This window comes from Janthinobacterium silvisoli (assembly GCF_014200725.1).
Lineage (GTDB): Bacteria > Pseudomonadota > Gammaproteobacteria > Burkholderiales > Burkholderiaceae_D > Janthinobacterium.
Genome location: NZ_JACHCL010000004.1, coordinates 1 through 114,483 on the forward strand (window position 1 = coordinate 1; position 114,483 = coordinate 114,483).

Here is a 114,483-nt window from a genome sequence, read left to right on the forward strand (position 1 = left end):
CCGCGACCCGAGATCGAGAACACGTCTTCTACTGGCATCAGGAAGGCACCGTCAACAGCGCGCTCTGGGGTTGGGATGTAAGCATCCAGCGCATCGGCCAGACGCAGCACTGCGTCCACGCCCATTTCGCCTTCTTGGCCTTCCAGCGCCATACGGGCCGAACCTTTGATGATAGGCAGATCGTCGCCTGGGAAGTCATATTTCGACAACAGCTCGCGCACTTCCATTTCAACCAGTTCCAGCAATTCTGCGTCGTCGACCAGGTCGCACTTGTTCAGGAACACGATGATGTATGGAACGCCAACTTGGCGGGCCAGCAGGATGTGCTCGCGGGTTTGTGGCATTGGGCCGTCTGCTGCGGAGCAAACCAGGATCGCGCCGTCCATTTGTGCTGCGCCGGTGATCATGTTTTTGATGTAGTCGGCGTGGCCTGGGCAGTCAACGTGAGCGTAGTGACGGGTAGCCGTTTCGTACTCAACGTGAGCGGTGTTAATCGTAATACCGCGTGCTTTTTCTTCTGGAGCAGCATCGATCTGGTCGTATGCTTTAGCTTCGCCGCCGAATTTTTTCGACAGTACCGTTGCGATTGCAGCGGTCAGGGTGGTTTTACCGTGGTCGACGTGGCCGATGGTGCCGACGTTAACGTGCGGCTTGGTCCGTTCGAATTTACCTTTTGCCATTTTGAACTCCTAATGATTTGATTAGATTGCTCAGGCACACGCCCGACGGTCTGGTTGAATTTGCTTCTGTTTATTACTTGCTGCGAATTTGCTGCGAATTCTGGTGCCCTTGACGTGGATTGAACACGTGGCCTCTCCCTTACCAAGGGAGTGCTCTACCACTGAGCTACAAGGGCTGTAATTTGTTGCACGCGATGCATCAAGCATCTGAACGGGGACTGGAGCGGGTGAAGGGAATCGAACCCTCGTCGTAAGCTTGGAAGGCTTCTGCTCTACCATTGAGCTACACCCGCGAGGTATCGTTCACTTCATCTTCACTTACTACGACCCAGTTTTCCGTTCAAAAAACCTGAAAACTTGGTGGAGGGGGCTGGATTCGAACCAGCGTACTCGAAAGAACAGATTTACAGTCTGTCGCCTTTAACCACTCGGCCACCCCTCCGCGGGAACCGCAGAGTATGAAGCATCTACTCACAACTGTCAACCTTATTTACTACTGCTTAACTACCGCATTTGCTTATAAAGAAGAAGTTGGCTGCTTCGGGGCGTGATTATAAGCTTCCGATTTGAGAATGTGCAAGGGTTCGAAGAAAATAATCGTAATTTTTTTTGGCCCCTGCCCGCATCCCGCATTTTTCCGTGAATGTCGCCTTGTTGCACCCGGTTACAGGGCGTCAGGCGGATGCATCCAGGCCAGGCCGCGCGGCTTATACTTGCGCAATATCTGCTGATGCAGGCCCGACAGCACTGGCAATTTCGGGTTGCGCGGGTCCAGCCTGCGCACGCCGGCAATAAAGCTCAGGGCCTGCTGGCCCAGGCGTTCATCCCAGCCTTCATGCTCCAGGCATTTCAAGACCGCCACCGCGGCATTGAACACCACTTGCGGATTGTCGGGCAAACGCGTGACGGCTACACGCATCAGCTCGACGGCGCCACGGAAATCGCCTTCGCCCGCCTTGGCGGCGCCGGCAGCGACCATCTCGGCCACTTCCTGGCGGCTTTGCCGCGCCAGCGCCTTGGCCAGCTCTTCACGCCCGCTTTGCTCAAACACGGCCATCGCCTGCGTCATGGCAGCGCTATCGGGTGCATTGCGCATCACTTCACGCATCACTTCGGCGGCGCCCTCTTCGCGGCCATGCGCCAGGCACAGGCGTGCCAATTCCGTCTTGACGGCGTTCGAACCGCCCCCGTCATGCCGGTTGGCCTGCAAGGCAGCATCCAGCGATTCTTCCAGCCGCGCCTGATTGCCCGTGTGGCCATGCAGCATGGCGCTGCACAGGGCGCTGCATAATTCCACGTTCTTCTGGCCCCCCATGCTTCTGTCCAATTCGCGGATCGCGGCGCCTGCCTGCAGCGGATCGCCCTTGCGCACCAGGGTCTGCACCAGGCGCACATGGTCTTCCGGATCGCGGAATTCAGAATACTTGGCTTTGCTGACCACCAGCTTCTGGGCTTTTTCCGCCACTTCCATATCATCGGCCGCCACGGCCGCCTCGGCCAGCCGGCGCAAGCGGCGCACCGCGTGCGGCGACAGCGCCACCGCCTCACCGAGGGTTTGCTGCGCCTCTTGCGGACGGCCCTGGGCCTGATGCGTGCGGGCCAGCCAGTCGTAGGCGTCGAGAAAGCGCTTATTGTTTTCCAGCAAATCTTCCAGCATGGCCTGCGCGGCCGCATACTCGCCGCGCTGGAACAGGGTCTTGGCCTGGCCCAGGCGCGCCCAGCCGATGGCCTTGCTCTCATACAGGGCGGCATAGATAGGCTCAGCCTCGGCCGCCTCACCCAGCAACAAATGCAATTCCGCGCGCAAACGCAGGAAATCGGTGGCATAGCGCGGATACAGGCTGACGCCTTCGCTGCAGGCGGCAATCGCCGCGCGCTCGTTGCCCACGTCGATCAACTGGTACACGGGCACGAAGGCATTGCGCTTGTCCAGCGCGCGGCCGATGCGCTCGAGCATGCGGTCGGCCGTGAACGGTTTGAGGATATAGTCAGTGGGCAAGAGTTCCACGGCGCTGACCACCTTGCCAAAGCTGCCTTCGCCGGTGACCATGAAAAACATGGTCGAGGCGTGGATCAATTTGTGGTGGCGCAAGTCTTCCAGCATCTGCTGGCCATCCTGCCCGCCCTCGAGCGCGTACTCGCACAGGATCAAGTCATAGGATTTGTTGCCCAGCATGCGGATCGCCTGGCCCGAGCCAGCCGCATCATCGATCTTCGCCAGGCCGCACAGGTTGAGCATATTGTGCAGGCTCGAACGCATGCCCGGATGCGGTTCGATAATCAGCGCCGTAAGGCCTTGCAGTTCTTTCATGTCGGTATCCGAAAACTCAGCGGCGCGCCACACTGGTGCGTGGCACCAGACCGCCTGAGGCTGCCGAGTATATGACGGCGCCGCGCACAAGGGAATGGCGCGGCGCAGAAAGCCGCCGTATCAGGGACTGTTGCGCTCAGGATGCCACAGTGCCGGTTCATCGGCGATCAGCTCCAGCAGCGCGGCCACCACTTCCGGATCAAACTGCTTGCCGCTGCGCTCTTCTATATAAGCGCGCACCTGCGGATAGGGCCAGGGTTCCTTGTAGGGCCGTTCGTGCAGCAAGGCATCAAACACGTCGACCACGGCCACGATGCGCGCGGCCAGCGGAATGGCGCGGCCATGCAAGCCCTGCGGATAACCGGCGCCATCAAAATGTTCGTGATGGCTGCCGGCAATCTGCGCGCCATACGTCAGGTAGCTGACGCCATCAACCATATTCGCCGCCCGCTCAAGAATGGTGCGCCCGACGCTGGCATGCAGCTGCATCTGCACCCTTTCCTCATCCGTATGGCGGCCCGGCTTCAGCAGCACGGCGTCTGGGGTAGCGACCTTGCCCACGTCGTGCAATATGCTGGCCAGGCCTATCATGTCGATCAGCTGCGCCGTCAGTTCGTCGGGATAGGCGCCGCGCTGCTGCATGCGGCGGGCGATCGCGTCCGACAATTGCTGTACCCGCCGTACATGGCCGCCCGTGTCGCTGTCGCGAAATTCCGCCAGGTCGGCCAGCGCCACCACGGTCGCTTCCTGCGCCTTGCGCAACTGGCCGAACATATACAGGTTGTCGAAGGCGGCGGCGATACGCTGGCAAAAAACTTCCAGCAGATCGCGCTGGATTTGCGCCAGCGGCCACGGCGGCGTGACGGAAATGGCCAGTTCGCGCTTGCTTTCCGTATGGATAAACAACACATTGGCCGGATGCTCGAACTGGCTGCGCTTTTCGGCGAAGGCCTTGTCGATGGTGGACGTGAGCGCATGGTCGGGCGGCATATTGGCGGCGTCAGCCAGTGCGGCATAGGAACCGGTGGCGGCCACCACTTCGGGCCGTCCGGAGCCGCACTGCATCAGGCACAGCACACCATCGGCACCCACGTCGAGGATGGCGCTGACCTGGTTCAGTACGCCGGAAGCAAATTCGCGCAAGGAATGGATCTGGTACAGATTGGTGGCGCCCGCCAGGATCTTGCCCAAGCCGATGCGGCTGCGCTCGAGCATCATCAGGCTTTCATAGGCGCGCAGGGCTGAAATTACCGTGGTAAACAGCTTTTGCGTGGTCAGCTCGGTCTTGGCCTTGTAATCGTTGATATCGTATTCAATGATCACGCGCTGCTCGGGCGCCTGGCCCGGCTGGCCCGTACGCAGCACCACGCGCACGATGGCGTTGTTCAGCTCGGCGCGGATACGCCTGGCAAGTATCAGGCCCGCGTCATCCGTTTCCATCACCACGTCGAGCAGCACCAGCGCGATATCTGGCGTGCTGCGCAAGATTTCGTAGGCTTCCTGGCCGCTATAGGCGGAAAACAATTCCAGCTCGCGCCCCTTGAAGCTGACGTTGCGCAGCGCCAGCCGCGTGACGGCATGCACATCGACATCATCATCGACGATCAGCACGCGCCACAGGCGCTGCTCAGGTGCTGTCAGCCCAGTGGGAGCGGCCGCTGGTTCATCCTCGTCGAGCAGCCAATTATCATCTGCATCTGCATCGGCATTGCGGTCAGTCATGGGGGCTCCTGATGGATGGATACGATGATAAATCCTTATCAAGGATAATCAGATTAGATGCTGCTTACAACAGGATTCTGTACACCGTCTGGTAGCGCAGGCGAGACGGGCGGCGGGCTCGGGACAGCGCTGACCGGCTTGGCCGCGCAGCCATCGGCGCCCGGGGCCAGCGACTGGTAGCGCACTTCATATTTGCCTGCGCTCAGTTGTTCCACGTTTAGCTTATCGTGCGCCAGGATATACAGGTAACGTACATTCGAGCGCCGCTCCAGGTCGTACAGTTTGACGAAGACAGGCGCTGCATTCGCGCTATTGTCGAGCATCAATTCCAGTTCGTTGCCTTTGTTACTGACAGGGAATCCATCCACATACCCGGACTGGCGCGGCCACGGTTCGCCATTCGGCGCCACCAGGGCTTGCGCTTGCGCCTGGCTTGGGCCATCGCAGCCCGCCTGACTGTTGCTCAGGATCAGCTGCGACACGGCCAGCACCTTGATCTCGGGCGCCTTGGTCTGCACCGGTTCCGGCGCGGAGAGCTTGCCCACCGCCCAGCTGTCGACGGCCAGCGCTTCCGTCTTCGGCGCTGGCGGCGAGCTGTTATCAGCATCGCCGGGCTTGACGCCATCACGAGCCAGGCCATTCCAGGCCGAAGCCAGTGCGACGGGTACGGTGGGCGGGTAACCCTGCATCAGCACGGCGGCCAGCCAGCCCAGCAGCAGGCAGCCGCTTAAACTCAGCCACCAGCGCCAGTTGCGCCAGGTGGTTCGGCCCCGGCGGCGCGGTCCGCCTTTTGGCGACGGCACATCTTGCGCCCAGCTTTGCGGCTGTGACGCGGCCTGGTCCTTGGGCCGGCCATTTTTGTGTTTAGCGTCTTCCTGCTGGGTACTTTCCAGCCAGGCGATTTCCCACTCCTCGGCTGCGATCCACTCATCGTGTTCGCGGCGCCGCTGCGGATCGGACAAGATGCCATAGGCGCTATTGAGAATCGCCATGATGCGGGCCGCCTTCTCGTCGCCGGGATTCTTGTCGGGATGGTATTTCTGGCTGAGGGCCTTGTACGCGGCACGTATGACTTCCTGCGGCGCCAGGCGCGCCACTTTCAGGTTGTCATAGTGTGTATGTATCTTTCCCATCGTTTTATCTTGAAATCGGTGCGCGGCGACGGGTGCTGGTGAGTGGAAACCGTGCTTTATCAAGCATCATATACGAAATGACAAGATAATAACCGTCTGAGCCAGCGAAAATGCAGGACTGGGCTGCGTCCTGCACTCCTGATCGGCTTACAAACGATGCGAGCGGTCACCCGACAACAAGCTATCCGGCAATGCCACCTGGTGGCCCACCACCAGTACCTTGAACAGTTCGCCCATCTCGGCAGGCGACAGCAGTTTTTGCACGGCGCTGGCCTGCGGCAGATACGTCTGGACCTTGAGCGGATCGCTGCGCAGCAGCAAGTCACCGATGCCCGCCCCTAGCAAAAAAGCTGCCTGGCTCATATAGCTGAGCACATCGAGACCTGCTTCCTGCGCCGCCACGGCCATGGCCGTGAAGTCGACGTGGGCCGTAATGTCTTGCAAGCCGGGCAGATAAAACGGTTCCGCGTGGGCATGGTGGCGGTAATGGCACATCAGGGTGCCGGTGGCGCGCTGTACAAAATAATATTCGTGCGCCGGGAAACCATAGTCGAACAGCACCGCCGCACCGCCCTTGCCACTGGTCAGCATGCGCGCCAGCGAACGCATGAAGCCACAGGCCACGCCGTGGATTTCGCTGACATAGCCGACCGGCAAGTCGTCCGCCTCGGGCACCTGGGCGGCGATCTGCGCCGCCACTTCGCCGCTGGCGGGGCGCTCGATCCAGACGAACTTGCCATCGGCAATGCCGACGTCAAGCTCGCACCAGCCGGCGGGCGTCTTGCTGATCAGGTTGACGGGCATGGCGTCCAGCACTTCATTGCCGAACACGGCGCCTTCGAACGATTCCGGGAAACCATCGAGCCACACCACTTGCGGAAACGCCGCCAGCGCCAGCTCCTGGCGCGCGCGCAGTTCGCCGGACAGTTCGACGATCGCATATTGCTCAATTGAAATGCCGGCACTGGCCGCCTCCGTCAGGATATCGAAGGCCAGCTTGCCCGTGCCGGCGCCGAATTCGAGGATGCGCGGGGCCGTTTGCGCCATAATAGCGGCTGCTACATGGGCCAGGCTGGCGCCGAACAGGGGCGAGATTTCCGGCGCGGTTGTAAAATCGCCATCCTTGCCCAGCTTCGCGGCGCCGCCGCTGTAATAGCCGAGGTCAGGCGCATACAGCGCCAGCTCCATGAAGCGGACAAAGGGAATGGCGCCGTCATTGCGCGCGATTTCAGCGGCAATCAGGTGCTGCAAGGCATGGGACGCGGCCAGCGCGTCGCTATCGGGTTCGGGTAGGGACATTCCGGCATTGTAGCGAATCGGCGGCGCTTGCCGCCAGTCATGGCCCGTACACCTCACTCTCAACTATTAGCAAAGACATGAATCAAGCAAGCACAACGCCCTTAGCCAGCCCCCCGCGCGTCGCCCTCGTCACGGGCGCGGCGCGCCGCATCGGCCGCGCCATCGCGCTGGGCCTGGCGCGCGACGGCTGGGATATTGCCGTGCATTACCGCGCATCACGCGACGAAGCGCTCGCGCTGGTGGCGGAAATTACCGCGCTGGGCCGGCGCGCCCACGCCTTCCCGTGCGACCTGGCGCAGGAAAGCGCCGTACGCCAGCTGCTGCCCCAGGTGCAAGCCGCACTGGGCGCCGTGACTTGCGTGGTCAATAACGCATCGTTGTTTGAATACGACAACGCCGCCGATTTCTCGGTGGCCGCGCTGGACGCCCATATGCACGCCAACCTGGCGGCGCCCGTGCTGCTGGCGCAAGCCTTATATCAGGCCACGCCAGAAGGCGAACAAGCGGTTGTCATCAACTTGCTGGACCAAAAACTGTACAATCTCAATCCTGATTTTTTGTCCTACACATTATCCAAGGCGGCGCTCCTGTCGGCGACCACCATGCTGGCCCAGGCACTGGCGCCCAAGGTGCGCGTGGTCGGCATCGCGCCCGGTATCACCATGGTGTCCGGCGAGCAGACAGAAGCGAACTTTGCCACGGCGCACGAAAATACGCCGCTGGGCCGTTCCAGCACGCCGCAAGATGTTGCCGACAGCGTCTGTTATGTGGCTGGCGCGCGCGCACTGACGGGCACCACCTTGCTGGTCGATGGCGGCCAGCACTTGATCGGCCTGCCGCGCGACGTGATGTTCCTGGCCAAATAAGAGTCAATAAAAAAGCGATCTACCGAATATCCGTAAAAAATTAGCATTCCAGCATTCCCTAAAAGGTAAAACTATGTCGTCCGCCCTGTCTCACCCCCGCTTGGCCGATTGCCGCCGGCTATTCCTGCGCAATTACGAAGTCCTCATCAATATCGGTGTCTACGACTTCGAAAAAAAGGGCGAGCAGCGCGTCCTCATCAACGTCGACCTGTACATACCCCTGGCCCTGTCGACGCCGAAAGATGACCAGCTGGAAGAAGTGGTCGATTACGATTTCATGCGCGAAACCATCGCCAGGCGCATGGCGCAAGGCCATGTGCAATTGCAGGAAAGCCTGGTCGACGATGTGCTGGCCGCCATGCTGGCCCACCCGCAGGTGCGCGCCGCGCGCGTCTCGTCGATGAAACCGGATGTGTATCCCGACTGCGAAGGCGTGGGCGTGGAAGTATTCCAAATCAAGGATGATGTATGAACGATATGAACAACAGCGCCGTACTGGATACGGCAGAGACGGCCGTCGCCATCCCAGCGAACCCGGAAGCGCAGCAGGCTGCGAAGAAAAAGGCGGAAAAGATCGCCCTGGAAAACAACAAGCTGCACAAGCGCTTGTGCCGCCTGGTGGGCCAGGCCATCGGCGACTTCAATATGATCGAAGAAGGCGACAAGGTGATGGTGTGCCTGTCGGGTGGCAAGGATAGCTACGCCCTGCTGGACATTCTGATGACCTTGCGCGAACGCGCACCGATTCACTTCGATATCGTGGCCGTCAACCTGGACCAGAAGCAGCCGAACTTCCCGCCGGAAATCCTGCCGGCCTACCTGACGGAACTGGGCGTGGCTTTCCACATCGAAAACCAGGATACCTACAGCATCGTCAAGCGGCTTATACCGGAAGGCAAGACCACCTGCTCGCTATGCTCGCGTCTGCGCCGCGGCATCTTGTACCGCGTGGCCGATGAGCTGGGCGCGACCAAGATCGCCCTGGGCCACCACCGCGATGACATCCTGGAAACCTTTTTCCTGAATATGTTCTTCGGCGGAAAACTGAAAGGCATGCCGGCCAAGCTGCAATCGGATGACGGCAAGCACATCGTCATCCGTCCGATGGCCTATGTGAAGGAAGCCGACACGCAGCGTTATGCGGAAGTCAAAGGCTTCCCCATCATTCCATGCGATTTGTGCGGTTCGCAGGAAAACCTGCAGCGCAAGCAGATCAAGGCCATGATGCGCGACTGGGACAAGAAATTCCCTGGCCGCGTGGAAAGCATCTTCTCTTCGCTGGCCAACGTGGCGCCATCGCATTTGATGGACCCGAAACTGTATGGTTTCAAGGATTTGAAGGCCGATGGCGTGGCCAGCCCGCTGGGTGATATCGCTTTCGATGAAGAACCGTGCGCGACGCCGTCGCCGTTTGGCGCGACGATTAGCTTGCAAGCAATAACGGACTAACAACGGACTAATCATCCCGCTAATTAGCTGACTGACACGCCCTGTTGTTTCGCCGCCACCGTCCTGGTGGCGGCGTCATTTCCGCACCACATTTTCCCTCGTTTGATGTACCGTAAGTAGCTCTGCCGGTGCAGCCTGCCACACGCATCCCTGCCCCGCGGACCGCTAATATCCTTCCGATAACCTTACTGGAACATCCATGACGTCATCCGCACTCAAGCGCCCCTTGTTTACCATGCTGGCCCTCAGCCTGGCCATCTCCTCGGCCTTTGCCGCCGCGCCGACGCCCGAGCCTACCTCTGCGTCCGTAGCGATAGAGCAGCCAGCCGACCGCTGGGACTTGAGCGAACTGTATAAAAGCCAGGCCGATTTCGACGCCGACGCCACCAAGCTGTCGGCGCAGCTCAAGCAACTGGCAGCGTACAAGGGACAGCTGGGCGCCTCATCGGCCCGTTTGAAAAGCGCGCTCGACCTGTATGCGGATGCACGCAAACGTATCAACCTGTTGAATGTGTACGCCTCGCAATACTATGACCAGGACACGGGCGACAATACGGGCAATCAGCTGAACCAGCGCGCCGCCTTGATGAACAATGAATTCGGCCAGGCCGCTGCCTTCATACAGCCGGAAATCCTCACCATCGGCGCCAAACGCATCCAGGCCATGCTGGCCCAGGACAAGGGCTTGCAGCTGTACCGCTTCCAGCTGGACAACATCTTGCGCAATGCACCGCATACCCTGGACGCGGCCGGCGAACAACTGATCTCGCAATTTGGCCTGGCGACGGGCTCGGCAGGTTCCATCTACCAGACTTTGTCCAGCTCGGAAATCCCGTGGCCGACCGTGACCTTGTCGGACGGCACCCAGGTCAAGCTGGACCAGGCTGCCTACACGCAATACCGCGAACAGGGTAACCGCGCCGACCGCAAGCTGGTGTTCGATGCCTTCTGGGGCAAGTGGAAGGAATTCGAGCGTACCTTTGGCGAAACCCTGTACGGCCAGCTGAAAAGCGATGCCGCTTATGCCAAGGTCCATCACTACCCTGATTCACAAACGGCGGCGCTCGATGGCGACCATTTGCCGCCAGCCGTCTACCAGACCCTGATCGCCCAGACCAATGCCAACCTGCCGACCCTGCACCGCTACCTGAAACTGCGCGCGCGCATGCTGGGCATCAAGGACCTGGCCTATTACGACCTGTATCCACCGCTGATCCACAGCGACCAGACCTTCCCGCTGGCCGATGGCAAGAAAATGATGCTGGACGCCGTAGCGCCACTGGGACCGGACTATGTCAAAACCCTGGACGCCGCCGTCAATGCGCGCTGGATGGATGCCTATCCACGTCCGCGCAAGACCTCGGGCGCGCACATGATCGGCGAAGCGTATGACGTCCATCCGTATGTGCTGCTCAATTACACGGGCAACTATGAATCGGCCACCACCCTGGCCCACGAATGGGGCCACGCCATGCACTCGGTGCTGGCCAACAAGGCGCAGCCGGCGATCTACGCGTCCTACAGCACCTTTGTGGCGGAAATTGCTTCGACCACCAATGAAGCGCTGCTGCTCGACGAGCGCCTGAAACAAGCCAAGAATGACGACGAGCGTTTGCTGTACCTGGGTGCGGCGCTGGAAGGCTTGCGCGGCACCTACTTCCGCCAGGCCATGCTGGCCGAATTCGAAGCGGCCATCCACGCCAAGGTAGACAAGGGCGAAGCGCTGACGGGCGAGGAAATTTCCAGCATCTATGGCGGCATCCTCAAGCGCTACCACGGCGAAGCGCAAGGCGTGATGAAGGTCGACCCGCTGTACACCGTGGAATGGGCCTACATTCCGCACTTCTACAACGCTTTCTATGTGTTCCAGTACGCCACCTCGATCGCCGCGGCACAGGAATTCTCGCAGCGCATCCTGGCCAAGGAACCGGGCGCGCTGGCCGCTTACCTGAAGATGCTCAGCTCGGGCGGCTCGGCCTACCCGTATGACCTGGTGAAAGCAGCCGGCGTCGACCTGGCCTCGCCGAAACCGTACCAGGCACTGGCAGCGCGCATGAACAGCATCATGGACCAGATCGAAGCGATCGAAAGCAAGCGCGGCAAGTAAGCTGGCATATCAGCAAATCAAACGGGGAACGCCATGGCGGCTCCCCGTTTTTTTTCATCCCCGGGATGTACTACGCATGGCCTTACCCCGGCGGACAGCCATATATTAATCATCCAAGCACTCACCGGAACTATGACAACTACCGCGCTCAAGCGCCCTATGCTTGCCTTGCTGGCCATCAGCCTGGCGCTTTCCTGTACCTTCCCGGCCAGCGCCGCACCAAGTGAGGCCACGGCGCAAGTCCAGGCCGGCCACAGCGCCAACAGCTGGGATCTTTCCGATCTGTACCAGACCCCGGCAGGCTTCGACAGCGACGCCAGCAAGCTGGAGGCGCAATTACAGCAGTTTGCCGGCTGCAAGGGACAACTGGGCGCATCGCCGGCGCGCCTGAAAAGCTGCCTGGACCTGTACAGCGAGGTGCACAAACGCCTGGACCGGCTGAAGATGTACGCCTCGCTGTATTTTTACCAGGATACCGGCGACAAGCTGGGCAACCAGCTGAACCAGCACGCCGACCTGCTGGACAATCAATTCAGCCAGGCCACTGCCTTCGTGCAGCCGGAAATACTGGCGCTGGGCGCCAAACGCGTACACGCCATGCTGGCCAGGGACAAGGGTCTGGGCCCGTACCGCTTGCAGCTGGACACTATCCTGCGCAATGCGCCGCATACGCTCGATGCCGCCGGCGAACAGCTGGTGTCGCAATTTGGCCTGGCGACCGGTTCGGCCAGCGCCATCTACCAGACACTGTCGAGCTCAGAAATGCCATGGTCGACCATCAAGCTGTCCGATGGCACCGAAGCGACGATCGACCTGACTGCGTATGAACAATACCGCGAAGTGAGCAACCGCGCCGACCGCAAGCTGGTACTCGACACTTACTGGGGCAAATGGAAGCAATTCGAGCATACCTTTGGCGAAACCCTGTACGGTAAGCTGAAAACCGACGCCGCCTATGCCAAGGTGCGCCACTACCCGGACTCGCAGACGGCCGCGCTCGATGCCGACCATCTGCCGCCGGCGGTCTACCAGACCCTGATCGCCCAGACCAACGCCAACCTGCCAACGCTGCACCGCTACTTCAGGCTGCGTGCACGCATGCTGGGCATCAAGGACATGGCGTATTACGACCTCTACCCGCCGCTGGTCAACAGCACGCGCACGTTCACGCTGGCAGAGAGCAAGCAGATGATGCTGGCCGCGGTGGCGCCGCTGGGAGCGGACTACGTCAAGACGCTGAGCGCAGCCGTCAATGCGCGCTGGATGGACGTCTATCCGTCGCCGCACAAATTACCTGCCGCGCTCACGCTTGGCGACGCCTATGATGTGCATCCCTATGTGCTGCTGAACTACACCGGCAACTATGCATCGGTCACCACCATGACCCATGAATGGGGCCACGCAATGCACTCGGTGCTGTCGAACAAGGCACAGCCGGCCATGTATGCCCCCTACAGCATCTTCATCGCTGAAATCGCCTCGACCACCAACGAGGCGCTGCTGCTGGAGCATCAATTGACAGTAGCCAGGGATGACGACGAACGCCTGCTGTACCTGGGCGAGGCGCTCGATGAACTGCGCGGCGTCTTCTTCCGCCAGGCCATGTTCGCTGAATTCGAAGCGGCCATCCACGCCAAAGTGGATCAGGGCGTAGCGCTGACCGGCGCGCAAATCAGCGCTATCTACCTCGACCTGCTCAAGCGCTACCACGGCGTAGCCCAGGGCGTTATGACAATCGATCCGCTATACAGCGTCGAATGGGCCTACCTGCCGCACTTCTATGAAAACTTTTATGTGTTCAAGTACGCCACCTCGATCGCCGCGGCACAAGAGTTTGCGCAGCGCATACTGGCCAATACACCGGGCGCGCGCGAGGCTTACCTGAAGATGCTGTCCTCGGGCAGTTCGGCCGATCCGTATGCGCTGGTCAAGGCGGCCGGCGTCGACCTGGCGACACCGCAGCCGTACCAGGCGCTGGCCGCGCGCATGAACAGCATCATGGACCAGATCGAAGCGATTGAAAGCCGGCGCGGCAAGTAAGCTGGCGTATCAGCAAACCAAACGGGGACGCCATGGTGGAAGCTGTGCTTAGTTGTCCTGGCGCCCCCGAAATACCTCGCCATCGCCACTCGGAGGGCGTCCAAAAAAACGCCGGTATTCGCGGCTGAATTGAGAAGGGCTGTCGTAACCGACCGCATGGCCAACCTCGGCGACACCCCGGTGAGAAGACACCAGTAATGAGCGTGCGATCTGCAGCCGAACCTGCTTTTGGAATTGCATCGGACTCAGGGATGTCACGGCCAGGAAATGCCGGTGGAAGGACGTCATGCTCATGCCCGCTATGCTGGCCAGGTCTTCGATCAGGATGGGCTCAGCATAGTGGCTCCGAATCCACTTGATGGCACGCGATATCTGCATGGTGCGGCTGTCTGAACGGCCAAGCTGCCGCACCATTGCGCCTTGCTCCCCATTCATGAGCCGCCACAAGATTTCGCGTTCAATCGACTGCGCTAAAACGGGAATATCGTCTGGGCGGTCCAGCAGCCTGACGAGCCGGACGACTGGATCAAGCAAATCACCACTCAAGTCGCTGACGGCAATGCCGCGCTGCTCAGGGAATTTTTCCGGCGCAGCATTGCTTTCCAATAGTAGCGACGCTATGAGCTCGGGTTTCAAGGCCAGTCCGATGCCCAGCAGAGGTTCTTCTTCGCTCGCCTCGATCACATTGGAACTCAGCGGCAAATCAACCAGATAAATAAGATATTGGCCTGGGGAGTAGCGGAAGACATGTTCACCCAGCACAAGCTGCTTGCTTCCCTGTACCACCAGCGCCAAGGCAGGTTCACTCATGTATAGCACAGGCTGGGTCGGCATTGTATAGGACGACAACACCAGGTTGGGCAGTGTGGGGCGCGCTGCATACGGCGCCGCATGCCGAAGGATGAGCTCCCTTAACTCATCCCTCAACTCATCCATCAAGTGGGTGTTCTCTCGCATGCCATCACTATACCCCGCATGCAAGCAGCCGCGTGCATGGCAAAAGAAACTTTGGAAGGATTATGCATGCCTCTGGTTGTTTCGATCTACCTCTGCACATCGCTGCCCTTTTAGACTGTCGTCAATGCCAGTCGTCTGGTTTCAGACGGAGCATGCATCTCAACCACGCTTGGAGGGCTCTATATGGAGCGCCGAACCTTTCTCAAAAGCACCATCATTGCTTCGTCAGCCATTGCGCTCAAGGTGCTGGCGGAATCTCAACCCTTTAGGAGAGTCAGCATGAAACAACACGCCGTAACATTTGAAAGTGCCGGTCTCAAACTTGCCGGTATTCTGTATATCCCGGATGCGCTGCCAACTGCGGCGAGTCCGGCCATCGTCGTCAGCCACCCCGCCAGCGGGGTAAAAGAGCAGACCGCCGGCTTATACGCCAGGCATCTCGCAGAACAAGGCTTCATTACGCTCGCCTTCGATGCCGCGTATAACGGCGAAAGTGCCGGCGAACCACGCGGCCTGGAAGATCCCGCACATCGTGTTGAGGATATCAAGTCCGCAGTCTCTTTCTTGACTACCCGTGCCGAGATCGATCCCGCGCGCATAGGCTTGCTGGGCATTTGCGCCTCTGGCGGCTATGCCATCCCGGCGGCGGCAACAGACCATAGGATCAAGGCAGTTGCCACCGTCAGTGGCGTCGATGTCGGTACTTTCTTCCGGCAGGGCTATGACGGGAAACAGTCTCCCGCAGTACTCCAGGCCATGCTGGATAACGCTGCGAAGGCACGCACTGCCGAAGCGCGTGGCGAAGGCCCCCAGTCCTTTCCGATCTTTCCAGATACCGAAGCCGCCGCGCGGGCGCTTGGTCAATACAATTACGAAGGATGGGAATACTACGCAACTGCCCGCGCCTATCATCCTAGGTCGACCAAGCGCATGCCCTGGATCAGCGTCGACAAGATGGCGACCTTCGAAGCCTTCCGCTACATTGACTTGATCGCGCCACGCCCGTTGCTGGCCATCGTCGGCACCAAAGCCGACACCAAATGGATGGCAGAAGAGGCATTGCCAAAAGCGGGGGAGCCGAAGGAACTGTTCTGGATAGAGGGCGCGAGTCACGTCGACCTGTATGACAAGGAGCAGTACGTCACGCCAGCGGTTGCCAAGATGGCCGATTTCTATCGTAAGAACCTGATCGGCTGACCCGCACGGTTTGATCTCAAGCAATGAGATCAAACCGTGCGCACAAGTCAGTTCCAAGCTGGCCCGGCATCATTCTCCAGCAGCCGGTGGTGCGGATCCCGCCTTATCCGCTTCCTCGGCCGCATAGGCAGCCGCATCGCCTTCAAACATATCTTCCAGTTCCTCGCGCGCCTGGCGTGCCAGCGACAACACTTTTTGCTGGTCCTGGAAGTGCGGCGCTACTGCCAGCAGGGTTTTCAGGTTGTGCGCGCGGAAGATGGCGGCTGCGCGGTGCGCCCGCTCGGGCGGATACCCCACTTGCAGCAAGGTCTGTTCGCCCAGCAGCAGCGCCGCCTCGAAGGTTTCGCGTTCGATCAGGGTCACGCCCCGCTTCATCAATTCATAGTAATGCGTGACGTTGCGCGCCCGCGCCAGTATCGTCAGCTGCGGCAGGCGCAGCCGCACGGCGTCGACCAGGGCCAGGCTGTCATCGGCATTGTCGATGGCGATCACCAGCGCCTTCGCCTTTTCAATCCCGGCCGCCACCAGCAAGTCCACCCGCGTGGCGTCGCCATAAAACACCTTGAAACCGAACTTGCGCAGCAGGTCGATCTGGTCCGGGTCGTGATCGAGCACCGTCACGCCGATCTTGTTGGCCGCCAGCAAACGGCCGATGATCTGGCCGAAGCGGCCGAAACCGGCGATGACGATGGGATTATCCTGTGCCTCGATATGGTCATCGGGCCGGCGTTTCTTTTCGCCTTGAAAACGGGGCGCCACGAACTTGTCGTGCAAGAGCAGCAGCAAGGGCGTGGCCACCATCGACAAGGTAACGACTACCACCAGCAGGGCCCCCGTCTCCGGCGCAAATACGTGCGCGGCCACCGCCGTGGCGAACACCACGAAGGCAAACTCGCCGCCCTGCGACAGCAGCAGCGCAAAGAACAGCTGCTGGCCACGGGGAATGTCGAACAGCTTGGACAAGCCATATAGCAAGGCTATCTTGATGGCCAGCAGGCCTGCCACCAGCGCCAGGATCAACAGCGGCTGCGCGCGCAGCACACCGAAATCGACGGACATGCCGACGGCAATGAAAAACAGGCCCAGCAGCAGGCCCTTGAACGGTTCCAGGTCGCTGATCAGCTCATGCCGGTATTCCGAATCGGCCAGCAGCACGCCGGCAACAAACGTCCCCAGCGCCATCGACAAGCCCACCGATTCCATCAGCACGCAGATGGCGATCACCAGCAGCAGCGCAAAGGCCGTGAAGATTTCGCGCAATTCCGTTTTGGCGATAAAGCGCAGGATGGGATTGACGAGGAAGCGCCCGCCGATCACCAGCGCCGCCAGCACGCCGGCCAGCTTGGCCACGCGCAGCCAGCCCGGTTCGCCCGCGTGCGTGACCAGGCCGCCGAGCAGCGGCACCAGCGCGATCATGGGAATGGCCGCGACATCCTGGAACAGCAAGATGGAAAAGCCGGCGGAACCGGCCGGGGTGGACATCAGCTTGCGCTCGCCCAGGGTGGCCAGCACGATGGCCGTCGACGACAGCGACAAGCCCAGCGCCCCGACCAGCGCCGTGCGCCAATCCACGCCAAAGGCCATGGCCACGGCGCACAAGCCCGCGCTGACGAGCGCCACCTGCGCCCCGCCCCAGCCAAAGATGGGCCGGCGCAGCAGCCACAAGCGCCTCGGCTCCAGCTCCAGGCCAATTAAAAACAGCAGCAGCACCACGCCGAATTCGGAAAAATCGAGGATGACTTCGACATTGCTGATCAAGCCCAGGCCCCACGGTCCGATGATGACGCCGGCCACCAGGTAGCCCAGCACGGCGCCCATGCCCAGCCGCTTGGCCAGCGGCACCATGACGATGGCGGCGACCAGGTAAAACAAGAGATTAATTAAAAAGCCGTGGTGTTCCATAGGAGTAATCCGGGAAAACATATGTAAAACGTCATGATGCCTGAAGTCGTCGCTGATCACAGAATTTGCAGAATCAGGCAATCTTCGCACAGCTTTGGTCTACCGCCAGCCAGGCGCACAGGTTCAAGATGGAACCCTGAATTCACATTTAGCGGAGCTAACATGAAGACCATCGACCAGATCTACATCAACGGCCAATTCCTCACCCCACACGGCACGCAGCAGCAGGAATTGATCAATCCCAGCACCGGCCAGGCAGCTGCCCGCGTGGTCCTCGGCGACGCCACCGACGTCGATGCGGCCGTCGCCGCCGCCAAGGCGGCCTACCCTGCCTACTCGCGCAGCAGCAAGCAGGAACGCATGGAGATCTTGCAGCGCCTGCATGAAGCCGTGGCCGCCCGCAGCGAAGAACTGGTGCAGGTGATGGTCGAAGAATATGGCGGCACCCTGGCATTTTGCCGCGCCAGCGTACAGCGCGCATCGAACACCTTCCTGCAAACCAAACAGTTACTGGAAACTTTTGATTTTGTGCGCACGGCCGGTTCGGCGCGCGTGGTGCTCGAACCGCTGGGCGTGGTCGGCATCATCACGCCGTGGAATTCCAGCTACGGTTTTATCTGCAGCAAACTGGCCACCGCACTGGCCGCCGGCAGCACGGCCGTCATCAAACCCAGCGAATTGAGCGCCGCCCAGACCCAGATCCTGACCGAATGCCTGCATGCAGCGCAGCTGCCGCCCGGCCTGTTCAACATCGTCAACGGCAGCGGCGAAATCGTCGGCAACGCCATCACGGCCCACCCCGACATCGCCAAGATTTCGTTTACGGGTTCGACGGCCGTCGGTAAACACATCGCCCGCGGCGCCGTCGATACCCTGAAACGCGTGACGTTGGAGTTGGGCGGCAAATCGCCGAATGTGCTGCTGGACGATGCGGACCTGGATCTCGCCATTCCCACTGCCGTCGCCGCCTTCACCTTCAACAGCGGCCAGGCCTGCCTGGCGGGCACGCGTCTGATCGTGCCAGCCAGCCGCCTGGAAGAAATCAAGCAGCGCATCAAGGTGGCCGTCGATGCCTTGCACGTAGGCGACCCGGCCAAGGCCGATACGCAGATCGGGCCGCTGGTCAACGCCGCCCAATATGCACGCGTGCAGCGCTATATCGCGCTGGGTACAGAGCAAGGCGCCACCTTGCTGACGGGCGGCGCCGGCCATCCGGCAGGGCTGGAAAACGGCTATTTCGTCAAGCCGACCGTGTTTTTCAACGTGCGCAACGACATGGCCATCGCACGCGAAGAGATCTTTGGCCCGGTACTATCCATCATCAGCTACGACAGCGAAGCAGAAGCCATCGCGATTGCCAACGACACAGTCTATGGCTTGCAAGCCTATGTCAGTTCAGGCGACCCTGCGCGCGCCAACCGGGTAGCGGCGCAACTAGTGGCAGGCCGCGTCTTCATCAACGGCCTGTATGACGAACCGCTGGCGCCTTTCGGCGGCTTCAAGCAATCGGGCATAGGCCGCGAATTCGGCACCTATGGCCTGGAAGCTTACCTTGAGCCGAAAGCCATGATGGGCTACTCTGCTAGCAATGAAACCGATTGATTCCACATCCGCTTCCACCACGCTGGCCATGCTGCGTGCAGAAGCGCTCGCGCTGTTCCAGGGTCTGCCCGTGGCGCAGCGCGAGCTGCCGACGGCGCTGCCCTACCTGTCCTTCATCCGCTTTACGCAGACGACGGAACTCAATCGTGGCATGCTGGAGCCGTCGATGTGCCTGGTGCTGCAAGGGGAAAAGACGATCCTGATCGGCCAGCAGATCACCAATTACGGCGCCGGCAGCTATGTGGTGTCGGCGATCGACTTGCCCGTCTCGGGCCAGGTGTCGTTAGCCACGCCGGAACAGCCGTATATTGGCCTGCGCATCGCCCTCGATGCGCGCGAACTGGCGGCGCTGGTGATCGACATGCAGCTGGCCGTGCCCGACAGCCGGCGCAAGCAGCCTGCTCCAGCCTATGTCGAAGAAGCCGATACGGAATTACGGGAGGCGTTTTTGCGGCTGCTGCGCATGCTGAAAAAACCGCAGGACCTGGCGGCCATCGGCCCCCTGCTGAAACAGGAAATCCTGTACCGCTTGCTGACGGCGCGCGGCGGCGAAGCGCTGTACGAGAGCGTGACGGCGCACGCGCAAGAAAAAGGCGTCAGCGAAGCCATGCTGTGGATCAAACACCATTATGACCAGCCCTTGAAAATCGAGCAGCTGGCGAAATCGGTCAGCATGAGTGTATCGAGCCTGCACCACCGCTTCAAGGCGCTCACCGTGATGAGCCCCCTGCAATATCAAAAGCAGATCCGTTTGCTAGAAGCGCGTAAACTCCTGTTGACGGGAAAACTGGAAGCGGCCACCGTGGCTTACCAGGTAGGCTATGAAAGCCCGTCCCAGTTCAGCCGCGAATACCGGCGCCTGTTCGGCGCCCCGCCGCTACAGGATATGCAATACCTGAAGCATCACGAACCGGTCTTGTAGAGCGCCGGGGCCACATCAGTGCGCAGCACCGGATACAGATTCAGACGCTCGTCCCAGGAACTGTGGCGGCGGGCGAAAAACTCCAGGCGCGCGCGCGGGTTGGCCGCAAAAGCCGGGTCGCTGGCCAGCTTGGCCTTGAAGGTCGCGGCCAGTGCAGGGTCGGCCGCCATCTGCGCACGCGCCACGTCTTCGGCCACATAATCCTCCATGTATTCCTTGCGCTCGAAGGCCGTATTGAAACTGCCCCAGGCCAGCAGCGAATCGGGTGCGCGCGGCTCCAGCAGCGCCATCACCAGGCGCGCCTTCGGCTGGGCAATCGGTACATACAGCGAACCTGCACCGATCTCGCGTTCTTCTTTTTGCCATTCACCCTCGACGCTGGCCGTCTGGCGGCTCTCGAACGATTGGGCGCCAAATTTCACTTGCGTGGCGCGGAAGGTTTGCACCGGCTGCTTGCCGAATCCTGTTTTCAGCACTTGATAGGACACGCCATGCTGGCGCAGTTTTTCCGCCACCATGACCGCTTGCGCGGCTGGCACCAGGTAGCCGGCTTGCGGCGCCTCGACCTGTAGCTTGGGCACGATTTCGTCGCGCAGCGGCACAGTCCACAACTGCGGCGTCTTTTCATCGTAGCGTGTCATCAGGGCGCCCGATACGTCGGACAAGGTACGCGTGTAGGCATAACCGCGAAACTCGATCTGGTGGCTTTTTTCAGTGGTCGTGTAACTGAGAGGCACGGTGGCGCCAGCCAGTGCGCTGGCGCGCACATCGGCTTGCTGCGTGATGCTGCGCCACTGCGCACCGTGCGCGGCCATTTGCGACAGCAGCGAGACGATGGTGTTGTGCGTGATGCGCACGCGGGTCGGATAATCCTTCCACGAGTGGGTTTCCACCAGCATGCCGAAGCGGTTGCGCAGCAAGAAGTAGCCGTGCGAAAAGCGCGGATTCGGCGTCGAATCGACAAAACCCGATTGCGGATTGTCTTCTTCGGCAAACGACATATAAAACGGCTTCGGGTCCGAGCCCTGTTTCGCCAGGTCGGCCAGCACATTGTCGCGCAAGGCCGTGCCGGCTACGCGCAAGTCGGCGTCGCCCGCATGCACGGGTTCGACCTGGATCGAGATATCGGGTTCGAACTGCGCGCCATCGGTGACGTGCAAGTCCACATAGGCCAGCGGGTCCCATTGATTCACCAGCGCCAGCATATGCTGCATCTCGGGCGCATCGGCCTTCATGTAGTCGCGGTTCAGGTTAAAGTTTTGCGCCGTGCTGCGCCAGCCCATTTCCACCGGGCCGCGCTGGTTGGGACGGTTCCACTGGCCGAAGCGCTCATGGCCATCGATATTAAACACGGGCACGAACAACAGCACCTGCTTGTCGAGCGCACCGGGCGCTACCTTCCCTTCCAGTACTTCGCGCAGCGCCAGGAAACCGGCATCCTTGCCATCGATTTCGCCGGAGTGGATGCCGCCCTGCACCAGCAGCACCGGCAGCTTGCGGCGCGTCGCCTCGGCAGCCGTCAGGGCACCCGTATTGCTGACGGCCAGCGCCAGCATGGGACGGTTTTCCGGCGTGCGGCCAAATTCAAAGCAGCGTACCTGCTTCGGGTAGGCTTGCTGGAAGGCGCTGCACAGCTTGACCACTTCATCGTAGCGGCCGGTTTTCAGGAAACCGGAGCGTTCGGAAATCGTGGTTAGCGTATCGGATGCGGCATGGGCCAGCGGAGTGGCCAGCATGGCCAGTAACAGGGCGGAACGTAACATGGGTGAGACTCCAGATCGATGGCAAACAAGGTAGCCGGAAATTATAGACCGCTTTGCCACGATAACCGGCATGCCACGGTCCATGTATTGAAGTATGAAACAAGTACAAGAAAGCTATTCAAGCAATACAAACATGTAAAAAAGCGCCCGAGCCGGGGTGGCCGGGGCGCTTTTTGAGGATGGCTGGCAAGACCTTACGATCGATACCAGGCCGTCAGACAGGCATCAGAAGTGGTAATTGAACTCTACCCAGCCCTGGCGTCCTTGCGGGCTGTAGCTGCCCACCGGGTAGTACGGCCAGCCGCCCGTATCGTCACGCTTGATGGTGTCGAGCACGTTATTGACGATCAGCGATACGGTGGCGCGGTCGTTGATCTGATACACGGTGCTGATATTGGCCAGCGCCGTCGGTGTCAGGTAAGCCGTGCCGGCACCGTTAGGTATCTTGCCGTAGCGGCTGACCAGCAAGGTATTCGACCACTTTCCCGCGCTCCAGTTGACGCTCAGGTTCAGCTTGTCCGGCCAATCCGTGTTGGTCAGGTCTTTGGTGCCGTCGATCACTTCATCGCCCGCAAACTGCTGCGATTTGTTGGTCAACACTTTCGAATAATTGGCCTTGAAGGCAAAGCGGCCATAGTTATTTGTAGGTACCAGATACTTCAGGCTGATATCGATACCGCTGGTGCTTTGACTGGCAGCATTGATCGGGTTGACGGTGATGGTCTTGATCTCGCCGGCACGGTTCAATGCGTCGCTTGCGTAGCGCTGGACGCGCGCCAGGGTATCGACGCAGGTCGGCGACGTGATATCGAGTTTACCCAGACGGCAATCGGCTTCGTCGCGCAAGATCTTGTCGGCGCTCAGGTTGGTCACCAGGTCCGTGATCTTGATGTTCCAGTAATCGACCGAGACATCGAAATTGGTGCTTGGCGACCAGACGGCGCCCACGCCGAAGGACTTGCCTTTTTCCGACTGCAGATCCTTGCTGCCGTTCTGGATGTAATCGGCGCCAGGCGAGAGGTTGGCGTAATCGCACTTGTCGATATCCTGTTTCGCGGCACCGCAGCGGTAGTAGTCGGTGGTGCTCGAATAATAGCCCGTGCCGCGCGCCTTGTAGATATAGTTCATGTCCGGTGCGCGGAAGCTGGTGGCGTAGTTGGCGCGGAACAGCAGGTCTGGCGCAGGACGCAGCTCCAGCCCACCGTTATAGGTGAACTTGCCATCGTTGCGGCCGGCAAAGCTGTAGCGGTCATAACGGCCAGCCAGGGTGGCGATCAGCTTTTCATGCAGCGGCAAATTGAGCTCGGCGCCCAGTGCACCGCGGGTACGCGTACCGGCCGTGATGTCGGACTGGGTGGCGACGTTGAAGTAGCCGGCGTTCAGGCGCGGGTCAGGCACATTGCTGAAGCCTTGCTTGCCCAGTTCTGCGATGGTGGCCACTTTCGCCACGCCGCCCGGCAGCTGGAACAGGTCGCCATTGGTGGACAGGCTCAGGGTATTGGTCCATGCCTTGTCGTCGCTGTCCGAATTACCCGTGATGCTATTGAATTCGGCCGGCGTCAACCGGCGCGACAGGCGCGCAGGATCAGGTGCATAGATAGGCACGCCATTGGCGTCGGTGCCCAGTTTCGGCCCCAGGAAGAAGGTATCGATATTGGCCAGTGCGCGCGGCGTATGGCTCTCGCTCTTGTACAGGGACGCGTTGTAGTTGGCTTCATACTGCCAGGACGCGGTGCCCGGAATACGGCCCTTGGCGCCGATCGAAATAGCGGTAGCCAGGTCGTCCCACTTGCGGTTGTAGCGCGATACGCCGCCGATTTCTTCTGGCGAGATGTAGCGCGTCCATGCTTCGTAATTACCCGTGTTCTGGTTCTTGAAATAGCTGCTGCCCGTCGACGACGACGTCCACGACGGTCCGCGCGTATTGTTCTCGGTGGCGTTTTTGCCGATCAGGAAATCGGCGAACAGCGTGGTCTCCGGCGACAGCTCATAATTGGCGCTGCCGAATACGTTCTGGCTCTTGTTCTTGGTCTGCGTGGTCCAGTAGGTCGGGCCTACTTTCGGGCTGGCGCAATACGTACCGTTCTTGGCCTGGTACTTGACGACGCTGCCGCCAAACAAGTCACCGAACTGGTTGCAGGTGTCGCCCAGGTCCTGGTAGGTACCCGAGGTACCCGCTTTGACCACGCGGCGCGAAGCGATATTGGTTGGCGTGCCGCCTTTGGTGGCCATGAAATCGCGGTCCAGGCTGGACAGCGGATCGCGCTGGCTCAGTTCCACGCTGAACAAGGTATGCAGCTTGTCGAAATTGCCGCCGCCCGTCACCTGCACGCGCTGGTTGCCTGCGCCACCGCGCGTGGTGCCGCCGGCCTTGACGTTGACATCAATGCCTTCCGTCTGTTTTTTCAGGATCACGTTGACCACGCCGGCAATCGCATCCGAACCGTAGATGGCCGACGCGCCGCCGTTGAGGATCTCGATGCGGTCGACGATGCTCGACGGGATATTGGCCAGGTTGGTGAAGTTGACCGTACCTTCATAGGCGACCGGGAAATCGGCAAGACGGCGGCCGTTCAGCAGGATCAAGGTATGGTTCGGGCCCAGGCCGCGCAGGCTGATGGTATTGGCCGATGGCGTAAAGGTATTGCCGAAGTCTTCGCCTTGCGTAAAACCGCTGTTCTGCACCTGGTTGCTCAACGCATCGAAGACGTTTTTATAACCCTGCCTGGTGATCTCTTCACCGGTCAGGATGGTCACCGACGACGGGCCTTCCAGGCTGGCGCGCGGAATGCGCGAGCCGGTCACGACGACGGCCTGGGGAGTGGTTGCGGATACTGTGTCGGCGGTGGGCGACTGCGTCTGCGCGTGCACCTGCCATGTAGCGCCACTCAGCGCGGCCAGAATGACCACGCTGAGGGGTTTTAGTTTGAATTGTGTTGACATTTTTGCGCTTCTCGATGTTGGAGAAGGGCGAAGGTATCAAAATGCCAGTGACTTCAAAACGAATGGTTTCACTTATGTATATATCGTTATTGTTATATAGAAATATTTCTCTACATCTAAGGGTACGGCCTCCAACAACGGCATGCGCATAAAAAAAACGCCGGGATAAATCCCGGCGTCATGCTCGCAGCCTAAGGTTTTCCAGCGTTACGGGACCGATTACCGCACCGAAATCTCGCGGTATTGGGGACGCAGCAAACGCATGGCCGTGGCGCTGGATTCGACCGATTGGCTCAGCAGTTGCGCCTTACCTGTAGGCAAGCTGCAACTCTTGTTGTTGCGGTATTGCAACGCCAGCGCCAGCATGCCTTCCGCCGGATCGCCCAGTGCGTGCTGGTAATCATCGCTGGCCGCACAGGTGGGTGCGATGCCGTCGGCATAATCGCCAAAGCCCTTGGCGTTGACACCCTTGAAGTTGATGGCGAAATAGGTGGTGCCGCAATTGGGCTGAGGATAGAAGCCGTACGGCTTGCCGCAGGTAGTGCCACCGATCAAGTTCACTTCCACGTCCACGCCACGCAGGCCGTTGATGATCGCTTCACTGGCCGAGCAGGTTCCCGCCGTGGTCAGCACGGTGACCTTTTTCAAGCCCAGGTAAGGCAGGGCGATGTTTTTCTGCACCGGATTCGGCGCGGCAAAGCCGATGCTGCGTGCATGGAAAGGTACGGGCGCATCGGGTTTTGTCTTGTCGTTATAGACAGTTTGTTCAAACGTCTTGCCTGTCGTTTGCTGCGGTCCGGCAATCATGTAAGCCAGTTCGCTGGCCACGTCAAGCAAGCCGCCGCCGTTATAGCGCACGTCAAGCACCAGGTCGCTGACACCGGCCGTCTGGAACGATTGCATCGCTTCGATCAACTGACGCTCGGAAACATAGTTGTGCGTGTTAAAGGTCAGATAACCCACCTTGCCGGTCGGCGTCGTGATGACTTTCGTGTTTTGCACGGCCGTGGTGCTGATATCGCCGGCGGTCATGGTGGCACTGATCGGGGTGCCGTTACGGCTGAACACCAGGGTATGGCTGACTTTCTGGTCGGGGAAGATGCCTGCATTGAGCGTATCCACGCTGGCCGTATCGCCAGCGTTGACGAAATCGACACCATCGACGCGCTGCAGCACATCGCCCCGCTGCAAACCGGCCAAGGCGGCCGGCGAGCCTGGCTCGATCATGGCCACGACTGCCTTGCGTGGCGGACTCAAGCTGTCGTAAGCCATCAGGAAACCGTAACCGAACTCAACGCCACTCTGCGACGCTTCCCACTCGGCCGTTGTATAAGTGAAATGGAACTGGTCTTTTTGCTTGCCGGAAGCCGTGGTGGCATAGGTTTTCAGCACATCGAAATAGGCGGGCGCGGTGCTGTAGTTTTGTGCCAGATAAGTATTGGGAACTTCGTTGTACCACAGATAACTTTCATCGATCCAGCTGCGGACCCAGTCCTGCTCGTTGCGCAAGGTGCCTGGCTTGTCGGTGCTATTGCCGGCACGGGGCTTTTCGCAGCGGTTGGCCAACGTGGAGGAAGGTGCCAGTACCGTAGCGCCACCGTTGTTGCCACCATTGTTGCCACCATTGCCGGTGCTGCTACCATTGCCCGGCGTACTGGTCGCTGGTGCGGAACTGTCGCCGCCACCACCGCAGGCGGCCAGCATGAGCAGGCTCGCCAGGCTCAAACATTGCAACGCTTTCATTCCAACACCTTTCCACATAGAAACAATAATTATAGTGGGGCTGAATATAAATGTGTTACCAAATTTAATACTTCAAAGGCCAATACAATAGCCCGTTCGCCGCTATGCGGGCCAGACGTAAAAATGGCGCCCGCAGGCGCCATCTCGTACTTCAACTTGCCAGACGGATCAAACCACGGGCGTTGCCACGGCAGGCACAGGCACGACCGTCGAAGGCACGGCAGGTGGGGCATTGAAGGCGATGATCAGGCTTGCCTCCTTTTCCTTGGCTGCCGTCAAATGACGCTCTTTCACGTGGCCGTAACCACGGATGTCTTCCGGTATGCTGGCAATCGCCACGGCTTGCGCCAGCTTGGCTGTCGTCAGTTTCGGCAACAGCGCACCCACGGTTTGACGGTACTCGGCGATCAGCGCGCGTTCCATCTTGCGCTCGGCTGTGTAGCCAAACACGTCCAGCGCACCGCCACGCAAGCCCTTGAACTTGGCCAGCAGACCAAAAGCCTTCATCATCCACGGGCCGAATTCCTTCTTGACCAGATGACCCTGGGCATCCGTCTTGGCGAACAGCGGCGGCGCCAGATGGAATTTCAGCTTGACGTCGCCTTCGAACATGGCGTCGATCTTCGCCTTGAAAGCGCCATCCGTGTACAGGCGCGCCACTTCATACTCGTCCTTGTACGCCATCAGCTTGTAGAAGTAGCGGGCCACAGCTTCCGTCAGGCGCAGATGCGGGCCATTCAGGGCGCTTTCAGCGGCGCGTACCTGTTTGATGAAGTCCAGGTACTGCTGCGCATAGGCGCGGTCCTGGTAAGCCGTCAGCAATTGCACGCGTTTTTCGATGATGTCGTCCAGGGTTTCGATGCGCTTGAACTCGACCACCTTGGCAGGCGTGGTCATGCGTACCAGGCTGGCGGCATCATGGGCGCCTGCGCGGCCCCAGTTGAAGGCGGCCTTGTTGAACGCCACCGAGACGTTGTTCAAGTCGATCGCTTTCATGATGGATGCTTCGGTGAGCGGCACTTTGCCCTTTTGCCAGGCGTAGCCGAGCATGAACATATTGGTCGCAATCGAGTCGCCCATCAGCGCCGTGGCGATCTGGCCCGCGTCGATGAAATCCACATGGTCGCTGCCACAGGCCTTTTCAATTTCCAGGCGCGCACCGGCGCCGGGGAATTGCCAGTCCGGGTTTTTCACGAAGGCGGCCGTCGACGAGCTGGTCGAGTTGATCATGGCCCAGCTGCGGCCCTCGCCCATGCGCGACAGGGCGTCGCGGCTGGCCGTGACGATCAGATCGCAGCCGATCACCAGATCGGCCGCACCGGTGCCGACGCGGGTCGAGTGGATGTCTGCCTGACGGTCTGCCAGGCGTACGTGCGACATCACGGGGCCGCCCTTTTGCGCCAGGCCGCTCATGTCCAGCACGGAACAGCCCTTGCCTTCCACGTGCGCCGCCATCGCCAGAATCTGGCCGACAGTCACCACGCCGGTGCCGCCGATACCGGTCACCAGGATACCGAACGGTTCGGCGGTCGATGGAATCTGCGGCGTCGGCAAGGCCGGCACGGCAGGTCCGCCTTTATCGGCGGCAGCTGCTTTCTTCGGCTTTTTCAAGCCGCCGCCTTCCACCGTCACGAAGCTTGGGCAAAAGCCCGTGGTGCACGAAAAATCCTTGTTGCAGGACGACTGGTTGATCTGGCGCTTGCGGCCCAGATCTGTTTCCAGCGGTTCCACCGACAGGCAGTTCGATTGCACGGAACAGTCGCCGCAGCCTTCGCAGACGGCTTCGTTGATCACGGCGCGCTTGGCCGGGTCCGGGTATTCATTGCGTTTCCGGCGGCGGCGTTTTTCCGAGGCGCAGGTCTGGTCGTAGATCATGGCCGACACGCCCGGCATGTCGCGCAGTTCACGCTGCACATCCATCAATTCCGAACGGTGGCGCACGGTGACGCCTTCTGCCCAGGCGTAATCGGATGGGTATTTTTCAGGTTCGTCGGTGACGACGATGATCGGGCCCACGCCTTCGGCCGCGATCTGGCGCGAAATGATGGCCGGCGACAGCGGGCCATCGAATTCCTGGCCGCCCGTCATGGCGACTGCATCGTTGAACAGAATCTTGTAGGTGATATTGACCTTGGCCGACACCGCGGCGCGGATCGCCAGGATGCCCGAGTGGAAATACGTGCCGTCACCCAGATTGGTGAACACGTGTTTTTCATTCGTGAACGGCGCCTGCCCGACCCAGGTCACGCCTTCGGCGCCCATATGGGTAAACGTCGAGGTTTCGCGGTCCATCCACAGCACCATGTAGTGGCAGCCGATGCCGGCCAGCGCGCGCGAGCCTTCAGGCACCTTGGTCGAGCTGTTATGCGGGCAGCCCGAGCAGAAGAACGGCGTGCGGTCTTTTTGCGGATCGGGTTTGACGCTGATCGCCTTGAGCACGTTTTCCTTCGCTTCCAGGTAAGCGATGCGTTCCTTGACGCGCTGCTCGACCGGATGGCCCGCGTAGTAGCGCGAAATGCGGCTGGCAATGGCGCGGGCGATCATCGCCGGGTTCAGCTCATAGGTGGCCGGCAGCAGCCAGTCGCCGTGGCCGGTGCCCTTCTGGTTGCTCCATTCGCCCGTGTCGTCGAACTTGCCGACCACGCGCGGACGCTCGCCATCCTTCAGGTTATACAGTTCTTCCTTCAGCGCGTATTCGAGGATCTGGCGTTTTTCTTCCACCACCAGGATTTCGTCGAGGCCCTTGGCAAATTCATGCACGCCATCCGCTTCCAGCGGCCAGGTCATGCCGATCTTGTACAGGCGGATGCCGATGTCGGACGCGGTCTGTTCATCGATGCCCAGGTCGGCCAGCGCCTGGCGCGTGTCCAGGTAGGATTTACCGGCCGTGATGATGCCGATACGCGCTTTCGGGCTGTCCCAGATGATTTTATTGAGCTTGTTGGCGCGCGCATAAGCCAGCGCGGCATACCATTTATAGCTGTTCATCCGCACTTCCTGCTCCAGCACCGTGTCTGGCCAGCGGATGTTCAAGCCGCCTTGCGGCATTTCAAAGTCGGTCGGCAGGGTGATTTGCACGCGGTCCGGATCGAAATCGACGGCGGCGCCGGACTCGATGATGTCGGTCACGCATTTCATCGAGACCCACAAGCCCGTGTAGCGGCTCATAGCCCAGGCGTGCAGACCGTAATCGATGTATTCCTGCACCGACGATGGGTACAGCACGGGGATGCCGCAGGCGTTCAGGATATGGTCGGACTGGTGCGCCGTGGACGAAGATTTCGCTGCATGGTCATCACCGGCCAGCACCAGCACGCCGCCATGCTTGGCTGAACCCGCATTGTTGGCGTGCTTGAAGACGTCGCCGCAGCGGTCTACGCCAGGGCCTTTGCCGTACCACATGCCGAACACGCCATCGTATTTGGCATCTTCAAACAGATTGGTTTGCTGAGTGCCCCAGACAGCCGTGGCGGCCAGGTCTTCGTTCAAACCAGGGTGGAATTTGACGTGGTGTTCGTCCAGGTATTTCTTGGCTTTCACGGCCGTCATGTCGACGGAAGTGACGGGCGAACCACGGTAGCCGGTGATGTAGCCGGCCGTGTTCAAGCCCGCTTTCAAGTCGCGTTCACGCTGCATCATTGGCAGGCGTATCAACGCTTGGGTACCCGTCATGAAGGCGCGCCCGCGCTCCAGGGTATATTTGTCGTTCAGTGAGATTTCAGCTGCGTGCGTGCCTGGCTCTAGTTCCGAGCCTTTTAGGGGTGCGTTCATTATGTGTCTCCATTATTCTCTGTACTACGCCGTGCCAAGTCGCTTGAACTCAGACGTACCGGCCTTGCCTTGTGGGCAGGCCAGTGCGGAAAAATGACTGATAGTCATAGACTAGCACAGGAATGCGCACAGTTCTTTGCTGCACTGCATTCCTGTCGGGCGCTCTTTTACTACTTGTTGTTACATCAAACGAAAGCCGGGGTCAGTTCTGAGGAATCGGAAGGTGAGCCACTGGCACGCCTTCCCCCGCCGGGTCTGACCCCAGTTTTAAGCTTCAGTTTTATCCTGCAACACGCCACGCTTGATCTGATCGAGTTCGATCGATTCAAACAGCGCGCGGAAATTGCCTTCGCCGAAACCCTGGTCGCCCTTACGCTGGATGATTTCAAAGAAGATCGGGCCGATCACTGTCTGCGTAAAGATTTGCAGCAGCAGTTCGCGCTCGTTTTCCGTGCTGTGGCCATCGATCAGGATGCGCAGACGGCGCAATTCTTCCAGCTGCTCGCCATGATTCGGCAGGCGGCGGTTGACCAGTTCGTAATACGTCTCGATGGTGTCCTGGAAGTCGATGCCAGTGTCGCGCATGCCTTGCACCGACGCATAAATATCGTCCGTACCCAGGGCGATGTGCTGAATACCTTCGCCGTGATAGGCGTCCAGGTATTCGGCGATCTGCGACTTGTCGTCCGACGATTCATTGATCGGGATGCGGATCTTGCCACATGGCGAAGTCATGGCTTTGGACTTGAGGCCCGTCAGCTTGCCTTCGATATCGAAGTAGCGCACTTCGCGGAAATTGAACAGGCTTTCGTAAAAGCTGGCCCATTCCTTCATGCGGCCACGGTGCACATTGTGCGTCAGGTGGTCGATATAGGTCAGGCCATGGCCGACCGGATTGGCGACGGCGCCGGGAATGGCGACGAAGTCCACGTCATAGATGCTGATGTCGCCGATGCCGCCCGGCGCTGCCGCGCCTTCCTTGTCCGCGCCCTTGCCGCGCCAGCGGTCAACGAAATACAGCAAAGAATCGCCCACGCCCTTGATGGCGGGGATATTGAGTTCCATCGGGCCGGTTTTATTGTCGAAACCCCAGGCGCCCAGTTCCAGCGCGCGGCGGTACACGAAGGCGGCGTCATCGACGCGGATGGCGATGGCGCACACGGACGGGCCGTGATGGCGGGCAAAACGCTGCGCGAACGAATCTTGTTCGGCATTGATGATGAAATTGATGTCGCCTTGACGATACAGGGTGACATCTTTGTGGCGGTGGCGGGCGATGGCCGTAAAGCCCATGTTTTCGAACAGCTTGCCCAATGCTTTTGGGTCTGGTGCTGCGTATTCTACAAACTCGAAACCATCGGTACCCATCGGGTTATCCCAAGGCTGAAATTGCATGATGTCTCCTCCAAGAAGTAGCGCACAGTATAGGCGCGGTCTTCGGGCATTAAATGCCAAAGATCTCCCGATGTATCATGATTTGCGCAATAATATTGCGTGAAACTCGAACCACCGGAGGAAGCATGAGCAAAATTACGCTGGATAAAACCGACCGCAAGATCCTGTCTGTCTTGCAGGCCGACGGCCGCCTGTCCAATCAGGACGTGGCCGAGCAGGTCAGCCTGTCGCCATCGCCATGCTTGCGCCGGGTAAAACGCCTGGAAGAAGCAGGCGTGATCCGCCAGTACGTGGCCCTGCTGGACCCGGAAAAGATCGGCCTGGGCTTGCTGGCCTATGTCAACGTGCGGCTGGAAAAGCATAGCGACGCCACCGCCCACAGCACGGCGCGCGTATTGGCGCCCAATCTGGTGACGAATACCTCGCCGCGCGCCGACTTTGCTGTTGCTGTCGCGCAATGGCCAGAAGTGGTGGCCTGTTACGCGATGACGGGGGAAATGGATTATCTGCTGCGCGTGCATGTGGAAGACATGGAGCATTTTTCGCGCTTCATGATGGCGACCTTGCTGCGCCACCCGGCCGTGCTGGACGTGAAATCAAGCTTTGCCTTGCAGCGTATCAAGGATACGACGGCCCTGCCACTGCTGTAGGTTTGCAGTAATTACTGTGGCGGCGCCGCTTTCTTGCGGCCCGGCAAGCGTTCCAGTAGCTTGTAGGCAGCGCGCGCGTTGGCCTTGAAGGTGTAATCGAACATGGCGAACTGCTCCTGAACGGCTTCTTGCAGCATGCTGGACGGATTCGGCGGCAATACTTTCAAATAAGCATCGGCTTCGCCATAATCGCGCTGGATCTCCATGCCCGCCTTTTTGGCGATATGCATCATCGTCTTGTTGGAAGATAAGCAATGCATATACAGGGTATCGACATCATTGTTACGGCAGTGTATCGCCGCCCGCTGGAACAGCTTCGAGCCCACGCCCATGCCGCGCATGGATTTCGACACCGACACGCCAAATTCCGCCACCTGCTCCTTGGTCGTCACCACATGTTTGGACGGCGCCTTCTCTTTGGGCGCAAACGCCAGATGCCCTACGCCCACCAGCTTGAAGCTGCTGCTATATACGCCAAAAATCATATCGCGTGAGAAATTCATCTTTTGCACATACTGAGCGACCAGTTCATCGGGCAAGGCGCTGCCAAACCGTAGTAAGCGGTCACTCTTCTCCAGCGACAGGAAATGCTTCATCATGCGTCGGCGGTCGCGCTCATGCAGCTGCTTGACCAGCACGGTCGGACGCTCGCTGCCAGCGCCAGTGTTACTGAGCCAGCGCCTGAACGGGTTTTGAAATAATTTGGGTAAGCTCACGTCAACTCCTGGGGGGCGGTGCCACAGCACATTATCAAATAGCATTATTGTGCAGTGCAACATCCAGCGATTGTAGCCTATTCCCGAAGTTCAGGCTGACCGGCCATCGGCCAGCCCCAGGCGGGTCTTGACGGCCGCCACGCGCGCTGCATGGATGACGGCCGGGATGCTTTTGGGATCAGCACAGCCCTGCGCCAAGGCGCCCGCATCGACGGCGCGGGCAGCGTCCAGCCCTGCTTGCAGGAATGTAGCTTGCGGAAAATCATCACCCGCTCCACATTGCAAGGATTGCAACATCTGGCTAAACCGCTGCGGCTTGCGAAAACCGTCGCAGCGTTCGAACAGGCTGACCAGTTTTTCCGCCGGCAAGTTCAAGGCCATGCCAACAGCATCTGCTTCGCGCGCCACCATCACAGCCAGCTCGCGGCATTCATTGGGCACGCGCAAACGCAAGCTTATTTGATCAATCAAGCTGGTATCGACCTCCCGCATCAGCACGGCAAAGCGCACAGGCAAGTCGAGGCCGCGAACGGCCGCCTCATCGATCACCTGCAGCAAACGGGCATCGATGGGCAGTTCGGGCATGATGCGGACCAGCGCGCCACATTCTTGCAATACCATCAACATGCGCGAAGGATGGGCTTCCAGCAAGCCCTTGGCCACTTCCTGCCACACGCGCTCGGCCACCAGGGCGTCGACTTCGCCACCGGCCACCATGCTGCGCATCAACTCCATCGTCGCGGGCGCCACCGTGAAGCCGTCGAAACGGGCGGCAAAGCGGGCCAGGCGCAAGATGCGCACGGGGTCTTCAGCAAAGGCCTCGGATACATGGCGGAACACCTTGTTCTGGATGTCAGCCACACCGCCAAACGGATCGCTCAGGCTGCCATCATCGGCCTGGGCAATCGCGTTGATGGTCAGGTCGCGCCGCACCAGGTCCTCTTCCAGGGTCACGTCGGGCGCCGTATGAAACACAAAACCCCGGTAGCCGGGAGCCGTCTTGCGCTCGGTACGGGCCAGCGCATATTCTTCCTGCGTCTTCGGGTGCAGGAACACGGGGAAATCCTTGCCGACCGGGCGGAAACCCTTGCGCAGCATATCGTCGGGCGTAGCGCCCACGACCACATAATCGCGGTCCTTGATGGGCAAACCCAGCAGCTGGTCGCGCACCGCGCCGCCGACCGTGTAAATCTTCATCATATTTCTTCTTTAATCGGGTAAGGCAGCGTCGTGTCTGGGCGCCGTTTCCGTTTCCGCCAGTGCTTCGGCTATCCAGCGGGCCACGGCCGGTTGCGCCTTTACGCGCTCGCAATAGGCGTTCAGGGCCGGCGCCAGGCTCACGCCATAGGTATGGAAGCGCATCACGACGGGCGCAAAATAGGCGTCGGCAATGGAAAAGTCACCGAACAGGAACTGGTGGTGGCCAAAGCGCGACAAGCACTCTTCCCAGATTTCGCTGATGCGGCCGATATCCGCTTGCGCGGCAGCCGTGCGGCCACGGCCAGGCAAGCTGGCCTTGATATGCATCGACATGTCCGTACGCAAACCCGCAAAGCCCGCATGCATTTCGGCGCAGATGCTGCGCGCCATGGCGCGCGCGGCCACGTCTTGCGGCCACAAATGTTTATCGGGAAACTGCTCGGCCAGGTATTCGCAGATGGCCAGGCTGTCCCAGATGGTCATTTCACCGGCTAGCAGCACGGGCACCCGGCCGCAAGCCGAGTATTCGGCAATTTTATTCACGGTATCGCGCTGGTCGAGCAAGACGCGCACTTCCTGGAACGGGATGCCGAACGCCGTCATGGCCACCCATGGGCGCATCGACCAGGACGAGTAATTCTTGTTGCCGATGATCAGGGTCAGGCCTGGCTCGCGCGCAGCGGCCAGCGCTTGCGTCAGGCTGGGGTCGAGGATGGTGGTTTGCATGGATCAGCTATCTTTAGTTGGATGCCGGCAAGTCGGCGGAAATGGCGCTGTTTTTCGGTCCGACTGTCCCCAGGCGCGATTTCAGCGATTGCGGGCTCTTTTCAAACAGGGCGGCGTAATAGGTGGCGTTGGACATCACGTTTTTGACATAGCCGCGCGTTTCCGAATACGGAATCGTTTCCGCAAAGACGGCGCCTTCCAGCGGCCCCGTCATGGTGGCGCGCCAGATGCGCAAGCGGCCTGGTCCCGCGTTGTAGGCAGCGCTGGCCAGCACTTGCGAACCGTCGAGGCCGCCCAGCACCATGTTCAGGTAATTGGTGCCCAGCATGACGTTGGTGCGCACATCGCTCAAAGCTTCCACGACGAAATCCGTCAAGCCTATCTTCTTGGCCACGTAGCGGGCCGTCGATGGCATCACCTGCATCAGGCCGGAAGCGCCCACATGCGATTGCGCATCCATGATGAAACGCGATTCCTGGCGTATCAAGCCATATACCCAGGCTTTATCGAGGCCCAGCATTTGCGTGGCGGGATGCATCACGTCATCGTGCGGGGTCGGATAACGCTGCGTGTAATCGATTTCCAGGCGCGTGCGGTCCGAGGTATTGACCATGCGGTCGAGGATATTGTTTTGGCGTGCAAATTCGGCGGCAGCCAGATACTGGCGTTCCGTCATGCCGCGCAATTCCCAGTTCCATTCGCGCGTGCCTTCGAAACGCAAGCGCATATTGAAAAACTTCAGCGCCCGCTGCAAGCCGGGATTGGCGGCCATGGCGGCAATTTCTGTCGGGCTGACCGGTTTGCCGGGCGGTGGCAAGATCAAATGGTTGCCCAGTTCTTCGTTGGACAGCAGGCCATAGAAATTCGATTGGTCGGCAATCGTGCGGTACAGCGCCTCAGCTTGCGCATTCGGCCGTCCCGGCGTTTCGGCCTGCAAGGAGCGCGCCAGCCAATAAATCCAGGTGGGATCGTCGCGCAAGGCTTGCGGCATCGACTGGATCACGGATTTCACCAGCGGCCAGTTGCCTTCACGCAAGGCAATCCGCGCCTTCCACTGTATCTGTTCCGAGCTCAACGGTGCGCCCGCTGCTTTTTGCCAGTAGTCGGACGCTTCCGGCGCCAGCGCATACGAGGCTTGCAAGGCCAGGCTGGACCAGCCGATGGCGCGCTCTTGCGCCGTCAGCTTGGGGCTGGCTTTTTCCAGCGCCACCACACCCAGCTTCAAGGTGCTCCTGGCCATGCGGCCCACGGCCACCAGGTACATTTCATGGTCGGCGCGGCTCACGCCAGGTCCCTTGGCCAGCACCAGCGCCGGCAAGTCGATCGCTTGCGCCATTTTTGCATCGGAGGCGCCCAGCAGCAGCGCGATGCGGCGCGCCGGACCGGTGGCGTTGGTCTGGCCCGCCAGGCGGATCTGCGCCCATAAATCATTGCTGTCGAACTGGCCGCTTTGCGCCAGCGCGCCGATCAGGCTGCCGCACGCTTCGCCATAACCGGGCGGTGACAGCAGCAATTTACGCGCATCGGCCGCCACGTTCTGGCCCTTGGCCACTTTCGACATCAGCGCATAACATTTGAGCTGGGTATCGTCGTCGAGCACGAATTGGGGATATTGCTCGTCAAACACGACCCAGTCGCGCTTGCGGCCCAGTTCCAGCAGCCAGTCATTGCGGAAACGGTCGGCAATGGCGCTACCCTGGTAGCGGTTCAGGTAATCGCGGAACTGCGCTTCAGTGAGCTGCTTGATGCGCGGTTTCAGCCGATAATAGTCGACATACGATGGAATCTGGTAATTTGTCAGGCGGTCGGCATAAAAGTCCGCCTTCTCGATGTCGTCCTTGCGCGCGGCGTCGCGCAGCAGCAGGAAAGCATCGTCATCACTGCGCGTATCGGTGGCAAGCACCGGCGCAATGGCCGGTACGGCGCCTGCAGCGGCAGGGGTGGCAAGGGCCTGGGCCATGACAGCCAGGGGTGATATGGCCGACGCCGCACACAGCATCGTACCGGCAATCCATTTTAATGGCGAAATCAATGTACGACTCTCAATTCTAACTTGATGGCGATATGAACAGCGACCCTAGAATAACATGCGATCCGGCTATACGGCCACCCATCGCACCAGAGGAAAAAGCGCACTTGCGCAAGACGCTGCTGGCCACGCGGCGCAGCTTGCCGCAAGCCACGCGCATGCAATGGGATGCCGCCATCGCCCAGCGCCTGCTGGACTGGTGTGCACAAGAAAACATCACGGAATTGGGCGTGTACTGGCCGCTGCATGGCGAACCCGATTTGCACGCTGCCTATGCGCAGCTGGCCGCCAGCGGCGTGGCCTTGGCCTTGCCGGTAGTGCTCGAAAAACATGCGCCGCTGGCATTTTCTGCCTGGACACCTGGGGAGGCCATGGTAAAAGATGGCATGGGCGTAGCCGTGCCCAGCCAGCTGCGCTTGCGCCCGGCACCTGCTGCGCTGCTGGTGCCCTGCCTGGGATTTAATCCCCAACGCTATCGGCTCGGTTATGGCGGCGGTTATTACGACCGTACCCTGGCGCAAGGACCGCGTCCGCGCACGGTGGGTATCGCCTATGCTTGCCTGGCGGCCGAGTTTGCCTGCGGCCCATACGACATCGCCCTCGATCACATCGTGACCGAGGGCGATATTGTGTAAAACAAAACTGATTTATTTGACCAGGCGCTGCCACAGGGCCGTGGTAGCGGCCGCCTGGTTCAGACTATAGAAATGCAAGCCGGGCGCGCCACCCTCTAGCAGGCGTTCGCACAAGGCAGTCACCACATCGAGGCCAAAAGCCTTGATGGACGCGCTGTCATCGCCGAAGCTGGCCAGTTTCAGGCGCACCCAGCGTGGAATTTCCGCGCCGCACATTTCTGAAAAGCGCAACAATTGCGTGTAATTCGTGATCGGCATGATGCCGGCCACGATAGGCACGTTGATGCCCACCTTCTGCGTTTGCTCGATAAACTGGAAATACGCATCGGCATTGTAGAAGTACTGGGTGATGACCGAATCGGCGCCAGCCTGCACCTTGCGGACCAGCGCCTGCAGGTCGTCTTGCGGCGAACGCGCTTGCGGATGCATTTCCGGATAGCCAGCCACTTCGATATGGAAATGGTCGCCCGTCTCGGCGCGGATGAATTCCACCAGCTCATTAGCATAGCGGAACTCGCCCGCTGCGCCGTAACCACTGGGCAAGTCGCCGCGCAAGGCCACGATACGCTGCACACCAGCATCCTTGAAATCAGCCAGTACCTTGCGGATCGACTCGCGCGTGCCGCCCACGCACGACAGATGGGGCGCGGCTTCTTCGCCGTCCGCCAGAATATCGCGCACGGTATCGAGCGTACCTTGCTGGGTGCTGCCACCGGCGCCAAAGGTCACCGAATAATACTTCGGATGCAGTTCGGACAGTTTTGCCCGCGTGGCACGCAGCTTTTCCGTCCCTTCCGGGGTTTTCGGCGGGAAAAACTCAATACTGAAGTTATGGTCTGCCATCGGTTTTACTCAAAAGTAAGGTCGACAGGGCCCAGGAAATGACGCTGTACAACAATGCGCCGCCCACGGCCGCCCAGAAACTGGTGACATGGAAACCATCGATGACCTGCGCCACCAGCCAGAACAGAAAGCCATTGACGATCAGGATGAACAGTCCCAGCGACAACACGGTCACCGGCAAGGTCAGCAAAATCAGCAATGGACGTATCAGGGCGTTGACCAGACCCAGCAAGGCAGCAGCCAGCAGCGCAGTCCAGCCACTGCTCATGGACACCGAGTGCATCAGATAAGGAACGGCAAACAGGGCTGCCGCGTTGATCAACCAAGTCAGTAGCAAGCGCATTTCTTTAGCCTGTCAAAAAGAAGGGTCAGGCCGGCGGCAGGCGCCGGCCTTCAGAGGGTGATGTACAGCCCCGGACTACCGATTAATAGCGGTAGTGCTCTGGCTTGTACGGACCTTCGGTACGCACGCCGATGTAAGCGGCTTGCTCTTCAGTCAGTTCCGTCAGCTGCGCATTCAACTTTTTGAGTTGCAAGCGAGCGACTTTTTCGTCCAGGTGTTTTGGCAAAGTGTACACGCCGACCGGGTAGTTGGCCGTGTTGGCGTACAGTTCGATCTGGGCGATGGTCTGGTTGGCGAACGACGAGCTCATCACGTACGACGGGTGACCGGTACCGCAACCAAGGTTGACTAGGCGGCCTTCAGCCAGCAGGATGATGCGGCGGCCCGATGGGAAAATGATGTGGTCGACTTGCGGCTTGATGTTTTCCCACTCGTATTGTTTCAACGAAGCGACGTCGATTTCATTGTCAAAGTGACCAATGTTGCAGACGATGGCCTGGTCTTTCATGCGCGTCAGATGATCGTGCGTCAGGATGTGGTAGTTGCCGGTGCAAGTGACAAAGATATCGCCATGTTCGCAAGCGTAGTCCATGGTCACCACGCGGTAGCCTTCCATCGCCGCCTGCAGTGCGCAGATCGGATCGACTTCCGTGACCCAGACTTGCGCCGACAGGGCGCGCATGGCTTGCGCCGAACCTTTGCCGACATCACCGTAACCGGCGATGACGGCCACTTTACCGGCGATCATGACGTCGGTAGCGCGCTTGATACCATCGACCAGGGACTCGCGGCAGCCGTACAGGTTGTCGAACTTCGATTTCGTGACGGAATCGTTGACGTTGATTGCAGGGAAGGCCAGCTTGCCTTCTTTATGCATCTGGTACAAACGGTGCACGCCGGTGGTGGTTTCTTCGGTCACGCCGAGGATTTCCGGCAGACGCTTCGAGTACCAGGTAGCATCGACCAGCAAGTGTTTCTTGATCGAGTTGAACAGGCAGATTTCTTCTTCCGAGGAAGGGTTGGCCAGTACCGACAGGTCGGTTTCGGCGCGCACGCCCAGATGCAGCAGCAAGGTTGCATCGCCACCGTCGTCGAGGATCATGTTCGAGTAGACAGCCTTGCCGTCCGCATCCGGCCATTCAAAGATGCGGTGCGTATATTCCCAGTAGTCATCCAGCGATTCGCCCTTGACAGCGAACACAGGCGTGCCAGCGGCAGCGATGGCGGCAGCGGCATGGTCTTGCGTGGAGTAAATATTGCACGACGCCCAGCGCACTTGCGCGCCCAGTGCTTCCAGGGTCTGGATCAGCACGGCGGTCTGGATGGTCATATGGATGGAACCGGTGATGCGCGCGCCTTTCAAAGGCTGCGCAGCGGCGAATTCTTCACGGATGGCCATCAGGCCAGGCATTTCCGTTTCAGCGATCTTGATTTCCTTGTCGCCCCAGGCGGCCAAGGTGATATCAGCGATGGTGTAGTCGTGTTGCGATTTGAGTACGGCGTTCATCACGCCCTCCTTTCAGTGTGAAAAAGGTACGTGAGCGCGGTTGCAGGATATTCCGAGCCTGGCGAATTTCTTCGTCGCAACGCTCCTCGGACCCGATATCTTACCATTGGCGCACACGCTTCGCCAACCGATTCGGCATAGCCAGGCAAATGTAAGCGTTTGTAATGGTCGTCAACGCATCAGTCCGCCACCGCGTTTTTTGCTCAGTGACACGGGAATCATCCCAGCACGATTAAACAACCACTTGAGGATTGCATCATGAAAAAAGTTATCGCTACCCTGATCGCCGGCCTGTTCGCTTCCGCTGCATTCGCTCAAGCACCAGCGCCAGCCGCATCGGCTCCTGCCGCTTCCGCTCCAGTCGCCATGAAAGCGGCCATCAAGCCAGCAGCCGAAGCCAAGCCAGCTGCCAGCACCGAAGCCAAAGCTGACACCAAAGTTGCTAAACCGAAGCATCACGCTAAAAAAGCCAAGGCCAAAACCGAGGCAGCAAAAACGGAAGCAGCACCAGCAGCCGCTCCTGCCGCCAAGTAAGCTTTAGCCGCAATAGAAAAAAGACAGGTCCGCCTGTCTTTTTTTGTTTTCCAGACATAAAAAAGCACCCGCAGCCTTGGCCGGGGCGCTTCTCTATATCAGCTGGCAGATTACTTCAGGCCGGCAGCGTCACGCAGCAGGGCGACCTTGTCGGTGCGTTCCCAGGTGAATTCCGGCTCTTCGCGGCCGAAATGGCCGTAGGCGGCGCTCTTCTGGTAAATCGGACGCAGCAGGTCCAGCATTTGAACGATACCTTTTGGACGCAAATCAAAGTGTGCTAGCACCAGCTTGGCGATTTCCGTATCGGGAATCACGCCCGTGCCTTCCGTGTAGACGGTGATGTTGATTGGCTTGGCCACGCCGATGGCGTAGCTGACCTGCACCTGGCATTGACGCGCCAGGCCGGCGGCGACGATGTTTTTCGCCACATAGCGGGCAGCATAAGCGGCCGAACGGTCGACTTTCGATGGGTCCTTGCCCGAAAACGCGCCGCCGCCGTGCGGCGCTGCGCCACCGTAGGTATCAACGATGATCTTGCGGCCGGTCAAGCCGCAATCGCCTTGCGGGCCACCGATAACGAAACGGCCGGTCGGGTTGACCAGGAATTTGGTGTCCGTCAGCCATTCGCGCGGCAGGATAGGCTTGATGATTTCTTCAATCACCGCTTCTTCGATCTGCGAGTGCGAGATTTCCGGCGCATGCTGGGTCGACAGCACCACCGTGTGCACACCGACCGGACGGCCATCGACGTAGCGCAGGGTCACTTGCGATTTTGCATCCGGACGCAGCCATGGCAGACGGCCATCCTTGCGCAGTTGCGACTGGCGCTCGACCAGGCGGTGCGCGTAGTGGATGGCGGCTGGCATCAGCTCGGCCGTTTCATCGCAGGCATAACCAAACATCAAGCCCTGGTCGCCAGCGCCTTGATCCAGATCAATACCAACGCCTTCATCGACACCTTGCGCGATGTCTGGCGATTGCTTGTCGTAAGCCACCAGTACGGCGCAACCTTTATAGTCGATACCATATTCCGTATTATCGTAACCGATGCGTTTGATGGTTTCGCGCGCAACTTGAATATAATCAACATTGGCATGCGTGGTAATCTCGCCAGCCAGTACCACCAGACCGGTGTTGCACAGGGTTTCGGCAGCCACGCGGGCGGTCGGGTCCTGGGTCAGGATGGCGTCAAGGATGGCGTCGGAAATTTGATCGGCAACCTTGTCCGGGTGGCCTTCCGAGACGGATTCGGAAGTGAAGAGATAGTCGTTTGACATTGCAGGCTCCTGATTACGATATGAATGTTCTGTCGCAGTAAAGAGGATTTTGCCTGCGACGCTTTAGCGATATTTATATTCCGCTTCGCAAGTTGTCTATTAACTCGGCGGTACTGCATACGTGGTATTTTACGCTTCTTAAAAAATTTTGGCACGGCAACGCGTCAACCGTAGAAAACAGATTATTCATGCTAGTCCCCATTTTCCGCTTTTTATCCCTCTTTCCCCTGCCTGTTTTGCATGCTCTGGGAAGTACGCTAGGCTGGGTAATTTACGCCATTTCACCGTCCTATCGGCGCCGCATGCGTGAAAACATGCACGGTGCGGGCTTTTCGCAACACTTGCACTCTGCCGTGTCCGAAGCAGGCAAGAGCGTGCTGGAGCTGCCCTTCATCTGGTGTGCGCCAGCCGAGCGCGTGGCGCGCCATGCCACGGTGGAAAACTGGGAATTGGTCGAGCGCGCGCTGGCGCATGGCCGCGGCATCGTGTTCCTGACGCCCCATTTGGGCTGTTTTGAAATCGTCGCGCAGCAAATCGCCCTGCGTACGGCCTTGACCGTGATGTACCGCCCGCCCAAACGGGCCGCCCTGAAACCGTTGATCGAAGGCGCACGCGCACGCGAAAACCTGATGCTGGCGCCCGCCAATATGTCGGGCGTGCGCATCTTCGCCAAATGCCTGAAGAAAGGCCAGCCGATCGGTTTGCTGCCAGACCAGGTGCCGCAAGAAGGCGAAGGCGTGTGGGCCGATTTCTTCGGCCGCCCCGCCTACACCATGACCCTGCCGGCCAAGCTGGCGCAGATGGGCGGCGCCGAAGTCATCATCACCTATGCCGAGCGCCTGCCGGGCGGGCGCGGGTACCGCGTGCATTTCGTGCCATTCACCGAATCGCTGGACTGCCCTTCGGCGCAGCAGGCACGCACCATCAACGCAGCCATGGAGCAATTGATCGCGCGCAGCCCCGCACAATATCTGTGGAGCTACAACCGCTATAAAGTACCGCGCGGCGCACCGCCACCGAACGCCGCCAGCAGCGATGCAGGAGAACAGGCATGAGGCTGCTGCTCGCCCTGATGTGGCTGCTGCATTGGCTGCCCCTGCCCATCCTGGGCCGCTTTGGCGTCGCCGTCGGCAGCCTGCTGTTCATCGCCATGCCGCGCCGGCGCAAGATCGCGCTGACCAATTTGCGCCTGTGCATGCCGGAATTATCGGAAAAGGAAAGAGTAGCCCTGGCGCGCCAGCATTTCCAGGCGTATTCGCGCAGCGTGTGGGAACGCGCTATTCTGTGGTGGGCCTCGGAAGAGCGCCTGAACCGCCTGATCAAGAAAGTGCCAGCGTTCCCGGGACAACTGATCGCCTCCAAACCGACCATTTTGCTGTGCCCGCACTTTGTTTGCCTCGACGTCGCCGGCGCGGCCACGGCGATGGAAATTTCAGCCTCGTCGATGTATGCGCAGCAAAAGAACGCCGTGTTCGACAAGGCCTTGCGCGACGGCCGTTCGCGTTTCAAGCCATCGAAACTGTTTACACGCCAGGATGGCATCAAGCCCATCTTGCGCGCGCTGCGTGATAACTTGCCCTATTTCATGCTGCCGGACATGGATTTCGGCGAAAAGGATGCGGAATTCGTGCCCTTCTTCGGCGTGCCGGCCGCCACCCTGACAGCCACGGCGCGCCTGGCGCTGGCCGCCAGGGCCCAGGTAATCCCGGTGATCGCCACCTTCCTGCCCGATTACCAGGGCTGGAAAGTGACGTATTACCCGCCGTGGGACGATTATCCTGGCGAAGACATCACGGCCGCCACGCGCCGCATGAATGACTTTATCGAAGAGCGCGTGCGCGAAACACCGGCCGAGTACTTCTGGACGCACAAGCGCTTCAAGACGCGCCCGGAAGGCGAGCCCTCGTTCTACGACAACCAGCAACATTGATTTGATCGCCCTACCATGAAACTCCAGTTCACCAAGATGCATGGCGCCGGCAATGACTTCATCGTCATCGACGCCATCAACCAGCAGGTCGATTTCACGCCAGCCCAGTGGCAGCGCCTGGCCGACCGCCGTTTCGGCATCGGCGCCGACCAGATCCTGGTGGTGGAAAAGGCCCGCCTGCCCGGCTGCGACTTCCGCTACCGCATCTATAACAATGACGGCGGCGAAGTCGAGCAATGCGGCAATGGCGCACGCGCCTTCGTCAAGTTCGTCAGCGAAAAAGGCTTGTCCGGCCAGACCTCCATCAGCGTGGAAACCATGGCCGGCGTGATCACGCCACGGCTGGAAATCGACGGCAGCATCACGGTCGACATGGGTGCCCCGGTGTTGGAACCAGCCCTGGTGCCCTTCGATGCAAGCGGCCTCGACGGCGTGGCGGAAGGCAGCGACACCTTGTGGCCGCTGGACCTGGCATTGCCTGGGCTAGCTGCCACGGTGCTGGTGTCCGTCGTTTCGATGGGCAATCCGCATGCGGTGCAAGTGGTCGATGATGTCGATGGGCTAGACCTGGAAAGCTCGGGCCCGCTGATCGAACACCACCGGCGCTTTCCGCGCAGGGTCAACGCCGGCTATATGCAGGTACTGGATCGCCAGCACGTGAAACTGCGCGTGTATGAACGGGGCGCCGGCGAAACGCTGGCCTGCGGCACGGGCGCCTGCGCCGCCGCCGTGGCCGGCATCCGCCGTGGCCTGCTCGACTCACCCGTGCGCATCAGCGCGCGCGGCGGCGAACTGTCGATCGCCTGGCAGGGCGAAGGCAAGAGCGTGCTGATGACGGGCCCGGCCGTGACAGTATTTGAAGGCACGATAGATCTGTAATCGCAACAAGGACTATGCCGCCAGGAATGCCTGTTCCAGCGGTGTTTCCAGCTCTGCCAGATAACATTTCAAGCGGTACAGGCGCTGGCGATAATTGCCTTCCGGACCTTCCACACCGCAATCGACATGTTCGAACACGCGCATGACACGGTCGAGCAGATGGCGTTCCTGCGCCGTGCGGATCAGCACCAGCCGCCGTTTGCCACGGCCGTGCGTGGCACTGATATCGATCAGCAGGCAATGCCCGTGATCAGCCGCATGGATATCGAGCAATAACGCTTCCGCACGCGACAAATGAAAGCAGCGCGCCAGTTCCAGCCGTGCCGCCAGCAAGGGCTGGCTTTGAAGCCATTGACGCTGCTGCGATCCGCTATAGGCTACGCTGCCCTGGCCCCATTCGCCAACGGCGCCGCAAGGGGCGATCTTGACCAGCGCCGCCCCCGCTTCCAGGCAGCCCTGCGCCTGTGCCTGCAACAGCCAGTAAGCGGCGCGCACATCGTTATTGCCTCCCTCACGCCGGTTACGCCATGCATGCATACCGCATTCGAGCTGGGCCGGTGCATGTCCCAGATCGGCCGCGCGCTCCAGGCAGGATTGCGCCTCCAGCACATTACGTTGCGAAAATTCAGGTTTGATATAAATGCGCGACAGCACGAACCAGGCATCGGCCAGCCCCTGCTCGCCCGCCTGGGTCAGCCAGCGTACGGCGCGCTTGAAATTGGCCGTGCCACTGCGCGTGGCCAGCCGCCTGCCCTGCGCATCCATACGCGCATAGCCCAGCCCCAGTTCCAGCTGTGCCGTGCGGTCGCCGCCATGGGCCGCCAGCTCGCAGCATTGCCAACTTTCCGGCGCACACGTCAGGGCCAGCGCCTGGGCACAGCGCGACAGCAGCAACACTTGCGGTGCTGCCAGAGTGATGCGGCAGGCACCCTGCACCGCCTGGCGCCGCAACAAGTCTCGCGCCAGCGGCAAGGCGCGCGACACATACGCGCTGCGGTCACCGCTGCTCCACGCCTGCTCCAGCCAGGCATACAGCGGTGCGCCATACACGCCGGCTAGCTCGCAGACCTCGCCGCTCCCCTGCCCGGCCGTGCTCGCCATGCCATCTTGGCGGGAAAGCAGCCATTGCGCATCGGGCAAACCGGCACGCACTGCCGCTTCGAGCGCCTGCCTGGCCTTGCTCCGCAGGATCTCGCAATCAACATTGGCATTTCCCAACACTAATTGGGCCAGCACCAGTCCCGCTTGCACCAGCCCGGCGTCAAATGCCTGTTGATAATAGGGGATCAAAGTCTTGGCCGACGATAGGGCCACCTCGAACGGCACGTGCATGCCGATCAGCAGGCAAGCTTCCTCGCTCTGCTCCTGCGCCGCCCGCGCCAGCCAGTGCAGGGCGGTCGGTACACTTTGCGGCACGCCCTGGCCAAACAGATAGACCCTGCCCAGTGCCAGCTGACAGCTGACATTGCCCGCGCGGGCCCCCTTGATCAAGCCTAGTATTTCGCGATTTGCCATCGATTCTCGATATTGAGTCAATGATTCTAATAATGTGCGTGTCTCCCGGCCTGCTCGCGTCTGGCACCCAAACAACGATGTCATATTGATCAGTCCTTACGACAGTGTAACGTCCCCATCTTGTGAAATCGTCAAAAAGAGACGAAAAAATTGATTTAGCGCAATATTTTCTGCCCGACACATCCTCTTGCTGCTATCATTTTACCAATGGCAAAACAGCCAACTACAGCGGGAACACGCTGGCTCCGTCACCTTCCGCAGCGTTACAAAAATACAACAGAGCAATGCCTTTATGGTGATTTTCACCAATCTTTTCACGCCTATTTGACCAATCCCATGTGGCTGGCGTGCTGAACACTTAAGGTTCATTCATCGGAATGCAGTATTTGCCGCGTTCCAATCTGCTCGGGACTCTGACGGAAATCACTTTTACATAGGGAATAAGACATGAAAAAATCACTCGTTGCTCTCGCCCTCTTCGGCGCATTCGCCGGTGCCGCACAGGCACAGTCGTCCGTCCAGATCTACGGCACGGTCGATGCCGGCGTCGCCAAGGCAACTGGCACCACTGCCCAGGTCACGAAACGCGACAACAACAAACTGGGCTTCAAGGGTGCGGAAGATCTGGGCGGCGGTTTGAAAGCAATTTTCCAACTGGAAATCCGCTTCGAACCCGATACCGGCACCATTGAAAACACGTCGGGTGTCAATTCCCGTCCCTTTTTCCAGGGCCAAAGCCGCGTCGGCCTGCAAGGCGACTTCGGTACCGTGCGTCTGGGCCGTGGCTTGACCGCCTTCCAGGAAACGAGCACCTACTTTGAGCCATGGTCGGGCATGCCAACCCCAGTCGGCTTCCAGACCGACCTGCAAGTGGCCGGCTACACCAGCGATCCGCTGAGCCCACCGGGCAACTCGCGCAACCGCTTCTCGAACGCCGTGTTCTATAACTCGCCGGTCATCGCAGGCTTCCAGTTCAACGCCACCGTGGCGTCCAAGGAAGCGCTCGGCAATATCGCCGTACCGTTTGCAGCGCCATCGGCAACGAATGCCAGCGGCAACTACGCCCTGGCAGCCAACGTGCAAGCCGGCTCGAATCCGTACTCGGTTTCGGTGACCTACACCAACCCGCTGTTTGCCCTGATGGGCGCTTACGAGCGTAATGCCGTGCAAGCAAAACTGTGGTCGGTCGGCGGCTCGGTCAACCCGCTGGACTCGGGCCTGAAACTGATGGCTTCGTATCAGCATCAGAATGACGATAAGTTCAAGATCATCAACACCAACACCAAGGCGTGGCTGGTTGGCGCCAACTACGACGTGGGCCCGGGCAAGATCCGCGCTGGCTACGGTCAAAAAACGCCGGATGGCGTCACCAAGACCAAGCAGGCATCGCTGGGCTACGATTACAACCTGTCGAAACGCACCTATCTGTACGCAGACATTTCGAACAAGAAAACCGTCAGCTCGGCCAACTACATCGGCGTCGGCGTGCACCACAACTTCTGATGCCGGCAAGGGGCGCCCAAGCGGGCGCCATTTGCAGCGCAGAAAACAAAGCGGCATGGGTTACCATGCCGCTTTTTTCATGGCAACAAGCAACAGCGCCAACTTTGCCCCGTCCACAGCGCACTCTCGGTTAGAATCAAGCGTTCATCTTTCTTCCTGACACTAACCATGACTGCCACACTCGATTCAAGCACCGTCGCCCAGTATCTGAGCGAGCACCCGGACTTCTTCGCAGAACACACCAGCCTGCTCGGTGAAGTTAAACTCAGCAGTCCGCTGACGGGCCGTACCATCTCCTTGCAGGAGCGGCAGATGGAAGTGATGCGCGACAAGTACAAGGCGCTGGAACTGCGCATGTCCAGGCTGAGCCGCGTCGCCGAAGAAAATGGCGCGATTGCCAACAAATTCCACGGCTGGAACCAGGCCATGCTGCAGGTGCGCGACGATGCCGCCATGCCGCGCGTGCTGGTCGACGCCTTGCAAAGCAATTTCGGCGTGCCCCATGTCAGCCTGCGCCTGTGGCAACTGGCGCCCGAATACGCCGACGCCTGGTATAGCCAGAACATCACGGCCGATGTGCGCATGTTCGCCAATGGCTTGCAAACACCGTATTGCGGCAGCAACCACGACTTTGAAGCGGTGCAATGGCTGCAGGCAGACAAGGTGGAATCGACCGTCATGATCGCCCTGCGCACGCCGGGCACGGGCGACACCTTCGGCCTGCTGGTGCTCGGTTCACCTGACAGCGAACGCTTCACGTCCAGCATGGGCACCGATTTCCTGGTGCATATCGGCGCCACCGCCAGCGCTGCCCTGCATGCGCTGGTGGCAGCCAAGCTGCACTGATATGCTTGCCTCGCGCAGCAAGGCGGAATGGCTGGAGACCTACCTGGCGCAGCTGGCCACGCAGCGCAAGCTGTCGCCACACACGGTGGCCGCCTATGCACGCGACCTGCGCGAGCTGCTGACGCTCAGCGCAGATATCGCCTGGACCGCGCTGGCGCATAATGAAGTGCGCCGCTACACGGCCAAGCTGCATGCAGGCGGGCTGGACCCGCGTTCGATCGCACGCAAGCTGTCGTCGTGGCGCGGCTTTTTTGCCTGGCTCAGCGGCGAAACGGCGCTCGACGCCAACCCGGTGGATGGCATCCGCGCCCCCAAGCGGGCCAAGAGCCTGCCCAAGGCCTTGTCGGTCGACGACGCCGTGCGCCTGGTGGCGCCCGCCACCCACCCGCAAGGCAAGCCGGAACCGGAACAGCTGTGCAACCGCGCCATGTTCGAACTGCTGTATTCGAGCGGACTGCGGGTGTCCGAACTGACCAGCCTCGACACACACTATTGCAAGGCGGAAAATGGTCTGCCCGCCTCGCTGGGCTGGATCGACATGGCCAGCTTCGAAGTCATCGTCACCGGCAAGGGCAGCAAGATGCGCAAGGTGCCCGTCGGCAAGGCCGCCCTGGTCGCCCTGTCAAGCTGGCTGGCCGTGCGCCCGCCTGCCAGGGATGGCAGCGCCGCCCTGTTCCTGAGCACGCGGGGCACGCGCATCTCGCCCAGGGTGCTGCAATTGCGCCTGAAAGCACACGCGCTCAGTTCGGATATCCCTGCCAATGTGCATCCGCACGTGCTGCGCCACTCGTTTGCCTCGCACGTGCTGCAATCGTCGGGCGACCTGCGTGCCGTGCAGGAAATGCTGGGCCATGCCAGCATCACCTCGACCCAGGTCTACACGGCGCTCGATTTCCAGCACCTGGCCCAGGTGTACGACCAGGCCCACCCGCGGGCCAAGCTCAAATAAGCAAACCCGCAGCCTGATCCATATCAAGCGGATAGTGGCTGTTTGCAAGCATTTGCAAAATTCCGGCATAATCGTCCGGATTCGCCGGCTTGCACGGCGACACCACCGACACACAGCATAGGCACTCTTCATGGCACTGATACCAACCACCATCCTCACCGGTTTTCTGGGCGCCGGCAAAACCACCCTGCTCAACCGCATATTGCAGGAAGACCATGGCATGCGTATCGCCGTGATCGAAAATGAGTTTGGCCAGGAAAATATCGACAATGAAATCCTGGTGCAAGACAGCAGCGAGCAAATCATCGAAATGAATAACGGCTGCATCTGCTGCACCGTGCGCGGCGACCTGATCGTGGCCCTGACGGCGCTGGCGCAAAAGCGCGACGCCGGCTTGCTGGCATTTGACCGCATCGTCATCGAAACCACGGGCCTGGCCAATCCCGGTCCGGTGGCGCAGACTTTCTTTGTCGATGAAGAAGTGGGCAGCCATTACATGCTCGACGCGATCATTACCGTAGTCGATGCACGCCATGCCATGAAACAACTTGACGAATACGAAGAAGCGCAACGGCAAGTGGGCTTTGCCGACAAGCTGCTGCTGTCGAAAACCGACCTGGTCAGTGAAGATGACGTAGCTGCGCTGACGCGCCGCCTGAAGCGCATCAATCCACGCGCACCGATCGGCAAGGTGGATTTCGGCCGCGCACCGATTGCCGAAGTGCTCGATATCCGTGGTTTCAACCTGAATGAAAAGCTGGAGCTGGACCCGGATTTCCTGGCTACCGAAAGCGCCCATGTGCATAACCATGACCATGACCATGCGCACGAGCATAAACACGATCATGAGCACGCCCATGAGCACAGCGACGCCTGCGCCACTGACTGCGGCCATCACGATCACCACCATGCCCAGCACAGCGACGATATCGCCGCCTTTGTTTTCAAGAGTACGCAGCCGTTCGACAGCGCCAAGCTCGACGAGTTCCTTGGCGGCCTGGTACAAGTGTATGGCCCCCGCATGCTGCGCTACAAGGGTGTGCTGCTGATGCAGGGCGCCGAGCGCAAAGTGGTGTTCCAGGGCGTGCACCAGCTGATGGGCAGCGACCTGGGCGCCAAATGGGGCGAAGACGAGGTACGCGGCAGCAAAATGGTGTTTATTGGCAAAAATCTACCAAAAGACATTTTTATTCGCGGACTCGAACAATGTTTGGTATAAACTAGCCGGGTTTTGCAAAAGGCCCGTTGCAAATAGGAAAGGGAAAGAAAACACGCTTTCCCGCTGTCTGACGAGAATTTTGCTGGAACTTGCTGGAATAAACCAACAAGTGGCCATATCTGATCGGCTCGTCAACAAATCGGGATGGCAATATACGGCAAAGCGTGCCAAAATCAGCGACGAAAACGGCCCTTGTCGTTAACCTGTCATGAAATGCTGGCAAACTGCCGCTGGCCGCATGCCAGGCATGAAATCGCTCCACCCCACTACGCAGGTCGACGCAAGCAATAGCGAGACTGGCATATAGCGGTAAAAAGTTATCAACATGGCAAATGCAGCCGGACAGCAGTCTGCCGGCAAGCCTAGGTCGCAAGCAGTACAGCCGGACAGCAATGCCAAGCGGAACCTGTACAGTTGCTCGGCATCGCCGCAGTAACTGATCAATTTGAAAACTCTGTCGTATCGAAGGTAAGCGAAGTTATGACCAAAACTAATAAATCGACCCCGGCCGCCAACCAAGAGATCCCTCTCATCAGCGAAGAGCAAATTCGCGCCATGAGCGAGGACGACTACATGAATGCAGCCCAGCTGGCATTCTTCAAGGCGCGCCTGCAACAGCTCGAAAAAGACTTGCTGAAAAACGCAGGCGAAACCACCGAACATTTGCGCGAAACGGTGCTGGTACCCGATCCGGCCGACCGCGCCACGATCGAGGAAGAGCATGCGCTGGAACTGCGCACGCGCGACCGCGAACGCAAACTGCTGAAAAAAGTTCAGCAATCGATCGCCAGCATCGATGCCGGCGATTACGGCTGGTGTGAAGAAACGGGCGAGCCTATCGGCATTCCCCGCCTGATCGCCCGTCCAACCGCCACCCTGTCGCTGGAGGCCCAGCAACGGCGCGAACTGAAGCAAAAACTGTACGGCGACTGATCGCCCGGCCCTTGGGGGCCATCCTTGAAAAAGCATGCAAATATCCTTGCATGCTTTTTTTTCGTCCAGACCTAGCTACACTGGAACAAGCACATCTATCCTGAATCTGGCTTGCAATTGCCTTTTCCATCCCCATTTTTGAACAATCGGTGCGCAATCGCACGGCTTTGCACGAACTTTTGAGGTCAATATGGAACAATTTCACGGCACCACCATCCTCTGCGTACGGCGCGGCAAGCAAGTCGCCCTGGGCGGCGACGGCCAGGTAACACTGGGCAATATCGTCATGAAGGGCACGGCCCGCAAGGTACGCAAGTTGTATCAAGGTAAAGTCCTGGTAGGTTTCGCCGGCGGCACCGCCGACGCGTTTACCCTGCTCGACCGCTTTGAGGGCAAGCTGGAAAAACACCAGGGCAATTTGCTGCGCGCTTCGGTGGAACTGGCCAAGGACTGGCGCACCGACCGCGTGCTGCGCCGACTGGAAGCGATGCTGCTGGTGGCAGACAGCGAATCGACCCTGGTCATCACGGGCAATGGGGATGTGCTGGAGCCGGAAGACGGCATCGGCGCCATCGGTTCGGGCGGTAGCTACGCGCAATCGGCCGCCAAGGCGCTGCAGGAAAATACAGACTTGCCGCCGGCCGAAGTGATCAAGAAATCGCTGACCATCGCCGCTGAACTCTGCATTTATACCAACATGTCGCACATCATCGAAACGTTAGATTAAGTACGAAAGCCGAGCAGAATATGATCATGAACATGACCCCATTGGAAATCGTCGCTGAACTCGACAAGCATGTGGTGGGACAAGGCAAGGCCAAACGCGCCGTCGCCATCGCCTTGCGCAACCGCTGGCGCCGCCAGCAGGTGGCCGAGCCGCTGCGCCATGAAATCACGCCTAAAAATATCCTGATGATCGGCCCGACGGGCGTCGGCAAGACTGAAATCGCGCGCCGCCTGGCCAAGCTGGCCGACGCGCCCTTCATCAAGATCGAAGCGACCAAATTCACGGAAGTCGGTTATGTGGGCCGCGACGTGGACACCATCATCCGCGACCTGATCGACATCGGCATCAAGCAGACGCGCGCCTCGGAAATGAAGAAAGTGCGCGTGCGCGCCGAAGATGCCGCGGAAGACCGCATCATCGACATCCTGGTGCCGCCAGCGCGCGACTTCGGCTTTACGCCAAATTCGGCAGCAGCCGTGGACACGGGCAGCGGCGACAGCACGCGCCAGACTTTCCGCAAGCGTTTGCGCCAGGGCGAGCTGGACGACAAGGAAATCGAGATCGAACTGGCCGAAGCGGGCCCGCAAATGGAAATCATGGCGCCGCCTGGCATGGAAGAAATGACGGAGCAGATCAAGTCCATGTTTTCGGGCGCGGGCCAGGCACGCAAGAAGGCGCGCAAGGTCAAGATCAAGGAGGCGTTGAAACTGCTGGTCGAGGAAGAAGCGGCCAAGCTGGTCAACGAAGACGAGCTGAAACAAAAGGCCATCCAGAACGTGGAGCAGAACGGCATCGTTTTCCTGGACGAGATCGACAAGATCGCTTCGCGCTCGGAATCGGGTGGCGCCGACATCTCGCGCGCCGGCGTGCAGCGCGACCTGCTGCCGCTGGTCGAAGGCACGACGGTGAACACCAAGTACGGCATGATACGTACGGACCATATCCTGTTCATCGCCTCGGGCGCCTTCCACTTGTCCAAACCGTCCGACCTGATCCCGGAATTGCAAGGCCGCTTCCCGATCCGCGTGGAGCTGGAATCGCTGTCGATCTCCGATTTCGAGCGCATCCTGACCAGCACCGACGCCTGCCTGACGATGCAGTACGAAGCCTTGCTGGCGACCGAAAACCTGAAGCTGCAATTTGCGCCGGAAGGCATCACGCGCCTGGCTGAAATCGCCTACTCGGTCAACGAGCGCACGGAAAACATCGGCGCGCGCCGTTTGCATACGGTGATGGAAAAGCTGCTGGAAGAAGTGTCGTTTACGGCCAGCGAAGGCAGTAGCAGCAGCGAAAACCTGCTGGTGATCGATGCCGCGTACGTGAACCAGCGCCTGGAGGCGCTGTCGGTCAACGAGGACCTGTCGCGCTACGTGTTGTAACTGCGTGCTGTAATCACGGCAAAGGAGGAAACGGTGGCAAACAAGGCCCTGGCGACGCGGCAGAAAATGCAGTTCCGCGTCGAACCTTCGCAAAAGCCGCGCAACCCGGTTGCCGCCGCCGCCAAGCAGCGCGCGGCCGGGGCGCATGTCAAAACCGTATCAGGCCAGCGCCAGCAAGAAAAACGCTTGCTGGCGAAACTGCTGCTGAAAGTGGAAACTTAAAAGCGGTAAGACGCGCCGAGCGAAAACATGTCAGCTTTGGTTTTCTGGCTGCCGCTGTACTTCACCGGTACGCGGTCCCAGTCGAGGTGCAGCGACCAGTTCTTGTTCAGCGCATAAGCCGCGCCGAGACCATACATCAGTCCCGCCTTGTTCTCCTTGTCCGACCCGCCTGTGGCGTAATCGACCTTGCCCTGCGTGTAAGCCAGACCGGCGCGACCGCTCAAGGTAAACGCGTCGAACTGGTAGCCGAGCACGCCTTGTACGCCGGCGCCGTTGAACTTGCCGCGGCCCGCGACTTTTCCCGCCCCGGTATCGAAACCCGATGTGACGCTGCCGCTGGTGTAGCCCACCAGTTCAATCGCAGGCACGGCAACGCCGCCCTGAAAGGGCAGTGCGTCGAAACTGTAACCCACGTAGGCCTTGCCGTTACGCTTGCTGCTCTTGTCGCAGTTTTGCTGGCCTGGCGCGCAATCGAGGCCGGTGCTGGCACGGAAGCCGTAGCTGGCACCTGCATACACTGGACCCGGGTTGGCGCCAGGATTGGCGTTGGTGTCTGCCGCCGAAGCGTGAAAAGGAGCGAAGGTGGCGAGCGCCAGCATCGCTGCTGGAATGATGTGTTGTGGTGACATGAATAACCTCTACAAGTGATGGGATTTCCTGGTGCTTGCGCGCTATGCGGGCGAGCAGATGCAGTGTCTGCTGTTTTGCAAAAAAGTACTACCTGCTTGTGCAAAGTTCCTTTAGAGGCTACATTTAGTACCGTAATCCACGACCAGATTTGCAAGACAGACATCCATGAAAGAAGCTCCATGAGTTCACCCGAACTGGTTTTACGCGTGCTGCGCACCCAGCTGCGCGCCGCCGGCATCACCTACAAGGTGCTGGCCGAGCGCATCGACATGAGCGAATCGAGCGTCAAGCGCATGTTCGGCCAGCACGACATGTCGCTATCGCGCCTGGCCCTGATCTGCAAGGCAGCCGGCATCGCCATGGAAGATGTGCTGCGCGGCGCGGCCGACATCACGCCGCATGCCGACACGCTCACCCTGGTGCAGGAAAAGTCATTGATCGCCCACCCGCGCCTGCTGCTGGTGGCGATCTGCTGCCTGGGGCACTGGAACCTGGAACAAGTGGTGGAAACCTATGCGCTGAGCGAAGCCGAATGCATCGGCTATCTGGCGGAACTGGACCGCCTGGGCCTGATCGAACTCAAGCCGCTGAACCGCTACAGCCTGCGCGTTTCGAACGCCTTTCACTGGCTGGCCGACGGTCCCGTGCAGCAGTACTTCCGCGAACACGTGGTGGCCGATTATTTCAGCGGCCATTTCGATGGCGCCGGTGAAACCCTGATGTGCATCCCGGCCCGTTTGTGCCTGCCCAGCGCGCAGGAGATGGTGCAAAAGATCCGCCAGCTGGCCGAAGAACTGGCGCGGCTGCACCAGAGCGACCGGCGTTTGGCGCCGGCCGAGCGCGATGGATTTACCCTGCTGCTGGGTTTCCGCTCATGGGAATTTGCCGCCTTCACAGCCCTGCGCCGCAGCGCGCCAGCCGGCACGCCGGCCACGCCGCCTTACCAGACGGGACCCAGGAACAGGTAAACGGTGCCCGTGTTGCCCTTGCTGGAGCCGGTCGCCAGATAGGCAGGGCCAAAGCGCGTGTCGACGGCCAGGAACACGCTGGACGCCTGCGTGAAGACGCTGCGCCGCAGCGGTTCGCTCTGATCAAAACCACCGCCCATCTCCACCGAAAAGCCAGCCCGCACGGCGCCGCCAAACGTAGTGGGCAGGGAGCCGATACGGCGCGCCATGACAAAGCGTGCCAGCGCAATGCTGCGGCCCGTGACCGAATCGGAAGGTGTGCCGGACAAGCGCAGGAAGCCGCCCAGGCTGAGTGGCGCTTCACCGCGCTGCGCACGCGCCCATTCGCCATAGATATGACCTGCCCAGTTACCACTGCCCAGCGCCTTCATGGCGGAGACCGACGACTGCCCGAGCGCTTTTTCGGCAGATCCCGTGGTCGACGACTGCGTCCAGGTGGCATCAAACAGCATGCCGCGCGTGGGGAAGCCCGGCTCGTCGAGCGTATCGGCGCGGAACTTGACGAACTTGGTGGTACCGAGCGCACGCACTTCAGGCACGGCCAGGTCAGCCGGTATCGACACATTGGCCTTACTCTCGCTGCGCGCCACGCCTATCTGCAAATCGCCCCAATAGCCGAACTGGCGGCCCAGCGCCAGGAGGCCGCCCTGGCCGCTGTACGCCATGCGTGCAGTACGCCGGCCCTTGTCGAACAAGTCGAGCGAGGAAGAGTTGTACTGGATGGTCGGCGCCACATACCACGGGCTGCCAGCGCCCAGCGGCTGGAAATACTGAAACGCCAGATTACGATCGCTGCCGATCTGCACCAGGGTGCGCAGCTCGCCGCCCCAGTCGTTCAGGTTGGAGCGCACATGCATCAGCTTGATGGCAAAGGTATTCTTGTCATTGAAATCGCTGGCCAGTTCCAGGCCCACGCGCAGGCGGTTGCTGGCCCACGGCGCTTCCGTCGCTTTCAGGGTCACCTCGCGCTGCTCGCCCGCATCGACCACTTCCGACTCCACGCGCGCCACGTCGCCGCGGCCATACAGCTTGCTGGCCGCCTTGAGCACGTCTTCCTGGCTCACCAGCTGCCCTTCGACCAGCCCAGATTGCGCCTCGAGGATGCGCGGATTGATCTGGCCTTCACTTTCCACCGTCAAACGGGTCAGCGGCAGCGCTACATCGAGCAGGGCCGGCGCCGCCAGGCGCAACTGCTCCCTGGCCGCATACTGTTCCGGCGGCAGCGCCAGCGGCGCCAGGCGCGCGGCCAGCGCCTGCGCCGCCTGCTCGCCGGCGCGCATGGCGCGTCCGTAATTCTGGAAGTCGAGAAAACTCACACCGGCCAGATCAGGCGCCACCAGGATATCCTGCGGATGCAGCTCCTTGATCGAGCGCTGCACATTCTGCTCCGTGAGGATTTGCAGCATCTGCTGCGCCACGCCGATGGCGCTGCCCAGCTCTTTTTCCGGCGCCAGCGGCGTGCCCACGTTGACGGCGATGATGATATCGGCCCCCATGGCCCGCGCCATGTCGACCGGCAGATTGCGTACCAGGCCACCATCGACCACCAGGCGGTTATTCACGCGCACCGGTGCAAAGACACCGGGCACCGCCAGGGAGGCGCGCATCGACAGGAACAACGGCGTGTCGACCAGTTCCACCAGCTCGCCGTTGACCAGATCCGACGCCACCGAGCGGAAAGGCACGGGCAACTGGCTGGCAGGCCGGTCGCGCATGCCAGCGGGCAGCAAGCGGTTCAAGGCCATTTCCAGCGCCGCATTGCTGGCCGCGGCCGGCGGCGTGGAAATGCCATTGCGGCTGACGCCGAACTCGATGCGCGACGGCAGCAGCAAGTCTTCTTCGCGGCGGCGGAATATCAGATCATCGCGCGCCGGCCGGTCCGCCAGCACGCGGTCCCAGTTGGTTTCACGCGCCATTTTTTCCAGATCCGCCACGGAAGCGCCGGCGGCATACGCGCCGCCCACCACGCCGCCCATGCTGGTACCAACCACCATATCGATAGGGACATGCAATTCTTGCAATACTTTCAACACGCCGATATGGGCGAAGCCGCGTGCACCGCCGCCAGACAAGACCAGCGCGATGCGGGGCCGGGCCGGCGCAGCGGAAGTGGCGACAGCGGCGTTCGTCGGCTCAGGCGGCGTGGCCGCCTGGGTGGCTGCAGTGGTCAGAGTGGCTGGCGTGGCGGCGAAGGCTGGCAAGGCGCACAGTGTCGCCACGCAGCCCACCAGCAGGGCGCGGATCAAGAACATAGAAACTCCTGTGGCGACGGCGGAACGGCAGCCGTCGGTATGATGCATCGCTGCGATCGTCAATTCGTCGGTGGCGTGCCCGGTTGTGGCTGCGGCTGCGACACCACGACACCCGCCGCCGGCATCAGCACACCACCCGGACGGTGCTGCGCTTCGGCTGGCATCGGTGGCGGCACCAGGCTGGGCGCCGGCTGCTGTGGCGCCGGCATGGGCACCGGTCCCACGGCGCCCGGCAGCGACAGCGCCTTGTCGTCGGCAACCAGCTCCAGGCGTTTGCTCACGCCGCCATCGAGTAGAACCACATAGCGTGGCTGCACTTCCTTGACCGTCACGCCAGGCGCCACTTCCGCGCCGGCCGGCAAGGCCACCGATGGTTTGCCATCTGTAGCGATGATGGCCACGCTGCCGCGGCCATTGCCGGCGGCGACCACGCCGCGCAACTGATAATTGCTGACGCTGGCCACGCTGACCTGGCCGCCGAACAGCGACGCGCCGGCTTCCACGCTGGCATCCTGCACCACCGGTACGGCCGGTGGATTGATCGGGCGCTGCGGCGCCTTGAACAGCTGCATGGCCCAATAGGCCAGCGACACGGACAGCGCCACGACGGCGATCAGACTTGTTAATTGAGGCAAACGCTTCATGGCTTCCTTGAATTCTTGTTAGCGTACCAGCTGGTTGATCTCGATAATCGGCATCAGCACGGCCAGCACGATCAGCAGCACCACCACGCCCATCGCCAGGATCAGCACCGGTTCGAGCAAGCCGGCGATCGTCAGCGTGCGGCGCTCCAGGTCCTGCTCCTGCGCGCTGGCGGCCCGGTCCAGCATGGCCGGCAGTTCACCGGTGATTTCACCGGCGCGTATCATGTGGATCAGCATCGGCGGGAAATGCTTTTGCGCCGACAGCGCACGCGCCAGGCTGACGCCTTCGCGCACGGCGCTGCTGGCCTCTTCCACCAGTTCCTGCATCGCTACATTGGTCAGCGTGTCGCGGCTGGTGTCGAGCGCGCGCAAAATCGGCACGCCGGAACCCGTAGTAATGGCCAGCGTGCTGGCGAAACGGGCCGTGTTCAGGCTGCGCTCGAACTTGCCGTACAAGGGAGCCGTCAGCAGCCAGGTATGCCAGCGCCGCTTCAACGCCGGCTGCTGCAGTGCGCGCCGCCAGGTCACCCAGGCGCCGATCAGGGCGATGGCCACGATGATGCCGTAATGGCGCACAAAGTCGGACAGCGCCAGCATGATCACGGTCAGCACCGGCAGCTTTTGCTTGGTATTGGCGAATACGGAAACGATCTGCGGCACCACATAGGTGAGCAGGAAAATCACGATGGAAAACGCCACCACCGTGACGATGGCAGGATAGGTAAAGGCCAGTTTGACCTTCTGCACCAGCGCATTGCGCCGTTCGATGTAATCGGCCAGGCGCGACAGCACGCGCGACAGATGGCCGATCTGCTCGCCCGATGCCACCAGCGCGCGGTAAATTTCGGCGAAGTCGCGCGGGTGGCGCGACAGCACGTCGGAAAACGCGGCGCCACCGATCACTTCGGAACGTATCGAGGCGATCAGGTCGCGCAGGTACGGGCGTTCTGCCTGCTCCAGCAGAGCGGAAAACGCCTGTTCCAGCGGCAGGCCCGCTTCCAGCAAGCTGGCCAGCTGGCGCGTAAACAACGCCAGTTCGGTAGTGGTCAGGCGCTCGCCGAAACCGCGCCGCCTGGTAACGCCAGCCGCATCGACCTGGGCAGCGATCAGGTCGACAGCCAGTGGCACCAGGCCTTGCAGGCGCAGCTCGGCGCGCGCGGAACGGGGACTGTCGGCATTGAGCACGCCCTTGCGGGTGGCGCCTTGCGCGTCGACGGCTTCATAACGGAATGCGGGCATGGTAGCGGGCCTAGTCTTTGGTCACGCGCAGCAGTTCGGCTTGCGTCGTCGTGCCATCGCGCAGCCAGCGCTCGCCGTCTTCGCGCATGCCCGTCATGCCGTCCTGCAGGGCCACGGTGCGCACTTCCGCTTCCGAAGCACGGTTGTGGATCTGTGCGCGTATCTGTTCGGTCGTGCGCAGCAATTCATACACGCCGACCCGCCCCTGGTAGCCCGTGTGGCCGCACTGTTCGCAGCCAACCGCCTGCCAATATCCGCTCTGGCTATCGAAAGTTTTACAGGAGCCGCACAGCTTGCGCACCAGGCGCTGCGCCAGCACGCCGAGCAGGGACGACGACAGCAGGAACGGCTCGATACCCATGTCGAGCAAACGCGTCACGGCCGCCGAAGCGTCGTTGGTATGCAGGGTTGCCAGCACCAAGTGGCCCGTCAGCGAAGCCTGCACGGCGATCTGCGCCGTTTCCAGGTCGCGGATCTCGCCGATCATGATCACGTCCGGGTCTTGCCGCAGGATCGCCCGCAGCGCTTTCGCAAACGTCATGTCGATACGCGAATTGACCTGCGTCTGGCCCACGCCAGCCAGGTCATATTCGATCGGGTCTTCCACCGTCAGGATATTGGTGGTGGTGGCGTTCAGCATCGACAGGGCCGCATACAGGGTCGTCGTCTTGCCCGAACCGGTCGGCCCCGTCACCAGCACGATGCCGTGCGGCTGCGTGATCAAACCATCGAACTGTTTCAGCATCGGCGCGCTCATGCCCAGGTGCTGCAGGTCGAGGCGGCCCGCTTCCTTGTCCAGCAGACGCAGCACGGCACGCTCGCCATGGCCGGTCGGCAGGGTCGAGACGCGCACGTCGACCGGTTTGCCGCCCACGCGCAGGGTGATGCGGCCGTCCTGCGGCAAGCGTTTTTCAGCGATATCGAGCTGCGCCATGATCTTGATACGCGAAATGAGCGAACCGTGGATGGCCTTGCGCGGGCGCACCACGTCGCGCAGGCTGCCGTCGATGCGAAAACGCACGACCGACGTCTGCTCGAACGGTTCGATATGGATATCGGATGCGCCTTCGCGCAGCGCCTGCGTCAACAATGCATTGATCATGCGGATCACGGGCGCGTCGTCGGACGATTCGAGCAAATCCTCGATGGCCGGCACATCTTGCAGCAGCTTGGTCAGGTCCAGGTCGGCGTCGAATTCATCGGCCATCTGCGACGCGTCGCCGCCGCCGCCCGCGTAGGCGCTGGCAATGGCCGCATCGAGTTCACCGCGCGGCAAGACCGTCAGCTGGATCTGGCCGAAACGGCGCGACACTTCGGCAATCGCGGCTGGCGCGGTGGCGGCAGCCACCAGCACTTCGACCGCATCGCCTTCCTGCGCGCCGGGCCGGGCCAGCAAGCTGAAATCGCGGGCGTAGGCGTAAGGTAAAAGATTACTCATGTCGGCGATCAGTTCTGCGGCTGCGGTTGCAACTGCGGTTGGGCTTCGGCGGCCGGCGTGACCGCGTTGCCTGGCGCGCCCAGTGGCGCCGGTGCTGGCGGTACCGGACGCGAAACCATGCCGCCACCGACCGGCTGGCCATTCTGCAAGGCTGGCAGCACGGGAGTGCCCAGGTCTTTCAGCATCAGATTGCCCGTGGCCGGCACGGCCATTTCTTCAGCCGCGCGCATGTAGTCGTAGCGGTCCGACGCCAGGCTGCCGCTCTGCTCCTTGCTGCGCACAATGACCGGACGCAGGAAGATCATCAGGTTCGTTTTCGTACGCGAACGCGTCTGGTATTTGAACAGGTTGCCCAGCACGGGAATATCGCCCAGGCCGCGCACTTTCTCGGCATTGTCGCTGGTGCTGTCTTCGATCAGGCCACCGAGCACGATGATCTGTCCATCGTCGGCCAGCACGCTGTTTTCAATCACGCGGTTGTTGATGGTGATACCGCTGACGGCCGACGCCGTCGATTTATCCACGCTGGAAGTCTCATGGTAAATGCTCATCTTGATGGTGCCGCCTTCGGAAATCTGCGGACGCACCTTCAGGGTCAAGCCCACGTCCTTGCGGTCGATGGTCTGGAACGGGTTCGAGTTGGTGCCCGCCGTGCTGGTGTACTGGCCCGTCAGGATAGGCACGTTCTGGCCTACCTTGATGGTCGCCAGTTCATTGTCCAGGGTGATCAGGTTAGGCGTCGACAGGATGTTGGCGTTGCCATCCGATTCCAGCGCATGGGCCACGGCGCCCAGGCCCAGCGCACCATTGATCTGCTTGAAAATGCCCACGTTCAGGCCGTCCGTCGGCAGGACGGCGCCCTTGCCGGTGGCGATGGCGCCGATATTGTTGCTGGTGCCGCCAGCGAACGATTGCAGCACGCCCACACGGTAATTGCTGTTGCTGTTGCCCGACAGGCCGGCCCACTGCACGCCGAATTCGGACGCCTTGGCCGACGTCACTTCGACGATCAGCGCTTCGATGTAGACCTGGGCGCGGCGCACGTCGAGCTGGTCGATCACGGCGCGCAGGTTGCGGTAGACGGCTTCGTTGCAAGTCAGGATCAGCGTGTTGGTCGAGGCGTCGGCCTGGATGAAACCGGCCGCGCCGCCCGACGACAGCTGCTGCGGCCCGTTGTTCAGCGAAGCGCCGCCCGAGGTGCCGTTTTGCGTATTGCCGCCCAGGCCACTACTGCTGTTGATGCCGCCGCTGTTGCTGTTGTTGTTGATGCCCTGGTTGTTGAGACCCTGATTATTCAGGTTGCCGGCGTTGTTTTGCTGGCCGCCAGCGGCCGTGCCGTCGGACGTCACCACCGAGCGCAGGGTTTGCGCCAGCTTGGTGGCGTCGGCATTCTTCAGGTACACCACGTGCACATTGCCCAGCTGCGTGGTGGGCTGGTCGAGTTTCGAAATCAGCGACTTGGCCAGGTTGGCGCGCGCCACCGATGGCGCACGCAGCACCAGTGAATTGGTGCGCGGGTCGGCCAGTACCGAAACCTTGCCCGCATCGGCGCCTGCCGCGGCGCCGCCGCTGCCTTCCATCAGTTTGTTGACCATCGAGGCCAGGTCCGAGGCGATCGCGTAACGCACGGGGATCACGTCCAAGTCGGTCGAGGCCGGCACGTCGAGCGCGGCGATAATCTTCGCCAGCCGCTTGAGGTTATCGGCGTAGTCGGTGATCACCAGCGAGTTGTTGCCGGGGTTGGCGTTGATGGTGTTATTCGGTGAAATCAGCGGGCGCAGCACGGCCAGCAGGTTGGCCGACGATTCATAGCTCAGGTAAAACACCTGGGTGGCGATCTGGTCGCCCTTGACCTGGCTGGCGCCGCCGCCTACCTGGGTCGGCACCGATTGCAGCTTGGCGTCTGCTTCCGGCACCACCTTGGCGTAGCCGTCGCCCGAGACCACCGCGTAGCCTTGCAGGCGCAGCGCGGAAGCGAGCAGGCCGAACGCCTGGGTCTTGGTGATCGATTTTTCCGACACCAGCGTGATCGTGCCCTTGACGCGGGGATCGATGACGAAATTGATATTGGTGTAATGGCCCACCGCCTTGATCACCGATTCGATATCGGCGCCGACGAAATTGAGCGCGGCTTCATCGCCGGGCGCAGACCAGGCAGGCGCCGGCATGCCAGCCACCGAACAGCACAAGAGAGCGGCGGCGGAAAGGCGGCGCAGCGAAAAGGAGGATTTGTTTGGGCTCACAGATGGTTTTTTCATTGTCTAAACTCTAAGGCGATGATGTTTTTTTCGCTATTGCTACGGCGCTGTCCCAGCAAATTCAACAAACTCGCCAAGGTCTCTTCATATCCTGCTGCGGCCTGGGCCTGACCGGAAAACTGCATATGCCCCTGATTCAGGCTGCCGCTGCCATCGAGCAGCAGCGGTCCCTTGATGGAGCGCAGGGTCAATGACGCCTGCTGCCCCTGCCAATCAAAATCGAGTTCATAACTGCCCAGCGGACGCAGCGACGACAGGCGCGACGCCATGTCCGTCATCTGCAAGGTGGTGCGGCCGACCGCCGAAAACTGTCGCTGCGCCAAAGCCAGCTGCAAAGTGGTCCACGACAGGCGCATGCTGCCCGTCGGCGCCACCGTATTGAGCGGCGCTCCCAGGCCACCCAAACCATCGGCCGGCAGCAGCAGCGCCGCCGGGCTCACCTGCCAGTGCGACCAGCCACCGCGCAGATTCACGGTTTGCGACAAGGCTTCGGGATTTTGCAGTTCCACGTCGGCCGATCCCCACAGCACCGAAGGCGAGATGCGCCAGCTGAAGCGCCCTGGCAGCAGCGGCGTCACGGCGCCGTTCGCACTGGCCGCGCCGCCGATAAACGCCGAGCCGCGCCACAGAGTACCCTGCGCATCGCCCAGGGTCAATCGCCCGCCAGTCTGCTGCTCGACGATACTCGCCACCCAGCCGGCAGGGAAAAATACCAGCAGGGTTGCGCCCACGCTGACGATGATGGCCAGCAGCCATACCAGCAGGCGCTTCATCGCACCGCGCCCGGGCTCTGGTGCAAGGTCAAGGTGGCGTCGACCTGGCCAGCCTTGGTCTGCGCCGTGATCTTCGCTTCCTGCACCGCGATGCGGTCTTGACGGCGCAAACCGTCCAGCCACAGCATGACATTCGAAAATGCCACGTCATTGAGCTGCACCCGCACGTATTCTCCCGTGACCGACAGCGATTGCGGCGTCAAGCCCTTGGCCTTCAGGGAGGCGTCGAGGATCTCTTTGCTCATCGGCGCCACCTGCACCGGCGTCTGGCGCGCCAGGTCGCCCGCTTCCAGCGCCAGCGCCTGCAGCTGGGCCGCATTCTGGCGCAGCTGGGGCAGTTTTTCTTGCAAGGCGATGCGGCCGCTCCAGGCCGGGTCGAAAAAGACGGCATACACCAGCGCCAGGCCGGCGACAACACCACCGATCGTCAGCAGCTTGCGTTCTTGCGGCGTGCGCTCGCTCCAGAAAACTTGCAGCGCCTGCTGGCCGCCGGCCAGCGCCACCCTACCCTTGTTGACTACGGCGTTCATATTTTCGCTCCCGTGGCCAGGGTGATCTTCCACACCCCCGGCTCCGTTTCATTCAAGGACAGCTTGCGCGCGGCCAGGCCTTCGCGTACCTGCGCCTGGGCGCTGGCGTCCACCATATCGGGCTTCAGCTTGACGATCAGGCTGCGCTCGCGGTATTCCAGCGAGGCCACCACGCCGCGCCCGGCCAGGCCGCCCAGCGCCTCGCCCAAGGCCGCGCTCAGGCTGGTGAAATCGTCCATGCTGGCTTGCCCGCTTTGCAGCTTGGCGGTGGCGATATTGCGCCGCATCTGCTCCGCTTCCATGCCGTACACCGGCGCTTCATTCGGGTATGCCGCCTTGAAAGTCTGCTGCATCGAGGTAGTCACGGTGGCCGCCTCGCGTTTCAGGCGCGACCATTCGATATTCAATCCCACCAGGTTGACGATCACGGCCAGCGCCGCCAGGCGCAATGGCCAGCGCCAGCGCTGCCAGTCGCGCGCCGCGCCGCCGCTAGCTCCCAGCGCCGGCGCCAGGTCCAGGCCTGCCGCCTGTGCACCGGCGATCCAGTGCGCCCAATGGTCGGCTTCCACCGTCACGCCAGCCATCCCGGTCGCCAGCGCCTGGTAGTGCGCCACGTCGCCCGATGCCACGTAGACCGTCAGGGGCGCATCGCCGGCAAAGGCGCGCGTCGTCATCAAGGCTTGCTGCGGCTGGGCCGGCAGGATCAGGCCCACGCCTTCTTGCGGCGCCTGGCGCAAGGCCAGTTCCAGCCCTTGACTACCGGTTTGCAAAGCCGCCGTCACGCCGCCGGCCTGCAAAGGCAGGCACAGCTGCGATGGCAGCACCGCCACCTTGTGCGCGCCCTGCGCCAGCAAGGCTTTCACCAGGACGTCGATCCAGGCCCGCTGCACCACGGCCACCGTGCGCAGACCGCCTGCATCGGCCACGCCGGCGGCCAGCACGCAGTCTTGCGCGTCGCCGAGAATATGTTCTTCCACCAGGCCAGGCAAGGCTGCGCGCAAACGGGCGCCTGCCAGCGGCGGCGTTTTCAGGCGCAGCAAGGTCACATCGGCCGCCGCCAGCAGCAGCACCACCTGCTTCGCGCCGGCAATCAACTGCCCCAGGTTGCCCAGCGGCGCACTGCCCTGCTGCAGCAGGGCGCCGCCGTCGCCGGCCAGCGCGAAGGGGCAGGCGGCGGCACTGTCAGTGGACGCTTTGGCCGGGTGCCGGATATACAGAGTTGTCAAAGGGACTCGCTTTCAGGTTTTAATTTTCCCGCAACCAGACCAGGCTGGTAGTGCGCTGCGGATTCGGCTGGCGCCACACCAGCGCCTGCGCATCGAGCGCCGCGCGGTCCAGGCGCACCCGGATGACAGCCAGGAAATAGCTGCTTTTTACATCGATATCTACACCGTTGATCCAATTGGCATTGGTATTATTCTTGAAATTATCTTTATCGACAAACTTTTTGCGCGGATTGCTCAAGGTCACGGCGCTGGCCTCGGAAACCGACAGCGACGTCACGGCCGACAGCACTTCGGCCGAGGCGGTATTGACGTTCACGGTCGTGGTGGTCGGCAGCACGATGACGAAGTCGCGCAGCTTCTCGATCACTTGCGGGGTGTAGCCGGGCACGGACAGCAAATCCTCGATCTGCGTAAACGCCACCGGCGCGCTATCGCCGCCCGAGCTCACCGGTGCGGCGTTGGCGTTTTTGCCATCATTGCCACCATCAGGAAGTGCGCTGGGCCTGGGCTGCGAACGCACCACCGCATCGGCGGTCGCCTGCGCCAGGCCGCTGTCAAGCTGCAGGTTAGCCAGCAAACGCTGATACGCCTGCAACTGCCCCGGGTTGACGCCCCCCGTGACGTTGGCCAGGTTGGTGAGATTAAAACGTGCCTGCGCATCGAAGGCACGGCCCGAGACGGTGGCGTCGAATTTTTCCGTATCGACCCTTTCGCGGTCGACATAATCGTCGAGGCGCGCTTCCTCGATCGGCGTGGCCCAGATGCCGTCGGCCGCCGTCAGCGAGGGATTGTCCTGGCGCAGCCAGAAACGGGCAAAGTCGACCATGCCGCGCATGGCCCATTGCGTCTGCAGGCGCAAACGCTGGTTTTCCATCGAACGCACTTGCACCTGCTGCTGCCAGAACAGGCTGGCGACCACCGTGATGGCCAGCGCCGTCAGCAGCAAGGCCATGATGACGGCCACGCCGCGCTGGCGCGCTGGAACGTGAAATGGCTTCATCCCGGGTCTCATCCTGGTCCCAGCAAGAATACTTTGGACAGGCCCGCTTCCTGGCCCGGCATCTGCAGGGTCACTTCCAGGCCAGGCACCTGTGTGGACACGGTGGCGCCCGCCGTCAGCACGCTCCAGACGCCATTGCTGAAGCCGCGCATCACCATGCTGTCGACACCGCGCATCAAGGGCACGTTGGCGCTGCTGGTGTCGGTATCGTCGCGCGCCGCCTGCCACATGGTGTCGAGCACGGCCAGGTCGCGCGTGCCGTTCGACTCGCGCCGCGTCAGCACGCCGTCGCGCAGGCGGTAGGTGATTACCTGCAGCTGCTGCGGCTCCTGCTCCGAGGCAGCCAGGCGCACCAGGGTCAAACGGTCATTGTCGGCCGACAGATTGGTGCGGCCATTGAGCAAATTATTATTCGGGCCGGCGCCGGCCAGGTGGTCACAATCGCTCTGCATCTGGGCAAATGCCAGCTGCATGCCACGCGCCTGTTCCAGCTGGCTGGTCAGCACTTCGCGCGAACGCACGATGCTGTCCAGGCCACGCCAGCCCAGTACGGCGACCATGGCCAGGATGCCGATCGCCACCAGCAGCTCGATCAGCGTAAAACCCGCGGCGGGGGAGGTGCGGCGCGCCATCAGTCGTTAAACGATAACAGGACCAGGCGCACGATGCGCCGGGCCGGGTATTGCGCGTCATAGACGTTGACCCGCACCTGGCGGATGCGGGGATTCGGCGTGGCGACCACTTCTTCCTCGCAAATCAGTTTCAGATCGCCCTGCGGACAGTCTTCCGTGCGCTTGCCCGTCTGCGGAAAAGTCTTCGCCAGGCGCAAGCGCACCAGGTGATTTTCCGCCGACCAGGTAGCCATCATGGCGCTGCGCAAGCCATCGCTGTTCTGCGTCAGGCTGCCGACGGCGCGCAACGACGCGCCCAGTGCTGTGCCGACGATGACCAGGGCGACCAGCACTTCAAGCAGGGTGAAGCCAGACTGCAGGCCACGCGGCCGCCCTGGGCGATGGAGGGGAAAGGAAATCATTGTTCGACCGTGAAATGACCGATGCCGTCGGCGCGGATGGCAACGCTGCGCTCGCCGCTGGCCAGGGTCAGCACGAAGGGCTTGTCGACCGGTTCGCGGCCGAAAATGATGCGCAGCGGCTGGGCCACGCTATTCGATGGCTGCACGCTGAGCAGCATGGGGGTATTGGAAAAGCTGCGTTCGCGCAGCAGATCGTCCTGCGTCACGGGCTGCCACAGTTTTTCATTCAAGACCAGGAAGCGGTACTGGTTTTCATCGGCTTCGAAGGCCACCTGCCGGCTGCGCACGATGGCTTCATCGCGCGCCAGCTGCAGCAGCAGGGCGATGCGTTCGGCTTCCTTTTGCAAGGCTTGCTGGCCATTCGGCATGGCGTTCAGCGACACCAGGCCCAGGGTGACGCCGATGATGACCATCACCACCAGCAGCTCGATCAGGGTGAAGCCGCCGCTACGCCGGCGATGCCCGCCCTGCCTGGTCATGGTGCACATGTAACGGGAAAGCTTACAGTTCCCACGAGCCGATATCGGCGTCATCGCCGGTACCGCCAGGCTGGCCGTCGGCGCCCAGCGAGATGATGTCGACTTCGCCCTTCAAGCCTGGCGACAGGTACTGGTAAGGATTACCCCACGGGTCTTTCGGCATCTTTTCCAGATAGCCACCCGCCTTCCAGCCATTCGCGGCCGGGCCAGAGGTCGGTTTTTCCACCAGTGCATGCAAGCCCTGCTCGGTGGTCGGGTAGCGCTGGTTATCGAGGCGGTACAGTTTGAGCGCCTGCATGATGGTCGCCATGTCAACTTTCGCCGCCGCTACCTTCGATTCACCCGTGCGGGCGATCAGTTTCGGCACCACCAGCGAAGCGAGGATACCCATGATCACTACCACGACCATGATTTCAATCAGGGTGAAGCCACGCGCGAAGCGCTGGCGTATCGAACGGTGTGCTGCGTTTTGCATAAGAAAGAAAAAAAGTAGGTCAGTGGAGTGCAGAGTATAAAGCCGAAATATGACAAAGCCTGTCATATGGGTAAAATTTTCTGTGATAACTAGCAGCCCGACCAGACCACTTGCCGCGCTTGGACGCCGGGCTGTTCAGTCTTGGCCGCAAACAGCGCAGCCAGGATCGCGCGCCACACGCATGCTGCTCCATTCCATGCGCAAGCCGTCGAGCAGCAGCAGCCGGCCCGCCAGCGACTCGCCCACGCCCATGATGAGTTTCAGGGCTTCGGCCGCCTGCATCGCGCCCACCACCCCCACCAGCGGCGCAAACACGCCCATGGTCGAGCAGGCCTCGTCCGTGAAGACCTGGTCTTGCGGAAACAGACAGCAATAACAGGGTTGCGTGCCCGTGCGCGGGTCAAATACGCTGACCTGGCCATCGAAGCGGATCACGGCGCCCGACACCAGCGGCACCTGCTGCGCCACGCACACGCGGTTGACGGCATGGCGTGTGGCAAAGTTGTCGCTACAGTCCAGCACCACCGTGACCGACAAGACCAGTTCGGCAAGGCGCATCTCGTCGACGCGCTCCTGCAAGGCCGTTATAACGATATCGGGGTTAATATTATGCAAAGTTTCGCGCGCCGACAGCACTTTTGGCTGGCCCACGCGCGCCGTCGTGTGGGCGATCTGGCGCTGCAGATTGGTGAGGTCGACCGTATCGTCATCGACCAGGGTCAGCTTGCCCACGCCGGCGGACGCCAGATACATGGCGGCGGGAGACCCCAGGCCACCCGCGCCGATCACCAGCACATGCGCGTCCAGCAAGGCTTGCTGGCCTTCGATGCCGATTTCATCGATGAGGATATGGCGCGAATAGCGCAGCAGCTGGGCGTCGTTCATGGCCGCAACTTACGGTTTTTGCACAGGAATCTTTTTATCGTCGGCCTTGATGTCAGCCTTGACTTCAGGCTTGTCAGCGACTTTCACCTCCGCCTTGGCCAGTTGCACCGGCAAGCCCTGGAAGTGGTTCAGCGCCTGTTGCAGCTGGAAATCGTCCTTGGCGCCGTATTCGAGCGGCTTGCGCTTTTTCGCCGACGTGAGCAGGCGCTGCTCTTCGGCCAGTTGCTGCTGCTCGCTGCCCAGGGTCGGGCCGGCCGCTTCCGGCTTGCCATCGTCGCTGGCCAGGTGCTTGTCCAGGTCGGCTTCACGCACGCGCAAGCTGTTCCAGCCATCGCCATCGGCCGTTTCATCGACCAGCATGTCGGGCACGATGCCGCGCGCCTGGATCGCCCGGCCCTTCGGCGTGTAATACCTGGCCGTGGTCAGCTTGACGGCGGTGTCGGCAGTCAGCTGGCGCAGGGTTTGCACGGAACCCTTGCCGAACGTTTGCGTGCCGATTACGGTGGCGCGCTTGTAATCCTGCAAGGCGCCGGCGACGATTTCCGAAGCCGAAGCCGAACCGGCGTTGACCAGCACCACCAGCGGCACGGTTTTCAGCGCGGCCGGCAGCTTGGCCAGCGGATCGGTCTTGCTGTCGGGCGCTGCATAGAATTCGCGCCGGCCATAGAACACTTGCTGCGATTCCGGCAGCTGCCCCTTGGTCGAAACGATCACGGAGTTGCCGGGCAAGAAAGCGGTCGCCACGCCGATGGCGCCCGGCACCACGCCGCCCGGATCGTTGCGCAAGTCCAGCACCAGGCCCTTGAGCTTGGGGTCTTGCGCGTACAGGGCATTGATTTTCTTGACCATGTCGCCCACGGTCGGGTCCTGGAACTGGGCGATGCGCAACCAGCCATAGCCGGGTGCGATCATCTTGGCCTTCACGCTTTGCACGCGGATTTCTTCGCGCACGATGGGGAACACCAATGGTTTGTCTTCGCCCTTGCGCGAAATCGTCAGCGCCAGCTTGCTGTGCGGCTGGCCGCGCATCTTCTTGATCACCTCATCGAGTTGCAAGCCTTTCAGCGGCACATTGTCGAGACGGGTAATCAGGTCGCCGGCCAGGATACCGGCCTTGGCGGCGGGGCTATCCTCGATCGGCGAGACGACTTTCACATAGCCGTCTTCCATGCTCACTTCGATGCCGATGCCGACAAACTTGCCTTGCACGCTATCGCGCAGTTCCTTGAAGGCATCCTTGTCGAGATACACAGAATGCGGGTCCAGCGAGGACACCATGCCGGAAATGGCTTCCGTCAGCAGCTTCTTGTCATCGACTTTCTCGACATAATCAGTCTTGATGAGGCCAAAGACATCGGACAACTGGCGCAGCTCATCGAGCGGCAGCGGGGCATTGGCGACTTTCTGCGCAATGGCTGGAAACTGCATCGTTGCGCCGATACCGGCCAATACGCCCAAACCTATCAGGCCGATATGTTTTACTTTGATGCCCATGTCTTCTTCGCAATCTACAAATACGATGCAGTCACAATCCTGCAACGATGGCAGGAAATTAAAATTTCACCTTAAAACCTGACCCAGCCTGCAGGGTCGAAGGCGCGGCCCTGATAACGCAACTCAAAGTATAGCCCTGATTCCTCGTTGCCGCCGCTGTTGCCCGCGGTAGAGATGGCGTCGCCCGCCTTGACGGCGTCGCCGACGCGTTTCAGCAAGGACTGGTTATTGCCATAAATACTCATATACTGGCCGCCATGATCAACGATGATCAGGTTGCCGAAGCCACGCAGCCAGGCGGAAAACACTACCCTGCCCGCCGCGATGGCGTGCACGTCGGTGCCTTCGCCTGCGCGGATGAACATACCTTTCCAGGCAGGTCCATCGCCGCGCTTGCTGCCGAAACGCACTTCGACCTTGCCCGCCAGCGGCGCGCCCAGCTTGCCTTTCAGGCTGGCAAAGGCGCCATCGGGCGCGGCCGGCCCCAAACTCGCGCGTGGCGCGGCCGGTTCCGGCTTCGCCGGTACCGGCTCGGGCTTGGACTCCACCTTGGCCACCTGCGGCGGTTCATCGTTATCGATCGGATCGAGCTTGACGGCCGGCGCCGGGACTGGTGCTGGTGCCGGCGTTTGCGGCTTGATCTTGCCGCTCTTGTTCTGTTGTTCCCTGGCGATACGCTCGCGTTCAGCCTGGGCACGGGCTTCCGCCTTGGCGCGCGCGGCGGCCAGGCGCTGGCGTTTTTCTTCGGCAGCCTTGGCGTCCGCTGCAGCCTTGGCGGCGGCGCGCTGGGCCGCCAGCAATTCCTGGCGCTTCTTCTCGGCCGCTTCCGCTGCAGCTTGTTCGGCGATCATCTTGCCCAGTTTATCGACCAGATTGCCCATGCGCTGTTCGTCGCGCTCGACATTACCCGCCTCCTTGCGCTGCGCCACCAGGCGCTGCGACAGGCTGGCCAGCAAGGCCGCGCGGCGCGCCTTTTCCTGCACCAGCAAGGCTTTTTGATCGCGCTCTTCCTGGGCGATTTCTTCCAGCTCATCCTTGGCGTTCTGCACTTCCGCCTGGTTTTTTTCCACTGCCGCCAGGTTGGCGCGCAGCGATTCGAGCAGCCGCGCCTGCGCCTGCGACACATAGGCCATCAGTTGCAGATCACGGTTGATGCGGTTCGGATTGTCGCCCGACAAGAGCAATTTGATGCGGTCTTCATTACCGGCGACATATTGTTCGCGCAGCAATTCGGACAATTGCCCCTTTTGCTTGTTGACCGTGGCCGTCAATTGCTCGCGCTCACGCCCCAGCGCCGTCAGCTTGACGCCAGTGTCATTTTGCTCCTGCGCCAGATCACGCAAGGAACGGTTGGCGTTGGAAATGGCTTCTTCCGACTCGGCCAGGGTATCGGCCGCATCGTCCTTGGCGCTTTCCGTCGCGCTGATGTCGCGCTTGAGCGCCGTCAGCTTTTGCTGCAATCCAGCCCGTTGGGCTTCCGCGGCCGCCTTCTGCTTGCTGCGTTCGGTGGGTTTGGCGCCATGCGCGGCGCCGCTGCAGAGCAGCAGGGCCAGGCATAACATGGCGCCGGCACGCCAGGCCGGCAGGGGTCGTTCAGCAGAGGGGGCGATGGCTGTGCCGCGGAAGAAATACAACAAAGTTACTTGGCCTTCCCTTGGTTCGCCACGGCAGCCTGGGCCGCTGCAATCGCTGCCGGATCGCCCAGGTAGTAATGGCGGATCGGTTTCAGATCGGCATCGAGCTCATATACCAGTGGCTGGCCGTTAGGAATGTTCAGGCCGACGATGTCGTCATCGCTGATGCCGTCGAGCATTTTGATCAGGGCGCGCAAGCTATTGCCGTGTGCCGAGATGATGATTTTCTTGCCGGCGCGAATCGCCGGGGCAATTTCGTCGTCCCAGGCTGGCATCACGCGCGCCACGGTGTCTTTCAGGCATTCGGTCAGCGGAATCGAGGCTTTCGGCAAGCCCGCGTAGCGCGGATCGTTGAACGAAGCGCGATCATCGCTCTCTTCCAGCGCTGGCGGCGGCGTGTCGTAGCTGCGGCGCCATACCAATACTTGCTCGTCGCCATACTTGGCTGCCGTCTCGCCCTTGTCCAGGCCTTGCAGGGCGCCGTAGTGGCGCTCGTTCAAACGCCAGTCGTGCTTGATCGGCAGATACATCATGTCCATCGCATCCAGCGACAGCCACAGGGTGCGGATCGCGCGCTTCAAGACCGAGGTGTAGGCCACGTCAAACGTAAAACCAGCTTCCTTGAGGATTTGGCCGGCGGCCCTGGCTTCGTTGACGCCCTTTTCCGTCAGGTCGACATCGGTCCAGCCAGTGAAGCGGTTATCGAGGTTCCAGGTGGACTCGCCGTGACGCATGAAAACGATTTTATACATAGTTCTATCTTCTCAAGGGGTTCAAATCAAAAAAGCAAAACGTAAAAAGACCTCGTCCAGCTTCTATTTTATAATGCGCGGATTGACTTAAACCATTGGACCCTACGTGAAATTCATTATCGACCACATTTTTCTGTTTGCCATCGTCATCATTTCCGGCGGCGCCCTCCTTTGGCCACTGCTGTCCCTGCGCGGCAAGCGCGCCACAGTGCTGGAAGTCACGCAACTGATTAATCGTGGCAAGACCGTCATCGTTGACGTGCGTACCCCGGAAGAATTCGCCAAGGGCCACTTGCCTGACGCAAAAAATATTGCATTGCCAGAACTGGCAAAACGCTTGGGCGAGCTGGAAAAATTCAAAACGCGCCCCATTGTAGTGGTTTGCCAGAAAGGATCGCGCTCGGCAACGGCCGTCGGCCTGCTGAGCAAAGCCGGTTTCGCCGAAGCAACCAGTCTGGAAGGCGGCATCGACGAGTGGAACAAGCAAGGCTTGCCACTGAAAACCTTATCCCTGGCCAAGTAAGCAAGCAAGTTCATTGAAGGAAAACATCATGACTGTCCCAGTAATTGTATATAGCACCGCCGTCTGCCCCTATTGCGTGCGCGCCGAGCGCCTGCTGGAAGCCAAGGGCGTGACCGTGCAAAAAATCCGCGTCGACCTGGACCCTGAAGAGCGCATCAAGATGATGGAACGCACCGGCCGCCGTACCGTGCCGCAAATCTATGTGGGCGACACCCATGTCGGCGGTTTTGACGATTTGTATGCGCTCGATCAAGCCGGCAAGCTGGACCCCTTGTTAAATGGCACGGCAGCCTGATATAAAGCCGGTTAGCGAAATTGGTTTTAGGTAGTATTGTTTTGATACAATTGCCTCGCACCTGATCAGGCCGCGCCCAGCCGGCGCGGTTTGTTTGCCGCAAACACTATATTTGAACGGTGTGCCGTTCTTGTCCATTACAACGAAAGCGTTCCATGTCTGACGAAAATCTGCAACCAGTCTTCCAAATCCAACGCGTCTACCTGAAAGACATGTCGCTGGAACAACCAAATTCCCCAGCTATTTTCCTGGAACAAGAAGCACCAGCGATCGAAGTCGCGCTGGACGTGGGCGCTGCGCCTTTGGCCGACGGCATCTTTGAAGCGACCGTGACGATTACCGTCACCGCCAAAGTCGGCGACAAAGTGGCTTTCCTGGTTGAAGGCAAGCAAGCTGGTATCTTCGAAGCACGCAACATTCCTGCCGATCAACTCGATCCGCTGCTGGGAATCGGCTGCCCGAACATCATCTACCCTTACCTGCGCGCCAACATCGCCGACGTGATCACCCGTGCCGGCTTCCCGCCTGTGCACCTGGCAGAGATCAATTTCGAAGTGTTCTACCAACAACGCCTGCAAGCTATTGCTGACGCTGCCGCTGCTGCCCCTGCCGCTAGCGAAACGCATTAATAGTTGCAAGCAAGACCCCGCCGGCCCGCTCTGGGCCAGCATGACACGGCGGCTGGACCGCCGTGTTTCGTTAAGGCTCAAAAAATATCATGTTGAAAAATCCGGTCACAAGCAAATTCCGTTGGATCGCAGGCGCCGTGCTGATGCTGGCGACAGCGGCCAGCCATGCCGTCGATTTCAAATCGGTGGGCGCCGCCCCGGTCATCCTGTACGACGCACCTTCCGTGAAAGGTGGCAAGCTGTATGTGGCGCCGCGCGGCATGCCGCTCGAAGTCGTCCTCAGCTATGGCGAATGGGTCAAGGTACGCGACGCCAGCGGCGAAATGGCCTGGACCGAAGCGAAGGGCTTGAGCCCGAAACGCAATGTCGTGGCGCGCACCGCCAATCTGAAAGTACGTGCCAGCCCCGACGATAATGCCTCGCCCGTGCTGCTGGTCGACAAGGGCGTGCTGCTCGAAATGAGCGAACAGCCCACTTCCGGCTGGGTCAAGGTCCGCCACAAGGATGGCCAGACCGGCTACGTCAAGACCAGCGAAGTCTGGGGCCTGTAAACACGACAGGCGCCGATCCCCGCGCCGCGTTCCATCCCCCTGCCCGACTGAGGTTGCATGCAAGTTTCTCCCGACATCATTCCCGACACCATCGCTGCTGGCCAGCGCCGCAAGATCACCGTGCTGGGCGCCGGCGCCTGGGGCACCGCCGTGGCCATGGCCCTGGCGGCCCGCCACGACGTGCTGCTATGGGGCCGCAATGGCAGCGCCATGGCGGCGATGGCGGCCAGCGGCGAAAACAGCTATCTGCCCGGCTTTGCCTTGCCGCCGCAAATGCTTATTTCTGCCGACTTCGATGCCGCCGTGGCGCATGCCGGCGGCGAGCAGGCGCTGCTGATCGCCGCCTGCCCCGTGGCAGGCTTGCGTCCGCTGCTGCAACAACTTAAACACAAGAATATTGCCAACCTGGTCTGGCTGTGCAAAGGTTTTGAAGATGGCAGCGGCATGCTGCCGCACCAGATCGTACAGCAGGAATTGGGCGGCCAGGTGGCGGGCGGCGCCCTGTCCGGCCCTTCGTTTGCGCAGGAAGTGGCGCGCGGCTTGCCGTGTGCGCTAACGATTGCATCCAATAATGCCGAACTACGCAGCAAGGTCGTGTCGGCCTTGCACGGCGGCACCATCCGCGTGTATGCCAGTGTCGATCTGGTGGGCGTGGAAGTGGGCGGCGCCGTGAAAAATATTTTGGCGATTGCCACCGGCGTGGCCGACGGCCTGGGCCTGGGCTTGAATGCCCGCGCCGCGCTGATCACGCGTGGCCTGGCGGAAATCACGCGCCTGGGTACGGCCCTGGGTGGCCAGACAGAAACCTTTATGGGGCTGACCGGCATCGGCGACTTGCTGCTCACCTGCACGGGCGACCTGTCGCGCAACCGCCGCGTCGGCTTGGCCTTGGCGCAAGGCAAGCAACTGGCCACCATCGTGGCTGAGCTGGGCCATGTGGCCGAAGGCGTACCTTGCGCGCGTGCCGTACGCGCACTGGCGCGCACCATGCAGGTCGACATGCCGATCACCAATGCGGTAGCCGGCGTGCTGTTCGATGGGGATTTGCCGCAAGATATGGTGCAGCGCCTGCTGGCGCGTGACCCGCGCGACGAAGCGCAATAAGTAGCCAAGCGGACTTAGCGGCCCGCCTTGGCCATCAGTATAGTCAACAGCAATAGACTGTCTTCCCGTGCTTCCACCGCATGGGCCTGGCCACCGTGCAGGTACAGCATCTGCCCCGGCCCCAGCACTTGCTGGCCGCCATGGGCCTCCACCACCACTTGCCCTTGCAGGCACAGCAGGGTGATTTCACCGAGCACATGATGTTCGGGCATGATCTTGCCCTTGGGCATGCACAGCCGTATCAGTTCCAGTTCGTCCGTCTTGGCCAGGGCGATGGCGGAAAACTGCGACAAATCGCCGCCGTTTCCACGCTGTACGTCGATGACTTCTCCGGATGCTGCATGCGCTAGCGCCATCATGTCCCCCGTTTTCAGACCGTCTCTTCGTCCGGCTCTTTCGCACCGCGCATCCATTCCACCAGCGGGAATGCATCCTTCAAGCCTTCGGCCAGCATAGGCAGCAATTTTTCCGGTGCATTCAGCGGCAGCGGTACTTCGGTCCAGACAAAAAAGCTCTTCAGCTTGATGAATTCGATATGCTCGGTGTCAGCATCAAAACCCTTGGGCGGACGCTGCAGCTTGCCTTCATTCTGGATCGTGTCGTAACGCGCCTTCAAGCGCTTATTCTTGAGCACTTTGGAAAAACCTGGCGCGTCGTTGACCATATGTTCGCGCAGCGCCTTCAGCCGGCCCGGTGGCGGCATGTATTCGCCGGCGCCAAACAGCAGATTGCCCTGGCCATCGATCTGCAGATAATAGGTAGGGCCGCCAGCCTTGCTGGGGCGGCGCATGTCGTTCGGCGCAATCGCCGCCGAGAAACGCGTTTTATACGGGCTCTTGTCGTGGGCAAAGCGCACGTCGCGGTTGATGCGGAACATGGCTTTCTTCGGATTGCAATATTTCACGGCGGGGTCAAACTTGCCGAGCTCACCGATCAATGACGTTACCAGCGCCAGGAATTCTTCGCGCAAGATGTCGTAGCGCGGCTTGTTCATCACAAACCAGGGACGATTATTGTTTTCGCTCAGTTCACGTAAAAATTGGGTCAAATCACGCACATGCATGTGTCAGGTTCCGATACACAACTATTTGGACGGGTCTTTCGGGATGGGCCGCTTGCCCACCACCACATCAAGCACCGCTTCACGGTTCTTGCGCAGCACCGTCATTTTAGCTTTTTCACCGGGCGGCAGTTGGGCGATCAGATTGAGCATTTCTGTCGTGTCGCCCACGCTCTTGCCTTCGACCTTGAGCAGGATATCGCCAGGCTTGATGCCTGCCTTGTCGGCTGGACCATTGCGCACCACGCCGGCAATGATGGCGCCGCTACTGCGCTGCAAACCGAAGCTGTCGGACAGTTCTTTCGTGATGTCCTGCATTTCCACACCGATCCAGCCGCGCACCACGTGGCCGTTCTTGATGATCGCTTCCATCACCGTCTTGGCGGTGGATACGGGAATCGCAAAGCCGATGCCGACCGAGCCGCCGCTTTGCGAATAGATGGCCGTATTGATGCCGATCAAATTGCCGCGCGTATCGACCAGCGCGCCGCCAGAATTGCCAAAGTTGATGGCCGCATCGGTCTGGATGAAATTTTCAAAGCTGTTGATGTGCAGATTGTTGCGTCCCAAGGCAGAGATAATGCCCATGGTCACGGTCTGGCCCACGCCGAACGGATTGCCGATGGCCAGCACCACATCGCCCACGCGCGCCTGTTCCGACTGGCCCAATACGATCACGGGCAATTTATCGAGGTTGATACGGATGATGGCCAAGTCGGTTTCCGGGTCCAGGCCAACCACCTTGGCGGGCGCCTTGCGGCCATCGGCCAGCACGACTTCGATTTCATCGGCGCCTTCGACCACGTGGTTATTCGTCAGGATATAGCCTTCGTGGCTGACGATCACGCCGGAACCGAGGCTGTTTTGCAAATCGTCGTCGGCGCCGTCGTCGTCATTGCCGGGCGTGCGGTCGCCAAAAAAGCGTTTGAAAAAGGGATCGCGCGCCAGCGGATGGGCGCTGCGCTTGGGGGCTTGGGTGGTGAGGATGTTAACCACGGCGGGCATGGCCCGCGCCGCCGCGTCGCGATAGGAACCGGGCGCCAGGCTGCTGGACGCCGTTTCCACTACCGGCACCGGCGTCGCTTGCGAGCCCAGCTGCTGTACCCGGCTGGCCGGGCGCAGCGCGCCATACACAAAGTACAGCGCCAACGCGATCGTCACGGTTTGCGCAAACAATAACCAAAATCGTCGCATGGAGCTTTACCCTGTTCAGCCGGCCTATGCCGGGACAGCTTATTGTGCCAGATCGTTGTTTTTCTGCGCGCCCTTCTGCAGAGAATCGCGGATTTCGCGCAGCAGCACAATGTCTTCCGGCGTGACCGGTTCCGGCGCCGGCGCGGCAGGCGCGCTGCGGCGGGCCTTGTTCATCAGGCGTACCATCTGGAAGATGATGAAGGCGAGAATAATGAAGTTGAGCAAAATGGTGAGGAAATTACCGTAGGCTAAAACGGCACCTGCCTTTTTCGCTTCCACCAGGGTCATGCTGGTGGCCTGGCCATTCAAGGGCAGATAATAATTGGCGAAATCGAGGCCGCCGAAAATACGGCCGATCGGTGGCATGATCACGTCTTGCACCAGCGAGTCGACAATCTTGCCGAAGGCGCCGCCGATAATGACACCGACTGCCAGGTCGACGACATTGCCCTTCATTGCAAATTCTTTAAATTCTTGCATCATTGCCATGAATTATTCTCCTTCGGGTAGATATAAAAAACATGCCGATCATACTATTGATTCATATCATCACCAACTTGCGGTTGTGTGCGCGAACAATTCCGGCATGCTGCAGCGCACATAGTTCAAAAGAACTAGCCACTGCCTGCAAAAGTATATAAATTATGGTACAGGCAACGTTTATCTTTAATTCGTTGTTTGCTTCACTTATAATTTGCGGTTGCCAGAGGCGGCTTTTGCACTTCAGGCACATCAACAAAAAACCGGCACGGGCTGCAATATTGCCCGAAGTTCCGCAGAGATGTTGCCACTTTACCGGACAAAGAGACGGCCTGGGGCAAGCGATGGGAAAGCGCTTCGGCAGCGTACTTTTCGCGGGTGCCACTCATAATAAAGATTCGCATTTTGACTGATTGGGGTTTGCATGAGTAACGAAAAGCAGGTCGATTCAGGCCGTCGCGGCTTGCTCGTCGCCACGTGCGCGGCGGGCAGTGTCGTTGGTTTGGCCACCGCGGGAGCCTTGGTAAGCACCTTCCAGCCGTCGGAGCGCGCGAAAGCCGCCGGCGCGCCGGTCGAAGTAGATATCACCACCTTGCAACCAGGCGAAATGCGCACCGTCGAATGGCGCGGCAAGCCGGTCTGGATACTGAAGCGCACCCCGGAGATGGTCGCTTCCCTCAAAAATACGGACGACAAAGTCGCCGACGCCAACTCGCAACGCAACCCCGACGAATTCACGCCACCGTACTGCATGAATGAATGGCGTTCGATCAAACCTGAAATCCTGGTCGCCGTCGGTATCTGTACCCACCTCGGCTGCTCCCCTTCCTCGAAATTTACCCCCGGACCGCAACCGTCACTACCCGATGACTGGCAAGGCGGCTTCCTCTGTCCTTGCCATGGCTCCACCTTCGACATGGCCGGCCGCGTGTTCAAGAACAAGCCCGCCCCGGACAACCTGCAAGTGCCGCGCCATATGTATGTGAGCGACACCAAATTGCTGATAGGTAAAGACGAGAAAGGCGAGGCTTGATCATGGCAGCTTTTAAAGAAACCAAACTCCCTCCCGACGCCCCCGTGGCCCAAAAAGCACTAGGCTGGGTTGACGATCGCTTCCCCCTCTCCAAGCTGTGGAATGATCAATGGGGCAAATACTACGCCCCGAAAAACTTCAATTTCTGGTACATCTTCGGCTCGCTGGCCATGCTGGTGCTGGTCTTGCAGATCGTCACCGGCATCTTCCTGACCATGCACTACAAGCCCGATGCGGCGCTGGCCTTCAATTCGGTCGAGTACATCATGCGCGAAGTGCCGTGGGGCTGGCTGGTGCGCTATATGCACTCGACCGGCGCCTCGGCCTTTTTCATTATTGTCTACCTGCACATGACGCGCGGCCTGCTGTACGGCTCCTACCGCAAGCCCCGTGAACTGATCTGGCTGTTCGGCTTCGCCATCTTTTTGTGCCTGATGGCCGAAGCGTTCTTCGGCTATTTGCTGCCATGGGGCCAGATGTCGTACTGGGGCGCACAGGTGATCGTCAACCTGTTTGGCGCGATTCCCCTGATCGGCCCGGACCTGTCGCTGTGGATACGCGGCGACTATGTGGTCTCCGACGCCACCCTGAACCGTTTCTTTGCCTTCCACGTGATCGCCATTCCGCTGGTGTTGCTGGGCCTGGTAGCTGCCCATTTGATCGCCCTGCACGAAGTCGGTTCCAGCAACCCGGACGGCATCGAAGTCAAAGAAACCCTGGGCGCCGATGGCCACCCGCTCGATTCGATCCCCTCGCATCCTTACTACACGGTGCATGATCTGTTCGGCGTCTCGATCTTCCTGGTGCTGTTCAGCGCGGTAGTCTTCTTTGCGCCGGAAATGGGTGGTTACTTCCTGGAATACAACAACTTCCTGCCGGGCGACTCACTGAAGACCCCGCTGCATATCGCGCCGACCTGGTATTTCACGCCGTTCTATTCGGTGCTGCGCGCCACCACAGCTGACTTCATGTATGTGCTGATGGCTGCCGTGGCCGCCTACGTGGTATTCATCTGGCTCAAGTCGCGTTTGTCGACCACCGTCAAATCCATCATCGCCGTGATCGCCTTGCTGGCCATCGTCGGCATGCTGCCGCAAGTGCTCGATGCGAAATTCTGGGGCGTGGTGTTCTTTGGCGGTTCCGTGGTGATCCTCGCTTTCCTGCCATGGCTGGACCATTCGCCGGTGAAATCGATACGCTACCGTCCAGACTGGCACAAATATGTGTACGCCCTGTTCGGCCTGTCGTTCCTGACCCTGGGCTACCTGGGCACCCAGCCGCCAACGGATGCCAAGACCATCGTTTCACAAGTGTGCACCCTGTTTTACTTCAGCTTTTTCCTGCTGATGCCATGGTGGAGTGCAATGGGCAAGTTCAAGACCGTGCCGTCGCGTGTGACGTTTCACCCGCACTAAGCCGATCCCACGCCATGCTCAAAGGACCTCACATGAAGATTGCAAAAAAACTGCTCGCCATCCTGGCATTCGTGCCCGCCATGGCATTCGCCAGCGAAGACGGCTTCCCGCTCGATAAGGCGCCCGACCGTTCGACCAATCTGGCAGCGCTGCAACATGGCGCCAAATTGTTCATCAACCATTGCTTAAATTGCCACTCCGCCGTGTCGATGCGCTACAACCGCCTGAAAGACCTGGGCTTGACGGAAGACCAGATCAAGAAGAATCTGTTGTTTACCGGTGATAAAGTAGGCGACCTGATGACAACCAGCCTGGCGCCGCAGGATGCCAAGGCGTTTTTTGGCGTCGTTCCGCCCGATTTGTCGGTAATTTCACGCGCAAAATCATCTTCCGGTGGCACAGGCGGCGACTACCTGTATACTTACCTGCGTACGTTCTATAAAGACGACACTCGTCCGACCGGCTGGAATAACATGGTCGTGCCGAATGTTGCCATGCCGCATGTGTTATGGGAGTTGCAAGGTATCCAGACTGCCAAGTTCGTGGAAGAGAATGATCCGCACGAAGCGGGCAAGAAAATCCACAAATTTGTCGGCTTCGAGCAAGTCAAGCCAGGCACGTTGAACAAGATCGAGTATGACACTGCGGTGGCCGACCTGGTCGGCTACATGGAGTGGATGGCCGAACCGGCACAGCAAACGCGCAAACGCCTGGGCGTATGGGTGTTGCTGTTCCTGTCGGTTTTCGCTCTGCTGGCATGGCGCCTTAACGCGTCGTTCTGGAAGGAAGTCAAATAAGTGAGGCGCCGGCCGAAAGCCGGTCGGTGCCTGTTTCTGCGTTGTCCGCACGAGTGGACAAGCGACCTGGGGTGAGCCGTTCGCGGCTTCACCCCCTTTGTTTCTAAGGAACTATAAAAAATGATGGTTCTCTATTCGGGTACAACCTGCCCATTTTCGCAACGCTGCCGCCTGGTCCTGTTTGAAAAAGGCATGGACTTCGAAGTGCGCGACGTCGACCTGTTCAACAAACCGGAAGACATTTCGACCATGAACCCGTACGGCCAGGTCCCTATCCTGGTCGAACGCGAATTGATCTTGTATGAATCGAACATCATCAACGAGTACATCGATGAGCGCTTCCCGCATCCGCAACTGATGCCGGCCGATCCGCTGATGCGTGCCCGCGCGCGCCTGATGCTGTTCAACTTCGAAAAAGAGCTGTTCGTGCACGTGCACGTGCTGGAAAGCGAACGCGCCAAGAGCAACGACAAGAGCCACGACAAGGCCCGCGCAGAAATCCGCGACCGCCTGACGACCCTGGCGCCGCTGTTCCTGAAAAACAAGTACATGCTGGGCGACGAATTCTCGATGCTCGACGTGGCTGTTGCGCCGCTGCTGTGGCGCCTGGACCACTACGGCATCGAACTGTCGAAAACGGCAGCCCCGCTGATGAAATACGCCGAACGCATCTTCTCGCGTCCAGCCTACATCGAAGCGCTGACGCCTTCGGAAAAGGTTATGCGCCGTTAAGATATACCCGGCAGGCAACGCTTGCCGGTTTATTTTGCAGCAATGACTTTTGCGCTAGTTGCTCTGTCTCATTGAAGTACCGGTGCGCCCGCCTCATGCCTGATGGGGGCGCTCCCGCCTCACCGTACCTATCATGTCTGAAATCTCAACCAAACCTTATATGCTGCGCGCCATCTATGAGTGGTGCACCGACAGCGGCTACACGCCCTATCTCGCGGTCAAAGTCGATTCGCGCACCACGGTACCGATGGAATACGTGAAAAAAGGCGAGATCGTGCTCAACATCAGCTTCGGCGCCACCAGCGGCCTGAAGATGGACAACGACGCGATCCGTTTCCACGCCCGCTTTGGCGGCGTTTCGCGCGAAATCTATGTGCCGGTCGACAATGTGATGGCCATCTACGCCAACGAAAACGGCCAGGGCATGGCCTTCGAACCCGTGCTCGGCAACGACGACCCGGACGCCAGCCCCACCAACAGCCCCGCCTCGGCCGACGCCCCGCCGCCACCGCCAGCCCCCGTGGCCAGCGTGCCGACCCTGTCGTCGGTGCCGACTAGCTCCCCCGAACAGCGCGACTCCAACACGCCTGGTGATGACGAACCACCAAAAAAAGGCGGCCGGCCGACCCTGACACGCATTAAATAGCGTATAATTCGCAACGCGCAGTTTTTGCCGACTTAGCTCATTTGGTAGAGCAGTTGATTTGTAATCATCAGGTGGCCAGTTCGAAACCGGCAGTCGGCACCAGAATTATGGAAGGGCTTACAGAGATGTAAGCCCTTTTTGTTTTGGCTCAGTTTTTTATGGGCAGAGCCAAGCTGGCCTCCAAGCCGCCCTCCGCCCGTGGCTTGAGCTCTATTGCTCCTCCGAAGCGGTCGGCAATCGCTGCCACGATAGACAGGCCCAGGCCGCTGCCCTGGCCAGACCCGCGCCGCCAGAAGCGCTGCTTGACCATGGCCAGTTCTTCCGCGCTGAGGCCGCCGCCTTGATCGAGCACGCGGAACACACACGTGTTTCCGGCCAACTGCATTTCCAGCGCAATGTCTTGCTCTGCCGGCGTATGGCGTAGCGCGTTGTCGAGCAGATTACGCAATGCGGTAATGGCCAGGGCTTGCGGCACCGCCAATGGCGCCGACTTGCCTGCGCGCTTGAAAACGATACGGGCGGGTGCATTGCTACTGGCGCTGGCGTCACGGATGGCCAGCCGCGCCACTTCTTCAGCATCGGCAAGCTTGCCATCGTCCCAGGAGAAGGGGCCTTCAATTTGCGACAGCGTCAGCAATTGGTCCAGTGTGCGCTGCAGCCGGGCGACGCCTTCCTCGGCGTAGTCCAGCGCGAGCGCAGCGTCCTTGCCTTGCGTGATACGCGTCACCTGCAAATGCGTCTTGATGGCAGTGAGCGGGGTCCGGAGTTCATGCGCGGCATCGCTCGTGAAGCGGCGCTCACGGTGGATGGTGACATGCACCCGTTGCAATAATGCATTCAGGGTGCTTACCAAGGGCATCAGGTCACGCGACATTGCCCGCTCGGGTATCGGCGTCATGGTTTCCGGCGTGCGCCTGGCAAGTGCCTGCCGCAGCCGCTCCAGCGGTAACAAGCCACTTTTCACGCCCAGCCACAGGACGATCAAGCTGCCTATCATGGCAACGACAAATGGCACGACTGCCGCAATCGCCACATTTTGCAACAGCAAATCGCGCTCGGCCAGGCGATCGGCGGTAGTCACGCGCAAGCTGTCGGTTTCAAACGTATAGCTGCGCCAGCGTTCGCCCTTGATCACACGTTCGGAATAGCCGGGCTTGCGCATCGCGACAGCGTCCACGGTTGCTCCCGGCGTGCGCATGATCACATCGCCGCGCAAAGAAGTAATCTGGCAGTCGAAGCCCTTGGCCATGGACGGCATGCTCAATGCGGATTTATCCTGCGTGTGGCTGCGTCCGTCCCAGGCGGCAGGATTCTGGGACATCAGTCCGGCGACCATTTGCGCCGACATCGCCAGCCGCTGGTCCAGCGTCTGGTGTACTTCATCGTCCAGGCTGCGCAACATCCATATTGCAACGGCGCCCCACAACAGGCTCAGCGAAATCCCGATGAGCAACAACAGCCGCAGCCGCAAGCTCATGGCTTCACCGTGGAAATCTTGTAGCCAAGGCCGCGCACGGTTTCGATCAAGTCCGCACCGAGCTTGCGCCGCAAATGATGGACATGCACGCTGAGGGCGTTGCTTTCAATCTCTTCATTGAAATGATACAGACTGTCCCTCAACTGATCGGCGCTAAGAATGCGTCCGCTGGCGTGTAATAACGCTGCCAGCAGCGCCAGTTCGCGGCGCGACAAATCGACCGGTTGGCCGTGCAGAAAGACTGCGCCACTGCCGGGGTCCAGGCGCAAAGGGCCGTGTTCGATGATGTCGACGCTGCGTCCGGCAGCGCGCCGCAGCAAGGCGTGCAGGCGCGCCACCAGTTCATCGAGATCGAAAGGCTTGAGCAAGTAATCATCGGCGCCGGCACGCAGGCCAGCCACCCTGTCCTCGACGGCGTCGCGGGCGCTTAACACCAGTACCGGCAGCGCCATGCCCGCGGCGCGCAGGCGCGCCAGCAGGCGCATGCCATCTTCATCCGGCAAACCGAGATCCAGGATGACGATGTCGCAATGCAAGGTGGCCAGCGCGGCTTCGGCCTGCGCCGCATTGCTCACGCCATCGGCCGTCAAGCCATGCGCACGCAAGCCGGCCAGGATGCCATGGGCGATCAATTCATCATCTTCTACCAGTAATACACGCATCGTGTTCCTCCATGCCGGCCATTATTTCAGTCGTAGATTATCGCATTGTTAACATAGCCTTAACCTGCATGGAACAGCATGAGAACCTGTCTTATTCGGAGTTGTCCATGTCACGTATTTTGCGATACCTATGGGTATTTTTATTACCGCTGCTGCTGGCAATACCCGCCCATGCCGAGAACAATTTTTTACCGCCGGAACAGGCGTTCAAGTTCAGCGCCGCCCAGGAAGATCAGGGGCGGGTTCGCCTGACCTGGCATATCAGCGAAGGGTATTACCTGTATCGCAAACAATTGACGGTAGCAGCGGAGCCTGCCGACAGCGCATTGCAGATGGTCTATCCCGCCGGCACGATGAAGACCGATGATTTCTTTGGCGAAAGCGAGGTCTACCACGACAGCGTCGAGCTGATCGTCAACGCCGCTGGCGCCCGTGCCTTGACAGTGGGCTGGCAAGGCTGCGCTGACGCCGGCCTGTGCTATCCGCCACAAAGCCAGACCATCGCCTTGCACGCGGCATCTGATGCATCCAACGATGTGCGCGGCGAGGACCAGAGCATGGCCGATCGATTGTCACAGTCCAGCCTGGCCTGGATGCTGCTGGTGTTCTTCGGCCTGGGCTTGCTGATGACGTTTACGCCTTGTGTACTGCCGATGATACCCATCTTGTCCAGCCTGATTGCCGGCAGCGGCGCCGGCCCCAGACGCGGCTTTATCCTGTCGCTGGCCTTTGTGCTGCCGATGGCCTTGACCTATGCCGTGTTTGGCGCGGCCGCGGCACTGGCTGGCGCCAATCTGCAGGCAATGCTGCAAAACCCATGGGTGCTCGGCGTGTTTGGCGCGATATTTGTCGCGCTGGCAATGGCAATGTTTGGTTTTTACGAGCTGCAGCTGCCATCGTTCCTGCGCAACCGGCTGGACCAGGCCAGCCAGGGCCAGCGCGGCGGCACGGTGCTCGGTGCCGGTGCGATGGGGGTGCTGTCGGCGTTGCTGGTTGGCCCCTGCATGACGGCTCCGCTGGCCGGCGCCCTGCTCTATATCGGCGACACCGGAAACGTCCTGGTCGGCGGTCTGGCCTTGCTGTTCATGGGCCTGGGCATGGGAGTGCCCCTGCTGCTGGTGGGCACCGTTGGCGCGAAACTCTTGCCGCGACCGGGCAACTGGATGAACCGCGTCAAGGCCTGCTTTGGCTTCATCTTGCTGGCCATGGCGATCTTGTTCGCCGCCCGCGTATTGCCGGGTTCCGTTACCCTGGCACTGTGGGGTGGCTTGCTGCTGTCATGCGCACTGAGCCTGTCCACGCTGGCGCAGCAGCTGGCCGTCGATGGCGGCCGCTTGCTGATGCGCTGCATCGCATTACTCATCGGCATTTGGGGCGGCATCATGGTCCTGGGCGCAGCCGCCGGCGGACACGACCCGCTGCAACCACTGGCGTTTGCCTCCCGCGCCAGCACCAGCGGGAACGCCAGCGATACGCCGGACTTCATGCAGCGCTTTGCCACCGTCAAGTCGCCGCAGCAACTCGCTGCAGGCATCGCCGAAGCGGGCCGCAACGGACAATGGACCCTGGTCGATTTTTACGCTGACTGGTGTGTCTCCTGCAAGGCGATAGAGCGCGATGTGTTTTCCGATCCGCAGGTGCAACAGGCGCTGGGCGGCATGCGCTTGCTGCGGCCCGACATCACGGCCAACACTGCCGATGACGTCGCGATGCTGCGTGCATATCAGGCGTTTGGCGCGCCGACCATCCTCTTGATCGGTCCGGACGGCAAGGAGCATCGCGCCGAACGCATCATCGGCGAACTGAGCGCCGGCGAATTCCTTGCGCGCCTCAAACGCGCGCGGGACAGAGCCTGATCATGCTCACGGTAAACATAGGACCGTTGGTGCTGCCCGTGCACCTGGCCATGCTGATGGCGGCCGTAGCAGTGGCGTTCAGTGTCAGCCACCTCCTCGGACGGCGCCAGAAAACCCGGGGTGTCGGACACATCCTGTCCGACATGCTGATCGCGGCACTGCTAACGGCGCGCCTGGCCTTTGTGGTGACGTGGTTCGATCTCTACCGGGCAACACCATGGGCGATGCTCGATATCCGCGACGGTGGCTACACCGCTTGGGCAGGCATCGTGGCCGCGCTGCTGGTAGCGGCCTGGCATGGCTGGCGGATTCCGGCAAGCGGCAAGCCGCTGGGCCTGGCGCTGGCCTCAGGAGTGCTGGCCTATGGTGTGTTGTCCGGCGCCAGTCTGACGATCAAAAACAGGCCAACGGCATTGCCGGCCACGGCACTGACGACCCTGGCCGGAGAGCCAACCGGACTTGCCCGCCTGGCGGACGGCAAGCCGCTGGTGGTTAATCTGTGGGCCAGCTGGTGTCCACCGTGCCGGCGTGAAATGCCGCTGCTGGCGCAGGCCCAGAAAGCACAGGGCGATATCGCCTTTGTCTTTGTCAATCAAGGTGAAAAGCAGGACATCGTCCAGCATTACTTGAGTGGGAACAGGGGCGAGAATGGCATCGGCCTGTCCAATGTGGTGCTTGACCGCAACACAGCGCTAGGCAAGGCGGTCGGCTCGATGGCCTTGCCGACCACCTTGTTCTATGACGCCAGCGGCCAGCTGCGCGCCACCCATATCGGCGAACTCTCGGCAGCGTCGCTCGCCGACAAATTACGGCAGCTACATGAGCCTGCCAAACAAGCCAACGTCACTTTGAAAAACCAGGAGTAAATCACAGATGCGCAAACACTCATTTCTGCTAGCCACTGCAATGTATGCGGCAATTGCTACCGCCATGGCCGCCCCCGCAAGCAACTGGCCGGCACCCATCAAGGCGCTGCAAACACAAGGTGTCGAGATTATGGGACGCTTTGATGCGCCAGGCGGAATGCAGGGCTATGCCGGCATACTGCAACATAAACCGATAGGTATTTATCTGACGCCAGATGGCAAACAGGCGATAGTCGGCACCATGCTCGATGCCAAGGGCGCAGATCTCACCGCAGCACCCTTGAAAAAGCTGATCAGCAAACCGATGACAGCGAAAACCTGGAGCAAACTGGAACAAAGCAGCTGGATTGCCGACGGCAACCAGGGCGCGCAACGCATCGTGTATACATTTACCGATCCGAATTGCACGTATTGCAATAAATTCTGGAATGACGCCCGCCCCTGGGTCGACGTCGGCAAGGTACAGATACGCCACATCATGGTCGGCATCATCAAGGACAGCAGCGCTGGCAAAGCCGCCGCGCTCCTGGGCGCCCAAGATCCACCAGCTGCCCTGACGCAACACGAAAAGCAGCATGCCAGTGGCGGCATTCAAGCCATGGCGGCGATTCCAGCAGATATCCGCGCCAAGCTCGACAGCAACAGGAAATTGATGCAGGAACTCGGCTTCTTCGCCACACCCACCATTTTTTACAAAGACCCGGACGGCATCATGCAAACAGCGCAAGGTGCGCCAAGTGCGGCAGCGCTGAACGTGATTCTCGGCACGCGCCAGGCTGGTAGCCGGTAATTTCGGTCACACGCCGGTTTGCCTGTACTTCAGGGCGCCTTGTAGCCATCCGTCAAGGTCTTCAAAAACGCCACCACATCGGCAATTTCCTTTTCGTTCAAGGCTGGCGCCTGGCCAGGTTTACGGTCGAACGGGGCTTCGACGTTGACGTTCGCTTCCATGCCGGGCGGCATGTCGTCGTATTTGTGCACGCTGCCATCAGGATTCTTCGGATACCATTTTTGCGGCGCCGTGTCGCGCTGCACGTAGAAGCGCAGCACTTGTTCCAGGCTGGTGAAGCTGCCGTTGTGAAAGAACACCTTGCGCAGCGCGACGTTGCGCAGCGACGGGGTCTTGAAGCTGCCGCAGTATTCCTTGTGGTCCTTCAAGTCGGTGCGGTCGGGGCCACACAAGCCCAGGTCGAAATAGGCCGGGTCCGCATTGACGGGCAGGTTGCGGTTGCGCGGCACGCCGATGTTGATCAGGCCGTAGTCGGTAAATTGCGGAAAGCCGCCGCCCGCTGCCGGCTGGCTGATGTGGCACGAGGCGCAATTGCCCTTGTTTTCATCGTTGAACAGGGCCAGGCCGCGCAATTCCTGCGGGTTCAGCTGCACCTGCTTGCGCAGGAAAGCGTCGTATTTGCTGGTGTACGGATAGAAATCGGCCGGGCTTTCCTGGAATACTTCCAGCGACATCAAGGCCCAGCGCAAGGCCTGTTCCGGTTGTTCAAAAATATCGTCGCCATAGGTCTTGCGAAACTGCGCCGCCAGCGGTCCGTGCTGCAATTTGGCGATCACGGAGGCGCTATCGGGGTTGCCCATCTCGCGCGATGACAGCAACGGTCCCAGCGCCTGTTCATGGCCCGACTGGGCACGGCCATCCCAGTTGCGCCCGCCAGTCGGACCGGCATCCACACTATCGTCGCCATCGTCGTCATGGAAATGTTCAGTGAATGAAGGTGCGTTCTGGATGTAGCGCAACGATGGCACGGCGCGCGTGCCGGCATCTTTCAATTCAGGGCCGCCCAGCTGCACCGCCAGCGAATTGGGCGGGCCATAAGCGTGGTCAGGGCTGTGGCAGCTGGCGCAGGACATCTTGCCCGATACGGACAGGCTGGGTTCGAAAAACATGGCGCGTCCCATGGCCGTCATTTCCGGCACTGATGGCTGGCGCTTCAAGCTTGGCGCGTAAGCGGCCTTCAGGTAAGCGGGGGCGGAAGCAGCGGCGGCGTCTTTCGGTGCTTCTTTCTGCGGCTGGCAGGCGCACAGCAAACCCATACAGACCAGGCCTAGCAGGGAAGACATCAATTTCATGAACGGGAATCGGCGGGTGCACAGCCGCAAGATGGAGTTGGGCCTGCAGCCTAGCGGGCGAATATGACAGGCATGTGACATGGCGGCCCAAAAACAGATAAATGCAAAAACCAAGGGTTATTTCACAACGCGAACATTACTGAATGTAACGTCGTATACATTTCATCAAGTTGAAATATTTACTCAATAGCATGCAAATCTTTCCACCCCTAAGGCATGAAAAAACATGAATTCGCACGCAAGATTCGCTTTACGCCCCTTGCCATTATTGATCTCGCTAGGACTGAGCGCTGGCCTGGTAGCCTGCGGCAGCAGCGATAATCCTGTCACCACCAAGGGCCAGGTCATCGGTAGCTATTACGAAAACGCCGTGGTGTGCATGGAAAGCAGCACCACCAAACTGACTTGCGACAGCAACGCGCTGCCAGCCAGAACCGCTGCCGACGGCAGCTTCATCATCAATGGCCAGGGTCCCGTGCTGGCCGTAGTCGGTACCGATGCCATACGCCACGACGTGCTGGGCGACGCCGGTACAAAAGTAACGCAGAAACTGATCCTGCGCGCTCCGGCAGGCCATGGCGCCTTTGTCAGCGCCCTGTCGACCGAACTGACACAAGTCATGGACAGCAATGGCGGCGACTTCGCCAGCGCCAGCAGCAAGCTGGCGGCGCGCATCGGCGTGTCGGAAGCCGCCCTGGCGTCCGACTTCAACAAGTCCACCGGTGATGAGCTGACCAAGCTGAAGGCAGAAAACGCCAGCGTGACTTCCGTGATCGCTACCGCCAGCGCCGCCGCGGCACCGGCCGACGCACTGGCCGCGCTCAATAGCGGTCTGGCGCTGAACAATATCCAGACCATCGTCGTGATCTACGCGGAAAACCGCGGCTTCGACAACTTGTACGGCCTGTTCCCTGGCGCCAACGGCGTACCGGGCGTGAACCCGACGTCGAGCTCGGCCTACATCCCGCAAAAAGATGTCGACGGCAGTGTCTTGCCCGTATTGCCACCAACCTGGGGCGGCATGACGGCTGCAGGCCAGAGCACCGTGATCACCCAGGCGCAATCGGCCAACCTGCCGAACAAGCCATTCCAGATCGACAATCCGAACGGTCCGATCAATCTGCCGCAATCGGTGATCACGCGCGACCTGGTGCACCGTTTCTATAACAACCAGATGCAGATCAATGGCGGCGCCAACGACAAGTTCGCGGCGTATTCCGACGCCGGTGGCTTGAGCATGGGTTACTACGACGGCAGCAAGATGCAGTTGTGGAATATCGCCAAGCAATATGCACTGGCGGACAACCTGTTCATCGGCGCTTTCGGCGGTTCCTTCCTGACCCACCAATACCTGATCTGCGCGTGCGCACCGACCTATCCGAACGCCGATACCTCGGTGGCCAAGGGATCGATCTCGAAGATCGACGTCGACGCCAATGGTAACTTCGTGCGCCTGACGCCAGCGGCCACCTCGCCAGCATCGGTCTTGAATGGCGCGCCCGTGTACGCCAACGACAGCACCTTGACGCCAGCCGACAGCACCGGCATGTTCTATGCCGTCAACACCATGCAGCCACCGTTCCAGCCGAGCAGCAACGCCCCGGCCGCCGGCGACAGCACCAAGCTGTATGCCGACACCAGCAAGGCGACCACCTTGCCGCAACAGACGCAGACCAATATTGGCGACTTGCTGTCGGCCAAGAACATCGACTGGGCCTGGTATGCCGGCGCATGGAAAGACACGACCGCATTGGCCACTGCCAGCGCACGCAACAACAACTTCCCTAGCCCGCCGAACTTCCAGTTCCATCACCAGCCGTTCAACTACTTCGCTGACATGGACCCGGTCAAGGCGCCCGCCTACCGCGCCGCCCACTTGCGCGATTTCGACAGCCAGTTCATGAGCGACGCCGCTGCCGGCAAACTGCCTGCCGTGACGTTCTACAAGCCACAGGGTAACTTGAACCAGCACTCCGGCTACGCCAGCGTGGCCGATGGCGACGCGCATATCGCCAGCGTGATCGCCCAGCTGAAACAAAGTCCGCAATGGAAAAACATGCTGGTGATCGTCACCTACGATGAAAACGGCGGCTATTACGACCACGTGGCGCCACCGAAGGGTGACCGCTGGGGTCCAGGCACGCGCGTGCCAGCCATCCTGGTCTCGCCGTACGTGAAAAAAGGCTTGGTTGATCACACGCAATACGATTCGGCATCGATCCTGCGCGCGATTACCCACCGCTTCTCGCTGCCGGTGCTGAACGGTTTGACCGTGCGCGACAAGGCACTGGTCGCCAACGGCGGCAAGCCGATGGGCGACTTCAGCGCGGCACTGGCGCTGCTGCCGCAAGAGTAATGCCTGCAGTAAGGTAGTGATCAGTACCCTAGGGCTGCCGCTGGCAGCCCTTTTTATTTGGCTCTGTCCTCAATAAATAGGGGAATCTTCCTGCAAGGTTGAGGTCTGACTGATCAGATCAATCAAGCAGGGAGAACACCATGCTGCAAACGCAATGGCAGGCATTCATAGGTCAGTTCGTAGCACTGTCCCGGCGGCAACGGCTGGACAGTGTTGCGCTGCTGCGTGATACGCCACCCGGACAGGCAGGCATCGCGCTGATCGAGCGTACGGCACAAGCACGGCTATGTTGCCCGGCATGCCGCTCGCGGCACTTTCACCGGCACGGCCACGCCAACGGTTTGCAGCGCTATCGTTGCGTGCCCTGCGGCAAGACCTTCAATGCCTTGACGGGCACGCCCCTGGCACATCTTCGCCACAAAGCCCTATGGCTGGACTATGCCGACTGCCTGCTGAACTCAAATTCAGTGCGCAAGGCTGCTCAGCAACTGGGCATCCACCGCAATACCAGTTTTCGCTGGCGCCACCGCTTCCTCGCACTGGCGAAAACTGACCGTCCACGCTGTCTGCACGGGATAACCGAGGCCGATGAAATGTATCTGCTGGAATCGGAAAAAGGTGCGCGGCATTTGCTGCGTCCGGCGCGCCGGCGTGGCGGTCATGCCCGTCAGCGTGGCATTTCCAATGAACAAGTCTGCATCCTGATGGCGCGCGACCGCACCGGGCAAACCATCGATTTCGTCACCGGCAAGGGGCAACTGACCAGGAAACAGCTGCTGTACTGCTTGCCGCCCGTAATCGACCGCGACATTTTACTGGTGACCGATAGCCATGCGGCCTACGCCGCCTTTGCCCGCGAGACGGGTATCAGCCATCAAGACGTCAACTTGCGCGCTGGAATCCGCATGCGCGGCGCAGCCCATGTGCAGAACGTGAACGCATATCACAGCCGTTTGCGGGGATGGCTGAGCATCTTTCATGGGGTGGCGACACGCTATCTGCCCAACTATCTGGGCTGGCGCTGGATACTCGACGCCAGGCGCATCCTGTCCGCTGAAGCTTTATTGAAGGCAACCTTGGGAGACTTCCCACACCTGACGGTGACATAGCCTTTTATTTCCCCCCCGCCCGGCCGTCCAGCCACGCGCGCCCGCCCGCTTCCAGCGCGGCCGCGATCACCTCTTCCGGCAAGCTGTACACGGTAGCCCAGCTGGCCCGGCCATCGATGGTATTGGCGGGAAAACTGTGCGTTTCGATCGGCCAATGGTATTTGCGTTTTAACGCCTTGACGATGGCGGCTAGCGAGACGCGGCCCTGCAGCGGTTCGGCGCCTGCCTGGTCGCGGTTCGACAGCAGCACGGCCAGCACCTGGCCGCGGCCGGTGCGCACGCCGGGAAATTGGGGAGTTTTCTTGCTCATGGGGCATTGTAGCGAGCCTGGCCAGCGCAGTGTCGGTGTTTCTTACAATGTCCGCTTCGCCCTGCCAGCAGACGGATGCAAGCCCTTGATCAAAAACACTTTTTTTGCTTGGCACGCAAGCTGCTTAGTAAGCTCAGCAGAGCAGTCCGGGCCAGCATGGCCAGGTTTCATGCTCCCCACAATGACGACGATAACAACGAAGTGAGGCAGCGATGAACGTTTATCCCACACGAAGCAAGACCCTTGGCTGTCTGGGCGCATTGGCTGCGGCTGGTTTGCTGCTCGCAGGGCAGGCACATGCCGGCGCTTATGGACTGGCCGTTAATGAAATCACTAACTTTCGCATTAGCACCAGCGCCGGTACCTTGTCGCTGACGGGCGCCAACCGCAACGCCAGCGACAGCGCGTTTTTTGAAGGCGGCGCTCCCGTCAATCCGCGCGCCGTCAATACCGGACCGACCGCCAATGCCGATGTGCTGCAAGTGTGCTCCGGCAGCGGCTGCGCAGGCTTGCCACAGAATAACTACGCTCCCAGTTCCGTGCTGGAATTTTCACGCGGCGATGCACATAGCTTCGGCAACATGCTGACCGCCGGCGGCGCCACCATGCAAGCCGTGTCGGAAGCGCAGCGCAATACAGTCGGCGCCGCCTCCGCCACGGCAGGCGATACGCTCACCGGCTCGATCAACCTGACCCTGTCGAGCGCCGGTTTCATTACCTTCAGTTTCATGGCGCGGCGCGACCTGCGCACCAGCGTCACGACCCTGGGCGACAAGTCGAATGTGTCGATCATGGATATCTTCAATATTTCCTGCAATGCCGCCAGTCCGGTCGGCTGCGCCTCACGCGCCACGGCCGATGGCGTAATCTTCCAGTTCATACCCGATGGCGACCCGAATAATGGCAGCGACATCAACGGCAACCACGGCGCCGGCAGCCTGGATCCGTTCAGTCTGAACCTGACGGCCGGTACCAACGATCCTGGCACGCCGCGCAACTTCACGAATGCTTTTGCGCAATTTTCACTGACGTCGAATTTCGCCCTGCCCGCCGGCAGCTACACTCTGAACTTTTCCAAGTCCACCCGTACCGATATCGTCGTGCTCGATCCCGTACCGGAACCAGCCACCTTGCTGTTGCTGGCGGCCGGCCTGGCGGCGCTGCTCTGCACACGCAAACGAAATTAAGCCAGGCGGGCCAGCGCCAGGCGCGCCAGTTGCAGCTGCTGCAGATAATAGCGGTGCAGCATGGCGGGGTCGCGGAAATCGCGGCCCAGTATCAGGCGCAAGTCGCAAGACTTGCATTCGGCGGCGATCACTACCACCTGCGGCCCCAATTGCCTGGCCAGCAAGCGCGCCGCCGCTTCTTGCGCGGGCTGATATTCAACCCGCGTGTGCGCCACCTGATACGGCAATTCATTGCCCAGGCGTACTACCTCCACCGGACCACCAGCGAGGCTGCGCGCCATCGCGGCAGCCATGCCGTGCACACCGTTGCCGTTCAGGATTTCCAGGCGTGGGCGCGGCGGCAAGGCAGGTACCGGCGCCGATACCACGATCGGTGCGGCAGCCTGGCGCGCCGGCACGCGCTGCAAGCGTGCGATGCCATCCGTTTGCGTAATCTCGATACGGGCGATGCTGTCCTCCTCTGCCGGCGCATTGGGTTGCTGGTGCAGCAAGGCATAGTCGCTGCGGACATCATGCGCCTGCAGGCTCTGCGCCTGCGCCAGCATCAGTGCGGCGCGCTCGCGCTGGCCCAGTAGCTGCAGCGCCTGGGACAATTGCTGCCAGTTGCGCGCGTTGAGCGGATCGAGCAGGCAGGCTTGTTCCAGCACCGGCAAGGCCTCGGCATGGCGGCCAGCCAGGGAATACGCGTGCCCGAGATTGGCGTAGATATATGCGTACTGTGGCTGACGTAGACCTTCCCTGCCAGTGACCGCATGCCACACGGCAATGGCGGCGGCGACATCGCCCTGCTGCGCATGCAGCACGGCCAGGCCATTGTGCGCATCGACGTGACCAGGATCGCTGCGCATGGCAAGCGTGTAGGAAGCCTGCGCCGCCAGCAGGTCGCCCTGATCGAAATGACGGCGGCCCGCCGCGTAGGCCGCATTGGCAACATTCGCGGCGGCAGCGATGTCAACGGCAGATACAGGCGGCGCATGGGCCGCATTGCTGGCGCAGGCGCCCAGGCTCAGGCAGGCACAGGCGGCGGCGATTCGGGAAATGGAGAAGCGCATGAGATATCCTTTCATCGGTTGGCCATGGCCGGCACCAGCACGCGATACACTTCGATCACGGCCGGTCCCATCAGCACCAGCATCAGGGTGGGAAAGACGCAAAAAATCAGGGGGAACAAGAGCTTCAAGGCGATCTTGGCCGCGGCTTCCTCGGCCAGCAGGCTGCGCTTGCCGCGCAGGTTTTCGGAATGCACGCGCAGCGAATCGCCCATGCTCGTGCCGAAGCGCTCGGACTGGATCAGCATGGCCACCAGGGTATCGACATCTTCCACGCCGCTGCGCAAGGCCAGGTTGCGCAGCGCCTTGTCCTTGCTGAAGCCGGCGCGCATTTCCATCAGCACCAGTTGCAATTCCTGCGCCAGCACCACGCTCTTGATGTGGATTTCTCCCGATACCTTCACCAGCGCCCGCTCCAGGCTCAGGCCCGCTTCCACGCAAACGGTCAGCAAGTCGAGCGCGTCAGGGATATTTTCAAAGATTTCGCGCTGGCGCCGCTTGGCCGTACTGGCCAGCACCATGTTCGGCAGGTAATAGCCGGCGGTGGCGCTGACACAGAGCAGCAGCAACAGCACGCTGCGCATCTGCGCCGTCATGGCGCTGGCCGCGTACAGTCCCAGCAGCGTGGGGAACAGCAGCGCCAGCACGGATTTGGCAGCGAAATACAAGGCCGGCGCACTGGCCTGGCGCCAGCCCGCGTTCATAAAGCGCGTGCGCAGCGGCGAGCGTTCCCAGCCTTCCTCGGGCAAGGAGAGCTTGCTGAACGGCCGGGCCACGCGCGCCACCTTTTCCACCCAGCCATGATCGACTGCCGCATCGCTGGCGGCCGGGGCCATGAAACCGAACAGGCGCTGGCGCAAGGCGCCGGGAAAGAAGACCAGCAACGCCACCAGCACCAGCGCCACCACCACGCCAAATACGATCAACAGAAACAGCAGCTGCTGGCCAGTCATGGTCTTTTCCTCTCGTTTTAAATCCGGATACGAATGACCTTGCGCATCCACACCACACCAAGAAATACCATCCCCGCCGCATACCACAGCAGGCGGATGCCGCTGGGGTCGGTCCATAGCAGGCTGATGTATTGCGGATTGACCACTGCCATGACGCCGATCATCACCACCGGCATCAGGCCGAGCACCCAGGCCGACATGCGCCCCTCGGCCGACAGCACGCGCACCTGGCCCAGCAATTTAAGACGGGCGCGGATGATGCGCGCGATGCTGAGCAGCACTTCGGCCAGGTTGCCGCCCGATTCGCGCTGCACCAGCACCGCAATCACCAGGTAGCGCAAGTCCGTCAGCGGAATGCGCGTCGCCAGGTTTTGCAGCGCCTCGTTCATCGGCACGCCATAGTTGATCTCTTCGTGGGCCATCTTGAATTCGCCGCTGAGCGGTTCGCTCAGCTCCTCACCGACCATTTGCAGCACGTTGGAAAACGAGTGCCCGGCGCGCAAGGCGCGTGCCAGGAAATCGGCGGCCTCCGGCAATTGCGCCTCGATCTTTTGCAGCCGCTGCGTGCGGGTGCGCAACAAAAACATGCACGGGCCACCACCGGCAATCGCCAGCAGCAGCAAGGCGCCCGGCAAGGGCATCGGCCACAGCAGCAGCACGCCACTGGCGGCCAGCAGCAAGCCACCGGCACCAGTCAGGAACTGCGCCACCGACCAGGACAGGCCCGATTGCAGCAGCAAACGGTCCAGCGCAGCGCCATGCGGCGAGCGCCGCAGCAAACGGTCCAGGCCGGGCGACTTCGCATAGCGGCGCTGCTTGAGGATGGAGACCCGCTCGCCACCCGCTTCGCCGCGCGTGGCCATCAGGCGCAAACGCCGGTTGATGCGCTTGGCGGCACTACCATGCGTGCCCGACCACCACAGCCAGGCACCTTCCACCAGCAGGATGCAGGCGGCGAACAGCAATACGGCAAAGCCGTAGAAGACCAGGTCCATGCCGTACTCCCCTTCTTTACTCGTAGATGCGGTCGGGATCAAACACGCTGTCGGGCACGGCGGCGCCAAACATGCGCAGGCGCTCCGTGAAGCGGGGCCGCACGCCGGTGGCGCAGAAGTGGCCCAGCACCTTGCCATCCTTGTCCACGCCCGTCTGCTCGAAGCGGAAGATTTCATGCATCGCGATGACGTCGCCTTCCATGCCCGTCACCTCTTGCAGGCTGACCAGCTTGCGCGCGCCATCGGTCAGGCGCGACACCTGCATCACCACCGTCACGGCCGAACAGATCTGCTGGCGCGTGGCGCGCGGCGTCAGGTTGACGTTGGCCATGCCGACCATGTTTTCCAGCCGCGCCAGCGCATCGCGTGCCGTGTTCGAGTGGATGGTGGCCAGCGAGCCTTCATGGCCCGTGTTCATCGCCTGCAGCATGTCGAGCGCTTCAGCGCCACGCACCTCGCCCAGGATGATGCGGTCGGGCCGCATGCGCAGCGCATTGCGCACCAGCGCGCGCTGGCTGACCTCTCCCTTGCCTTCGATATTCGGCGACCGGGTTTCCAGGCGCACCACATGCGGCTGGCGCAATTGCAGTTCGGCCGCATCTTCGATGGTGACAATGCGCTCGCTGCCGGGAATGAAGCCGGACAGCACATTGAGCAAGGTGGTCTTGCCGCTGCCCGTGCCGCCCGAGATCAGAATATTGACCTTGGCCTGGCCCAGCGCCTGCAGCACTTGCACCATCGGCGGCGTGAGGCTTTTATAGTCGAGCAGGTTGGCGATGGTCAAAGGGTGCACGGCGAAGCGGCGTATCGACAGGATAGGCCCATCGACGGCCAGCGGCGGGATGATGGCGTTGACCCGCGAGCCATCGGGCAGGCGCGCGTCAACCATCGGACTCGATTCATCGACCCGGCGCCCCACGCGCGAAACGATCTTTTCAATGATCTTCATCAGGTGCGCATTGTCGTGAAAGGTGACGTCGGTCAGTTCCAGCCGCCCGCTGCGCTCCACATATACCTTGTCGCAGGTGTTGACGAGGATGTCGGACACGCCGGGGTCGGCCAGCAGCGGTTCGAGCGGGCCGAAACCGAGCATCTCATGCTGGATATCGAGCACCAGGCTATGCCGTTCGTGCTGGTTCAGTACGATGCGCTCGTCTTCGATGATGCGCTGCACCAGCAATGCCAGCTCGTGCTTGAACTGTTCGGTCGTCAGGCGCTTCAGGCGCTCCAGGTCGATACGGTCGAGTATCGTCTGGTGCATGGTTTTTTTCAGTTCCTGATAGGCCTGCAATGCCAGCGCACCCTGCCCATTGCTGGCAGGACGCGGCTGTTCATTGGCGGCCAGGCGTTCGCGTAAGGTCATCTCGGCTCCTGTGATGGCTCCCGGCGGAGCCGCGCTACACTTCGTTGCGGCTGAACAGACGGTCGAACAGGCCGCGGCTTTCCGCCACCCGACGCGCTGTCACCAGTTCCACCAGGTCGGCCAGGCTGCGCGCCACGGCGCTGCTGCGCGACAGCTGCAGCAGCGGAATGCCCTGGTTGACCGAATCGGTGGCCGCCAGATAATCGTTGGGCACCGTATGGACCACCTCGGCGCCCAGCGCCTGCTCCAGGTCAGCCAGGCGCAGCCGGCCGCCTTTTTCATAGCGGTTGACGATCAGCCGCAAACGCTCGCCCGGATAACCGAGCGAGCGGAAAATATCGAGCAGGCGGCGGCCATGGCGGATATCGGGCAAGGCCAGCTGCAGTACCGGATAAATGGCGTCGGCGCTGTCGAGCGCACGCAAGGACAGCGCATCGATCTGGCGTTCCACGTCGAGCACGATGTAGTCATAGTGGTGGCGCGCCACGGCCAGGATGCGGTCCATATGTTCGGGCTGCATATCGACCTTGTGGGCAGGATCGTCGGCCGCCGCCAGCACGCCGAAATTGGGCGTCACGTGTACCAGGCAGGAAGCCAGGAAAGCGCCATCCATGCGCGTGATCTGGGAACAGATATCGGACAGGGTCATGGCCGGCTTCTGGTCCGACACATACAGGGTGGCGTCGCCAAACTGCCCGTGCAGGTCGATCAGCAGTACCTTGCAGCCGGCCAGGGTCGCCAGCGCATAGGAAAAATTGGTCGACAGAAAAGTCGCGCCGCTGCCGCCCTTGCACGAGATAAAGGCCAGCACCTTGCCGTCGCGCATCTGCGTCACGCCAGCATGGATATCGACCCGGTCCATCGCCTCGTGAAAGGCCTTGTGTACCAGCGGCAGTTGCAGCACTTCGCGCGTGCCGGCGCGCATGGCGCGTATCAGCACATCCTGCTGCTGGCCGCGTGTCAGCAGCATCAGCGCGGCCAGCGGATACTGGCGCGCCAGCCGCTCGAGCAAATCGGCCTCGTCCAGTCCGATCCCGCTGGCATCGACAATCACCAGTTCGGGCGCCTCGGCCAGCATATGCTCGACGGCGTCGCGCAAGCCGCTGCGCCGCTCCAGCAGACGCAGCACGGGCATGCGCGCCGCACCCTGCGCCGCGATTTCCTCATGCAGCGTGGCGTCACGGGTAATCATCAAGGCTTTCATCGAGCATCCTCACTTCTGTCAAACATTGCAATGGATAGGTTCAGGGGCAAAACGCGGCATTCTCGTGATAACCAAGCGATTCCGCCACGGCCATGGTGGTACCGCTGGGCAGGCGTACCGTTTGTGCGCCCGACGGGAACATCATGTCGAGCATGGGCAAGATGGGCCGGTAAGGCACCCGTTCGCACTGTTCCCCCGCGCCACCGGGCAGACACAGGCGCACGCGCACAAAACGGATGCAACTGGCGCCGTGCGGATCGTTCAGGCAATTGATGCGGTTGCGCTGCGGACAGCCGGGCAGCACGCTGACGGGCAGCGCCACCGGCGTACTGCCGCTGCCGCCGCCCTGCGCCAGATAATCGATGCGCACATAGGTGTCATTGATGGCGCCGCCCAGCGGCAAGCGCCCCGGTCCGGCGCGCAATATCGCCTGCTCGCGCACGGCCTGCAGCGCGCCCGCATTGCTGAAATCCGTGACGGCCGCAGCACGCGCGGCACGCCGCGTCACTTCATGCACCATATTCCACAGATACACGGCGCGCGCCACTTCCAGCATGGCAAACAAAAAGATAAAGAACAGCACCGCCAGCATGGCGAACTCGACGGCAAAAGCACCGCCCTGGCGCTGGTGCCGCTTGTGCTGGTTAATTGTCATAACGCAAGGTCGCATTGGCGCGCAACGGTATCGAAGACAACTCTGGCAGCCACAAGCCCATCAGGGCGGGCAGGAAATCGATGGGCATGTCCACGGTGAACTTGACGCGTACCTGCAGCGGTTTGGTGGCATAGGCGCCGCAGTTATAGGCATCGTCGGCATACACGCATTCGATAACGACCCTGGAAGCGTCGGCTGCCGGCCAGGTCTCGGCCAGCGCCTGCGCAACCATCTGCTTGGCAAACGCTGTGTTTTGTGTGGCCGCGCCGACGTTGATGATTTGCGGCAGCGGCAAGGTTGCCATGTAGCGCGCCGCGTCATGCGCGCTCTTCTGCATGACCGTATAGGCCAGCAGCGCGCGGCCAAACAGCAGCACCACGGGCAACAAGCCCATGAAGAACAACATGATCAGCGCCAGCTCGATGGCGGCTACGCCCCCCTGCCTGCGCCGCTGTGGGTATGCGCACCTCATTGCAGCAGCTCCGCCGGGCCGGCCAGCGCCTGCTCGAACGCCACGCCGGCAAATTCAGCGCTGAGCATGCCGCTGGCAGCCGGCGCCGTCATGAAGAATCTCCCTATCGCCAGCACATTGACCAATATGTCGCTGCCACCGGGCAGCGGGCAGGCCAGCAAGGCGATATTGAGCACGCGCCGCTGCGCCACGCCCACATTGCCTACCGGCGCCGTCTGCGAGGCAGGCGCGAAGTAGGGCGTGCTGCTGGCCGGATAATAAACGTTACTCGCCGGTGCAGTGGGCAAGCCGGGATACAGGCCCGCCCAGGCGCTGGTGGGAAAGGCCGTGTAGTCGCCGGCCGGTTTCGGAATGGCGTATTGCACCGCCTTGGCGAACGACCACAAGGGACCATAGCTGGCGGCAGGAATCGTGGCAGGCAGCGCCGCCGGCGGCAGGTCGGCCACCGATAACAACGATGCAGCGCTGGCACTGGCGGCGGCGCTGGAACCTGCAGGCATGTTCATCCACCAGTTCGACAAGGCGTTCGGATAGGGCCGGATATTCGTGTCGGGCGGCGCCGTCTGCGGATCGCAGCCATTGCCTGCATACTGGTTGAAACGGGCATTGAATGCCGGCCACAGCTCGGTGGGAAACGGCCGGTGCGCGTGGATGGCGACACCGCTTATGGTGGTCTGCAACATGCTGCCGCTACAGATAAACGGAGTGACGGCAGCGTTGCTTATTTGCGCCGGCGAGCCCACCGCACCGAGCGGCCCCAGCGGATTGAGCAGGAAGTGCGCGGGGGCAGGACCATTCGGGTTCAAATTGAACAGGTTGTAGGCCACCCCGCGGCGAAAACCATATTCGAGCGCTTCCTTGCGCTCGGGTGGCCCGGGATTCGTGCGCAAGCTGGCCGGTGCCGTCGACAGCGCGCAAATCGCCAGCGGCGTCATGCGCAGACTGACCCGGCCCGCCACGGCGCGGGCGCTGGCATTGAGCGTGCGCAAGGCCGGTGACCAGACCCCAAGGAAGGCCGTCGCCACGCTGCCCAGCGACGGCGTATTGCCCTGCGTATCGACGCGTACAAACAAGGCCTTGGCAGGATCGGGCACGGCGCCAGCCGCATACCAGGCGGTAGCGGGTGCATCAGGCGCACTGGCGAAGCGGATACTGTCATCGGACAAGGTCGCGCCCTGCATGCGGCGCTGATAAGCGCTCCTGTCGGCCGCACTGCTCTTGGCTTTTGCCACCGCATTGGCCAGGCCTGCGGCCGTGCCTACCAGTTCCGGCGCAGCCGCCAGCGCTGCGTTGTCGGCCAGGTTTTGCAATTCGGTCTTGCGGCCTATGACTTGCCCCACATCGAGCGCCAGGCCAATAAAGCCCAGCACCACGATCAGCAGAATCGAAAAGGCGATCAGCATGGCGCCGCCCTGGCGATGCGCTCTATTTTCCACTGCCGCCTCCCAGCATGAACTGCACCGGCTGTGCGACTTGCCCATTCGGCTCGACGAACGAGGCGCGATAACGGTCCATGACGGCGCGCGCGCTGGGGCCATCGAGACCGTTGGCCGGTGCCTGGTTGCGCGCGGCCGCCGGGTACAGCACCTGCTGCGCCATGGCCAGGCGCACGGCGTCGCCAAAGCGCTGGTCCAGCTGCGGCGTGCTCTGATATGCGCAGGCGGTCAGCTGCAAGGCCAGGAGCAGCGCCAGCAGGCAACGAAAATAGCTCACATGGGATGTCGGCATGGCGTAGCTCCCTGTCTCATTTCAACTCGAAACCCTGTACAGCGCGCGCTGTCGGAGCAGGCCTGGATACCGGCGGCGGCGGCCCTTCCATCTTGCCGTCCAACATCAGCTCCTTGCGCGAGGGCAGTGTCAGCTGCGCCGTCGGCAGCACGGTGTCAGGTGGCAAGGGCTTCACCAGGTGGGCTGTAATCACGAACAGCAGTTCGGTGCGGTCATGCTGGAAATCCGTGCTGCGGAACAGCGCACCCAGGATCGGTAACTCACTGAGCCAGGGCAGGCCGGCGACGTTGCTGACCTGGTTATTCTTGATCAGGCCCCCGATCGCGTAACTCTGGCCATCGAACAGCTGCACCGTCGTCGAGGCACGCCGGGTAGTAATCACCGGCAAGATGGTGCGGCCGCTGAGTCCGGCGGCGGAAATGCCGACACCTTCGCGCGACAGCTCGGACACTTCGGGCGCCACCTTCAGGTGAATCCGCCCACCGGCCAGCACGGTCGGCGTGAAACGCAGCCCGACGCCATATTCGCGCTCTTCCAGCGTCACCTTGTTATTGTCCTGGCCTACCGGAATGAAGATCTTGCCGCCCGCCAGGAAACTGCCCTCCTGGCCGCTGATGGCCATCACTGTCGGCTCGGCCAGGATACGCACCAGTCCATCCTGCTTTTGCGCTTCGATGGTCAATTGCTGGCCGTTCGACTTGCGCACATCGAGCAAGCCATTCGCCGTGCCGGTCAGGAAGTTCGACAGCAAGGTAGTGGCCCAGCTGCCGGAAGCGAAGCGCAGGGTGGCGCCCACTTCCAGCCGCTCCAGCAGCGACTTCGACACCTCGGCAATCTGCACCGCCAGCATCACTTGCTGCGGTGCGCTGACATCGAGCATATTGATGACACGGTTGGTCTGCGGAGCACCGGCCGGCGCCGCCGGAGCGCTGCCATCGGCCGGTTTCGGCAGCGCCAGCGGCTGCGTTGCACGGCGCACGTAGGCCTGTGCCAGCTCCACGGCGCGCAGCACGGCGCCCGCATCTTGCACCGTGCCCGACAGTACCAAGGTATCGGCAACCGCCGTGACACGGATGGCTTTTTCTTCGGGCATCAGGGACGCCAGCGTGGCTTGCAAACCGGACGGGTCCATGCTGACGATGACATTGACCACGCTGCACGCGCCGCTCTTGCCCTGGATGATCATATTGGTCGACCCGACATCCACGCCCACCACATACAGGGTATCGGCCGCCACCAGGATCGCCTGCACCACACCCGGATTGCCGACGCTGCGCTGCAACACGGCTTCGGGCAGGCGCAGCATGCTCGACTTGCCCAGCTCCAAGTGCAGCTTGCCCGGCAAGGCCGCTTCGCCACCGCAACGCAGGCCGGCATTCCCCACGGGCGCCAGCGGTGCGGCGGCGCCGGCCAGTTGCGGCAGCAGGGCAAGACAGAATATCAGCAGGGCGCGGTTCATATGGAGGTCCATGGTGGTTCGCTGCGGGGTGGCTAAAAGCATTCGCGCGACTGGCGCATACCATCGATCACGGTGCTGCAATGGCGTGCGGCCTCCTGTTTTACTGGCGCCACACGGCGTGACATGGCGGCGGCCACGGCAACGACAACGGCAGGCGTAGCGGGCTTGACCTCTGGCACCTCGCCCAGCAAGCTCAGCTTTGTGGCGCCCGTGGTCACGCCCGGCTGTGGATCGACCTGGTTGCGCAGCACCAGCGACAGGCTGCCCACGCTGCGCGCCAGGTCCAGGTTTTCCGCCTGTTCCGGCGTCACCTCCAGAGTCACCGCATTGACCACGCGCGGCTTGGTTTCATCGCGCCCGACCTCCTGCGCCACGGCCAGCACCAGTATGCGTTCGAGCACGATCTTGGAAATATTACGGCTTTGCGGAAAGGTACGGTCGCCAGCATCCTGCTGGGTGCTGACGATGATATCGACATAGTTGCCCGGCAAGGCAAATCCCGCTACGCCGATCACATCGTTGACGCGCACGGTAATGGCGCGCCGCCCTTCCGTGATCAGCGCCGACAGGCCGCCCAGGGTACCGGCCGGCGCCAGCTTGGCTTCGCTCAGCGGTTCACCGCGCAGCATGCTGCTTTTCAGCACGCGCCCCACCAGTTGCTGAGGATCTTGCAAGGCGCCCTGCGGCAAGCTTTCCGCCGGCCACTCGGCCAGGCGCAACATGTCCGGCGTCAGACGCTGGCCCAGGTTGACATCGGCGGCGGCCACCACGATCTTGCCCTTGCCAACCGGTGTCTGGCGCAGCAGCCAATGCGACGCCAGCAACACTGCCAGCAGGCCCAGCACAATGGCGAGCCCCATCATCAGCAAGGCGCGGCGGTTTTTCATACGATGCTCTCGCACAAGCTACCCAGCGGCACATCACAGCTGGCAAACAGGCTGGCCCAGGCTTGCTCCAGGGTGGCCAGCGTCAGTTGCGGCGGCGTGCCCGCAAAGCCGGCGAAATCGACGATACGCCCCAACAACTCACATGGATAGCAAGCGAGCAAGGGCCGGCCTTCGCCGCCATGCAACTGCAGTACCAGATGATTGAGCACCAGCTCGTCGACAGCGATACCGGCCACCCGGCATTGCTGGCGGAAAAGGGCACGGTAGGCGTTATCGCTGAGCGCTCCCACTGCCACCTTGTAACCCAGGCGGCGCAACAGCGCGGCATCGAACAACTCGCCTGGCGGCAAGTTGGTGGCCAGCACCAGGGCATGATCAACGGGCATGCTGATTGCTAGCCCGCCACGCAAGCTCTGCGGGTCCGTACCCTGCGCCAGCGGCTGCATCAGCCGCGTCAGCACATCGGCCGCGCCCACGCGCTGGCGGCCCAGGTCATCGACGATCAGCATGCCATTGTTGGCACGCACATGGGGCGGCGCATGGTAGCAGCCATTGCTGCTGTCGTAGCGCAGTTCCAGCATGGCCGCATCGAGTTCGGCGCCGACCTGTATCACCGGACGCTGGCACAGCACCCAGCGGATATCCGTGCTGCGCCGCTCCAGTACTTGGCGCGCGTGGCTGACATGCTGCGGCGCCGGCGGCAGGTGCTGCGCTGCATCGTATAACTGGATAATGTCCTGGCCGACGACCACGGCGTACGGCACGGCTACCAGGCCATGCAGCAATTGCCCCAGTTGCCGCGCCAGCGTCGACTTGCCGCTGCCCGGCGCACCGTACAGCAACAGCGAGCGTCCCGAATACAGGGCCGCACCCAGCAAGTCGAGCATGCCCGGCCCGGCATGGGCGCCACCGAGCACGGCCGCCAGGTCATCGCTGGCTATCCGCTGCTCCTGCGCCCGCCACGACTGGCGCGCCACCATGGCGCGGTACGCTTCCAGCGTGACGGGCGCGGCGCCGACATACGCGCAGCGCTCGAGAAAATCGCTCGCACGCTGCTTGCCGGGGCCGGTCAGTTGATATTGCACATCGATATCGGAATCACCGCGCCAGGCCAATTCAGCCAATTGTTCGCCCACCATGAAATCGAGCACTTCGCGCAAGACATTGATCGACAGGCGCAAGCGCGTGGCCAGTACGGACAGATGGGTCTTGCCGCCGAAAAAAATCGCCTTGGCGATCAGTTCGACCACCAGTTGCCGCTCCAGCCCCGTCTCGCGCAGACTCTTCGGTTGCGGCGGCAAAGGCGGCATCAGTTGCGCATCGGCCGGGCGCGGCAAGCTTTCGGTAAGTGGGGAATAGTCGACCTCGCTCATGCGGCTTCTCCAACCAGATTAAGACTGCGGCAATCAGAAATTCATTCTACCGAGCAGCTTCCCGCGCCCATTGATTAAGAGCAATGAATGCGTTTCAGAAATAATCATGGGTTTGCACCACCAGCGTGCCCAGCGCGATCGCCAGGCCATACGGCATATTGCCCACGCTGGCATGGCTGGCGAGCGGCATCGGCGCCAGCGGTACGCCGGCGGCGCGCGCGATCATCGGCCATAGCAGCTGGCGCATATTGCGCAGGCAGCCGCGCCAGCTGCCCTGCCAGAGGATCATCACTACCGCCATCACGCCACCGAACAGGAAGGTAGTAAAGCAGATCAGCATGGCCGGCCAGGGGCCGGCAAACGCACCGACCATGGTCATCAGTTTCACGTCGCCAGCGGCCATGCCGCGCAGCACGTACAAAGGCAGGAACAGGAAGAACCCGGTCGCCATGCCACCCAGCCAGGCCAGGGGCAAGCGTTCTGGCGATAGCCATAGTTGCAGGACCAGCGCGGTAGCAATACCTGCCAGTACCCAGCCATTCGGAATCTTGCGGCGCGCCAGGTCGCTGACGGCGGCAGCCGTCACGAAGAGCAGCAGCAGCAAGTCACACAGCGCCTTGGCGGACATGGGCATACCTCTCGGGAAAAACCGCCACCGGCCGGCCGATGGCGGTACCTGCTTAGTCTTTCAACACCAGGTTGGTCGAAATTTCGGTGAGGACAGACAGCAGGTTGGTCTTGATCAGCAAGAAACCGGCGGTGATGGCTGTTGCCATCAATGCCGCAATCAAGCCGTACTCGATTGCCGTAATCCCGTCCTCATCCTTGACGAACTGCTGTACTGCCGACAGGAAGGTATGCATGACAAGCTCCCAAAAGTGAATCACAAGTCCCTGGCGCAATCCGGTGTGAAACATCGCCCATTCCTGCTAATATGTTTCCTGCCGTAAATTTCTGTGCCATTACAGTGACTATAGGACAGGCGCAGTTCGACAAATTGACGCGCCACAAATTTCCTTGTGGAAATTATCAAGGCCTGCCCAGATAGGCTGCTGGTCGCGATGCTGTTGCGAGAAAGAGTTGCAACTTCTTGACGGCATTTTTTACAACGGCAAGCAAGAATCGCATGCATTTACATGAAATCTTGCATACGTTAATTGCCTATTAGGCAAAAAGACATTATCCTGCTTAGTTCTTCTTTGGAAGGGCTTGTCGCACGGCGGTGGCTGATAAAAACGTGTGGCGCCAGACATAACACCGCCGGGCTGGACAATTTTTCAGGTACGCTGCGTTGTGTCATGCCACCAAATAAATCTTGGCTTCTTGTAGACGGACGCGAACATGCTCTTGCTTGGCGCAATGCTGGTATGACGACATTAGTGTGACTACTTTCCAGAGAACGACAATGGACTCCCTACTGAAACACATGGTGGACATGACGGGACACCGCGATCACACGATGCTCGACATCTCCGTGATCTCGGCGGTCCAGGAACTCGCTTCCGCGTCACAAACCCGTGTGCTGGCGTTGACCACCGTGCGTGGCCAGGTGTTCGTACGCTCGCGCGCCATCATCGTGGCGGGCAGCGTGGCCCGCATGGAAGACAATCCCGATCCCTCCGTACCGGGCGAACCGCTGGCTGACTATCCGGCGCTGGCCGCTTGCATCACACGCCATGAAGCAAGCGCCGACACCGTGTCCGACGATGGCCAACACCTGCTGTGGCTACCCATCTGGATCGGCGACCAGGTCACCACCTGCCTGGAAATCACCAATCCCACGCCGTACACGGGCGCCACCATCCAGGTGATCGGCGGCATCGTCAGCGTCTACCGCAATTTCCAGAACTTGCTCGATTACAGCGAACGCGATTCGCTGACCGGCTTGCTCAACCGCAAGACCTTCGACGACCAGCTGGCCAAGATCCTGCAAAGCCGTGGCGATGGCGAGACCGATAAAACGCGTCCGTTTGACGCCGAACGGCGCCATCACAGCGACACGGAGCGCCAGTGGCTGGCCGTGATCGACGTCGACCATTTCAAGCTGGTCAACGACAAGTTCGGCCATCTGTATGGCGATGAAGTGCTGATCCTGATCGCCAACCTGCTGCAGTCATCGTTCCGCTCGCAAGACCGCATCTTCCGGTTCGGCGGCGAGGAGTTCGTCGTGCTGCTGCGCTCGATCACCCTGGAAAACGCGCAGAAAATCATCGACCGCTTCCGCACCAATGTCGAAGCGCATGATTTTCCGCAAGTGGGGAGAGTCACCGTCAGCGTGGGTTTCGTCAGCATCAGCGCCTTTGAAGCGCCGGTGATCATCCTGGGCCGCGCCGACCAGGCGCTGTATTACGCCAAGAGCCACGGCCGCAATCTTGCCTGCCATTATGATGAGCTGGTGGCGAAGGGCATGTTAACTACGATAGCCTCCAACGACACGGCGGAGTTCTTCTAGGCGTCTGCTAATGACAGGAAGCGCATCGGATCGACCTGCCACTTGGCCGCCGACTCATGGCCGACGATCTTGTCGGCGCCGCCAAAACCGACGCCGCGCGACAGGTCTATCGTCTCGGGCTTGATGTAGGTTTTGCTTTTCGTACTGAAGAATACATTCACCTTCGGCGCCAGCAGATTGCTCTCGTGCGCTTCGATCACTACCGCCAGGCGGCCCGACTCCAGCATCACCATGGTGCCTACCGGATAGATACCCACGCAGCGCATGAAGTCTTGCGCGAACACGGGATTGAAGTGGAATTTGCTCCATTCATAGATCTTGCGCAACGCTTCCGCCGCCGGTATGCCCTTGTGGTAACTGCGGTCCGAGGTCAGCGCGTCATACACATCAACGATGGCCGCCATCTGCGCCAGTTCGCTGATGGCGTCGCCGGCCAGCTTGTCCGGATAACCGCTGCCATCGCGCCGTTCATGGTGATGCAAGGCGATATCGAGCGGTATCGGCCCGATTTCCGGCGACTGGCGCAGGATGTCGTAGCCATCGCGCGGATGGCGCTTGATCAGTTCAAATTCTTCCGGCGTCAACGGCCCCGGCTTGTTCAGCACGCCATCAGGCACCAGCGCCTTGCCTGTATCGTGCAGCAAGCCGCCCAGGCCCGCCTGGTGCGTGGTCGCGGCATCGAGGCCGCGCGAGCGGCAAAACGCCACCAGCAACGCGCACACGCTGACCGAATGCAGAAAGGTGTAGTCATCCTTGTTCTTGATGCGCAGCAAACCTGGCAAGGCGCCCGGGTTGCGCAGGATCGATTCGGTAATATCCTGCACCGTGTGCTGCACCCGGTCCAGTTCGACCGCCTTGCCCAGCCGCGCATCGGCCATCACGGTGCGCACCAGATACGTGGCCTGGCTGCGCACCTGCGTTGCCCTGGCCAGCTCCATGCCCAGCGAAATGCGCGTGACCACCGGCGGCGCACTGACGATCTGCACCAGTTCGCGCTCGGTGGCCGCCCGGGCTTGCGCCAGGGTGGGCGCATCCTGCACGTCGAGCCCCTTGCTGCTGTCGATCACCACATCATGGATGCCAGCCTGGATGATCTTGCGGATTTCTTCGTCGCTGCGCAACAGGAAACGGTTGCGCACGAACGGGTGCGTCATCCAGTCACAGCTCAGATCATGGATGTACATGCCGACTTTTAATTGCGAGGAATCTACTTTCTTGAACATGCAGCCATCCCACAAATTAAGCGTGCTGGTGTACCGGAAGCGCTAGAATGAGTATAACAAATATGCAAGGGCGGGACCCATGCGCGCCAGGCGGCATGTAGCGCGTGTTTTTCCCGCGGCAAAAGCCTGTGGCCAGCGCCTGGCGCACCGCAGATACCGACTTCGCTTGTGAGACTGGCAGCACATGGAATTGCGTCAACTTCGATACTTCGTCGCCATTGTCGACCACGGCTCGCTGTCGCGCGCGGCGCTGAACCTGCACGTGGCGCAGCCGGCGCTGACGCAGCAGCTGCGCCAGCTGGAAGAAGAACTGGGCGTGCAGCTGCTGCACCGTTCGGCACAAGGCGTGCTCAGCACCGACGCTGGCAAGATTTTTTATGAACACGCGCAGGCGATCCTGAAACAGGTGGCCGACGCCCGCTCGGCTGTCACCCAGAGCGCCACCCGGCCATCGGGCAATGTGACCCTGGGCCTGCCGCACAGCATCTCTGGCGCGCTGGCCCTGCCCCTGCTGCTGGCCGCGCGCGAGCGTTACCCCGAGATCACCCTGCAATTGACGGAAGAGATCACGGGCAACCTCAATGAACAGCTGAAATCAGGCCGCATCAACCTGGCCGTGCTATTCGACGATGGCCAGCTGACACCGTTCGCCTGCAGCCCGCTGGTGGAAGAAGAGATGCGCTTCATTTGCCGCGCCCATTCCGCGTTCGCGCCCACCGGCAACGCGCTGTCATTCCAGCAGGCGCTGGCGACAACCCTGATCTTGCCCGGCCTGCAGCATGGCGTGCGTCCACGTATCGCTAGCCGCGCCCGCGCAGCTGGCTTGACTACCAGCAAGGTGATTGAGATCAACTCGATCGCCATCCTGAAATCGGCCATCCTGGCCGACATGGGCGCCACCATCCTGCCCACCGCGCCGCTGCTGGCCGAACTGGACAGCGGCGCCATGCGCAGCTACGCCATCCACAGCCCTGCCCTGTCGCGCACGGTAGCCCTGTGCGCCTCAAAAAACATCCCGCTTACCAATGCGGGCACGGCCGTGAAAAACCTGGTGCTGCAAGTGGCGGGCGAGCTGTGTGCCAGCGGACGTTGGGTCGGCGCGCAAATGCTGTCGGCCTCCAAGCCGGAAAGCGGAGAGCAGCCTGGCTGAGCCCGGCAAGGCTAAATCGCCAGGCAAACCGCGCTACGTGCAGTCATTCTTCGGCAGGAACAAAATCGCACAGGACTATGCCGCCGGGCGGTTCGATAGCGGCTTGCAGCACCGCTGCCGGACGATGGATGCGCAGGCCGGGCCGGGTCAGCGCGAAATATGCCATGTGATTGCGTGAACCGCTCGACCGGTGAGTGCCCCCCACTTCCGGCAATTGTGACACTACGCAATATGTACATCAATCTGATTGCCATGAATCAAAGCAATCAATTAAAATACGCATTGTGTACATTTATATGGTGCTGGCAATGAGTATTCAACAACAAAGTTTTCTACGAGATACAATGCGTCGGCTGAACCTGACGCGAGAAGCATTTTCGTCACGGATAGGCGTCAGCCGGCGTGCGCTCGATACGTGGTTACTGCCAGCCGAGTCGCAGGAGTTTCGGCGCATGCCGGAAATCGTTGAACGCTTTGTCAGTGAAATCCTAGCCTCCGCCGCCCATACATCTACGCAGAGCGTATACTCCACTTCGGATTTAAGCATTACTCACGAGGGCAAACCCTGCCTGCTTTCCGTCGATCAATTCTCGCGCGGCTCAGCGGAGGCGCTCTTTCGATTGGCGGACGTGATGCAGCCCATCGCCCGCAGGCAGAAAATTTCACGGGTATTGGAAGGCGCGGTGCTGGGGAATCTGTTTTTCGAAGCCAGTACCCGCACACGTGTGAGTTTCGGGGCGGCCTTTTGCCGGCTTGGCGGTTCCGTATGCGATACCACGGGCTTTACTTTTTCCTCGATGGCAAAGGGAGAATCGATCTATGACACCAGCCGCGTGTTGAGCGGCTATGTTGACGCGCTTGTCGTGCGCCATCCGGATCAAGGGTCCGTCGCGGAATTCGCGCGTGCCACCAACATTCCCGTCCTGAATGCCGGAGATGGCCCCGGTGAACACCCCAGCCAGGCACTGCTCGATCTGTACACCATACAGCGCGAATTCTCCCGATTAGGGAAAATTGTCGACGGCGCCCACATTGCCATCGTCGGCGATTTGAAATATGGCCGTACGGTGCACTCACTGAGC

At 60.9% G+C, this 114,483-nt stretch carries 105 protein-coding genes, 4 tRNA genes and 1 riboswitch (1 of these 110 only partly in view); of the genes, 43 read left to right on the forward strand and 66 right to left on the reverse strand.

The features are described from left to right. The 8 genes from HDE75_RS19015 to HDE75_RS19050 all read right to left on the reverse strand — a co-directional run. Nucleotides 1-680, reverse strand: a 680-nt coding sequence (locus HDE75_RS19015) for a GTP-binding protein (protein ID WP_183679863.1), incomplete at its 3' end; no start/stop codon positions are given. A gap of 101 nt (nucleotides 681-781) precedes the next feature. Further along, nucleotides 782-856: transfer RNA gene (locus HDE75_RS19020), tRNA-Thr, on the reverse strand. 43 nt (nucleotides 857-899) lie between these two features. Next, nucleotides 900-973, reverse strand: a tRNA-Gly gene (locus HDE75_RS19025). Nucleotides 974-1,038: 65 nt separating this feature from the next. Further along, a tRNA-Tyr gene (locus HDE75_RS19030) sits at nucleotides 1,039-1,122 on the reverse strand. 222 nt (nucleotides 1,123-1,344) lie between these two features. Next, nucleotides 1,345-2,991 (reverse strand): tetratricopeptide repeat-containing response regulator, encoded by a 1,647-nt coding sequence (locus HDE75_RS19035; RefSeq protein ID WP_183679861.1) that lies wholly within the window; start codon nucleotides 2,989-2,991, stop codon nucleotides 1,345-1,347. Between the two features lie 120 nt (nucleotides 2,992-3,111). Continuing rightward, nucleotides 3,112-4,713, reverse strand: coding sequence for a DUF3369 domain-containing protein (locus tag HDE75_RS19040; protein ID WP_183679859.1), 1,602 nt, complete (start codon nucleotides 4,711-4,713; stop codon nucleotides 3,112-3,114). Between the two features lie 53 nt (nucleotides 4,714-4,766). Further along, a complete protein-coding gene (locus HDE75_RS19045) occupies nucleotides 4,767-5,846 on the reverse strand; it encodes a J domain-containing protein (RefSeq protein WP_183679857.1) in 1,080 nt (359 codons plus the stop codon). Between the two features lie 147 nt (nucleotides 5,847-5,993). Continuing rightward, nucleotides 5,994-7,145 (reverse strand): class I SAM-dependent methyltransferase, encoded by a 1,152-nt coding sequence (locus tag HDE75_RS19050; protein WP_183679855.1) that lies wholly within the window; start codon nucleotides 7,143-7,145, stop codon nucleotides 5,994-5,996. Between the two features lie 77 nt (nucleotides 7,146-7,222). Here HDE75_RS19050 and HDE75_RS19055 point away from each other — a divergent pair, with 77 nt between their 5' ends. The 5 genes from HDE75_RS19055 to pepF (HDE75_RS19075) all read left to right on the forward strand — a co-directional run bounded on the left by HDE75_RS19055 (nucleotide 7,223) and on the right by pepF (HDE75_RS19075) (nucleotide 13,607). Then, entirely contained in the window at nucleotides 7,223-8,011 is a 789-nt protein-coding gene (locus HDE75_RS19055; protein WP_183679853.1) for an SDR family oxidoreductase, read from the forward strand. 73 nt (nucleotides 8,012-8,084) lie between these two features. Then, entirely contained in the window at nucleotides 8,085-8,483 is a 399-nt protein-coding gene (locus HDE75_RS19060) for a dihydroneopterin aldolase (protein WP_183679851.1), read from the forward strand. Continuing rightward, the gene (gene ttcA, locus HDE75_RS19065; RefSeq protein ID WP_183679849.1) at nucleotides 8,480-9,460 is read left to right on the forward strand and encodes a tRNA 2-thiocytidine(32) synthetase TtcA; all 981 of its coding nucleotides are present in this window, start codon (nucleotides 8,480-8,482) and stop codon (nucleotides 9,458-9,460) included. The genes HDE75_RS19060 and ttcA overlap by 4 nt, the downstream gene beginning before the upstream one ends. A gap of 199 nt (nucleotides 9,461-9,659) precedes the next feature. Then, nucleotides 9,660-11,567 (forward strand): oligoendopeptidase F, encoded by a 1,908-nt coding sequence (pepF, locus tag HDE75_RS19070; protein WP_260174225.1) that lies wholly within the window; start codon nucleotides 9,660-9,662, stop codon nucleotides 11,565-11,567. 132 nt (nucleotides 11,568-11,699) lie between these two features. Next, nucleotides 11,700-13,607 (forward strand): oligoendopeptidase F, encoded by a 1,908-nt coding sequence (gene pepF, locus HDE75_RS19075; RefSeq protein WP_183679847.1) that lies wholly within the window; start codon nucleotides 11,700-11,702, stop codon nucleotides 13,605-13,607. Between the two features lie 48 nt (nucleotides 13,608-13,655). Here pepF (HDE75_RS19075) and HDE75_RS19080 read toward each other — a convergent pair whose 3' ends face one another. Beyond that, nucleotides 13,656-14,564, reverse strand: a complete 909-nt coding sequence (locus HDE75_RS19080; protein WP_221291945.1) for an AraC family transcriptional regulator — start codon at nucleotides 14,562-14,564, stop codon at nucleotides 13,656-13,658. Between the two features lie 183 nt (nucleotides 14,565-14,747). On the opposite strand from HDE75_RS19080, the gene HDE75_RS19085 reads away from it, so the two are divergent. Beyond that, complete coding sequence (locus HDE75_RS19085; protein WP_260174223.1) at nucleotides 14,748-15,761, forward strand: alpha/beta hydrolase; 1,014 nt, start codon at nucleotides 14,748-14,750, stop codon at nucleotides 15,759-15,761. 69 nt (nucleotides 15,762-15,830) lie between these two features. Here the strand turns inward: HDE75_RS19085 and kefC are convergent, their stop codons facing one another. After that, nucleotides 15,831-17,663, reverse strand: coding sequence for a glutathione-regulated potassium-efflux system protein KefC (gene kefC / locus HDE75_RS19090; protein ID WP_183679845.1), 1,833 nt, complete (start codon nucleotides 17,661-17,663; stop codon nucleotides 15,831-15,833). A gap of 162 nt (nucleotides 17,664-17,825) precedes the next feature. On the opposite strand from kefC, the gene HDE75_RS19095 reads away from it, so the two are divergent. After that, entirely contained in the window at nucleotides 17,826-19,265 is a 1,440-nt protein-coding gene (locus HDE75_RS19095) for an aldehyde dehydrogenase family protein (RefSeq protein WP_183679843.1), read from the forward strand. Beyond that, a complete protein-coding gene (locus tag HDE75_RS19100) occupies nucleotides 19,252-20,187 on the forward strand; it encodes an AraC family transcriptional regulator (protein ID WP_183679841.1) in 936 nt (311 codons plus the stop codon). Before HDE75_RS19095 ends, HDE75_RS19100 begins: the two co-directional genes overlap by 14 nt. Here the strand turns inward: HDE75_RS19100 and HDE75_RS19105 are convergent. The 5 genes from HDE75_RS19105 to hppD form a co-directional block, all read right to left on the reverse strand. Then, on the reverse strand, nucleotides 20,169-21,950 hold the full coding sequence (locus HDE75_RS19105; protein ID WP_183679839.1) for a M14 family metallopeptidase: 1,782 nt from the start codon (nucleotides 21,948-21,950) through the stop codon (nucleotides 20,169-20,171). The genes HDE75_RS19100 and HDE75_RS19105 overlap by 19 nt on opposite strands. A 225-nt stretch (nucleotides 21,951-22,175) precedes the next feature. Further along, the gene (locus HDE75_RS19110; RefSeq protein WP_183679837.1) at nucleotides 22,176-24,893 is read right to left on the reverse strand and encodes a TonB-dependent receptor plug domain-containing protein; all 2,718 of its coding nucleotides are present in this window, start codon (nucleotides 24,891-24,893) and stop codon (nucleotides 22,176-22,178) included. A gap of 219 nt (nucleotides 24,894-25,112) precedes the next feature. Continuing rightward, nucleotides 25,113-26,636 (reverse strand): S41 family peptidase, encoded by a 1,524-nt coding sequence (locus tag HDE75_RS19115; RefSeq protein ID WP_183679835.1) that lies wholly within the window; start codon nucleotides 26,634-26,636, stop codon nucleotides 25,113-25,115. A gap of 168 nt (nucleotides 26,637-26,804) precedes the next feature. Next, nucleotides 26,805-30,407, reverse strand: a complete 3,603-nt coding sequence (locus HDE75_RS19120) for an indolepyruvate ferredoxin oxidoreductase family protein (protein WP_183679833.1) — start codon at nucleotides 30,405-30,407, stop codon at nucleotides 26,805-26,807. Between the two features lie 267 nt (nucleotides 30,408-30,674). After that, entirely contained in the window at nucleotides 30,675-31,802 is a 1,128-nt protein-coding gene (gene hppD / locus HDE75_RS19125) for a 4-hydroxyphenylpyruvate dioxygenase (RefSeq protein ID WP_183679831.1), read from the reverse strand. Nucleotides 31,803-31,927: 125 nt separating this feature from the next. Between hppD and HDE75_RS19130 the strand changes: the two genes are divergently transcribed. Then, a complete protein-coding gene (locus tag HDE75_RS19130) occupies nucleotides 31,928-32,452 on the forward strand; it encodes an Lrp/AsnC family transcriptional regulator (protein ID WP_034783525.1) in 525 nt (174 codons plus the stop codon). 11 nt (nucleotides 32,453-32,463) lie between these two features. Here HDE75_RS19130 and HDE75_RS19135 read toward each other — a convergent pair whose 3' ends face one another. The 4 genes from HDE75_RS19135 to HDE75_RS19150 form a co-directional block, all read right to left on the reverse strand. Continuing rightward, nucleotides 32,464-33,168 carry a GNAT family N-acetyltransferase gene (locus tag HDE75_RS19135; RefSeq protein WP_183679829.1) on the reverse strand — a complete coding sequence of 235 codons (705 nt, stop codon included), beginning with the start codon at nucleotides 33,166-33,168 and terminating at the stop codon, nucleotides 32,464-32,466. A gap of 90 nt (nucleotides 33,169-33,258) precedes the next feature. Next, nucleotides 33,259-34,365, reverse strand: a complete 1,107-nt coding sequence (locus HDE75_RS19140) for a multifunctional CCA tRNA nucleotidyl transferase/2'3'-cyclic phosphodiesterase/2'nucleotidase/phosphatase (protein ID WP_183679900.1) — start codon at nucleotides 34,363-34,365, stop codon at nucleotides 33,259-33,261. A 12-nt stretch (nucleotides 34,366-34,377) separates the two neighbouring features. Beyond that, nucleotides 34,378-35,094, reverse strand: coding sequence for a glutathione S-transferase family protein (locus HDE75_RS19145; RefSeq protein ID WP_183679827.1), 717 nt, complete (start codon nucleotides 35,092-35,094; stop codon nucleotides 34,378-34,380). A 13-nt stretch (nucleotides 35,095-35,107) separates the two neighbouring features. Continuing rightward, entirely contained in the window at nucleotides 35,108-37,093 is a 1,986-nt protein-coding gene (locus tag HDE75_RS19150; RefSeq protein WP_183679898.1) for a lytic transglycosylase domain-containing protein, read from the reverse strand. 137 nt (nucleotides 37,094-37,230) lie between these two features. Here HDE75_RS19150 and HDE75_RS19155 point away from each other — a divergent pair, with 137 nt between their 5' ends. Further along, complete coding sequence (locus HDE75_RS19155; RefSeq protein WP_260174222.1) at nucleotides 37,231-37,758, forward strand: 5-formyltetrahydrofolate cyclo-ligase; 528 nt, start codon at nucleotides 37,231-37,233, stop codon at nucleotides 37,756-37,758. A gap of 12 nt (nucleotides 37,759-37,770) precedes the next feature. On the opposite strand, the gene metF is transcribed toward HDE75_RS19155, so the two are convergent. From metF to ahcY, 3 genes are all read right to left on the reverse strand, one after another. Further along, nucleotides 37,771-38,601, reverse strand: a complete 831-nt coding sequence (gene metF / locus HDE75_RS19160) for a methylenetetrahydrofolate reductase [NAD(P)H] (protein ID WP_183679823.1) — start codon at nucleotides 38,599-38,601, stop codon at nucleotides 37,771-37,773. Next, entirely contained in the window at nucleotides 38,588-38,944 is a 357-nt protein-coding gene (locus tag HDE75_RS19165; RefSeq protein WP_183679821.1) for a phage holin family protein, read from the reverse strand. Before HDE75_RS19165 ends, metF begins: the two co-directional genes overlap by 14 nt. 82 nt (nucleotides 38,945-39,026) lie before the next feature. Beyond that, entirely contained in the window at nucleotides 39,027-40,451 is a 1,425-nt protein-coding gene (ahcY, locus tag HDE75_RS19170; protein ID WP_183679819.1) for an adenosylhomocysteinase, read from the reverse strand. A 25-nt stretch (nucleotides 40,452-40,476) separates the two neighbouring features. After that, nucleotides 40,477-40,545: riboswitch (S-adenosyl-L-homocysteine riboswitch) on the reverse strand. Between the two features lie 164 nt (nucleotides 40,546-40,709). On the opposite strand from ahcY, the gene HDE75_RS19175 reads away from it, so the two are divergent. Further along, nucleotides 40,710-40,985, forward strand: a complete 276-nt coding sequence (locus HDE75_RS19175) for a hypothetical protein (protein WP_183679817.1) — start codon at nucleotides 40,710-40,712, stop codon at nucleotides 40,983-40,985. A gap of 110 nt (nucleotides 40,986-41,095) precedes the next feature. Here the strand turns inward: HDE75_RS19175 and metK are convergent, their stop codons facing one another. After that, entirely contained in the window at nucleotides 41,096-42,262 is a 1,167-nt protein-coding gene (gene metK / locus HDE75_RS19180; protein ID WP_183679815.1) for a methionine adenosyltransferase, read from the reverse strand. 188 nt (nucleotides 42,263-42,450) lie between these two features. Here metK and HDE75_RS19185 point away from each other — a divergent pair, with 188 nt between their 5' ends. Genes HDE75_RS19185 through dapF form a run of 3 tightly spaced genes read left to right on the forward strand, consistent with a single transcriptional unit; the run spans nucleotide 42,451 to nucleotide 45,071 of the window. Further along, a complete protein-coding gene (locus HDE75_RS19185) occupies nucleotides 42,451-43,317 on the forward strand; it encodes a lysophospholipid acyltransferase family protein (RefSeq protein ID WP_183679813.1) in 867 nt (288 codons plus the stop codon). Further along, nucleotides 43,314-44,192, forward strand: a complete 879-nt coding sequence (locus HDE75_RS19190; RefSeq protein ID WP_183679811.1) for an LpxL/LpxP family acyltransferase — start codon at nucleotides 43,314-43,316, stop codon at nucleotides 44,190-44,192. Before HDE75_RS19185 ends, HDE75_RS19190 begins: the two co-directional genes overlap by 4 nt. A gap of 15 nt (nucleotides 44,193-44,207) precedes the next feature. Further along, complete coding sequence (gene dapF / locus HDE75_RS19195) at nucleotides 44,208-45,071, forward strand: diaminopimelate epimerase (protein WP_183679809.1); 864 nt, start codon at nucleotides 44,208-44,210, stop codon at nucleotides 45,069-45,071. A 12-nt stretch (nucleotides 45,072-45,083) separates the two neighbouring features. On the opposite strand, the gene HDE75_RS19200 is transcribed toward dapF, so the two are convergent. Continuing rightward, entirely contained in the window at nucleotides 45,084-46,586 is a 1,503-nt protein-coding gene (locus HDE75_RS19200; protein WP_183679807.1) for a tetratricopeptide repeat protein, read from the reverse strand. 447 nt (nucleotides 46,587-47,033) lie between these two features. On the opposite strand from HDE75_RS19200, the gene HDE75_RS19205 reads away from it, so the two are divergent. The 8 genes from HDE75_RS19205 to HDE75_RS19240 all read left to right on the forward strand — a co-directional run bounded on the left by HDE75_RS19205 (nucleotide 47,034) and on the right by HDE75_RS19240 (nucleotide 54,364). Continuing rightward, nucleotides 47,034-48,089 (forward strand): porin, encoded by a 1,056-nt coding sequence (locus tag HDE75_RS19205; protein ID WP_183679805.1) that lies wholly within the window; start codon nucleotides 47,034-47,036, stop codon nucleotides 48,087-48,089. Nucleotides 48,090-48,257: 168 nt separating this feature from the next. Further along, on the forward strand, nucleotides 48,258-48,935 hold the full coding sequence (locus tag HDE75_RS19210; protein ID WP_183679804.1) for a DUF484 family protein: 678 nt from the start codon (nucleotides 48,258-48,260) through the stop codon (nucleotides 48,933-48,935). Between the two features lies 1 nt (nucleotide 48,936). Then, entirely contained in the window at nucleotides 48,937-49,884 is a 948-nt protein-coding gene (locus tag HDE75_RS19215) for a tyrosine recombinase XerC (protein ID WP_183679802.1), read from the forward strand. Between the two features lie 130 nt (nucleotides 49,885-50,014). Next, nucleotides 50,015-51,103 carry a CobW family GTP-binding protein gene (locus HDE75_RS19220; RefSeq protein ID WP_183679800.1) on the forward strand — a complete coding sequence of 363 codons (1,089 nt, stop codon included), beginning with the start codon at nucleotides 50,015-50,017 and terminating at the stop codon, nucleotides 51,101-51,103. A 480-nt stretch (nucleotides 51,104-51,583) separates the two neighbouring features. Continuing rightward, nucleotides 51,584-52,036 (forward strand): RNA polymerase-binding protein DksA, encoded by a 453-nt coding sequence (gene dksA, locus HDE75_RS19225; RefSeq protein ID WP_183679798.1) that lies wholly within the window; start codon nucleotides 51,584-51,586, stop codon nucleotides 52,034-52,036. A 190-nt stretch (nucleotides 52,037-52,226) separates the two neighbouring features. Then, nucleotides 52,227-52,763: an ATP-dependent protease subunit HslV gene (gene hslV, locus HDE75_RS19230; protein WP_183679796.1), complete on the forward strand. Its 537-nt coding sequence runs from the start codon at nucleotides 52,227-52,229 to the stop codon at nucleotides 52,761-52,763. Nucleotides 52,764-52,789: 26 nt separating this feature from the next. Then, nucleotides 52,790-54,142: an ATP-dependent protease ATPase subunit HslU gene (gene hslU / locus HDE75_RS19235; RefSeq protein ID WP_311735146.1), complete on the forward strand. Its 1,353-nt coding sequence runs from the start codon at nucleotides 52,790-52,792 to the stop codon at nucleotides 54,140-54,142. A gap of 33 nt (nucleotides 54,143-54,175) precedes the next feature. Continuing rightward, on the forward strand, nucleotides 54,176-54,364 hold the full coding sequence (locus tag HDE75_RS19240) for a hypothetical protein (protein WP_183679792.1): 189 nt from the start codon (nucleotides 54,176-54,178) through the stop codon (nucleotides 54,362-54,364). Here HDE75_RS19240 and HDE75_RS19245 read toward each other — a convergent pair. Next, nucleotides 54,361-54,993, reverse strand: a complete 633-nt coding sequence (locus HDE75_RS19245; protein ID WP_183679790.1) for an outer membrane protein — start codon at nucleotides 54,991-54,993, stop codon at nucleotides 54,361-54,363. The two genes, HDE75_RS19240 and HDE75_RS19245, sit on opposite strands and share 4 nt — an antisense overlap. Before the next feature lie 180 nt (nucleotides 54,994-55,173). Between HDE75_RS19245 and HDE75_RS19250 the strand changes: the two genes are divergently transcribed. Beyond that, the gene (locus HDE75_RS19250; RefSeq protein ID WP_183679788.1) at nucleotides 55,174-55,962 is read left to right on the forward strand and encodes a helix-turn-helix domain-containing protein; all 789 of its coding nucleotides are present in this window, start codon (nucleotides 55,174-55,176) and stop codon (nucleotides 55,960-55,962) included. Here HDE75_RS19250 and HDE75_RS19255 read toward each other — a convergent pair. The 17 genes from HDE75_RS19255 to gpmA form a co-directional block, all read right to left on the reverse strand. Further along, nucleotides 55,935-58,214 (reverse strand): patatin-like phospholipase family protein, encoded by a 2,280-nt coding sequence (locus HDE75_RS19255; RefSeq protein ID WP_183679786.1) that lies wholly within the window; start codon nucleotides 58,212-58,214, stop codon nucleotides 55,935-55,937. The two genes, HDE75_RS19250 and HDE75_RS19255, sit on opposite strands and share 28 nt — an antisense overlap. Before the next feature lie 59 nt (nucleotides 58,215-58,273). Further along, complete coding sequence (locus HDE75_RS19260; RefSeq protein ID WP_183679784.1) at nucleotides 58,274-58,858, reverse strand: type II secretion system protein N; 585 nt, start codon at nucleotides 58,856-58,858, stop codon at nucleotides 58,274-58,276. An 18-nt stretch (nucleotides 58,859-58,876) separates the two neighbouring features. Next, nucleotides 58,877-60,097, reverse strand: a complete 1,221-nt coding sequence (gspF, locus tag HDE75_RS19265) for a type II secretion system inner membrane protein GspF (protein ID WP_183679782.1) — start codon at nucleotides 60,095-60,097, stop codon at nucleotides 58,877-58,879. Between the two features lie 10 nt (nucleotides 60,098-60,107). Then, on the reverse strand, nucleotides 60,108-61,535 hold the full coding sequence (gspE, locus tag HDE75_RS19270; RefSeq protein WP_183679780.1) for a type II secretion system ATPase GspE: 1,428 nt from the start codon (nucleotides 61,533-61,535) through the stop codon (nucleotides 60,108-60,110). Between the two features lie 8 nt (nucleotides 61,536-61,543). Beyond that, nucleotides 61,544-63,793 carry a type II secretion system secretin GspD gene (gene gspD, locus HDE75_RS19275; protein WP_183679778.1) on the reverse strand — a complete coding sequence of 750 codons (2,250 nt, stop codon included), beginning with the start codon at nucleotides 63,791-63,793 and terminating at the stop codon, nucleotides 61,544-61,546. Beyond that, nucleotides 63,790-64,566, reverse strand: a complete 777-nt coding sequence (locus HDE75_RS19280; RefSeq protein WP_183679776.1) for a type II secretion system protein N — start codon at nucleotides 64,564-64,566, stop codon at nucleotides 63,790-63,792. The genes gspD and HDE75_RS19280 overlap by 4 nt, the downstream gene beginning before the upstream one ends. Continuing rightward, the gene (gene gspM, locus HDE75_RS19285; protein WP_183679774.1) at nucleotides 64,563-65,096 is read right to left on the reverse strand and encodes a type II secretion system protein GspM; all 534 of its coding nucleotides are present in this window, start codon (nucleotides 65,094-65,096) and stop codon (nucleotides 64,563-64,565) included. The genes HDE75_RS19280 and gspM overlap by 4 nt, the downstream gene beginning before the upstream one ends. Further along, a complete protein-coding gene (gspL, locus tag HDE75_RS19290; RefSeq protein WP_183679772.1) occupies nucleotides 65,093-66,322 on the reverse strand; it encodes a type II secretion system protein GspL in 1,230 nt (409 codons plus the stop codon). The genes gspM and gspL overlap by 4 nt, the downstream gene beginning before the upstream one ends. A 19-nt stretch (nucleotides 66,323-66,341) precedes the next feature. Next, nucleotides 66,342-67,322, reverse strand: coding sequence for a type II secretion system minor pseudopilin GspK (gene gspK / locus HDE75_RS19295; RefSeq protein ID WP_183679770.1), 981 nt, complete (start codon nucleotides 67,320-67,322; stop codon nucleotides 66,342-66,344). Between the two features lie 8 nt (nucleotides 67,323-67,330). Then, nucleotides 67,331-67,954 carry a prepilin-type N-terminal cleavage/methylation domain-containing protein gene (locus HDE75_RS19300; protein ID WP_183679768.1) on the reverse strand — a complete coding sequence of 208 codons (624 nt, stop codon included), beginning with the start codon at nucleotides 67,952-67,954 and terminating at the stop codon, nucleotides 67,331-67,333. Then, the gene (gene gspI / locus HDE75_RS19305; RefSeq protein ID WP_183679766.1) at nucleotides 67,954-68,355 is read right to left on the reverse strand and encodes a type II secretion system minor pseudopilin GspI; all 402 of its coding nucleotides are present in this window, start codon (nucleotides 68,353-68,355) and stop codon (nucleotides 67,954-67,956) included. The genes HDE75_RS19300 and gspI overlap by 1 nt, the downstream gene beginning before the upstream one ends. Beyond that, the gene (locus HDE75_RS19310; protein ID WP_260178639.1) at nucleotides 68,352-68,843 is read right to left on the reverse strand and encodes a GspH/FimT family pseudopilin; all 492 of its coding nucleotides are present in this window, start codon (nucleotides 68,841-68,843) and stop codon (nucleotides 68,352-68,354) included. Before HDE75_RS19310 ends, gspI begins: the two co-directional genes overlap by 4 nt. Before the next feature lie 13 nt (nucleotides 68,844-68,856). Further along, nucleotides 68,857-69,309: a type II secretion system major pseudopilin GspG gene (gene gspG, locus HDE75_RS19315; protein WP_183679762.1), complete on the reverse strand. Its 453-nt coding sequence runs from the start codon at nucleotides 69,307-69,309 to the stop codon at nucleotides 68,857-68,859. Between the two features lie 135 nt (nucleotides 69,310-69,444). Then, complete coding sequence (locus HDE75_RS19320) at nucleotides 69,445-70,194, reverse strand: HesA/MoeB/ThiF family protein (RefSeq protein ID WP_183679760.1); 750 nt, start codon at nucleotides 70,192-70,194, stop codon at nucleotides 69,445-69,447. Between the two features lie 9 nt (nucleotides 70,195-70,203). Continuing rightward, the gene (locus tag HDE75_RS19325) at nucleotides 70,204-71,688 is read right to left on the reverse strand and encodes a S41 family peptidase (RefSeq protein ID WP_183679758.1); all 1,485 of its coding nucleotides are present in this window, start codon (nucleotides 71,686-71,688) and stop codon (nucleotides 70,204-70,206) included. Nucleotides 71,689-71,759: 71 nt separating this feature from the next. After that, nucleotides 71,760-73,250 carry a murein hydrolase activator EnvC family protein gene (locus HDE75_RS19330; RefSeq protein ID WP_183679896.1) on the reverse strand — a complete coding sequence of 497 codons (1,491 nt, stop codon included), beginning with the start codon at nucleotides 73,248-73,250 and terminating at the stop codon, nucleotides 71,760-71,762. A gap of 77 nt (nucleotides 73,251-73,327) precedes the next feature. Beyond that, nucleotides 73,328-74,074 (reverse strand): 2,3-diphosphoglycerate-dependent phosphoglycerate mutase, encoded by a 747-nt coding sequence (gpmA, locus tag HDE75_RS19335; RefSeq protein ID WP_183679756.1) that lies wholly within the window; start codon nucleotides 74,072-74,074, stop codon nucleotides 73,328-73,330. A gap of 106 nt (nucleotides 74,075-74,180) precedes the next feature. Here gpmA and HDE75_RS19340 point away from each other — a divergent pair, with 106 nt between their 5' ends. From HDE75_RS19340 to HDE75_RS19360, 5 genes are all read left to right on the forward strand, one after another. Next, nucleotides 74,181-74,597: a rhodanese-like domain-containing protein gene (locus HDE75_RS19340; protein WP_183679754.1), complete on the forward strand. Its 417-nt coding sequence runs from the start codon at nucleotides 74,181-74,183 to the stop codon at nucleotides 74,595-74,597. A 28-nt stretch (nucleotides 74,598-74,625) separates the two neighbouring features. Beyond that, entirely contained in the window at nucleotides 74,626-74,892 is a 267-nt protein-coding gene (grxC, locus tag HDE75_RS19345; RefSeq protein ID WP_034783579.1) for a glutaredoxin 3, read from the forward strand. A gap of 155 nt (nucleotides 74,893-75,047) precedes the next feature. Continuing rightward, nucleotides 75,048-75,521: a protein-export chaperone SecB gene (gene secB, locus HDE75_RS19350; RefSeq protein ID WP_010394167.1), complete on the forward strand. Its 474-nt coding sequence runs from the start codon at nucleotides 75,048-75,050 to the stop codon at nucleotides 75,519-75,521. An 89-nt stretch (nucleotides 75,522-75,610) separates the two neighbouring features. Continuing rightward, nucleotides 75,611-76,072 carry an SH3 domain-containing protein gene (locus HDE75_RS19355; protein ID WP_183679752.1) on the forward strand — a complete coding sequence of 154 codons (462 nt, stop codon included), beginning with the start codon at nucleotides 75,611-75,613 and terminating at the stop codon, nucleotides 76,070-76,072. Between the two features lie 57 nt (nucleotides 76,073-76,129). Beyond that, a complete protein-coding gene (locus tag HDE75_RS19360; protein WP_183679751.1) occupies nucleotides 76,130-77,176 on the forward strand; it encodes an NAD(P)H-dependent glycerol-3-phosphate dehydrogenase in 1,047 nt (348 codons plus the stop codon). Between the two features lie 14 nt (nucleotides 77,177-77,190). Here HDE75_RS19360 and HDE75_RS19365 read toward each other — a convergent pair whose 3' ends face one another. The 4 genes from HDE75_RS19365 to mscL are packed head-to-tail and all read right to left on the reverse strand — an operon-like array spanning nucleotide 77,191 to nucleotide 79,919. After that, complete coding sequence (locus HDE75_RS19365; RefSeq protein ID WP_260174221.1) at nucleotides 77,191-77,535, reverse strand: cupin domain-containing protein; 345 nt, start codon at nucleotides 77,533-77,535, stop codon at nucleotides 77,191-77,193. A gap of 11 nt (nucleotides 77,536-77,546) precedes the next feature. Beyond that, nucleotides 77,547-78,239: a DUF2461 domain-containing protein gene (locus HDE75_RS19370; protein ID WP_183679747.1), complete on the reverse strand. Its 693-nt coding sequence runs from the start codon at nucleotides 78,237-78,239 to the stop codon at nucleotides 77,547-77,549. A gap of 21 nt (nucleotides 78,240-78,260) precedes the next feature. Continuing rightward, on the reverse strand, nucleotides 78,261-79,430 hold the full coding sequence (locus tag HDE75_RS19375) for a Do family serine endopeptidase (RefSeq protein ID WP_183679745.1): 1,170 nt from the start codon (nucleotides 79,428-79,430) through the stop codon (nucleotides 78,261-78,263). Nucleotides 79,431-79,469: 39 nt separating this feature from the next. Further along, complete coding sequence (gene mscL / locus HDE75_RS19380) at nucleotides 79,470-79,919, reverse strand: large conductance mechanosensitive channel protein MscL (protein ID WP_300759860.1); 450 nt, start codon at nucleotides 79,917-79,919, stop codon at nucleotides 79,470-79,472. Between the two features lie 415 nt (nucleotides 79,920-80,334). Between mscL and petA the strand changes: the two genes are divergently transcribed. From petA to HDE75_RS19410, 6 genes are all read left to right on the forward strand, one after another. Beyond that, the gene (gene petA / locus HDE75_RS19385; RefSeq protein WP_183679743.1) at nucleotides 80,335-80,943 is read left to right on the forward strand and encodes a ubiquinol-cytochrome c reductase iron-sulfur subunit; all 609 of its coding nucleotides are present in this window, start codon (nucleotides 80,335-80,337) and stop codon (nucleotides 80,941-80,943) included. Between the two features lie 2 nt (nucleotides 80,944-80,945). Further along, nucleotides 80,946-82,358: a cytochrome b gene (locus HDE75_RS19390; protein ID WP_183679740.1), complete on the forward strand. Its 1,413-nt coding sequence runs from the start codon at nucleotides 80,946-80,948 to the stop codon at nucleotides 82,356-82,358. Nucleotides 82,359-82,390: 32 nt separating this feature from the next. Next, a complete protein-coding gene (locus HDE75_RS19395) occupies nucleotides 82,391-83,155 on the forward strand; it encodes a cytochrome c1 (RefSeq protein ID WP_183679738.1) in 765 nt (254 codons plus the stop codon). Nucleotides 83,156-83,275: 120 nt separating this feature from the next. Further along, complete coding sequence (locus HDE75_RS19400; RefSeq protein ID WP_008443913.1) at nucleotides 83,276-83,887, forward strand: glutathione S-transferase N-terminal domain-containing protein; 612 nt, start codon at nucleotides 83,276-83,278, stop codon at nucleotides 83,885-83,887. A gap of 133 nt (nucleotides 83,888-84,020) precedes the next feature. Then, nucleotides 84,021-84,533: a ClpXP protease specificity-enhancing factor gene (locus HDE75_RS19405; protein ID WP_183679736.1), complete on the forward strand. Its 513-nt coding sequence runs from the start codon at nucleotides 84,021-84,023 to the stop codon at nucleotides 84,531-84,533. A gap of 26 nt (nucleotides 84,534-84,559) precedes the next feature. After that, nucleotides 84,560-84,635 (forward strand) — tRNA-Thr (locus HDE75_RS19410). Between the two features lie 46 nt (nucleotides 84,636-84,681). On the opposite strand, the gene HDE75_RS19415 is transcribed toward HDE75_RS19410, so the two are convergent. Then, nucleotides 84,682-86,010: an ATP-binding protein gene (locus HDE75_RS19415; RefSeq protein WP_183679734.1), complete on the reverse strand. Its 1,329-nt coding sequence runs from the start codon at nucleotides 86,008-86,010 to the stop codon at nucleotides 84,682-84,684. Continuing rightward, nucleotides 86,007-86,672 carry a response regulator gene (locus HDE75_RS19420; protein WP_183679732.1) on the reverse strand — a complete coding sequence of 222 codons (666 nt, stop codon included), beginning with the start codon at nucleotides 86,670-86,672 and terminating at the stop codon, nucleotides 86,007-86,009. The genes HDE75_RS19415 and HDE75_RS19420 overlap by 4 nt, the downstream gene beginning before the upstream one ends. Before the next feature lie 107 nt (nucleotides 86,673-86,779). Between HDE75_RS19420 and dsbD the strand changes: the two genes are divergently transcribed. The 3 genes from dsbD to dsbG are packed head-to-tail and all read left to right on the forward strand — an operon-like array spanning nucleotide 86,780 to nucleotide 90,184. Next, nucleotides 86,780-88,528: a protein-disulfide reductase DsbD gene (dsbD, locus tag HDE75_RS19425; protein WP_183679730.1), complete on the forward strand. Its 1,749-nt coding sequence runs from the start codon at nucleotides 86,780-86,782 to the stop codon at nucleotides 88,526-88,528. 2 nt (nucleotides 88,529-88,530) lie between these two features. Further along, nucleotides 88,531-89,394 carry a TlpA disulfide reductase family protein gene (locus HDE75_RS19430; RefSeq protein WP_183679728.1) on the forward strand — a complete coding sequence of 288 codons (864 nt, stop codon included), beginning with the start codon at nucleotides 88,531-88,533 and terminating at the stop codon, nucleotides 89,392-89,394. A 40-nt stretch (nucleotides 89,395-89,434) separates the two neighbouring features. Next, nucleotides 89,435-90,184 carry a thiol:disulfide interchange protein DsbG gene (gene dsbG / locus HDE75_RS19435; RefSeq protein WP_260178640.1) on the forward strand — a complete coding sequence of 250 codons (750 nt, stop codon included), beginning with the start codon at nucleotides 89,435-89,437 and terminating at the stop codon, nucleotides 90,182-90,184. Nucleotides 90,185-90,213: 29 nt separating this feature from the next. On the opposite strand, the gene HDE75_RS19440 is transcribed toward dsbG, so the two are convergent. Further along, nucleotides 90,214-91,476, reverse strand: a complete 1,263-nt coding sequence (locus HDE75_RS19440) for a cytochrome-c peroxidase (protein ID WP_183679724.1) — start codon at nucleotides 91,474-91,476, stop codon at nucleotides 90,214-90,216. Between the two features lie 226 nt (nucleotides 91,477-91,702). Here HDE75_RS19440 and acpA point away from each other — a divergent pair, with 226 nt between their 5' ends. Next, entirely contained in the window at nucleotides 91,703-93,832 is a 2,130-nt protein-coding gene (acpA, locus tag HDE75_RS19445) for an acid phosphatase (protein ID WP_183679722.1), read from the forward strand. Between the two features lie 140 nt (nucleotides 93,833-93,972). Next, entirely contained in the window at nucleotides 93,973-94,941 is a 969-nt protein-coding gene (locus HDE75_RS19450; protein WP_183679720.1) for an IS1595 family transposase, read from the forward strand. Nucleotides 94,942-94,945: 4 nt separating this feature from the next. Here HDE75_RS19450 and HDE75_RS19455 read toward each other — a convergent pair whose 3' ends face one another. Further along, nucleotides 94,946-95,251, reverse strand: a complete 306-nt coding sequence (locus tag HDE75_RS19455; protein ID WP_183679718.1) for a hypothetical protein — start codon at nucleotides 95,249-95,251, stop codon at nucleotides 94,946-94,948. Between the two features lie 212 nt (nucleotides 95,252-95,463). Between HDE75_RS19455 and HDE75_RS19460 the strand changes: the two genes are divergently transcribed. Further along, a complete protein-coding gene (locus HDE75_RS19460) occupies nucleotides 95,464-96,438 on the forward strand; it encodes an EDSAP-1 family PEP-CTERM protein (RefSeq protein ID WP_183679716.1) in 975 nt (324 codons plus the stop codon). On the opposite strand, the gene HDE75_RS19465 is transcribed toward HDE75_RS19460, so the two are convergent. The 14 genes from HDE75_RS19465 to HDE75_RS19530 all read right to left on the reverse strand — a co-directional run bounded on the left by HDE75_RS19465 (nucleotide 96,435) and on the right by HDE75_RS19530 (nucleotide 109,439). Then, a complete protein-coding gene (locus tag HDE75_RS19465) occupies nucleotides 96,435-97,490 on the reverse strand; it encodes a LytR C-terminal domain-containing protein (protein WP_183679714.1) in 1,056 nt (351 codons plus the stop codon). The two genes, HDE75_RS19460 and HDE75_RS19465, sit on opposite strands and share 4 nt — an antisense overlap. A gap of 11 nt (nucleotides 97,491-97,501) precedes the next feature. Next, nucleotides 97,502-98,440 (reverse strand): type II secretion system F family protein, encoded by a 939-nt coding sequence (locus HDE75_RS19470; protein WP_183679712.1) that lies wholly within the window; start codon nucleotides 98,438-98,440, stop codon nucleotides 97,502-97,504. Between the two features lie 17 nt (nucleotides 98,441-98,457). Next, a complete protein-coding gene (locus tag HDE75_RS19475) occupies nucleotides 98,458-99,435 on the reverse strand; it encodes a type II secretion system F family protein (protein ID WP_183679710.1) in 978 nt (325 codons plus the stop codon). 16 nt (nucleotides 99,436-99,451) lie between these two features. After that, nucleotides 99,452-100,798, reverse strand: coding sequence for a CpaF family protein (locus tag HDE75_RS19480; RefSeq protein WP_183679708.1), 1,347 nt, complete (start codon nucleotides 100,796-100,798; stop codon nucleotides 99,452-99,454). Nucleotides 100,799-100,832: 34 nt separating this feature from the next. Further along, nucleotides 100,833-102,002 (reverse strand): AAA family ATPase, encoded by a 1,170-nt coding sequence (locus HDE75_RS19485; protein ID WP_183679707.1) that lies wholly within the window; start codon nucleotides 102,000-102,002, stop codon nucleotides 100,833-100,835. Between the two features lie 40 nt (nucleotides 102,003-102,042). Beyond that, nucleotides 102,043-102,657, reverse strand: a complete 615-nt coding sequence (locus HDE75_RS19490) for a TadE family protein (protein ID WP_183679705.1) — start codon at nucleotides 102,655-102,657, stop codon at nucleotides 102,043-102,045. Then, on the reverse strand, nucleotides 102,647-103,129 hold the full coding sequence (locus tag HDE75_RS19495) for a TadE/TadG family type IV pilus assembly protein (protein ID WP_183679703.1): 483 nt from the start codon (nucleotides 103,127-103,129) through the stop codon (nucleotides 102,647-102,649). Before HDE75_RS19495 ends, HDE75_RS19490 begins: the two co-directional genes overlap by 11 nt. Then, complete coding sequence (locus HDE75_RS19500; RefSeq protein WP_183679701.1) at nucleotides 103,126-104,565, reverse strand: pilus assembly protein TadG-related protein; 1,440 nt, start codon at nucleotides 104,563-104,565, stop codon at nucleotides 103,126-103,128. The genes HDE75_RS19495 and HDE75_RS19500 overlap by 4 nt, the downstream gene beginning before the upstream one ends. After that, the gene (locus tag HDE75_RS19505; protein ID WP_183679699.1) at nucleotides 104,555-104,857 is read right to left on the reverse strand and encodes a hypothetical protein; all 303 of its coding nucleotides are present in this window, start codon (nucleotides 104,855-104,857) and stop codon (nucleotides 104,555-104,557) included. Before HDE75_RS19505 ends, HDE75_RS19500 begins: the two co-directional genes overlap by 11 nt. 16 nt (nucleotides 104,858-104,873) lie before the next feature. After that, a complete protein-coding gene (locus HDE75_RS19510; protein WP_260174220.1) occupies nucleotides 104,874-106,328 on the reverse strand; it encodes a type II and III secretion system protein family protein in 1,455 nt (484 codons plus the stop codon). 20 nt (nucleotides 106,329-106,348) lie between these two features. Beyond that, nucleotides 106,349-107,203: a Flp pilus assembly protein CpaB gene (gene cpaB, locus HDE75_RS19515; protein ID WP_183679697.1), complete on the reverse strand. Its 855-nt coding sequence runs from the start codon at nucleotides 107,201-107,203 to the stop codon at nucleotides 106,349-106,351. Further along, entirely contained in the window at nucleotides 107,200-108,576 is a 1,377-nt protein-coding gene (locus HDE75_RS19520; protein ID WP_183679695.1) for an ATP-binding protein, read from the reverse strand. Before HDE75_RS19520 ends, cpaB begins: the two co-directional genes overlap by 4 nt. 94 nt (nucleotides 108,577-108,670) lie before the next feature. Beyond that, entirely contained in the window at nucleotides 108,671-109,204 is a 534-nt protein-coding gene (locus HDE75_RS19525) for an A24 family peptidase (RefSeq protein ID WP_183679693.1), read from the reverse strand. 52 nt (nucleotides 109,205-109,256) lie between these two features. Beyond that, nucleotides 109,257-109,439, reverse strand: coding sequence for a Flp family type IVb pilin (locus tag HDE75_RS19530; protein WP_183679691.1), 183 nt, complete (start codon nucleotides 109,437-109,439; stop codon nucleotides 109,257-109,259). Between the two features lie 542 nt (nucleotides 109,440-109,981). Here HDE75_RS19530 and HDE75_RS19535 point away from each other — a divergent pair. After that, entirely contained in the window at nucleotides 109,982-111,028 is a 1,047-nt protein-coding gene (locus tag HDE75_RS19535) for a GGDEF domain-containing protein (RefSeq protein WP_183679689.1), read from the forward strand. On the opposite strand, the gene HDE75_RS19540 is transcribed toward HDE75_RS19535, so the two are convergent. After that, nucleotides 111,025-112,251: an HD-GYP domain-containing protein gene (locus HDE75_RS19540; protein ID WP_183679687.1), complete on the reverse strand. Its 1,227-nt coding sequence runs from the start codon at nucleotides 112,249-112,251 to the stop codon at nucleotides 111,025-111,027. The genes HDE75_RS19535 and HDE75_RS19540 overlap by 4 nt on opposite strands. A 184-nt stretch (nucleotides 112,252-112,435) precedes the next feature. Between HDE75_RS19540 and HDE75_RS19545 the strand changes: the two genes are divergently transcribed. Next, nucleotides 112,436-113,401 (forward strand): LysR substrate-binding domain-containing protein, encoded by a 966-nt coding sequence (locus HDE75_RS19545; RefSeq protein WP_183679685.1) that lies wholly within the window; start codon nucleotides 112,436-112,438, stop codon nucleotides 113,399-113,401. A 43-nt stretch (nucleotides 113,402-113,444) separates the two neighbouring features. Here HDE75_RS19545 and HDE75_RS26850 read toward each other — a convergent pair whose 3' ends face one another. Continuing rightward, complete coding sequence (locus tag HDE75_RS26850; protein WP_260174219.1) at nucleotides 113,445-113,567, reverse strand: hypothetical protein; 123 nt, start codon at nucleotides 113,565-113,567, stop codon at nucleotides 113,445-113,447. 130 nt (nucleotides 113,568-113,697) lie between these two features. Here HDE75_RS26850 and HDE75_RS19550 point away from each other — a divergent pair, with 130 nt between their 5' ends. Beyond that, nucleotides 113,698-114,483, forward strand: the 5' portion of a protein-coding gene (locus HDE75_RS19550) for an aspartate carbamoyltransferase (RefSeq protein WP_409254927.1). Its footprint extends 513 nt past the window's final position; only the first 786 of its 1,299 coding nucleotides appear in the window; it begins with the start codon at nucleotides 113,698-113,700; its stop codon lies off the right edge, out of view.

Coding starts and splice junctions, on each gene's coding strand:
- HDE75_RS19035 (WP_183679861.1), bottom strand. CDS start 2,991: ATGAAAGAACTGCAAGGCCTTACGGCGCTGATTATCGAACCGCATCCG.
- HDE75_RS19040 (WP_183679859.1), bottom strand. CDS start 4,713: ATGACTGACCGCAATGCCGATGCAGATGCAGATGATAATTGGCTGCTC.
- HDE75_RS19045 (WP_183679857.1), bottom strand. CDS start 5,846: ATGGGAAAGATACATACACACTATGACAACCTGAAAGTGGCGCGCCTG.
- HDE75_RS19050 (WP_183679855.1), bottom strand. CDS start 7,145: ATGTCCCTACCCGAACCCGATAGCGACGCGCTGGCCGCGTCCCATGCC.
- HDE75_RS19055 (WP_183679853.1), top strand. CDS start 7,223: ATGAATCAAGCAAGCACAACGCCCTTAGCCAGCCCCCCGCGCGTCGCC.
- HDE75_RS19060 (WP_183679851.1), top strand. CDS start 8,085: ATGTCGTCCGCCCTGTCTCACCCCCGCTTGGCCGATTGCCGCCGGCTA.
- ttcA (WP_183679849.1), top strand. CDS start 8,480: ATGAACGATATGAACAACAGCGCCGTACTGGATACGGCAGAGACGGCC.
- pepF (WP_260174225.1), top strand. CDS start 9,660: ATGACGTCATCCGCACTCAAGCGCCCCTTGTTTACCATGCTGGCCCTC.
- pepF (WP_183679847.1), top strand. CDS start 11,700: ATGACAACTACCGCGCTCAAGCGCCCTATGCTTGCCTTGCTGGCCATC.
- HDE75_RS19080 (WP_221291945.1), bottom strand. CDS start 14,564: ATGCGAGAGAACACCCACTTGATGGATGAGTTGAGGGATGAGTTAAGG.
- HDE75_RS19085 (WP_260174223.1), top strand. CDS start 14,748: ATGGAGCGCCGAACCTTTCTCAAAAGCACCATCATTGCTTCGTCAGCC.
- kefC (WP_183679845.1), bottom strand. CDS start 17,663: ATGGAACACCACGGCTTTTTAATTAATCTCTTGTTTTACCTGGTCGCC.
- HDE75_RS19095 (WP_183679843.1), top strand. CDS start 17,826: ATGAAGACCATCGACCAGATCTACATCAACGGCCAATTCCTCACCCCA.
- HDE75_RS19100 (WP_183679841.1), top strand. CDS start 19,252: ATGAAACCGATTGATTCCACATCCGCTTCCACCACGCTGGCCATGCTG.
- HDE75_RS19105 (WP_183679839.1), bottom strand. CDS start 21,950: ATGTTACGTTCCGCCCTGTTACTGGCCATGCTGGCCACTCCGCTGGCC.
- HDE75_RS19110 (WP_183679837.1), bottom strand. CDS start 24,893: ATGTCAACACAATTCAAACTAAAACCCCTCAGCGTGGTCATTCTGGCC.
- HDE75_RS19115 (WP_183679835.1), bottom strand. CDS start 26,636: ATGAAAGCGTTGCAATGTTTGAGCCTGGCGAGCCTGCTCATGCTGGCC.
- HDE75_RS19120 (WP_183679833.1), bottom strand. CDS start 30,407: ATGAACGCACCCCTAAAAGGCTCGGAACTAGAGCCAGGCACGCACGCA.
- hppD (WP_183679831.1), bottom strand. CDS start 31,802: ATGCAATTTCAGCCTTGGGATAACCCGATGGGTACCGATGGTTTCGAG.
- HDE75_RS19130 (WP_034783525.1), top strand. CDS start 31,928: ATGAGCAAAATTACGCTGGATAAAACCGACCGCAAGATCCTGTCTGTC.
- HDE75_RS19140 (WP_183679900.1), bottom strand. CDS start 34,365: ATGAAGATTTACACGGTCGGCGGCGCGGTGCGCGACCAGCTGCTGGGT.
- HDE75_RS19145 (WP_183679827.1), bottom strand. CDS start 35,094: ATGCAAACCACCATCCTCGACCCCAGCCTGACGCAAGCGCTGGCCGCT.
- HDE75_RS19150 (WP_183679898.1), bottom strand. CDS start 37,093: ATGCTGTGTGCGGCGTCGGCCATATCACCCCTGGCTGTCATGGCCCAG.
- metF (WP_183679823.1), bottom strand. CDS start 38,601: ATGGCAGACCATAACTTCAGTATTGAGTTTTTCCCGCCGAAAACCCCG.
- HDE75_RS19165 (WP_183679821.1), bottom strand. CDS start 38,944: ATGCGCTTGCTACTGACTTGGTTGATCAACGCGGCAGCCCTGTTTGCC.
- ahcY (WP_183679819.1), bottom strand. CDS start 40,451: ATGAACGCCGTACTCAAATCGCAACACGACTACACCATCGCTGATATC.
- HDE75_RS19175 (WP_183679817.1), top strand. CDS start 40,710: ATGAAAAAAGTTATCGCTACCCTGATCGCCGGCCTGTTCGCTTCCGCT.
- metK (WP_183679815.1), bottom strand. CDS start 42,262: ATGTCAAACGACTATCTCTTCACTTCCGAATCCGTCTCGGAAGGCCAC.
- HDE75_RS19185 (WP_183679813.1), top strand. CDS start 42,451: ATGCTAGTCCCCATTTTCCGCTTTTTATCCCTCTTTCCCCTGCCTGTT.
- HDE75_RS19190 (WP_183679811.1), top strand. CDS start 43,314: ATGAGGCTGCTGCTCGCCCTGATGTGGCTGCTGCATTGGCTGCCCCTG.
- dapF (WP_183679809.1), top strand. CDS start 44,208: ATGAAACTCCAGTTCACCAAGATGCATGGCGCCGGCAATGACTTCATC.
- HDE75_RS19200 (WP_183679807.1), bottom strand. CDS start 46,586: ATGGCAAATCGCGAAATACTAGGCTTGATCAAGGGGGCCCGCGCGGGC.
- HDE75_RS19205 (WP_183679805.1), top strand. CDS start 47,034: ATGAAAAAATCACTCGTTGCTCTCGCCCTCTTCGGCGCATTCGCCGGT.
- HDE75_RS19210 (WP_183679804.1), top strand. CDS start 48,258: ATGACTGCCACACTCGATTCAAGCACCGTCGCCCAGTATCTGAGCGAG.
- HDE75_RS19215 (WP_183679802.1), top strand. CDS start 48,937: ATGCTTGCCTCGCGCAGCAAGGCGGAATGGCTGGAGACCTACCTGGCG.
- HDE75_RS19220 (WP_183679800.1), top strand. CDS start 50,015: ATGGCACTGATACCAACCACCATCCTCACCGGTTTTCTGGGCGCCGGC.
- dksA (WP_183679798.1), top strand. CDS start 51,584: ATGACCAAAACTAATAAATCGACCCCGGCCGCCAACCAAGAGATCCCT.
- hslV (WP_183679796.1), top strand. CDS start 52,227: ATGGAACAATTTCACGGCACCACCATCCTCTGCGTACGGCGCGGCAAG.
- hslU (WP_311735146.1), top strand. CDS start 52,790: ATGAACATGACCCCATTGGAAATCGTCGCTGAACTCGACAAGCATGTG.
- HDE75_RS19245 (WP_183679790.1), bottom strand. CDS start 54,993: ATGTCACCACAACACATCATTCCAGCAGCGATGCTGGCGCTCGCCACC.
- HDE75_RS19250 (WP_183679788.1), top strand. CDS start 55,174: ATGAGTTCACCCGAACTGGTTTTACGCGTGCTGCGCACCCAGCTGCGC.
- HDE75_RS19255 (WP_183679786.1), bottom strand. CDS start 58,214: ATGTTCTTGATCCGCGCCCTGCTGGTGGGCTGCGTGGCGACACTGTGC.
- HDE75_RS19260 (WP_183679784.1), bottom strand. CDS start 58,858: ATGAAGCGTTTGCCTCAATTAACAAGTCTGATCGCCGTCGTGGCGCTG.
- gspF (WP_183679782.1), bottom strand. CDS start 60,097: ATGCCCGCATTCCGTTATGAAGCCGTCGACGCGCAAGGCGCCACCCGC.
- gspE (WP_183679780.1), bottom strand. CDS start 61,535: ATGAGTAATCTTTTACCTTACGCCTACGCCCGCGATTTCAGCTTGCTG.
- gspD (WP_183679778.1), bottom strand. CDS start 63,793: ATGAAAAAACCATCTGTGAGCCCAAACAAATCCTCCTTTTCGCTGCGC.
- HDE75_RS19280 (WP_183679776.1), bottom strand. CDS start 64,566: ATGAAGCGCCTGCTGGTATGGCTGCTGGCCATCATCGTCAGCGTGGGC.
- gspM (WP_183679774.1), bottom strand. CDS start 65,096: ATGAACGCCGTAGTCAACAAGGGTAGGGTGGCGCTGGCCGGCGGCCAG.
- gspK (WP_183679770.1), bottom strand. CDS start 67,322: ATGAAGCCATTTCACGTTCCAGCGCGCCAGCGCGGCGTGGCCGTCATC.
- HDE75_RS19300 (WP_183679768.1), bottom strand. CDS start 67,954: ATGGCGCGCCGCACCTCCCCCGCCGCGGGTTTTACGCTGATCGAGCTG.
- gspI (WP_183679766.1), bottom strand. CDS start 68,355: ATGATTTCCTTTCCCCTCCATCGCCCAGGGCGGCCGCGTGGCCTGCAG.
- HDE75_RS19310 (WP_260178639.1), bottom strand. CDS start 68,843: ATGTGCACCATGACCAGGCAGGGCGGGCATCGCCGGCGTAGCGGCGGC.
- gspG (WP_183679762.1), bottom strand. CDS start 69,309: ATGCAAAACGCAGCACACCGTTCGATACGCCAGCGCTTCGCGCGTGGC.
- HDE75_RS19320 (WP_183679760.1), bottom strand. CDS start 70,194: ATGAACGACGCCCAGCTGCTGCGCTATTCGCGCCATATCCTCATCGAT.
- HDE75_RS19325 (WP_183679758.1), bottom strand. CDS start 71,688: ATGGGCATCAAAGTAAAACATATCGGCCTGATAGGTTTGGGCGTATTG.
- HDE75_RS19330 (WP_183679896.1), bottom strand. CDS start 73,250: ATGTTATGCCTGGCCCTGCTGCTCTGCAGCGGCGCCGCGCATGGCGCC.
- gpmA (WP_183679756.1), bottom strand. CDS start 74,074: ATGTATAAAATCGTTTTCATGCGTCACGGCGAGTCCACCTGGAACCTC.
- grxC (WP_034783579.1), top strand. CDS start 74,626: ATGACTGTCCCAGTAATTGTATATAGCACCGCCGTCTGCCCCTATTGC.
- secB (WP_010394167.1), top strand. CDS start 75,048: ATGTCTGACGAAAATCTGCAACCAGTCTTCCAAATCCAACGCGTCTAC.
- HDE75_RS19355 (WP_183679752.1), top strand. CDS start 75,611: ATGTTGAAAAATCCGGTCACAAGCAAATTCCGTTGGATCGCAGGCGCC.
- HDE75_RS19360 (WP_183679751.1), top strand. CDS start 76,130: ATGCAAGTTTCTCCCGACATCATTCCCGACACCATCGCTGCTGGCCAG.
- HDE75_RS19365 (WP_260174221.1), bottom strand. CDS start 77,535: ATGATGGCGCTAGCGCATGCAGCATCCGGAGAAGTCATCGACGTACAG.
- HDE75_RS19370 (WP_183679747.1), bottom strand. CDS start 78,239: ATGCATGTGCGTGATTTGACCCAATTTTTACGTGAACTGAGCGAAAAC.
- HDE75_RS19375 (WP_183679745.1), bottom strand. CDS start 79,430: ATGCGACGATTTTGGTTATTGTTTGCGCAAACCGTGACGATCGCGTTG.
- mscL (WP_300759860.1), bottom strand. CDS start 79,919: ATGGCAATGATGCAAGAATTTAAAGAATTTGCAATGAAGGGCAATGTC.
- petA (WP_183679743.1), top strand. CDS start 80,335: ATGAGTAACGAAAAGCAGGTCGATTCAGGCCGTCGCGGCTTGCTCGTC.
- HDE75_RS19390 (WP_183679740.1), top strand. CDS start 80,946: ATGGCAGCTTTTAAAGAAACCAAACTCCCTCCCGACGCCCCCGTGGCC.
- HDE75_RS19395 (WP_183679738.1), top strand. CDS start 82,391: ATGAAGATTGCAAAAAAACTGCTCGCCATCCTGGCATTCGTGCCCGCC.
- HDE75_RS19400 (WP_008443913.1), top strand. CDS start 83,276: ATGATGGTTCTCTATTCGGGTACAACCTGCCCATTTTCGCAACGCTGC.
- HDE75_RS19405 (WP_183679736.1), top strand. CDS start 84,021: ATGTCTGAAATCTCAACCAAACCTTATATGCTGCGCGCCATCTATGAG.
- HDE75_RS19415 (WP_183679734.1), bottom strand. CDS start 86,010: ATGAGCTTGCGGCTGCGGCTGTTGTTGCTCATCGGGATTTCGCTGAGC.
- HDE75_RS19420 (WP_183679732.1), bottom strand. CDS start 86,672: ATGCGTGTATTACTGGTAGAAGATGATGAATTGATCGCCCATGGCATC.
- dsbD (WP_183679730.1), top strand. CDS start 86,780: ATGTCACGTATTTTGCGATACCTATGGGTATTTTTATTACCGCTGCTG.
- HDE75_RS19430 (WP_183679728.1), top strand. CDS start 88,531: ATGCTCACGGTAAACATAGGACCGTTGGTGCTGCCCGTGCACCTGGCC.
- dsbG (WP_260178640.1), top strand. CDS start 89,435: ATGTATGCGGCAATTGCTACCGCCATGGCCGCCCCCGCAAGCAACTGG.
- HDE75_RS19440 (WP_183679724.1), bottom strand. CDS start 91,476: ATGAAATTGATGTCTTCCCTGCTAGGCCTGGTCTGTATGGGTTTGCTG.
- acpA (WP_183679722.1), top strand. CDS start 91,703: ATGAATTCGCACGCAAGATTCGCTTTACGCCCCTTGCCATTATTGATC.
- HDE75_RS19450 (WP_183679720.1), top strand. CDS start 93,973: ATGCTGCAAACGCAATGGCAGGCATTCATAGGTCAGTTCGTAGCACTG.
- HDE75_RS19455 (WP_183679718.1), bottom strand. CDS start 95,251: ATGAGCAAGAAAACTCCCCAATTTCCCGGCGTGCGCACCGGCCGCGGC.
- HDE75_RS19460 (WP_183679716.1), top strand. CDS start 95,464: ATGAACGTTTATCCCACACGAAGCAAGACCCTTGGCTGTCTGGGCGCA.
- HDE75_RS19465 (WP_183679714.1), bottom strand. CDS start 97,490: ATGCGCTTCTCCATTTCCCGAATCGCCGCCGCCTGTGCCTGCCTGAGC.
- HDE75_RS19470 (WP_183679712.1), bottom strand. CDS start 98,440: ATGACTGGCCAGCAGCTGCTGTTTCTGTTGATCGTATTTGGCGTGGTG.
- HDE75_RS19475 (WP_183679710.1), bottom strand. CDS start 99,435: ATGGACCTGGTCTTCTACGGCTTTGCCGTATTGCTGTTCGCCGCCTGC.
- HDE75_RS19480 (WP_183679708.1), bottom strand. CDS start 100,798: ATGACCTTACGCGAACGCCTGGCCGCCAATGAACAGCCGCGTCCTGCC.
- HDE75_RS19485 (WP_183679707.1), bottom strand. CDS start 102,002: ATGAAAGCCTTGATGATTACCCGTGACGCCACGCTGCATGAGGAAATC.
- HDE75_RS19490 (WP_183679705.1), bottom strand. CDS start 102,657: ATGACAATTAACCAGCACAAGCGGCACCAGCGCCAGGGCGGTGCTTTT.
- HDE75_RS19495 (WP_183679703.1), bottom strand. CDS start 103,129: ATGAGGTGCGCATACCCACAGCGGCGCAGGCAGGGGGGCGTAGCCGCC.
- HDE75_RS19505 (WP_183679699.1), bottom strand. CDS start 104,857: ATGCCGACATCCCATGTGAGCTATTTTCGTTGCCTGCTGGCGCTGCTC.
- HDE75_RS19510 (WP_260174220.1), bottom strand. CDS start 106,328: ATGGACCTCCATATGAACCGCGCCCTGCTGATATTCTGTCTTGCCCTG.
- cpaB (WP_183679697.1), bottom strand. CDS start 107,203: ATGAAAAACCGCCGCGCCTTGCTGATGATGGGGCTCGCCATTGTGCTG.
- HDE75_RS19520 (WP_183679695.1), bottom strand. CDS start 108,576: ATGAGCGAGGTCGACTATTCCCCACTTACCGAAAGCTTGCCGCGCCCG.
- HDE75_RS19525 (WP_183679693.1), bottom strand. CDS start 109,204: ATGTCCGCCAAGGCGCTGTGTGACTTGCTGCTGCTGCTCTTCGTGACG.
- HDE75_RS19530 (WP_183679691.1), bottom strand. CDS start 109,439: ATGCATACCTTCCTGTCGGCAGTACAGCAGTTCGTCAAGGATGAGGAC.
- HDE75_RS19535 (WP_183679689.1), top strand. CDS start 109,982: ATGGACTCCCTACTGAAACACATGGTGGACATGACGGGACACCGCGAT.
- HDE75_RS19540 (WP_183679687.1), bottom strand. CDS start 112,251: ATGTTCAAGAAAGTAGATTCCTCGCAATTAAAAGTCGGCATGTACATC.
- HDE75_RS19545 (WP_183679685.1), top strand. CDS start 112,436: ATGGAATTGCGTCAACTTCGATACTTCGTCGCCATTGTCGACCACGGC.
- HDE75_RS26850 (WP_260174219.1), bottom strand. CDS start 113,567: ATGGCATATTTCGCGCTGACCCGGCCCGGCCTGCGCATCCATCGTCCG.